This is a genomic window from Dongia sp. P2_B8 (assembly GCF_056404715.1).
Map to the genome: position 1 here is coordinate 287,682 of NZ_JBFUDM010000009.1, position 93,235 is coordinate 380,916.

Consider the following 93,235-nt stretch of genomic DNA (forward strand, 5'->3'; position numbering starts at 1 on the left):
CGGTGACCCGCTGATGACGGTAGCGACCGGCAATGGCCCGGTGAATGCCTTGGATACGGCGCTTCGCAAGGCGCTGCTGCCGCATTATCCGGGGCTCGCCGACATGCGCCTGGTGGATTTCAAGGTCCGTATCCTGACCCCGCAGGCAGGCACCGAGGCAATCACGCGCGTGATGATCGAAAGTGCCGACGATGCCGGCGAACGCTGGACGACGGTGGGCGTCTCGCCCAACATCATCGACGCCTCGTTCGAAGCCCTGAACGATGCGATCATCTGGAAGCTGCTGAAATCCGGTGCCCGTTGAACACGCCCGCCATCATCCTCATTACGCCCCAGATGGGCGAGAATATCGGCACGGCCGCGCGCGCCATGCTGAATTGCGGCCTCACCGATTTGCGGCTGGTCGGGCCGCGTGACGGCTGGCCGAATGTGAAGGCCGAGCGCGCGGCGGTCGGCGCCTTCGAGAAGATGGAGCCGGTCAAACTCTTCGAAACGACTGAAGAGGCGCTGGCCGACCTCACCTACGTCTATGCCACCTCGGCGCGCGATCGGGATATGGTAAAGCCGGTCGTGACCGCACGCTTTGCAGCCGGCGAGGCGCGCGAGAAGATCGCTGCCGGCGGCAAGGTCGGCTTCATGTTCGGCGCCGAGCGCATGGGGCTCCTCAATGACGATGTGGCGCTATCGGACGCGCAGCTGACCGTGCCGCTCAACCCGGACTTTACCAGCCTCAACCTGGCGCAGGCCGTTCTATTGGTGGGCTATGAGTGGTTCCAGGCCGGTGACGCGACACCGCCGCAGCAACTGGCGACAAACGGTGCCGAGCCGGCGACCAAGGATCAGGTTTACGCTTTCTTTGCCCATTTCGAACGCGAACTGGATGCCTGTGGCTTTCTGCGCAACGAAGCCGCGCGGCCGACCATGGTGCGAAATCTCCGAAACATGTGGTCACGCGCGGGTCTCACCGAACAGGAAGTGCGCACGCTCCATGGTGTCGTCAAAGAGTTGACAACGCTCCGCGTGCCGCGAAAATAGCCGGCGATTTCCCCAGCGATGCGTCAAGTGGCGCGAGCGAGGCGAATTGGCGACGGTTTCATTCACCGCCCATCTCCGCAAGGTAGCGCCGCCCGGCGCGACGAAGGTCGCTGCCGACAATCTGGGTGATGCGCTCAATCAAGTTTTCGCAAAAGCGCCGAAACTCAAAGGCTATGTGGTCGACGAGCAGAATCGCCTACGTCGCCACGTGGTGATCTTCCTCAACGGTTCGCGGCTCGCGCCGGCGAATTGGTCCGCCCAAAGCCTGGCAGCGGATGATGATGTCTATGTCATGCAGGCGCTCTCAGGTGGTTGATAGCCGACGGATGATGGAGGAGGCGTAGATGGCACGGAAACTGGCAATCGGCTCGCGCAAGGGGTTGATCTTCTACGTCGCTGATGGCGATGGATGGCGCTATGACGGCGTCCATTTTCGCGGCACGCCCATCAGCATGGTGATGCAGGATCCGCGCAATGGCAGCCTCTATTCAGCCCTCGATTATGGCCATTTTGGCCCGAAGCTGCAGCGCTCCGACGACAACGGTGCGACTTGGGCTGAGGTGACGCCGCCGGCATTCCCCAAATCCGACGAGAAGGACGCCCCTGCTGTCCTCAATATCTGGGCGCTGGAGCCAGCGGGCAGCGACATGCCGGGAACCATCTGGGCCGGAACGGTGCCGGCTGGCATCTTCCGCTCGGACGACAAGGGAATGAGCTGGGAGTTGAATGAACCATTCATGGCGCTGCCGCAGCGGTCGGAATGGGGTGGCGCCGGCAATGAGACGCCGGCGCTGAGTTCCATGGCCATTCATCCCGCCGATAGCCGCAGGATGGCCGTCTCAATTTCGGCGGGCGGCGTCTGGCAGACGGGAGATGGCGGCAAATCCTGGCGAAACACGTCGAAGGGTCTGTGGGCCGCCTATATGCCGCCGGACCAGGCTGAGAATCCGAATGTCCAGGATGTGCATCAGATGCGGCGCTCACCGTCGCAGCCGGATCGTCTTTATATCCAGCATCACAATGCCGTCTTTACCTCGGCCGATGGCGGCCAGACATGGCAGGAGATTTCCAAGGCATTTGGTTTTGCTGTTGCCGTCCATCCCAAGGATCCGCTGACAGCCTGGTTCGTGCCGGGCGAGAAGGACGAATATCGCCAACCGAAGGACGAGATTTTCTGTGTCACCAAGACGAATGATGGTGGCAAGAGCTTCCGCCAGATCACCAAGGGACTGCCGGCGAAACCTGCCTTCGACCTGGTGCTGCGGCATGCTTTGGACGTGGATCGGAGTGGTGATCGGCTGGCTTTTGGCTCGACCACCGGCAATCTGTGGTCAAGTTCCGACGGCGGGGAAGGCTGGCAATTGCTGTCCGGGCACCTGCCGCCGGTCTATTGCGTTCGCATGCTCGAATAATTAACGATGTATTTCAATGAGTTATCGGCGCCATTTGTCGCGTCCAGGGCGCTTGACTAGGGGGATTTAGCGGTTATATTCCGCCCGCTCCCGCGCCGGACTGCCCATGAGGCATGCCCAGCCGCCGGTTTTTACCGGGTCGGACAGCCGGGACATGAACAACGTCGTGAAAAAACGAGAAGGTAACCTATGTCGAAGCGTATTGAAGCCAAGCACAAAATTGACCGCCGTTTGGGCGTCAATCTCTGGGGCCGCCCGAAGAGCCCGATCAACGACCGCGAATATGGTCCGGGCCAGCACGGTCAGCGCCGCAAGAAGCCGACCGATTACGGCATCCAGTTGATGGCGAAGCAGCGCCTGAAGGGCTATTACGGCTCGATCGGCGAGCGCCAGTTCCGCAAGCTCTATCAGGAAGCCGTGCGCCGTCGCGGTGACACCTCCGAAAATTTGATCGGCCTCCTCGAGCGCCGTCTCGAGACCGTGGTCTATCGCGCCAAGTTCGTCCCGACCGTGTTCGCCGCCCGCCAGTTCGTCAACCATGGCCATGTCCTGGTGAACGGCAAGCGCGTCAACATCGGTTCCTACAAGCTCTCCGACGGCGATGTCGTCGAAGTGCGTGACCGCGCCAAGCAGCAGACCCTGGTGGTCGGTGCGGCGCAGTCGCAGGAACGCGACACGCCGGATTACCTCGAAGTCGACCATAAGAAGATGACCGCGAAGTTCGTGCGCGTCCCGGCCCTCGGCGATGTGCCGTACCCGGTCAGCATGGAACCGCATCTGGTGGTCGAATACTACTCGCGCTAATCGCGTAAGCGCGCCAGAACGTCAAAGGGCCGGTCCAGAAGACCGGCCCTTTTTCGTTGTCAGTTGCCGCGCAGCCGGTCGAAGCCGCTGGTCAGGTCTTCGATAAGATCCTGCGGGTCTTCCAAGCCGGCATGGAGACGAACGGTCGGTCCCGCCGCGTTCCATTTGGTTGCCGTGCGGGCTGTGGTGAGGGAAGAAGGCACGATCAGGCTTTCATAGCCGCCCCAGGAAAAGCCGAGCCCGAACAGTTCCATGCCGTCGATCATGGCATTGACGCGCTCTTCCGCAGCGGGCTTCAGCACCATGCCGAAGAGACCGGTCGAGCCCAGGAAATCGCGCTTCCACAATTGATGGCTCGGATGGTCCGGCAGCGCCGGGTGCAGGACGCGCTCAACCTCCGGGCGACCCTGCAGCCATCTGGCAAGGATGAGCGCACCTTCCTGATGCTGGGCGAGACGCGCTGACAGGGTGCGGATGCCGCGGAGCGCCAGATAGCAATCGTCGCCGCCGACGGCAAAGCCCATGCCGTGTACCTGCGTCTTCACCTGTTTATAGAATTCCTCGCGCATGGTGATGATGCCCATCATCACGTCGGAATGGCCCACCAGATATTTGGTGGCCGCATGCACGACGAGATCGACGCCATGGCGATAGGGCTTGAAGTAAAGCGGGCTGGCCCAGGTATTGTCCATGATCACGACGCAGCCCTTGGCATGCGCCGCAGCGGCAATCGCCGGCACGTCCTGGATCTCGAAGGTGTGCGAGCCGGGGCTCTCCAGATATACGACTTTAGTATTGGGTCGAATGAGCGAGGCAATGCCAGCGCCGATCAGCGGATCGTAATAGGTGGTCTCGACGCCAAATTTTTTGAGCTGGCTGTCGCAGAAGAAGCGGGTGGGTTCATAGACGCTGTCGACCATCAACACGTGATCGCCGGCACTGACAAAGCTTAACAAGGCACCGGCGATGGCGCCCATGCCAGAGGGGACGGCGACGGCCCTGTCCGCCTCTTCCAGCGCCGCCACGGTCTCCTCCAGGGCGAAGGTGGTCGGCGTGCCGTAGCGGCCATAATAGACATTATTGAACTTGTCACGGCCACGGGCCCGCATGTCGGCGACATTGTCAAAAAGGACTGTCGAGGCGTGATAGACGGGAGGGTTAACGATCCCCTTGTTGGCTTTCGGGTTGTTGCCTGAGTGTGTAATTAGGGTGCGATCACGCCGTTTCATGGGCCGTTCCGATGTGCTGCTGTTAAGACAGAATGCATTTAGCACCCCAACGGCGCCGTTCCTAGCCCAGCCCTTGCGGACGCCTAATCGGCGAATGGCAGGCATCGCCGCCGATACGCCGGAGTTTGCCAATGGTCAGGAAGCTTGTGAGAGAAAAGTCCTTGTGTTACAGAAAATTCAAGCTGGTTTCGTCTCTGGGAACTGCACCCGTAAATGGGGCATTGGCGAGGCCGGTGAAAATTAAGAAAGAACTCCAGGGAAGGACTTCCAAATGAAACATCTGAAGTATGTCGTTGCCGGTGTGGCGCTGCTGGCTGGGATGGCCACGGCGGCCCAAGCTGCCTCGACCCTCGACACCGTCAAAGGCCGCGGCAAGCTCGTTTGCGGCGTGACCACCGGTCTCGCAGGCTTTGGCGCGCCGAACGACAAAGGTGAATGGGCCGGCCTCGACATCGATCTGTGCAAAGGGATCGCCGCGGCAGTGCTGGGCGATGCCAGCAAGGTTGAATACAAGCCGCTCTCGGCTGAACAACGTTTCACCGCGCTGCAATCGGGCGAAGTCGACGTGCTCGCGCGCAACTCGACCTGGACCCTGTCGCGTGACAGCCAGTTGGCGCTCGATTTCGTCGCCGTCAATTACTACGACGGCCAGGGCTTCATGGTGCACAAGGATTCCGGCGTGAAGAGCGCGCTGGAATTGAAGGGCGCCACCGTCTGCGTGCAGGAAGGCACGACGACCGAAAAGAACATGGGCGACTATGACAAGGCCAACGGTCTTGGCTTCCAGCCTGTGAAGTTCAAGGAAAATGATCAGGCGCGCGCTGCCTATGACGAAGGCCGTTGCGACGCCTACACCACCGACGCCTCAGGTCTGGCTGGTGAGCGCACTGCGCTGAAGGATCCGGCCAATAACGTCATTCTGCCGGAAATCATCTCCAAGGAGCCGCTTGGTCCGGTCGTTCGTCATGGTGACAACCAGTGGGGCGACATCGTGCGGTGGACCCATTTCGCGACGTTGGTTGCGGAAGAAAAGGGTATCACCCAGGGCAATGTCGATGAAGTGAAGAAGACCAATGGTACCGACAACCCCAATGCCGACGCTGAAGTGCAGCGTTTGCTGGGTGTCTCGGACAAGATGGGCGAAGGCTTGGGTCTGAGCAACGACTGGGCCTACAACATCATCAAAGCCGTGGGCAACTATGGCGAAATCTTCGATCGCAATGTCGGTCCGAAGACGCCGATCGGGCTTGAGCGTGGTCTCAATGCCTTGTGGAACAAGGGCGGTCTGCAATACGCAGCGCCGGTTCGCTAAGCCTCTAGATCGCTGATATCCTACGCCCGGCCAAAAGCCGGGCGTAGGTGTCTTATTTGCACGCAACCCGTTGGGGAGGCGTTGACATGGCGTCAGCAAAGGCTGCGGCTGCTTCGGGCGGCCCAGGTCAATTGGTATCCGAACAAAAAGTCGCCTTCTGGCGAGACGAACGTGTGCGCGGTCTTATCGCGCAAATCGTCGTCATCGTCCTGTTGTTGGGCGCACTCGCGTTTCTCATCTATAATTTCCTTGAGAAGCAGGCGAACAGTGCCGGGCCGGCGATCAGTTTCGAGTTCCTCGACAACATCGCGGGCTTCCAGCTCAGTTTCTCGATCATCGATGTGACGCTCGATTCACCGATCGGGCGCATGATCACGGCGGGTGCTATCAACACGCTGCTGGCAGCTTTCTTCGCTGGCATCATCGCCACCGCCCTGGGATTGCTGGTCGGCGTCGCACGCCTCTCCAAGAATTGGCTGATCTCCCGGATCGCTGCCACCTACATCGAAATCATCCGCAACATTCCACTGCTGCTGCAGTTGGTGTTCTGGTATGGCGGCGTGCTGGTGGCGTTGCCAAAGCCCAAAGACAGTATCAGCCTGTTCGAGGCCGTGTTCCTCAACATCAAGGGCTTGTTCCTGCCCAAGCCTATCTTTCAGGCCGACGCCGGCCTGTTCTTCCTTGCCATTTTGGTCGCGATCGGCGTCGCGATCGGGATTGCGCATTGGGCGGGCAAGCGGCAGATGGCGACGGGACAGCAATTCCCGACGATCATCGTCAACACGCTCATCATCATTCTGCTGCCGGTGCTGGCCTATATTGTCAGCGATCCCATTGTCTGGGAAATGCCGCAGAAGGGCGCCTTCAACTTCAAGGGCGGCATGACGGTCCAGCCGGAAATGACGGCGCTCATCATCGGCATTGGCATCAGCACGGCGGCCTATGTCGCGGAAATCGTGCGGGCCGGTATCATGTCGGTCAGCCACGGACAGACGGAAGCATCATTGGCACTCGGCTTGAAGTCGAGTTGGACCTTGCGATTGGTGGTTCTGCCGCAGGCGCTGCGTGTCATGATTCCGCCGATGATCAGCCAGTATCTCAATGTCGTGAAGAATTCGACACTGGCCGGATTCATTGGCTACGCCGATCTCTTTGCCGTGATCGGGACGTCGCAGAACCAAACAGGCCGCGCTGTCGAATGTGTCGTCATCCTGATGGCATTCTATCTGACGGTCAGCCTGGTCATCTCGACCTTCATGAACATCTACAACAAGCGCGCCGCGCTGATAGAACGGTGAGGGCGCCATGACGGACATGACCGACACTCCCATCATCCCAGGCGAGCGACCGAATCTGCCGCCGCCAATCACTGAAACAGGCGTCATCGGCTGGTTGAAGCACAATCTGTTTTCCAGCTGGTGGGACAGTCTGCTGACGCTGGGCGCCATCTACATCATTTATCTGATCGTTCCGCCCTTCATTTCATGGGCGTTTGTCAATGCGGACTGGAATTTCTTACCGTCAGTTCTGTCGGGTGAGAAGCCGCCGCAGATCTCCGATTGCACCAGCGGCGGCGCCTGCTGGATCTTCGTCCGGGCACGCTTTGGGCAATTTTTCTATGGCTTCTATCCGGATGCCGAGCGCTGGCGTGTGAACTTGGTGCTGATCATGTTGGTCGGCTCGGTCTATGGCTTGCTGTCCGAGCGGATCAAGGCCAAGAAACCAATCGCCATCTTCTTCTTTGCTATCTTCCCGATCCTGGCCTTTGTCCTGCTGTATGGCGGCTTTGGCCTGTCGGTGGTTCCGACACAGCAATGGGGTGGCTTCATGCTGACCCTGACCTTGGCTGGCATCGGGATCGTCTTCTCCCTGCCGATCGGCATTCTGCTGGCGCTCGGGCGCCGGTCGCAACTGCCGATCGTGCACCTGCTCTGTGTGCTGTTCATCGAGTTTGCGCGCGGCGTGCCGCTGATCACGATCCTGTTTATGGCTAACGTGATGCTGCCGCTGTTCCTGCCGCCGGGTGTCGAGTTCAACATCCTGCTGCGCATCCTCATCGGCGTGACCATGTTCGCCTCAGCCTACATGGCGGAAGTCATCCGCGGTGGCCTGCAGGCTCTGCCCAAAGGGCAATATGAAGGCGCCATGGCAATGGGGCTCGGCTACTGGTCGATGATGCGCCTCATCATCATGCCGCAGGCCCTGCGCGTTGCCATTCCTGGCATCGTCAACAATTTCATCAGCCTGACCCAGGACACGACATTGGTGGCGATTGTCGGCCTCTACGACTTCCTCAATATCGTGCGCGCTGGCTCGCGTGACTCCAACTGGATCGGCACGGAAATCGAAGGTTATATTTTCTGTGCTTTCGTCTACTGGATATTCTGCTTTGCCATGTCGCGCTACAGCATGCGCATCGAACGCAAACTTCAAACCGGCCATAAGCGCTGAGGGGCTAGCAATGAGCACACAAGCACAAGCCAATCCGTCCGGTGCCGACCTCGCCGTCAGCGACGAGGTCATGATCGGCCTGACCGGTGTCAATAAATGGTACGGGCAGTTCCATGTGTTGAAGGACATCGACCTCACTGTCCTCAAAGGCGAACGGATCGTCATTTGCGGCCCGTCGGGGTCGGGCAAATCCACGCTGATCCGCTGCATCAACCGCCTGGAAGAACATCAGCGTGGGCGCATTGTCGTTGACGGGATCGAGCTCACGCACGATCTCAAGAATATCGAGAAGGTGCGCCGCGAGGTCGGCATGGTGTTTCAGCACTTCAACCTGTTCCCGCACCTGACCGTGCTCGACAATCTGACCTTGGCGCCGATCTGGGTGAAGAAGGTGCCGAAGAAGGAAGCGGAGGAGGTGGCCATGCACTACCTCAAGCGCGTCAAGATTCCGGAACAGGCCGGCAAATTTCCAGGCCAGCTCTCCGGCGGTCAGCAGCAACGTGTGGCGATCGCGCGGTCGCTGTGCATGAATCCCAAAGTCATGCTGTTCGACGAACCCACATCGGCACTCGATCCGGAAATGATCAAGGAAGTGCTCGATGTTATGATCGAGCTGGCGCGTTCCGGCATGACGATGATCTGCGTTACCCACGAAATGGGCTTCGCCCGCACCGTCGCCAACCGGGTCATCTTCATGGACAAGGGCGAGATCATCGAGCAGAACGAGCCGGAAGAATTCTTCAACAACCCGAAATCGGACCGGACCAAGCTGTTCCTCAGCCAGATCCTGCATCACTGAGAACCCCAACCCCTCTCCCAGCAGCGGTGAGGAGCTTAATGTCACCCGCAACGGAGACTTCCTCGCCCCACATGGTGGGGAGAGGGTTGGGGCGACGGGTTCTTAGCCTTTCAGTAAGGCCGCGATCGCTGTAACTGGATCGGGTGCAGACCAGATGGCGGGATCGGGGGCCAGGAAATCGGTGCCCGCGCCAACGAATTGCGCAGCGGTGTCTGCGGTAAACTGCCCGGCGATGACGCTGGGCACCGTCATCATCTCGGTCCACCAGACGGCAAGTTCGACTGCCTCGGCCTGTAGGTCCGTAGTGGCAGTAAACTGGACATAGTCCGCGCCAGCTTCGCCAACTTCCATCGCCGTGTGGCGTTCGAGCGGGCAGGCGACACCAACGATGCCATCGGTGCCGACGATGCGCCGCGCGTCGCGATATCGGCCGCCATCGGAGAGATGCACACCATCGGCGCGCAGCTTGATGGCGAGATCGGCATCGTCGAGCAGGACGGCAACACCCTTGTCCTGTGCCAAAGGCAGCAGAGTCTTGGCGATGGTGGTCACGCGGGCCGCGTCGGTTCCTGCAATGCGCAGGCAGGCGATATCGGCGGCGGCCATTACTGCCTTTAACCGGGTAGCAAAAGCAGACACATCAACGCCGCCCGAGACAAGCTCGGGCGGCGTCGTAAGATAGAGGCGGCAGGTTGGGGCTTCGGCAGAGATCGCCTTATTCCTTGCCCTGATAGATCTTGATGATGGTATCGAGCATCTGCAGCGCTTCCTCGCGTGGCCGCTGGAAGGTGTTGCGGCCGATGATCGAACCGTTGCCGCCGCCGTCGCGAATGCCGCGGACTTCGTCATAGAGGCCGTCGAGGCCCTTCGAGGCACCGCCCGAGAACACGACGATCCGCTTGCCGTTGAAGCAGGCCTGCGTCACATGACGGATACGCGCTGCCATTGTCTCGGTGTCGATCTTTTCCTTCTCATAGACCTTCTTGGCTTCGCCCGGCTCAAGGAAGGCCGTTGGCGGCTTCACCTTGATGATGTGGGCGCCGAGGAGGGCAGCCATGTGCGCCGCATAGGCGCAGATGTCCAAGGCCGTCTCGCCTTCCTTGCTGATGGTGTCGCCGCGCGGATAGGACCAGATCACGACGGCAAGGCCGACCGCCTTGGCTTCTTCCGACATCTCGCGGATTTCTTCCATCATCTCGAAGGCGTAGTCGGAGCCCGGATAGATGGTGAAGCCGATGGCCGAGCAGCCGAGGCGCAGTGCATCGTTGACCGTACCGGTGATGGCCTGGTCCTTGAGGGTCGCAAGGCTGTTGGAGCTGTTGACCTTGAGAATGGTCGGGATCTGGCCGGCAAAGGTGTCGGCGCCGGCTTCGATCATGCCGAGCGGTGCCGCATAGGCGGAGAGGCCGGCTTCAATGGCGAGATCGAAATGGTAATGCGGGTCGTAAGCGGCCGGATTGGGGGCGAAGCTGCGGGCGGGGCCGTGTTCGAAGCCCTGGTCGACCGGCAGGATGACCAGGCGACCTGAACCGCCAAGGCGGCCATTCATCAGGATGCGGGCGAGATTGCCCTTGGTGCCAGGATTGTCAGATTCATAATGTGAAAGGATCTTGCGAACTTTTTGAGTTGTTTTCATATAGTTAGCTCCCGCAGGCCAGTCGGGACAGAAATGCTGCCCCGCACAATGAAGGTCGGGCTGGTTAATAGCCAGATTCCGCCGCCAGTTCAATCCGGCGCGGTCGACACAACATTTAAGTCACGGAAATATGGGATTGCCCATAGAGGCGGGCGCCGCAGGCGGTGGCCACATCAGAGACCTTGGCGGTCACTTGATCCGAGGCAGTGAGGGCAATCGCCTTCAGGCCCAGGCGCAGTGCTTCGATGGCAAGATCCCCGCGGCCGCCGCAATCCAGGACGATCACGGCCGTACGGTCTGGAAACTCATCCCGGACGGCCCGTTGCAGCCCCACAAACCACAAGACCCCGTGGATCTCGGCCGCATTCTCTGGCGACCACAGAACCAGCGTTTCCGTTGGGTCGGCCTGTAGCGCAGCCTTTGCCTCGGCCAGATTCGCCACGCGGGCTTTAACCGCAGAACTCAAGGCTGGACGAGGGGTGGCATGTTGGGAACCCACGAACTCGGGTTCGGGGAGTGGAAGGCGAAAGCCAGCTTAAAGCTCTCTGCAATTCTCTGGGCGCGATCGATGAAGGCATCGGCAAGGCCGGGCTGGAACAATTCCCGGGCAGTGGCCGAGAACAACTCAAGCCAACGGGCGAAATGCCGGGGCTCGATCTCGCTGATCTTGATATGGGCCGGGATCGGGCGACCTTTGTAGCGACCCGATGTCAACATGACGGACGACCAGAAACTGCACATGGTCTTGAGATGCGGCGTCCAATCGGGCCCGATCACTTTGCCAAAAATCGGCCCCAGTTCAGGGTCTTGGCGGATGCGGCCGTAGAAGGTCGCAACCAGATCCTCGATCTGACTTTCGGTCGGAATGGCCTCGTGACCGGAGGTGCTGTCGGAAACAGACATTTCAGATGCCTATTAAGATGTATGTAAGATACATAATTTAACCGGCGCGTTCCGGCAAGGGGCGGCTACTCGCCTGCGGCATCAGGCCTCAAGCTCGGCCTGGAGTCCCCGGGGTGCTCGCGATGAAGTGATCGAGGTCAATCTGGCGGTGCGGCCCGGGTCGTGAGATATCGTGACGATTGGGTCATTTATCAGGCGGACGACATGATGCGTCACTGGGTTGTTGCCTTTGCCGGCTTGGTGCTAAGCGCCTGTGCAGCACCCTATGCCGGGCCGATGACGGCAAGTTCCGGCTATGAAGTCGTGCCCTCGCCCTATGTCTACGGCGGGGCTTCGCCCTATTACGGCAATTCGATATCTCCCTGGAACTCGCCTTACGGCTTCAATTCGGGCTATGGCGGTGCCAATCGCTTTTCGCCCAGGAAGGGCCTGACCTGCGAGCGCGATCGGAACATCTGTTACGATCGCTATGGCGTCGACTATTTCGAAACGCAGAAATATCTCGGGTCGAGATCCGCCAAGCACGGTGTCAAACGCTATGGCGAGCAAGCCTTCATCTTTGCCCCCCAGCAGGGTGTGGTGTGTGATCGCCGCAGCCAATCATGTTCTGACAGCAGCGGGCTGAATGCCGTGCTGACACGCAAATATTTCAGCAAGGATGACACCAGACGTGTGGCGGCCTGGAACAACGCCGATATGTTCGCCCCCCAGGCCGGCGTCGCGTGCAGCCGCACGACGCAGATTTGCAGCAACAATGCCGGGCCGAGCGTCAATCTGACCACGCTCTATCTAGGCCAGCAGGCCGGGCTCAACCTCGCCAATCAGCAGCACCAGCCGGCACCGGTCGGTCTGCCTCCAGTGTCCCCGGTGGCACTGCCCGCGGATATCCCGCCGCTATCCCCTGAAACGGCACCGTTGCCCGAGACGGTCGCAGCACCAGCAACGGTCGAGAGCCTTCCTGTGGCTCCGGTGTCCGAACCGGTATTGTTGCCCGAAGCCGCTATGCCAGTGCCGTCGCCTGAACCGGTCGCGGTGTCCGAACCCGTGGTGGTGCCGGAACCTGCCGCAACACCGACGCCAGAACCGGTGGCGGTCATGGCCCCGGAACCGTCCCCCATGGCCGAACCAGCTATGCCAGAACCGGCGCCGATGCCTGAGCCAGCACCCGCAGCTGCGCCGGAACCGGCTCCAGCGGCGGCGTGCGAGGCGGAGACCTGCCCCTGACGGGGGCGAAACACCCGAATCCGCGAAATATGTCGCACCTCGGGTTAACGGGTTTACTTGCTATTCAGAATAACTCGCAATATCGTTTTTGCTTGATCATCCAGTGGTACCGACATCCCAGAAGCGGGGGTGGGTGCCGCGTTCCCTGAGAGTTGGTCCCTTGGCCACGATTGACACCATCGCCACTGCGCCGGGGCGCCTTTCACCAGCACGTCTTGTCCGGCCGCAGCTCTGGAATGTCTTGGTCTGGGCGATCGCCATGGCTGTGGCTTTTCCGATCCTGACCGTCTTCTCCTATGTGTTCGCCTCGAAGGGTGAGATCTGGCAACACCTCGCCGAGACGGTGCTGCCGAGCTATGTCGGCAATTCGCTGTTGCTGGTGCTGGGGGTCGGCATCGGCGTTCTGATTACCGGCGTGCCGGCGGCCTGGATGGTGACCTTGTGCCGCTTCCCCGGCCGGCGCCTGTTCGATTGGGCGCTGCTGCTGCCGATGGCGATGCCGGCCTATGTCATTGCCTATACCTATACGGGCCTGCTGGATTATGCCGGCCCGGCGCAGACGGCATTGCGCGATCTCCTTGGCCTGCAGGGAGGCCTGCGCTGGATTCCGGACGTGCGGTCGCTGCCGGGCGCCATCGTGATGCTGGTGCTGGTGCTCTATCCTTACGTCTATCTGCTGGCCCGTGCCGCGTTTCTGGAGCAATCGGCCTGCGTGCTCGAGGTGAGCCGTACGCTCGGCTGCTCGCCGTGGCGCGGCTTCTGGCGCGTGGCTTTGCCGCTGGCGCGCCCGGCCTTGGTGGCAGGCGTTGCCTTGTCGCTGATGGAAGCGCTCAACGATTTTGGCACGGTGCAGTATTTCGGGGTCGATACCTTGGCCACCGGCATTTATCGGGTCTGGCGCGGGATGGGTGATGCCGCTGCCGGGGCACAGCTCGCCGCCTTGCTGCTCTGCATCGTGTTTCTGCTGCTGGCTCTGGAGCGCTGGTCGCGTGGCCGGCGCAGTTTTGCGCATTCCACGACGCGCTACCGCCCCTTGCCACGCTATCATTTGCACGGCGCTCGCGCGCTGGGGGCGATCGTCGGCTGTGCCCTGCCGGTGGTTCTCGGCTTTCTGTTGCCGGCTTCGGTGCTGCTCTACTGGGCCATCGCCAATGTCGACGCCTGGGCAGGCGAGAAGTTCCTGACCTTGATCCGGAACAGCTTCTTCATGGCCGGCTTTGCAGCGGTGCTGGCGGTCTGCCTCGCCTCGATCCTGGCCTATGCCATGCGGTTGCGGCCAACCAGGCCGACGCACTGGGCGGTGCGCATCGCCAGCCTTGGCTACGCGATCCCGGGGCCGGTGCTGGCGATCGGCATCCTGCTCCCCTTTGCGGCGATTGATCACACCCTCAATGCCTGGGCGAAGGCCGCCTTTGGCGTGTCACCCGGTCTTGTCCTCAGCGGCACGTTGGCGGCCATCACCTTTGCCTATCTGGTGCGTTTCATGACCGTCAGCCTCAATGTGGTCGAAGCCAGCCTCGGCAAGGTGACACGGTCGATGGATTTTGCCGCCCGGTCGCTGGGGCGCAGCGCCTTTCGGACGCTGACCGATGTCCATCTGCCGATCATGCGCGGCAGCTTGCTGACCGCCGGCATCGTCGTCTTTGTCGACGTTTTGAAGGAACTGCCGGCAACGCTGGTGCTCCGCCCGTTCAATTTCGACACGCTGGCCACGATGACCTTCAACCTCGCCAGCGACGAGCGACTGGCGGAAGCCGCCGGTCCGGCCTTGGCGATGGTCGTGGTCGGTATCGTGCCGGTCTATCTGATGGCGCGTGCCAGTGCTGTGGCGCGGCCGGGACACAATGATGTTGCGACTGAATTGCCCGAAGATTTGATACAGAATCGGCTCGTATGAACACGCAATCGACCTTCGCCCTGGACCTTCAGGATGTCAGCCACAGCTATGGCGATGTTGACGCCGTGGTGCATGCCTCGCTTCATGTGAATGCGGGCGAGGTGATCTGCCTGCTGGGTCCCTCGGGTTGCGGTAAGTCCACCATTCTGCGCCTGGCAGCAGGGCTGGAGAATTTGCAGCAGGGCCGTATCCTGATGCAGGACAAGATCGTCGCCGACGGCGCCATGGGCCATAGCGTCCCGCCGGAATCGCGTGGTGTCGGGCTGGTGTTTCAGGATTTCGCCCTGTTCCCGCATCTGTCCGTTGCCCGCAATGTCGGCTTTGGCCTTTCCACCAAGGACGCCGTCGCGCGTGCCGGCCGCATTGCCGAGGTGATCGACCAGGTTGATATGTCCGACTATGCAGCCAGCTATCCCCATGCTTTGTCCGGTGGCCAGCAGCAGCGCATCGCCTTGGCCCGCGCATTGGCACCGGAGCCGGCCATTCTGCTGCTCGACGAGCCTTTTTCCGGCCTCGACGCCAGGTTGCGCGAGCAGATCCGCGATGACACGCTGCATGTCCTGAAGCGCAGCCGGACGGCAACGCTGATGGTCACTCATGATCCGGAAGAGGCCATGTTCATGGCAGACCGGATCTATCTGATGCAGGCAGGCAGGGTGGTCCAGAGCGGATCGCCGGATGCGATCTATCATCGTCCGGTCAGTCCATTCGTGGCGCGCTTCTTCACGGCGACCAATGACCTCGCGGGGACTGTCCAATCTGGCATCGTGGCGAGCCCCCTTGGGCCTTTGCCAGCACCGGGACATGCCGATGGAGCGCCGGTGCAGATCCTGATCCGGCCGGAAAGCATTCATGTCGTGACAGCCGGTAGCGGCGATTCAAGTGGCCGAATCGTGGCGGCGACGGTCGAAGAGGTGCGCTTCCTGGGCAGCAGCAAACTATTGGTCGCACGGTTGGAAAGCGGCGTTAACCGCTCGCTGACCCTGCGCGTGCGCCACACCGGCCGACATTTGCCCGAATTGGGCAGCCAGATCCTGCTGCAACTTGATCCGGCGGACGCGCTGATCTTTCCCGAGAGCCAGGGGCAGGGCGATCTTTATCGCCGGGCGAGCACGGAAATTCCGGCCTTGTCAGCAGGTTAGCGCGCCCTAAATGATAATGACTGGCTATTGTGGCGAAGCGGCGGATTTGCCATAGTCCGCCCGGGTCCGGCGCCCACCGCCGGAGGGAATATTGATTTGAGGAGAGGCCCAGATGGGTAGCTTCAGCATTTGGCATCTTCTGATCGTTTTGGTCGTTGTGCTGGTTCTGTTTGGCGGCGGCGGCAAACTGTCGAAGATCATGGGCGACCTTGGCGCCGGGATTAAGGACTTCAAGAAGAACATCAAGGACGGCAGCAAAGACGAGGCGGATTTGAATGTCGCCAAGTCCGAGGAAAAGCCGCGGGAAACCATTATCGACCGCAGCTGAGCTGGCCGGGCGGCCCTGCCTTATCAGGGATTGCCCTAACGTTTCTGCGCTAAAAGGGTGAGGCTGGATGTTCGACATCGGCTGGAGCGAGATGGCGATCATCGTCGTCGTGACCTTGGTTGTGCTCGGTCCAAAGGAATTGCCGCACGCCCTGAAGACGTTTTCCCACTGGATGCGCGCCGCGCGCAAACTGGGCAGCGAGTTTCAGAGCGGCGTCAACGAGATCGTCCGCGAGGCCGAGCTTGAGGATGCCAAGAAGGAATTGCAGAAGCTGAGCGCGGGTTCGATCGGCCAGAAGATCGAAAAGGCGATCGACCCCAGCGGGGATCTCAAGAAGGCCATCAACACACCGGTGGAAGAGACCAAGACGGCGTTGTCGGCGCCGGCAACCTTCGTTTCCGAACCCGCCGTTGCCGCCGATCCGGCCGTTGCCACGCCGCTCCCTGTTTCTGAAACGCCACCAGCCGCACCTAGCCCAGCTATCGAGGCACCGGCAGCTGCAAATGCCGACACCCTGCCGGCTGACGAACATAAATCCGATAAGAGCCTTTCAGCATGAGTGGCGCCGAAGAAGACAAGAAAATGCCACTGCTCGAGCATTTGATTGAGCTGCGGTCGCGGCTGCTTTACGCGGCGGCCGGTTTCTTGGTTGCGTTCCTGGTCTGCTTTTACTTTGCCCAGCCGATCTTCGACTTTCTGGCAAAGCCGTTGGCCAACATCCTGCATGAATTGGGCGAAGACCGGCGCTTCATCTACACCGATTTGACCGAGGTGTTTTTCACCCAGGTCAAGGTCGCAGCCTTCGGCGCACTTTGCCTTTCGTTTCCGATCATCGCCTCGCAGATCTGGGCGTTCATTGCCCCCGGCCTCTACCGCAACGAAAAGAATGCCTTCCTGCCGTTCCTGATCGCCACCCCAGTGATGTTCATGGCGGGCGCTGCGTTCCTCTACTATGTTCTGCTGCCGATGATGTGGCGCTTCTTCCTTGGCTTCGAGACCACGGGACTGTCCGGCAACATGCCGATCCAGCTGGAGGCCAAGGTTGCCGATTACGTCGGCCTGGTCATGAAGCTGGTCTTCGCTTTCGGCTTCTGCTTCGAATTGCCGGTGCTGCTCACCCTGCTGGCGCGGGTTGGGATCGTCAGCTCCGCTGCGCTGAAATCGAAGCGGCGTTACGCCATCGTCGGCGTGACCGTGGTGGCGGCGATTTTTACCCCGCCCGATGCACTCAGCATGACGTCTCTGGCCCTGCCGATGATCGCGCTCTACGAGATTTCCATTCTGCTGGCGCGCCTGTTCGAAAAGAAGCGCGAGCAGGAAGAGGCCAATCCCACGGAAGAAGAGCCCGGAACCGACGTCAAACCGGCCTGACCGACAGCCATAATCGGCCCATCCGAGCTTTGACCGTTTGCTGGTTCCGTCTTATAAGTTGAGCCGAATCGCGGATTTGGAGCTCGGCGGCTAAATGTTTGACCCTAAATGGATTCGTGACAATCCCGGTGCTTTCGACGCGGGTCGGGTACGGCGCGGTTTGGCGCCGCTTGCCGCCACCGTCATCGAGCTCGATTCCAAGCGTCGCACTACGCAGACCGCCTGGCAGGAGATGCAGGCGAAGCGGAACGATCTCTCCAAGCAGGTAGGTCAGCTGAAGGCCAAGGGTGGCGACGCTGCTGCCATCATGGCGGAAGTAGCCAGCCTCAAGGACCGGATGGCGGCTGCGGAGATCGACGAGCAGAAGGCGGCGGAAGAACTGGAAGCGCTGCTGGCGCAACAACCGAATCTGCCGGCGCATGATGTGCCGGAAGGTGTCGACGAGAGCGCCAACCGGGTCGAGCGCGAAGTCGGACAGCGCCGCAACTATGCCTTTGCCCCCAAGCAGCATTTTGAGCTTGGCGAAGCGCTGGGGCTGATGGATTTCACCGCTGCCGCCAAGATCTCCGGTGCCCGCTTCGTGGTATTGAAGGGCGCCTTGGCGCGGCTGGAACGCGCGCTCGGCCAGTTCATGCTGGACCTGCATACCGGCGAGCATGGCTATACCGAAATCAATCCACCCTTTCTGGTGCGCGACGTGTCGCTCTATGGCACCGGCAATCTGCCGAAATTCGCCGAGGATCTGTTCAAGACGGAACAGGGGCTTTACCTCATTCCCACCTCTGAAGTGCCACTGACCAATATGGTTGCCGACGAGATCGTCGATGAGGGCAAGCTGCCGCTGCGCTTTACCGCACTGACGCCCTGCTTCCGATCGGAAGCAGGTGCTGCCGGGCGCGACACGCGCGGCATGATCCGGCAGCATCAGTTTCTGAAGGTCGAGATGGTGTCCATCGCGCATCCGGATGAATCGGATGCCGAACATCAGCGCATGACTAAATGCGCGGAGAATGTTCTTTCGAAGCTGGAGCTTCCCTTTCGCGTCGTGACCTTGTCGACGGGTGACATGGGCTTCTCTGCCCAGAAGACCCACGATATCGAGGTCTGGCTGCCGGGGCAGGGCATGTACCGCGAGATTTCCAGCGTGTCCAATTGCGGCGAGTTCCAGGCGCGCCGCATGAAGGCGCGCTGCCGCAAGCCGGGCGAGAAGGGGACGCGTTTCGTGCACACGCTCAACGGATCGGGTGTCGCTGTCGGCCGCGCGCTCATCGCCGTCCTGGAAAATTATCAGCAGGAAGATGGCACAGTGGTCATTCCGGCCGCCTTGCGTCCCTATATGAACGGTCTCGAGGTCATTCGCCCCCATGCTTAAGCTGCCCTTCGATCTCAAAAAAGCCCGCATCCTCGTCACCAATGACGATGGCATTCATGCTCCAGGCCTCAAGGTGCTGGAGAAGATTGCCAAGAGCCTTTCATCGGATGTCTGGGTGGTGGCGCCGGAGAGTGAGCATAGCGGTGCCTCGCATTCGCTGACGCTGCGCCGGCCGCTGCAGATCAATCGCATCAGCCCGCGCAAGTTTGCTGTCTCCGGCACGCCCAGCGACTGCACGCTGATCGCCGTCAACCACATCATTCCCGACCGGCGTCCAGATATCGTCCTGTCGGGCGTCAATCGCGGCGCCAATCTGGGCGAAGACGTGCTTTATTCCGGCACTGTCGCTGCCGCCATGGAAGGGGCGATGCTGGGCATTCCGGCGATCGCCTTCAGCCAGGTGCGCGTGAAGGACAAGCTGCATTGGGAAACGGCCGCGGCGTTTGCCCCACAGGTCATCCGCAAGCTTGTCTCGCTGCCCTGGCCGAAGGGTGTGCTGATGAGCGTCAATTTTCCGCCAGTGGCGCCCAAGGATGTGACCGGCATTGAGGTCGGCCGTCAGGGCCGTCGCATGTCGCATGTCGAAGTGGTGCATGCGCGCGATCCGTTTGAGCGCGAAGTGACCTGGATCGGTGATTTTCCGACCGACGAGCCGGAGCATCCCGAGACCGATCTCGGCATTATCCTGACCAAGGCGGTGTCCGTGACGCCGCTTCATTTCGACCTGACTCATGGGGCGATGCTGCGGCGCATGGACGGGCTGTTTCCCAAACCCAAGCCAACCGCGAAGACAAAGAAGCCAGCCAAGGCGGCCAACAAGTTGAAGACGGATGGCCTGCCTCGATGAGCCTGCACGCGCGCAAGATCCGCATGATCATGAACTTGCGGCGGGCTGGGCTGACCGATACCAATGTCTTGAACGCGATCGAGCGGATTCCGCGCGAACTCTTCGTTCTCGATAGTTTCCACGACCAGGCCTATGAAGATCAGGCCTTGCCGATCAGTCACGGCCAGACAATCAGCCAGCCGCAGATCGTGGCGCAGATGACCGAAGCGCTGGACGTGAAGAAAAGCCACAAGGTGCTGGAGATCGGTACGGGCTCCGGCTATCAGGCCGCAGTGCTCTCCAAGCTGTGCCGCAGGCTCTATACTATTGAGCGCTACAAATCGCTGCTGGCGGAAGCCGAGCATCGTTTCCATCATTTGCGCATTCACAACATCACCAGCCGGTGCAGCGACGGTGCGCGCGGTTGGCGCGAGCAGGCGCCGTTCGACCGCATCATCGTGACGGCTGCCGCTGCCGAAGTGCCGGAGGCGCTGGTCGAGCAGCTCGCCATTGGCGGCATCATGGTCATTCCCGTGGGGCCGGAGCGCGGCGAGCAGGTCCTGGTGAAGCTGACCAAAGGTGAGGACGGCAGCCTGACGCCAAAGGTCATCGCTGATGTCCGCTTTGTACCTCTCGTCGGTGGCGCCTTGCCGGAAGGCGAGGGCCGCCCGGCGCCGCGGCGCATGGAGAATTGATGATGGTGCGTCAGATGCGCGTCAAGAAGACCGCCGCAGTGATGGCCTGCCTTATGCTCGCGGCTTGCGGCAATATGGTGGCGCCCAGCTTCAGCACGCCCAGCGCCAGCGCACCTGCCAACCCGAATATGGGACAGGTGATCAACGGTGCCTATATTGTGGCGCCCGGCGATACGCTGGCATCTGTGTCCAACCGCACCAACACGCCGATCCGGGCGCTTATCGACAATAACGGCCTGCAGCCGCCCTATAACATCCGGCCTGGCCAGGAGCTGCGCATTGCCGAGCGGCAGAATTATGTCGTGAAGTCCGGCGATACACTGGGGGGACTCGCGCGACGTTTCAACGTGCAGCAAAGTGCCCTTGTCGAGCTCAATGGACTGAAGGCACCCTACAAGCTGCAGGTTGGGCAGTCGCTGGTTCTGCCGAGCGCCGTTGAAGCGACGCAGACTGCGACGACGTCGCTGCCGCAATCCACGGCCGCACAGATTCCAGCACCCAAGGTCGATGTTGTCCCCTCGGCTGCCAATTCCGGTCCTGTGTCCGGCGGTGCTTTGCCGCCTTTGCCGGGCGCGAAAGCCGCCCCGACGGCCCCGACGCAAAACAGCCCGGTGGGTGCGAAGCCGATCGTACCGACGACCGTGTTGCCGACGACTGGGACGGGGGCTGCCGCGACGCCATTGCCGCCGGCTACCACCACATCGGCCAAGGCTGTTCCGGCAGAACCGGATCTCTCAGCCGCGGAAGAGGCTGCCGAGGGCGCCTACGAAAAAGCCAAGCAGCAGGCTACGGCGCCAGCACCTGCTGCCCAGCCCGTCGAGCCTGTTCAGACCGCCAGCGTGGCGCCGGCCAGTGCCTCCGGCTTTTCCTGGCCGGTGCAGGGCAAGGTCATCCTGAAATATGGTGCTACCACCGATGGGCTGCGCAATGACGGCATCAACATTGCGGCCCCCGCCGGTGCGCCGGTGATGGCTGCTGCCGACGGTACCGTTGCCTATGCCGGTAATCAGTTGCGCGGCTTTGGCAATCTTGTGCTGATCCGGCATGCCAATGGCCTGATCACCGCCTATGCCCACAACCAGTCGCTGCTGGTGCAGAAGGGTGACAAGGTGAAACGAGGTGCCACGATCGCGCGTGTGGGCTCGACCGGCAACGTCGCCAAGCCGCAGCTTCATTTCGAGATCCGCAAAGGCGAAGAGCCGGTGGATCCGATGAAGTATCTGGGCAGCTAAAGCTCGATCTTCTTGCCGAGGCGGCCAGCGAGGTCCTGGATGAATTGCCAGGCGACACGGCCGGAACGGGCACCGCGCGTGACCGACCATTCGATGGCCTGGGCGTGGATATCTTCCGGCGGCAGATCGAGCCCGAAGCTTTGGCAATAGCCGTCGATGATGGCGAAAAAGGTCTCCTGGTCGCAATTGTGGAAGCCGAGCCACAGGCCGAAACGGTCTGAGAGCGAGACCTTCTCTTCGACCGCTTCCGATGGATTGATGGCGGTTGAGCGCTCGTTCTCGATCATGTCGCGCGGCATCAGATGACGGCGGTTTGAGGTGGCGTAGAACAGCACATTGCCGGGCCGCCCCTCGATGCCGCCCTCCAGCACCGCCTTCAGCGATTTGTAGCTGGCGTCCGAGGCATCGAACGAGAGATCGTCGCAGAAGATGACGCTGCGGCAGCCCTGGTCGTTGAGCAGGACCAGGAGCCGGGGCAGGGTGACGAGATCTTCGCGGTGGATTTCGATCAGCTTCAACGGGGTCGCCGGGTCGAGGTTGATCGCTGCATGAACTGCCTTTACCAGCGAGCTTTTCCCCGTACCGCGGGCACCCCAAAGCAGCGCGTTGTTGGCCGGGAGGCCACGCGCAAAGCGCCGTGTATTGTCGAGGAGGATATCCTTGTTGCGATCGATCCCCTGCAGCAGGTTGATATGCACCCGGGATACAGCCACGACCGGCTGCAGCCAATGCGTCTCCGGATGCCAGACAAAGGCATCGGCGGCGGCCAGATCGATTGCCTTGGACTTGGCCGGCGCCAAACGCTCGAGACTGTCGGCAATACGCTGCAGCAAGGGAAGCATATCGTTCTGATTCATCTGCACTACCTCGTGGGAACTGCAGATTTCATAACGATTTCACGGCGCCGACGCCAGAGACTGTGTGCGCTCTTCAACCGTTGCCGGAATCGATGGCATTGGTACGCTGGAAGGCAGGCCGTGCTGCTGCGCGCGCCGTATATGCCGTGAAGGCGGGCCGTTCCGGCACCACCTTCATGATATGCATGCCGAAATGCAGGCTGGTCGCCATCAGGACGTCAGCGGCGCTGAACCGCCGGCCCAGCAGCCAGTCGCCGCCCGACACGGCAGCTTCAACCACATCCATCACCCGATCGAAACTGCCCCATCCGGCCGCTACCGGATCAATCTCGATATTCATCATCTTCTGCAGGAAGGCTGGTTCCATATTGGCAGCGTTGAAGAACATCCAGTGCAGGTAGCGCCCACGCAGCGGGTCGCCGATCTTTGGCGCGAGATTGGCTTCCGGAAACTTGTCGGCGAGATAGGTGCAGATGGCGGCGGTTTCGGCCACGTCGACATCGCCATCGGTGAGGGTTGGCACCTTCTTCATAGGGTTGGCGCTGGCAAGCCCCGGATCCGTCTCCCCACCCCGAATGGTGACGCGGATGCGCTCATAGGGGCAGCCGATTTCCTCCAGCAGCCAGATGGCACGAATAGCGCGGGTATGCGGGGCCCAATAGAGTTTCATGCTGTTTCCCTGTCCCAGACAAAATGGAACATAAAAAGAACACAGGTAGCCTATGCTGGCAAGTCCTATCCGGGCTTAGCGAAGCGACCAGCTGCGCGTCCTGTCGTCCATGATGTAGTGGATATAGCCGAACAGGAACTCGATGCCCTCGCCGTTGCGGCGGAGCGGCAGAAGCAGGATCAGATAATCGACATAATCGCGGCTACTGTCGCGGATCCAGCGCAGGCTGTCATGGCGCAATTCCACGGCACCTTTGGCAGCATTAAGATGATGTTCCCAGATCACATGAAAGGCGTCATTGCGCGGCACCATTTGGCTGAGCATGGATCCGCTGTAGTCGATGCCGTCAAAGGCGACGATTGCCGTGCCCATCAAGCGATAGTGAAAATCGTAGGCCGGATCACCGATCACATCGATCAGCAGCACATTCGGCAGCAGCTTAGGAATATCGGTGGGATCAATATCGGACCGGAGTGGTGGCCGATCGTCGGTCTGTTTCGACTTCCAATATTCATGGAAGCTGCGCAGATCGCCATGTTCTGGTGCGTTCATCGCCTCTTCGAAGGCGGCACTGCCAACAGGCATGCGCGATCGCGGCGCCGCGGATATCAGGGATGACAGCATGGAATGGTTCACGGCTTGGACCTCAATGCGGTGCAACCGCGCCCAGTCAACCTCGGTTACCAAGCGTGCTTTTAACTATAATGTTCTCAAGGTGGTTGTCCAATATTGGTTTCAGGGTAAGTAATTGTCCTATTATTCCACCAGAAATTCTTGATCAGGCGACAAATCTCTTCGGCATTCTGTTCTGTGAGGATGTGACCGGTACCATCGAGTATTTTGAATGCCGCGTGTGGCACGATGGTCGTCACAAGGGCAGCCTGGGCCAGGGAAATGACGGGATCGTCTTCGCCGTGCAGCATCAGCATCGGCGTTCTTATGGCGCGCAGGAGAACCTCGCGTGAGCCGGTCGCACGCATGGCACGGGCCTGGCGCCAAGTACCGGCTGGTCGATAAGCGCGAGCAAAGGACTGCTGGATTGCTGCCCGCCGCGCAGCAACACCCGGCAAGGGCGAGCGGCCTGCATAAACTGCTTCCGCGGCCAGCATCTGTGCAATCAGCCGGTCCTGGTGCGGTTCGAATAGGATGGACTGACGCATCATGTGGTCTGCGTCGGCCGTGCAATCGAGCCACTGCTGCCCGGCAGAGGTCATGAGCCCGACCAACGACGCGACCCGGGAGGGTGCACTGGCCGCCACAATCTGTCCGATCATGCCACCCATGGAAAAGCCGATCAGATGAGCCTTGTCGACGTTGAGGAAGTCGAGCAGTTGCACGACATCCTGCGCCATGTCGTGGAGCGTGTAAGGAGGTCGCGCAAGGAGTGGTGCCTGGCCGGGGAAGTGACCCATCGTGAGGGACGGATCGATGGCGGGGCCAAACAGCTGTGACAGGCCGGCATCGCGATTGTCGAACAGAACGACCTGCCGCTCAGCGGCCAACCCGCTGATCAGCTCCGCTGGCCATTCCGGGATCTGCATGCCGAGACCTTGAATCATCAACACCGGTATGGCGTGCCGATCGGCATGCGGGCCAAGCACCCGGTCATAGCAAAGCGACAGGCCACCTAGATCTGCAAACGGCATGGATGGCCAGCGCTGCGCGGCTACAGGTCAGAAGCCAAGAGACTGCTTCACCGCCGCAAGACCATCGCTACCGTCGACCGTGGTCACGCCGGCCAGCCATTTGTCGAGATGGTCAGGATGGGCCTTCAGCGCCTTGGTGGCGGCATCCGTCGGGGTCATGCTATCGCGGATGAGATATGCCATGCCCTCATTCTCGAGCGCGATGTCGAAGCTCACATTGTTAAGCAAAGCTGCGACATTCGGGCATTCCTGCATATAGCCTTTGCGCACCTGGGTATGAACTGTGGCAGCACCAAGGTCGGCACCGAAATAGGCATCGCCGCCGGTCAGGTAGGCGAGCTTGAAATCATTGTTCATCGGATGCGGCGCCCAGCCCTGGAAGACGATCCAATTCTGTTTGCGGACGGCTTTGTCGACCTGGGTCAGCATGCCCTGTTCGCTGGATTCGACGACCTCCCATGTCGCGAGATCGAATTTCGGATCCTTGACGATGTCGAACATCAGCTGGTTCGAGCCCGGTTCGATGCCATACATTTTGCGCTCGAACTTGTCGGCGAATTTCGCCAGATCGGCGATGTCGTGAACGCCGGCGTCGTAGACATATTGCGGGACAGCGAAGGTGTATTTGGCGCCTTCAAGATTCTGATGGACGGTTTCGACCGAGCCGTCCGCCTTGTAGGCCTCGTAATAGGTGACCATGGCCGGGTCCCAATAGCCCATGAAGACATCGAGATCCTTGTTCTTGAGACTTTGGTAGATGATGTCGAGCCCGAGCAAATTCGTCTCGGCCTTATAGCCGAGGCCGGTGAGGATCGTTTGCATGACACCGGTGGTAAAGGTGAGGTCGTTCCAGCCGGGCTCGGCCATGCGGACCTTTTGGCAATTCTCCGGCTCGACGGCCCAGGCGATCTGCGGGACAGAGAAGGCAATGGCACTCAGCAGGAAAAGATATTGGCGCATGGTCGGTCTCCCATTCCTAAAGCCGGTATCGGTCTTAATTTGACCGGTTGGTTTATTTATTGACCCATGGGTCAATTTATAGTCCAGATGGACAATCATGGCAAGGGGCGTGACAATGCAATGGTCGATTTCCGCCGGAGAATCAGATTGCCGCGTTTGAGCATTGAACAGTTGCGCCGTCAGGAACTAGCTGCCGCCGCCTATGAAATCCTGCAGGAGGAGGGCATTGCCGGGACCACACTGGCGAAGGTCGCCGAACGGGCCGGTATGTCGAAAGGCATCGTCCTCCATTATTTCAAAGGCAAGGACGAGCTGCTTGAGGTCGTTATGCGCCACGCTAACGCATTATTGCGGGATGAGGTGGTCGGGCTGATGTCCCAGGCTGCAACGCCGCGGGAGCGGATTGCAGCGATCGTCGCCGGAAACTTCTCGCCGAAATTCTTCAAGCCAGAGATTTGCAATGCTTGGCTGTCTCTTTGTGCCGAAGTGCCGCGCAATCCCAATTTCGCACGCATCCAGCGTGCCATCCATGCGCGGATGCGCAGCAATCTTTTGTCGGCGCTCAAGCATCTTTTGCCGCCAGCCAAGGCGGACGCAGCCGTCATCGGCATCACGGCGATGATCGATGGCCTCTGGCTGCGTTTCGGCTTGAGCCAGGAGGGCCTCAGTCTTGCGGAGGCCAAAAGCCAGATGGACGGGATATTGGAGCTGCATCTCGGCGGCGCGGGCAGCCGTACGCCCAAGCCTAAACGGCGGGCAGGGTGAGCTCTCGCCAATCGATTTCCGCCAAGGCGGGATCCCCGGGGAGCACGGCCATGGCGAGATTGAGGTCTGCCGGCAGGCGATGATGGACGAGGTGCCATTTTTGCCACCGCCAGCTGCCCTCGTCTGGGCCCACCGCTACCCGGTCCTGCCGGTCGCTGACCATGCTGAGCCCGGCACCTAGGGCTTTCGCGACTGCCTCCCGCACCGTCCAGATGCGATAGAAGCCTGCTGCACCTTCTCGGCCGCAGCGCTCGCGTTCCAGGGGGCCGAAAGCCGCTTCGGCAATACCGGCGACGTTGCGTCCGGGCCGTGGCCGCTCGATGTCGATGCCAACGGGACCCAGCTTCGTTGCGACACAAGCGAGCTTTGAGCCGCTATGCGACAGGGAGACGAAAATACCGGATTTTCCGCCGTCCATTGTGGTTAAAATCGGGCGGCCCGATGGCTCTGTTGCGACGCAAAAATCCTGGGCCGGGCGGTGGCCGAGAGACGCTGCCAGCCGGGCCAACGTTTCCCGCCCGGCAGCAGATTGCCGGGCGCGGTCCGGTACATCGCAGATGGTAAAATAAACGCGATTCTCGGGCATATCACTCTTGTCTGGATAAAAGAGGGCGTATAACAACCCTTGGAAATGCGCGCTTTTGGACGTCTGCGCTGCGCTCGAATTGAGGCGTTAATTATTCATGATTGCCGGCGAACTGCCCAGCAAATTGTCCATGGTCGTCAGCGACTGGTTTGCCTGGGCGCCGGGACGGGAAACGCGCCAGGACTGGCGTGCCTGGGCTGGTCAGGACGTGACCACACTGGAACTTGATGCGCCCATGCCGGTCCTGCCGATGATGCTGCGGCGGCGCGCGACACCCATCGGGCAAAAGGCGCTTGGCGCCGCTCTGGCTTGCGAGGGTGTCAAGGACGCACGCTATGTCCTTGCTTCCCGGCATGGCGAATTCGATCGCACTGTGATCTTGCTGACGTCGCTGGCCGAGAACGAACCGTCCTCGCCAGCGGAGTTCAGCATGTCGGTACATCACGGTCTTACCGGCCTGTTGTCGATCCATACCGGTAACCGGCAAGGTCATACCGCGATTGCAGCAACCCGCGATAGTTTTGGCTACGGCCTGATCGAAGCAGCCGCCTGTCTGCGCGAGACGCCGGAGAGGCCAGTACTGTTTCTCTATTTCGACGCACCTTTGCCGGATAGCTACGCGGTGTTCCGGCCGGCTGCCGAGGCCAATCTGCCGCTCACTGTCGCATTGACGCTTTCCGCCGGCGGTGCTGATCCCATTGAGCTCACATGCCGTGCCGTGGAGGATGATAGTGCATCAAGCTCCTTGGCCGAGGTTTTTCTGAAGTTCCTGCTGGCTGGCGAAGATATGGCGGAAGCCGCGGGTGAATGCATGTCGTGGCGGTGGCGCCGTGCTGATTAACGCGCTCAATTATGTTTGGCGGCTGGCCGGCACCGGCTTGGCCTTCGCTTGCTTTTTTGGCGGTGGCCTGTTGCTGGCACTGACCGTCTTTCCGATGATTGCACTGTTCGTGCGGGAAGAAGAGCGGCGGGTCCGTGCGGTGCAGGCGGTGATCCACCGTGTCTTTCGCTTCTATATCGGGATGCTGCAGTGGCTGGGCATCATGAAGCTCGAAGTGACGGGAGCCCGGGCCCTGGTGGACGGCAAAGGTCGCATGATCATCGCCAACCATCCGACCCTGCTTGATGTGGTCATCCTGATGTCGCTGGTGCCGCGGGCGCAGTGCATCGTCAAGGCAGAGCTATGGCGTAGCCGCTATCTCGGCGGGGTGATGCGCTGGGCCGGCTACATCCGCAACGACCTGGAACCAGAAGCCCTGCTGGCAGCGTGCAAACAGGCCATGGTGGCCGGCAAAAGCCTGATCATTTTTCCCGAAGGAACCCGCTCGCGCCCGGGCGAAGGGCTGCAGTTCCGGCGGGGATTTGCCAATATTGCCCTGTTGGCGGAAGCGGAAATCCAGCTGGTGACGATCGATTGCCGGCCGATCATGCTCAGCAAGGGCGATCCCTGGTGGAAAATACCTGCCAAAAGGTCCCTGTTTCGCGTAACAGTAGGGGAGCGTCTGGACGCGGCCAATGCCCTTGGTTATCAATACCGCTCGCTGGCGGCCCGCCATTTAGTGCGGCGGCTGCAGACTTACTTTATGGAACAGTTAGAACTCGGATAATGGCGTATGGACGATTTGGAACGTGACATTAAGGCGCTGATCATCGAAGCGCTGAAATTGGAAGATATTCAGCCCGACGATATCGACAGCAACGAGATGCTTTTTGGGACCGGCCTTGGGCTTGATTCCATCGATGCCCTGGAACTGGGAGTGGCACTGCGCAAGCATTACGGCCTGAAGATCGAGACCATCACCGACGAGGTGAAGGCGCATTTTGCCAGCGTCCGCAGTCTCGCGGCCTTTGTCCACAGCCAAGTCAAGCGCGAGGGTGGTGCCGATGCTGTCGCGTGACGATATTTACACCACGCTGCGGAGTTATCTGGAAGACATGTTCGAGATTCCCGCAGACAAGATTTCGCCACAAGCGCGCCTCTATGAGGATCTCGATCTGGATTCGATCGATGCCGTCGATTTGGTCGTCAAGCTGCAGGAATTGACAGGCCGCAAGCTCAAGGTCGACGAGTTCAAGTCCGTGCGTACGGTTGGCGACGTGATTGACCGCGTCCATGCTGTTCTCGCGGAATAGCCGGAGCAGCGTGCGATCAGGCGGTATCGGTGCGGTTCTGTTCGCATTCTTTGCCATCGCCTATCCCATCCTGGTCTATCTCGGCCGTGACCGGGTTCCTCTCTTTGTCTTCGTGTCCGGGGCCTGCTGCCTACTGTTGCTGCGCGCCTTTCTCGTGCCGGGCGGCAGTGTGGCTTTGTTTCGGCTGCCGCTGCTCATTGCTGCACTGACGATCGGCGCGCTGGGTTTGATCGACGCTGCGACCGCGGCCAAGGCCTATCCGGCCGTGCTCAGCGGCCTTGTTGCGGCCTTGTTTGCGAACTCGCTGCGCCAGCCACCCAGCTTGGTAGAACGTTTTGCCCGCATCAAGGATCCGCAATTGACACGGGCCGGGCAGAGCTATTGCCGCAAGGTAACCGGCGTATGGACGATCTGGCTGCTTGCCAATGCGCTCATTGCGGCTGTGCTGGCGGTTTGGGCGAGCATCGGCTTGTGGACATTGTGGACGGGGCTCATTTCCTATCTGGTGATGGGGACCCTGTTCCTGGGCGAGATCATTTTGCGCCCGGCGCTGTTGCGGTATTTCGCGCCAGAGCCGAACTCATGAACATGGTCTCTGTTGCGACTCTGCTGACCAACGCCAGCGACCTTGGCCGAGTGATCGCCATTGCGGGTGGGAAGACTGTCACGCTTGCACAGTTGCGGCGTGACGTCGCGGCAAATGCCGAACGCCTGGCCGGTACCGGATGCCGCCGCGGCCTGCTGGTCACGACCGATACCTATTGGGCCATGGTCGGCCTGCTGGCGCTGTTCCAGATCGGCGCTGATGTGATCCTGCCGCAGAATGCGACAGCAGGCGGACTGATGGCGATCCGGGACCATTGGGATCTACTAGTCTGCGACCATCTGCCGGAAGGACAGTCGCAGGCCTTCTTGCTGATGGATGGTGCCACGGGTAGTTGGAACCTGCAGGATATCGATGCGACGGCCTGCCGCCTCAATCTCTTCACCTCGGGATCAACTGGTATACCCAAGGCAGTGCACAAAACACTCGCGGTCATGGAGCGAGAGGCGACCGCCGTTGAGTCGATTATCGGCCGCAACATACCGAAGCATGCGCGGGTCGTCGGCACGGTCACCCATCAACATCTCTTTGGTCTCAGCTACAAGCTGTTCTGGCCGCTCTGCAGCGGGCGCTGCATTGATGGTGCGATCTACGATCTGTGGGAGAGTTTGCTCGGGCGGGACCTCAAAGACGCCGTGATCGTCACAAGCCCGGCGCATCTCACGCGGTTGGCGCTGCAGGAAAGCTTGCCATCGGATCAGAGGCCGTCCGCGATTTTGTCTGCGGGTGCCTTTCTGCCTTTGCAGGCCAGTACTGTTGCTGCGAGAATTTTTGGCAAGGCCATCTGTGAAATCTACGGCAGTACGGAGACTGGCACGATTGCCTGGCGGGAACGTGCCGACGTCGATCTGCCCTGGCAGCCTATGCCGGATGTGTCGGTCAGCCGTGGGCCCGACGGTGAAATTCACGTGCGCTCGCCATTCCTGCCTGATGAGGCGACATTTGCCGGGGACGATATCATCGATATTGTAGGAGGTGGTGGCTTCCGACTGATGGGGCGCACCGACCGTACTGCCAAGATCGATGGCAAGCGTGTGAGTTTGCCGGAGGTAGAAGCGCAACTCTGTGCCTTGCCGTTGGTATCTGCAGCAGCCGTGTTGGCATTGCCAGGCACCCAGGAGGTACTTGCAGCCGCGATCGTGCCGAGCGCTCTTGGCTGGCAGGAATTGGCCAGAATCGGAACCTTCCGCTTTGGGCGTTTGTTGCGCCAGAAACTGGCTCGGACGCAAGAGGCTGCAGGTCGGCCGCGCCGCTGGCGCTTCGTCGATGCCTTACCTAGGAATGATATGGGCAAGATTGTGCAGCAGGACCTTATCAATCTGTTCACAAACGAACGCCAATCAACCGAGCCCGATCTCCGTGCCATCCGGCATGAGGGCGACACGGTCGAGCTCGATCTCTACAACCGGGCCGATCTGCAGCAGCTGAATGGCCATTTCCCGAACATGCCCATTGTACCCGGCGTTGCGCAGATCGATTGGGTCGTGAAGCTGGCGGCGCGTCATCTTGGTCTGCCCATTGAGGCGGCGACAAACTTCCAGGTGAAATTTCACCGGCTGACCCTGCCGGACACGCTCGTCACCCTGAAGCTGACCTACGATGCCGCGCGACAACGATTGAGCTTTGCTTATCATCAAGGAACGCAGGTGCTGACCTCTGGCATGATCAGGATGTCGGCATCGTGATAAGTACTTTTCGACCCTGCGCCATCGTGCCCAGCCACAATCATGCGCGCGCCGTTCCTGCCATTGTTGCGACGCTTGTTGCACAAGGTCTGCCAATCTTTGTGATCGATGATGGCAGCGATGCAGCGACACGTGCTGCATTGGCGGCTCTCGCCAATCCGGGCAAGGGCGTGCAGGTGGCGCGGCTGGATCCCAATCAGGGAAAGGGCGGGGCAGTCGGTCACGGTTTTCAACTAGCGATGGCTGCGGGCTATACGCATGCGTTGCAGATCGACGCCGACGGCCAGCACGATATTGCAGAAGCGCCACGTCTGTTGCAGCTTGCCCGCGACCATCCGGCTTCCCTGGTCACCGGTATTCCGGTCTATGACCGCTCCGTGCCGCTCGGCCGCGCCGTCGGTCGCTACGCCACGCATATCTGGGTCTGGATCGAGACGCTATCCCTGCAAATTCGCGACAGTATGTGTGGTTTTCGTGTTTACCCCTTGGGTGCCGTGGCGGATCTCTATGCGGCCGGCGAGACCATTGGCCGACGGATGGATTTTGACACGGAGATCATGGTGCGCCTGTTCTGGCGTGGTGTTCCTGTGATCGAACATCCGGTGGCGGTGACTTATCCCAAGGGCAACATCTCCAATTTCGACCTGTGGCGTGACAATCTGCGCATCACGGCAATGCATACGCGATTGTTCTTCGGCATGCTCAGGCGCGTGCCCGCAATCCTGCGCAACAGGCGCGGTCGGCCACTTCACTGGGCTTGGCTCACGGAACGCGGTGCCTATTGGGGATTGCGCGTCTGGACTGCAATCTACCGGCTGTTGGGGCGGCGGGCCTGCCTCGCTCTCATGGCCCCCGTCGTTGGTTACTTTTACCTGACTGGATCGGCGCAACGTCAAGCGTCACGGGACTTTCTGTCTCGCGCCTACACCATGCGCCCGGATCCGCGCTGGCAACCGACCTTCCGCAATGGCCTGAAGCATTTCATGTCCTTTGCCGGTCGCGCCCTCGACACCTTCATTGGCTGGACCGGCGATATGCCACCCGACCTGATCAGGCCCGGCAAGGTCGCGGATCTAGAGATAGCCGAGCGTGATCCGCGCGGTGCCTTGTTCATCATAGCCCATGTCGGCAATGTCGATCTCGCGCGGGCCTTGCTCGATGCGGAAACCCGGCAGCGCCTGCTGGTGCTGGTCCACACGCGCCATGCCGAGAACTACAATCGCCTGCTGCGGGAATATCGGCCGGAAGCGGCGGTCAATGTGCGGCAGGTGACAGATCTGGGGCCGGAAGCGGCAGTTGATCTCAAGGAACGGGTGGAGCGGGGCAGCTGGGTGGTGATGGCCGGTGACCGGGTGCCGGTCAAGAGTGAGCGGGTCGTCCAACTCCCTTTTCTTGGGAGCGAGGCACCTTTCTCCCAGGGTCCCTATATCCTGGCATCGCTGCTCGAATGTCCGGTCTACACCCTGTTTTGCGTACGGCGGGGCGACCATTTCGTTCTGGATGTGGAAAAGCTCGCGGACCATGTCCTGCTGCCCCGGGGGGCGCGTGAGGCTGCGGTGCGGCATTATGCCGGAATATTTACCGCACGTCTGGAACGCTACGCCCTGCAAGATCCTTTGCAATGGTACAATTTCTTCGACTTCTGGAATCCGGGTGACAAGGAATCCCGTTCATGATTTCTGCCGAGACAATTATCGTGGCGCAGTTCTATGACGTCGACCCTATGCAGGTCGTTTGGCATGGCAATTACGTGCGCTATTTTGAACAGGCGCGTGGCATCCTGCTGGACAAGATCAACTATAACTACCCGGAAATGGAACGGTCAGGCTATGTGTGGCCAATCGTGGACATGCGCATCAAGTTCGTGCGCCCGGTGCGTTATCAACAGAAGCTGCGGGTCGAAGCGACCCTGGTCGAGTATGAAAACCGCCTGAAGATCAACTATGTCTGCCGCGATGCCGAAAGCAGCGAGGTCCTGACCAAGGCGTATACCATCCAGGTAGCAGTGTCGGTAGGTAGCCAGGAACTCCACCTGGAATCGCCGGCCATCTTCCTGGAAAAAGTGAAGCGGGTCCTATGCGCAGCCGATTGATCTGTTTCGCCTTCCTTCTCGTTGCGTTGCTTCCGGCAACATACGCCCTTGCCGAAGGCATCTCGGCACTCAAACCCGGGGACGTGTTGCGCGGGCGCTTTGTGCAGGAGCGCTTTCTGCAGGGATTTGCCAATCCCTTGAAGAGCGAGGGCACGTTCATCCTGGCGCCGGGGCAGGGGCTGATCTGGCGCGCGGAGAAGCCCTTCGCTGTTACCACCGTGATGACGCGGACCGGCCTCACGCAACAAAGCGATGGTGCCACCACACTCAACCTGCCGGCCAGTCGCGCGCCTTTTATGGCCGGGCTCTATGACATGCTGAGCGGCGCCATGGCTGGCGATTGGCAGGCCCTGGAACAGGATTTTACGGTGGTGAAGGCCGAGAGCGACGGCGGCTGGTCTCTGCAACTAACGCCGACAAAGAAGGCGCCCAACGATGCCATGCCGATAACGGAGATCAAGATCTCCGGTAAGGCTTATGTCGAGCATGTGGAGATCATGAAGCAAGGTGGCGATCACGACACGCTCACCTTCCTGGATCAGAAGCCGAGCGCGGACCCGTTGGGGGCTGATGAGGTGCAATTGCTCCAATCGACCGGGCAGCCATGATCGCACGTCCCAAATCATTCTGGCTCGCCATGGGGTGGCTTGGCCTGGTGTTGCTCAGCGCGGGTTATCTTGGGCTCCAGGCGCTACACGGCATACCTTTCCGCACAGACCTCTTGTCGCTACTGCCAGCTGACGCTGCCGCAGCTGATCAGCACCGCATCAGCCAGCGGCTGACGGAGTCCGTCTCGCGGCAGTTCGTATTGTTGGTTGGGCATTCCGATCGCGCGGTAGCTCGGTCGGCCGCGGTACAGCTTGAGAGCGCTCTAACCGATGGTGGCATGGCCACGATGAACGCCACCGATCCCGCCGCGGTCAAGGCCATGGGCAGCTTCTATCTGCCCTTTGCCCATGGCCTGCTGGCGCCGGAGGATCAGGCGTTGCTGACGGCGGGGAAGGGCGACCTGATCGCTAAGCGCGCCTTGGCACAGATTTATGGTGTCGGCAGTTTTGCCGATGCGCGCCTGCTCGGCATCGATCCCTTTCTACTGTTTCCGAATTTTCTGGCACATCTGCCGGCGCCGCTGTCGCGTCTCGTCCCGGATGAAGGCCGGTTGACGACGGAAGCGGACGGCAAGACCTGGATTTTGGTCGCTGGCCAAGTCCGCGATGACCCCTATGCGCTGGAACCGCAAGAGCGCTTCACGACACTCATCGATGATGAAGTCGCGGCGCTGTCGGCCAAGGCGCCGGGCCTGGAAGTCAAACGTACCGGCGCCATCTTCTTTGCACGTGAGGGTGCAAAATCGGGCATCCAGGAAACATCGACCCTGGGCACGATTGCCATGGTCGGCACGCTGGTCATGCTGATCGGTGCCTTTTGCCGGATGGGACCGCTGCTGATGAACCTGATGGCGGTGGCCATCGGTATTGGTGCAGGGCTTGCAGCCAATCTATTGCTCTTCGGCGAAATACATATTGCGACCTTGCTGTTCGGCGTCGGCCTCACCGGTGTCGCGGTCGATTACGGCATTCATTATTCCGCGAGCGTGTTCGATCCTGAGGGGCCATCGCCCTGGCAGCGCCTCCATCATGTCCTGCCTGGAATTACACTGGGTCTTCTCACGACGTTGATCGGCTATGCGATCCTGCTGCTGGCACCATTTCCAGCCTTGCGACAGGTAGCGATATTCTCGATCGCCGGTTTGACCGCGTCGTTTCTGACGGTCGTGTTCTGGTTTCCTTGGCTCGATCGTGGCCGTCCGCCAGCCTATGGTCCGACATTGCTGCGCTTGGCCGGTCATTTCTGGCACATCTGGGAAGACCCACGCTTGCGACGTTTATGCTGGGTGAGCCTTGCTGTTCTGGCCGGGTTGGCGGTCTTGGGCCTCTCCCGCCTGTCGATCGACGACAATGTTCGGCGCATGCAATCTTTGTCGCCAGATCTATTGGCGCAGCAGGCCGGTATCCAGCGCCTCGCGGGTACCAGCGGCACACTGCAGTTCCTGCTGATCGACGCCACCGACGATGAGGCCGCTCTGCAGCAGGGTGAAGCCGTTGCGCCGATCCTGCGGCGTGCCGTAGAGGACGGCATGCTGGCGGCCTATCGCGGACCTTCCGATTTCGTGCCGTCCCTGGCGCGACAGAGGGCCGACCGCGCGCTGATACAGCAGGCACTCAATGAACCCTATCTCATGGCTCATTTAGCTCAACTCGGCTTGCAGAAGATCGACGCTACGGCGGGTGCGGCGGATCTGACACTCCACGATGCGCTCCAATCCGGCGCGCTACCCTTCTTGCAGGAATGGGTGCTGGCACCGGGGCAGCATGTGATAGCTCTTGATGATGTCAAGGATGTGGCGGCGCTTCGCTTGGCATTGGCTGGCGTTGACGGGGTGCGTGTTTTGGATCCGGCAGGCGATTTTACCGAGCGTCTTGGCACCTATCGTCATCGGGCTTTATGGCTGATCGGACTCTCGGCGCTGCTTATGGTGATCCCGCTCGGTTGGCGCTATGGCGTCAAAGGTGGGTTGATCGTCCTGGTGCCGCCGGTTGCCGCTCTCATCCTGGCACCGGCCCTGATCGCGCTGACCGGCGAGGGGATCAGCTTCTTTCATGTCATGGGCCTCATTCTGGTGCTGGCGATCGGCGTCGACTATGCGACCTTCTGCGCCGAAAGCGACCAGGCGCACCGGCCGGTCACCATGCTGGCAGTCCTCCTCGACATGGCGACGACCTTGCTTTCCTTCGGTGTGCTGGCCTTCAGCAGTGTCTTTGCCGTGCATGCCTTCGGGCTGACCATGCTGCTCGGCATATCGATCGCCTTCCTGCTGGCGCCAATTGCCGGCAACGTCAATCCGCGGAAGAGGCACGCGGCATGAAGCTACTTGCCCTTATAGCGACAGCGCTGCTTGCACTAGCCGGCTGTGCTGCGGTACCGGTAGATGACACGGCCAATCTGCCGTATTTCGCGCCGGATCGTCTGTTGAACCTGCCGCAGCCGGGCGATATCGGCCGGTCGGTCGAGACGTCGCAGATGATCACCGTACATCACGATGGCGATGTATTTGCCTTTGAAGGTCATATCAGCGTGACGTCGGAACGGTTCTACCTGGTTGGGGTCGATGGCATCGGACGGCGCGCGATGAGCGTCACCTGGGACAAATCTGGCAAGATCGTGGCTGAGCGCGCTGATTGGCTGCCGCCGGCCGTGCGGCCTGGATCGATGCTGGCGGACATCGTCCTTTTATACTGGCCGGCAGATGTTCTGCGACCGATCCTGGATAAGGCCGATGCAACCCTTCTGGACAATGGAAATGCGCGGTCAATCATGGTTGACGGCCAGGAAATCATCCATGTCGACTATCTGGCAGGTGGACCGCAGGCATGGACCGGCCGGCTGCATTACCGCAACGCTGCCTGGGGTTATGAGATTGATGTTCAATCGGCTGAGGCAACACCATGACCGGGTTGCGCCTGGGGCTTCCAGCGATGGGTCTGGTGACACCACTCGGTGCCGGCAAGGCAGCCGTATCGGAAAAGCTGTTTGCCGGGTCGCGCGCTGGATTGGCAACGCAGATGGATATTCTACCGGACCGTAAGGCTTATGTTGGGCGCGTCGCGGAAGCTTTGCCAAGTTTGCCGGACGGCATGGCGCGCTACACGTCGCGGAACAACCAGATGATGTTGCTGGCTCTGCAGGAAATCGCCGCAGAGATTGCTGTTGCGCGGAAACGCTATGGCGCCGACCGCATTGCGGTTATTCTGGGCACCAGCACATCGGGGATCGCCGAGGGCGAAGCGGCTTTCGCACAGCGTCATCGCGAAGGCAGTTGGCGGAAGGATTTCGACTATCGGCAGCAGGAACTTGGCAGCTTTGCCGAATTTGCTGCCAAAGCGCTTCACCTTACCGGTCCGGCCTACACAATTGCCACGGCTTGTTCATCCAGCGCCAAGGTTTTTGCGAGCGCGCGGCGGCTGATGCTGGCAGGGCTATGTGACGCGGCCATTGTTGGCGGTGCCGACACGCTGTGCGGCACGACCCTTAACGGCTTTGCGTCTCTCGATGCGATGTCGCGTGGTCTCTGCAATCCCTTTAGCGTCCATCGTGATGGGATCAATATCGGCGAAGGTGCCGCGGCCTTTCTGCTGACCCAGGAAACGGCCGATGTCGCCTTGCTGGGATATGGCGAAAGCTCCGATGCGCATCACCTCAGCGCGCCAGATCCTGCTGGCAAGGGCGCCTACGCCGCCATGTCGGCTGCCTTGGCACAGGCTGGTCTGAGCCCATCCGACATCGCCTATATCAACCTCCATGGTACCGCGACGCCACTCAATGATTCCATGGAGGGCCTCGCCGTTCATGAACTCTTTGGCAGCGGTCTTGCCTGCAGTTCGACCAAGGCGATGACGGGCCATATGCTGGGTGCCGCTGGCGCCTGCGAAGCTGCGTTCCTATGGCTGACTCTGCATCCGGCGCATGGGCCCGGCACCTTGCCGCCGCATCTCTGGGACGGTGCCGCCGATCCTGCCATTCCGGCCCTCAATCTCGTTCATGCCGGGACGCCGGTGCCGGCTGGCAACCGCCTGGCCATGATGAGCAATTCCTTTGCATTCGGTGGCAGCAACATGGCGCTTATTCTGGGGCAAGGGGAGCGGTGATGCAGCCTTGCCCGCATCCGATCGAGGCCCTGTTGCCCCATGCTCACCCAATGATCCTGCTGGACCGGGTGACCGGCTGGAAGGTTGGGGTGATTGAGACCGCACTGACCGTTCGCGCCAATTCGCCTTTTTTTGAGCCGGGGCGCGGTATAGCTGCGCATGTCGCGATCGAATGGATGGCGCAGACCTGCGGCGCCTATGTCGGCCTTGAGGCCCTGGTCCTCGGTAAGCCAGTCCGGATCGGTTTTCTGCTGGGGACGCGCAATTTTGCTGCCGACCATGCTTGGTTCCGCGAAAATGAACCGGTTTCGGTCCGGGCGGAGCTGGTATTCCAGGATGGCGAAACGGGGGTATTCGATTGTACGGTGCGGTGCCGCGACAGTTTTGCGGCGAAGGCGCAACTTACCCTGCACCAACCGGTCGACCTTGCGGCCGTGCTGGCCGCGCAAGGGATCAGACTGGGGACCGAAAGCTGACTGATGACTAGGACCATTCTTGTGACCGGGGCCAGCAAGGGCATCGGCCGCGCCATCGCCGAGAAACTGGCTGCCGACGGATTTGCCGTCGTGGTGCATTACGGCCGCGACACCGCCGGTGCCGAGGCGACGCTTGCCGCCATAGAGTCGAAGGGTGGGTCGGGCCGGTTGATGAGCTTCGATCTTAGGGACCGTGACGGCGCGCGTGCCATTTTGGAAGCGGACATGGAGGTGCATGGTGCTTACTGGGGTATCGTCCTCAATGCGGGCATCGCACGTGATGCTGCGTTTCCGGCGATGACCGATGAAGAGTGGGACGATGTCCTCGATACCGATCTCGGTGGCTTCTACAATGTTGTACGCCCGACGGTGATGCCGATGGTGTCGGCGCGCAAGGGTGGCCGCATCGTGACAATCGCCTCTGTCTCGGGCATTGCCGGCAATCGCGGGCAGGTCAACTATAGTGCGGCAAAGGCCGGTATCATCGGTGCCACCAAGGCTCTGGCGATCGAACTCGCCAAGCGCAACATCACAGTGAATTGTGTGGCGCCGGGCGTCATCGAGACGCAAATGGTGGCTGCGCTGCCGATGGAGGAAGTTCTGAAGATGATCCCGATGCGCCGGGCCGGGCAGCCGGATGATGTGGCCGCCGCGGTATCCTATCTCTGCTCCGAAGGCGCCGGCTATGTCACCCGCCAAGTGTTGTCCGTAAATGGCGGGATGATCTGATGCGCCGCGTGGTTGTCACAGGGATGGGCGGTATCACCGCGCTGGGCAACAGCTGGCCGGAAATCCGAGCCCGCATGGAGCGGGGTGAAACAGCCATCCGATACATGCCGGATTGGGAACGCTTCACGGGTATCAACACGCGCCTGGCCGCTCCCATTGTTGGTTTCGTGCCGGACGAGCGTTACCCGCGCAAGAAGACCCGGACGATGGGGCCGGTCGCCAAGATGGCAGTCAGGGCCACCGAAATGGCTCTGGAGGATGCTGGCATGCTCGGCGATCCGACGCTGAAAAATGGCCGCACAGGCATTTCCTTTGGTTCCTCTTTCGGCAGCCCGGGGCCGGTCGTTGCCTTTGCCGAGCTGATGAAGGACGGTCATTCCAAAACGCTCAATGCCACCAGCTATATTCAGATGATGAGCCACACGGCGGCTGTCAATATCGGCTTGTTCTTCGGCATTACCGGTCGGGTCATCCCGACCTCCAGTGCCTGCACGTCTGGCAGCCAGGGCATTGGCTATGCCTATGAGTCCATCAAGTGGAACAAGGCCGACGTGATGGTGGCGGGTGGTGCCGATGAACTCGATGTCACCGAATCTGCTGTCTTCGACACGCTCTATGCCACCAGCACAAAGAACGACCGGCCAGAGACGACACCGCGACCCTATGACCGCGACCGCGACGGGTTGGTGATCGGCGAGGGTGCCGTGACCTTGATCCTGGAAGAGCGCGAACGCGCCATCGCGCGCGGCGCCAAGATCCATGCTGAAATCCTGGGCTTTGCCTGCAATGCCGATGGCAATCACGTGACACAGCCCCAGGCCAGCACCATGCAGGTGGCGCTACGCGAGGCGTTGAGCGATGCCGGCCTGCCGGCGAGCGCCGTCGGCTTTGTGAGTGGCCACGGTACCGCAACGGAATGGGGCGACATTGCCGAGACCGAAGCGACCAATGCTGTGATGGGCGCCAGGGCACCGATTCACTCCTTGAAATCCTATTTCGGACATTCTCTTGGAGCGTGTGGTGCCATGGAAGCATGGCTCGGCATCGAGATGATGCGCGATCAATGGTTTGCCCCGACCGCCAATCTCGTAAATATCGACCCGCGTTGTGCCGAACTCGACTACCTGATGGGTGCCGGGCGGCAGCTCGATATCGAGCATCTGATGTCGAATAACTTTGCCTTTGGCGGCATCAACACATCGCTGATCCTCAAAAGAGTCTAGGGACCGAGCAGCATGGCTTGGGAGCTGATCGATACCGCTCATGTCCCGGAAGGGGACCTCGAGCTTTACCGCAAAGATGATGTCTTCATGATTCGCGCCAACGGGCTCGAATTGATGAACGGGCTCGGCCATCAATCGGAAGTCGCTTTTGGTGAGATGGCCGTAAAGATCTCCGGCAAAGCAGACCCGAACATCCTGCTGGGCGGCCTTGGTCTTGGCTATACCCTGGCCGCCACGGCACGGGAATTGGGCGGCTCCGGCCATGTCACGGTGGCCGAACTCTCGCCGGCGGTGATCTCCTGGTTCGACCGCTATGTCGCGGCCAGCGTGCTGCCGCAGCGGCCGCCCAATGTAACCATCGTCGCCGCCGACATTGGTGAGATGGTGCAGGCAGAGACAGGGCCGCTCTATGATGTCATCGCGCTGGATGTGGACAATGGCCCTGAAGCGCTTGTTTCGCCCCGGAATGCGCAGCTTTACGGGCCAACWGGTCTATACAAGCTGGGTGCCCGGCTGACATCCGGCGGGGTGATTCTGCTCTGGTCCGCCTTCGAATCCCCGGACTTCGTTGCCATGGCCCAAGGGCAGGGGTTTTCGGTCACCTGCAAGACCCTGGCCAGCGTGGGGCGGGCAGATTTGTTCCATTACGCCTACTGCCTGCGCAGGAACTGAACGGCGCGATTGAAGCAGCGGCTATTTTTTCTGCCGCGCCATTTTGGGAAGATCCTTCAGCAGCTCGAAGTTCTTGGCGGAGAGCGCCTTGATCGCTGGAAGCCTGTCCGAGAGCTTCGCTGACAGCGCCACCCGATTGCGCCAGACAGCGAGGATCTTGTCGTCTTCCTCGGGTTTGGACATGAAGTCCGCCAACGGCGTGACCAGCCCTTCAGCAACGGAATCGACACCGAAGCTGTCCGACATGATGCCATGCCCTTTGACACTATAGCCGATGACGAAGGTGGCGATCCCCGAGGACAGACCGGCGATGGCGACATGCATGCGTTCGGCGACAACCATCACGCATTGCCCGACAATGGCTTTGTATTCGTTGCTGGTAAGGAATCCCCTGGCCAGTCGCACGCGAGGATCGAAATCGAGGCGGCGCATGAGGTCGTCAGCAGGGATAAGGTCGTTGTTGTCGGGATTGGGATCCTCGACATGCGGTATCAGCAGGAGCTGCGCGTCCGTTTCGGCCAGCAAGCGACGCATCATTCTTTCAAGTGCCGCAAGATGGCTGGTACCGTCGGTGGAAGCGAAATTGGCGATACCGCCACTGACTGAGACGGCGATGATGGGGCGGGTGAGATCGATGCCGAAGGACCGCAGCATCTTCTTTGCAAGGTCCGCCTCGGCAGGCTCAAGCAGAAAAGCCGTATCCGCGGTCAAGTGAACCTGCTGGGGCGGCAAGCCGAGATCATCGACGACATACTTGTAGCTGGCACTTTCGCGGACAGTGATCAACGCGCAGTCACGGGCCACCGACAGGAAACTTTCGGCATGTTCAGCTTGCCGGAATGGGCCGATGGACTGACCGAGCATTGCAACGGGCACACCGGCATCGATCAGTTTGCGTATCGGCAGAAGATATTGGCGCGGCGAACCATAATCCGAGCTCATATTGTCACCACCCGACACGACGGCGAGGTCATAGCTGGCCAAGGTCTGTTCGATAGCGGTGAGCGTCTTCATGCGTTTGCCGGCAAGTGCGCGTATCACCGGGGCAAACCGGCCGGCTTTCTGAAGCAGCCGACTCCGCAGGCCGGAGAAGGGGTCTGGAATGCAGCCGATGTCGCGTTTTTTCAAAAATGGCCGATTGACCATGACGTCACGGGTGAAGACATCGATTTGCGCGCCCGGGAAGGTTTTGCGCAGCTGGGACGTTTTCGAGGCGACCAGGGCGTCGACCCCCCGATTCGTCATCCCGGTAACCATGCAAATCAGAATTTTCACTATTATCTCCATACTCTCAACAAATTAGCCAAATATCGGTCAGATCGCCGGCAAGAGCGTCCTGCGCGCGGCTATGCTGCACTGCGGCAAGATTACCGCGTGCGCGCCATAAAACAAGGCAAGTGTCTAAGATTATCGGCTTGGGCCTGCGCCGAGGGTGCCGCGTCTAAAAGACATCAATGAAAACGTATGGATCCCTATGCACAAATACCCTCAAATCCGCGTTAGAGCGAGGCACCTCACGGGCCGAACCGGCGAAGAGCTTTTTTTGCCAGCCATTTGATTTTTGCGATCATCCGTTGGCGGTAAGGGCGTTGCTGCGCCTGTCGATACCGGTGCACCACGGGGGTAATCGCCGTTTGAAATTCGGCCAGTTCGCCCGCAGCCTTCGCCGAGGCAAACGCCCTGTTCGAGAGTTGGGCGATCTCCTGCCGTAGATTGTAAACGCGCCGTCGACTGGGGTCGGGTGCCAGCACGGGTTGGACACGCTTCTTTGGTATCCAGACACCGGCGGATTGCCGCGTCATCAACCGGTGCGCCAATCCCTCGCGGCGGTGCCGCAGGCCGGAGAATTGGCTTTGGGCGATCGCATCGGGAGAGATCGGTTCGAACGAGAGCGCGCCCCGCGCCATGCCCTCTTCAACAATTGCACCAAGGCGCGCGTTGCGAGTCACCACGACATTCGTTCCCCGGGGATCATCGACATAGCCCGGCAGCCATGCGTCCCCAATGGCAATGTCGGCGCACTCGGCCAGAACATCATCGCAATACTCGCAGGCCGGATTTTTGAAGAGGCCTTCTCCCCAATCCTTGCCGTCAGTTTCAGACATGGGATGGACTTCCGTGACGTCTTCCCTGGTTTCCGCCTTCCGATACGTCATGCTGAAGCCGTATGAAGACGCAGGACGGTCCGGCAGCTTATGGCGGAAGTCGATCACGGTAAGCTGGCCCGGATGCGTTCCCTTCTGCCATGCGAGGTACTCTGCAAAAAAGCGGCTCTTCAAATGCCCACAGACCAAGCCAATCAAATAGGGCGTCCGGTCGAGAGGAAACAGCCCCTGCATCTGCATCAGACGAACGGCCTTGACGAAGCAGGGCAGGCCGACGATGGCGAACCGTTGCTCACTTGTCGCAACCAACTGAAGCAGCTCCGACATTTCGACGGGATAGTATCGCGATTTCGCTCCGCTCTGTACGGATTCCGTATCGTAGGAAACCGTATAGCGAAACAGAAGATCGTCTGGTTTTGCTTCCGGGTTGGCCGATACGTGTATGATCGCGTCGACCTCGCCCGTGCGCAGCAATTCCACGAGCAGCCAGGAAACGAGCCCGCCCGAGCCACCATCCTCCCTGAAATTGCCCTCTTTGACATGGCCTGCCAGGCATTTTTCGTATCGGCCGATTTGACTGTGTGCTGGCAGGTGAGGATAAAGCTCTGCCGCGATCTGGTCCTCCGACAAGCCATCACCGGACATAGGGCATACGCGCTCAACGGGGTATGCTGTTTCCGACAGACCCTGGCGCGCAGCGCGCCACATGCCCTCGTCATTCATTTTCATGGAAAAATGCTCTGGGTCGACAAAGGCACAGGTCCCACAGCCGATGCAGTAGCCGCCGCCGATCACACGGTCAATTTGAGACACAGTCTCCACAGCGGTCTCGGGCATTGGTTATCCTCTCGTTTCCGGCACGACCAAGCCGTGTTTCTGTTTGAGGCAAGTGCCACAGATGCCGGCATCAGCCGAAATGCCAAGGCGCACATTGAGTGGCTTCGAGAAGAAAGACAGGAAGGCGAGAAACCGCCCGCCGGTCTGATCATTCTTCCATTTTGTTTCGGTGCTAGACGCCTGGTCCGGGCGTCTATTCTTTCGGATTCTTGCGAGCGTAAATACGATCTACCTCTAATAAGATTGGCCGGACCTATCGGTGATCAGTTGCCCAGCCTTCACGGCAATATTTAAGGAGGGGCAGAAGACCATATCCGCTGTCCGCTGCCCTGATACTTGTGGGGTCGGATCTGTGACTTAACGGAGGCATTTGCTCATCCATGTCTTCAAGCGACGATCCTTTGACGCCGCTGGTCGCGTCGAGGTGAATGGCCTTGGAAGCTTGCCGGCGCCGCCAGATAGTTTCTCCGGCATCCCGTCACGAACTGAGCGCCCGGGGAATCCTCGTCGGCTGCAATCAGAGCCATTGGCGGCGAGAATCGGCACGCTGAAGGAGAGAGCTGGGCGAAAGCGGGCCCTATGCCACGCGATCGCGCTGACAGGCGGCGCTGCCGGGCTTGCCCGCATCCGGCATGTTCTAATGCATGCGAAAAAGACCTAAGCCAATTTCGCTAACTACATCATTTTGTTTGGGAAAATGGTGCCGTCGAGAGGAATCGAACCTCCGACCCCGTCCTTACCAAGGACGTGCTCTACCCCTGAGCTACGACGGCGCCTAAGCTTTTGACCAGCGGGCTTGGGTGAGGCCCGTTGAAGCGGCGCGGAACATGCCAGAAGGCGTTTGCGATGGCAAGGGTTGTGAACGGCGCGCCGAGGGCCCCTGAAACCACCTTGGCCTGGCCGCATTTTGGCCGTAATTAAATGGTGTCAATTCAGTACCTTGAGGCCGTTTGAGAGAGGGTAGACGAGAATGAGTGCGGGGGAGAAGAAGGCGCCGAATCCGACGGCGCCGGGTAAGTCGGCAGCAGATGACAAAGCCCAGCGTCGGGCCGAGGCGCTGCGGGCCAATTTGAAGCGGCGCAAGACCCAGCAGCGCGACCGCGCCGAGACCGGAAAGAGCCCGGCTGACGGGGAATAGCAGGTACGCTAGTCCTTGAGGCCTGGATGGCCTTCCGATACAAACGGCGCGATTGGGGCAGCCAGAACGAGTCAGCCAAAACGAGTCAGTCTGGCAGCCGCCGAAATCGTTAATAAGCAATATTTCCATCGAGGGTCGAGGGGACCAGCCGCCACATGTCGATTATGCCAGATACCTGGATCCGCGAAATGTCGCAAAAGCACGGCATGATCGAACCGTTCGTCGAGAGCCAGAAGCGCGATGGCGTCATTTCTTATGGCGTCTCGTCTTATGGTTACGATGCGCGCGTCTCGCCGGAATTCAAGATCTTCACCAATGTCGATTCAGCCGTCGTTGATCCAAAGCAGTTCAATCCGAAAAGCTTCGTCGATCGCGAAGCCGACGTCTGTATCATCCCGCCCAATTCCTTTGCCCTCGCACGCACGGTCGAGTTCTTCCGCGTGCCGCGTGACGTGCTGGTGATCTGCCTTGGCAAATCGACCTATGCGCGCTGCGGCATCATCGTCAACGTGACACCGCTCGAGCCGGAATGGGAAGGCCATGTCACATTAGAATTCTCCAACACCACGCCGCTGCCGGCGAAGATCTATGCCAATGAAGGCGCCTGCCAGTTCCTGTTCCTGAAGGGCGCCTCGCCGTGCGAGACGTCGTACAAGGACCGTGCCGGCAAATATATGGGCCAGCGCGGCGTGACGCTGCCGCGGCTTTAAGAAGAGAAGATCGGAAAGTAAGTTATGGATCGCATTCGTATTCGCGGCGGCAACGCCCTCAAGGGCGAAATCAAGATCAGTGGCGCGAAGAATGCGGCCTTGCCGCTGATGTGCACCTGCCTGCTGACCGATGACGAGGTGCGCCTCGACAATGTGCCGGATCTGGCTGACATCACCACCATGAGCAATCTGCTGGCGCATCTGGGTGTCGAGGTAACGACCCGCCAGTCGCTGAAGGATCGTTCGGTGATTTTCTCAGCCAAGGGCCTCACCGAAACCACGGCTCCCTACGATCTGGTGCGTAAGATGCGCGCGAGTGTGCTGGTGCTGGGGCCTCTGGTCGCACGCCATGGCCAGGCCAAGGTCTCGCTGCCCGGCGGCTGCGCCATCGGCACGCGCCCGGTCGATCTGCACATCAAGGGCCTGCAGCAGATGGGCGCCGAGATCGAGCTCGATTCCGGCTACATCATCGCCAAGGCGCCAGGCGGTCTCAAGGGCGGTGAGGTAACGTTCCCGAAAGTCTCGGTCGGCGCTACCGAGAACCTGCTGATGGCAGCGACGCTGGCCAAGGGCGAAACGCATCTCATCAACGCTGCCCGCGAACCGGAGATAGCCGATCTCGCCAACTGCCTGAAAGCCATGGGTGCCCAGATCGAGGGCATCGGCACCGATCATCTGGTCATCAAGGGTGTCGAGAAGCTGCATGGCTGCACGCATAGCGTCGTTGCTGACCGGATCGAAGCCGGCACCTATGCCATGGCGGCGGCGATCACCGGTGGCGAGATCGAACTCATCGGCCTCCATCATGACCTCATTGGCGCCGCTGCCTCGACCTTGACGCAGGCTGGTGTTTCGCTGACCGAGACACCGCGCGGCCTGCTGGTGAAGCGCGCAAATGGCGCGCTCAACGGCGTCGATGTCATGACCGAACCGTTTCCCGGATTCCCGACCGACCTCCAGGCACAGATGATGGCACTGGTGACGATCGCGGACGGCGCGTCGATGATCACCGAGACGATTTTTGAGAACCGCTTCATGCACGTGCCGGAATTGGCCCGCATGGGTGCCAGCATCAATGTCCATGGCTCGTCGGCCATGGTGCGCGGGGTCAAGAAATTGACCGGCGCCCCAGTCATGGCAACCGACCTCCGTGCCAGCGTATCGCTGGTGCTGGCAGGCCTGGTGGCGGAGGGCGATACCTTCCTCAACCGCGTCTATCATCTCGACCGCGGCTATGAGAAGCTGACGACGAAATTGTCCAATTGTGGGGCCGAAATCGAGCGTCTGTCCGACGCGGCGGCGGAGTAGGGGCATGGCGAAACCGGGACCGGCGACCGACATGCGGCTGATGGCCAAGGATGCCGACGATCTGGCCGTCATTGCCGCTTGCCTGCAGGATGCGCTCGTGCCGATTTCCGAGGTGCAGTATCTGACAGGCGAGCAGCGTTTCATCATGCTGCTCAATCGCTTCCGCTGGGAACGGCAGCCGGCCGGCCGGCATACGCCGGCGACCGCCAAGATGGAGGGAACGGACGCCAGCTTTCACGACGCAGACGATTATTTCGATACGGAGCAGCGCATTCATTGCGGCCTCTGTGTCGACAAGGTGACGGCCGTCCGCAGCCGCGGCGTCGATCTCAAGCAACGCGGCAAGTTCCTGTCGCTTTTGACCATGCAGGTGGACGGCCAGAACCTCAATCTGCTGTTTTCCGGCGGTGGAGTCATCCAGTTGACGGTTTCGGAACTGAGCGTCTTCCTGAGCGATATGGGTGAAGGCTGGCCGACGCAATGGCGGCCTGATCACGACCGTGAGGCAGCTGGTGCAGCCAAGGGGCGGGAATGAGCGAGGTCTTTGTCCTGGCCCTGCCCAAGGGACGCATCCTCAAGGAAGTCCTGCCGGTTCTCAAAAAGGCTGGAATCGAGCCGGAAGCCGAATTCGCCGACGAGAACTCGCGGGCACTGCGCTTCCGCACCAATGATCCGAAGCTTGAGATCATCCGCGTACGCAGTTTCGATGTGGCAACCTTCGTTGCCTTCGGTGCCGCGCAATTGGGTGTTGCTGGCAACGACGTGCTGCTTGAATTCGACTATCCGGAAATCTATGCGCCGGTCGATCTCGGTATTGGCCATTGCCGACTGTCCGTTGCGGAACCAGCCGATCTGTCGGCGACCGATGATCCCAGCCGCTGGTCGCATATCCGCGTTGCCACCAAGTACCCCAATATCACGCAGAGCCATTTTGCCGCACGTGGCGTTCAGGCCGAATGCATCAAGCTTTCTGGCGCCATGGAATTGGCGCCGACCTTGGGTCTCTGCCGGCGCATTGTCGACCTGGTCTCCAGTGGCGCGACACTGAAGGCCAACAATCTGGTCGAAATTGAGCGCATCGCCGATGTCACGTCGCGCCTCATCGTCAACCGGACCGCCATGAAAACCTATCCCCGCGAGATCGGCGATTGGGTCGAGCGGCTGCGTCTGGCCGCGGCCTGATCGCCTGCTGGACCGGATACAGCGCCCATGACCGCAGATACCGGCCCCAACTCCGACAAGACACCGGCGGAAGGCAGAACCGGCCGGCTGGTCCGGATCGACCTCGATGAACAATCAACGGCACGCCGCACGCCGGAAGTCGAGCGCGAGCGGGCTGTGGCGATTTTCGATCTGCTGGAGGAGAACGAGTTCCAGCCAGCAATCGACCATGGCGGCCCCTATCACCTGTCGCTGTCTATCGAGGAAAACCGGCTGGTCTTCGATATCAAGGACGATTGCGACGCACCGCTCTACAAATTCATCCTGTCACTGTCGCCCTTCCGTCGCATCGTCAAAGAATATTTCGATATCTGCGGCAGCTATTACCAGGCGATCAAGTCCGCCTCGCCCTCGCAGATCGAGGCGATCGATATGGGGCGGCGTGGCCTCCATAATGAAGGGTCGGAAATCCTGCGCGAACGGCTCGCCGGCAAGGTCGAGGTCGATTTCAATACCGCACGTCGGCTATTCACGCTGATCTGTGCGCTTCACGTCAAGATGTGAGGCTGCATGCAGCAGGGTCTTCCCGGCAGCGTGCTCTTCTGTTGCACCTATAATTCCGTGCGGTCACCAATGGCCGAAGCCATCATGAAATATCTCCATGGCACGCGCGTGTTCATCGATTCCGTGGGCGTTCGCGCACAGGACGTAGACGGGTTTGTCGTGGCGGTGATGGATGAGATTGGCATCGATGTCACCAAGCATCGCTCGAAGACATTTGACGATCTCGAGGATGAATCATTCGACCTCATCATCTCGCTCTCGCCGGAAGCGCAACACAAGGCGGTGGACATGACCCGCACCATGGCGTGTGATGTCGAATTCTGGAACACCATGGATCCGACCATCGTCGAAGGCAGCCGCGAGGATCGTCTGGAAGCCTATCGGACCGTGCGCGACGGCTTGATGAAACGCATCCGTGACCGCTTCCCCCTGCAAGGCGCCCCGCAGATCTAGCTGTCGCGCCAGAATATCCAGTTTTTATAGCGCCTTAGCTGCGGCCGCGCCGCAATTGAGCTTTGGCCCGATTTCAGTATGATCCGGCCGAATTTACAAAGGATCCTGTTTTGACCAATTCCGGCGCCCAGGCGCCTTTCTCGGGGCGCCTATCATGAGGTTGCCTTTCATTCTGGCGTCGGCTTCGCCGCGGCGGCTCGACCTTCTGGGACAGATCGGCCTGCAGCCCGATGCTGTCGACGCGCCTCATATCGATGAGGCTGCCTTGCCGCGCGAATTGCCGGCAGCCTATGCCAAGCGCATCGCCAGCGAGAAGCTGGCGGCGGTCGCGTCGCGTCATCCGGGTGCCTTCGTGCTGGCGGCCGATACCGTCGTTGCGGTCGGCCGCCGCATCCTGCCCAAGGCGGAAGATGCCGGGACGGCGCGCCAGTGCCTGGAACTGCTCTCCGGCCGCCGCCACAAGGTCGTGGGTGGCATTGCCATTGCGGCTGCCGACGGGCGGCATGCCGTCCGCGTGGTCACCACCAACGTCATCTTCAAGCGCTTGGATGCTGTCGAGATTGAACGTTATGTGGCGGGCGGCGAATGGCATGGCAAGGCGGGCGGTTATGCCGTCCAGGGCCACGCAGCAGCTTTCATCCCGGCGATCAGCGGTTCCTATAGCAACGTGGTCGGCCTCAGCTTGAGCGATACCTATGCCATGCTGACTGGCCTCGGTTTCAGGTTATGACCGGCATGGGCGAACAGATTTTCCTCAGCCTCAATCCCGAGCGCACCGAATTCTATCGCTGGTCGGGCGATCGGCTGATCCAGGTGCTCATTGAAAAGATTGGGCAGGGCAGTGCGGCGGGCGGTGTCTATCTCGGCCGCGTGGTGCGGGTGGAGCAGAGCCTCAACGCAGCTTTCGTCGAGATTGGGCTAGAGAAGCCCGGCCTCTTGCCGCTGAAGCGCCAGGGTGCGCAGCCGACCGAAGGCGATGCGGTAATCGTCCAAGTGCGGCGCGATGGCCGCGAGGAAAAGGGCGTGCGCCTGACCACCAGCGTGAAGGTGCCGGTCGATGTCGTGGCGCTCGCCAAAGGTAAGCAGCCGCCGAGCCAGTTGATTGCCCCGCCTGCCGTCTGGCAGACCGCGCTCGAGGCGCTGTCTGCCGAGCAGGTCACCAGCATCACCTGCGACCGCCGCGTTGACGTGGCGCCCGTCGCCGATTGGTGCCGCAGATACCGTCCTGGCATGGAGAGCAAGGTTGCCTTCCTGCCCGATCGCGACTGGGTGCCCTCGCGCGCCGATATCAAGGAGTGTGTCGGCGAGGCGCTGGAGGAAGAGGTGTTGTTGCCGGGTGGTGGCAAGCTGCTGATCGAGCCGGTTCGCACACTTACGGCCATCGACGTCAATTCGGCGGCAGCTACCGCCGAGAAGGGATTCGAACGCACGGCGCTTTCAGTCAACCTTGAGGCCGCGCGCGAGATCCCGCGCCAGCTTGCTTTGCGCAACCTGGGCGGCATCATCGTGATCGACTTCATCGACCTTGAAAATCGCAACAAGCGCGAGCAAGTGTTGGAAGCTCTGAGGCAGGCCGTCGGCATCGATCCCGCGATCGAATGGGTCGGCAACATGTCGCGTTTGGGCCTGGTCGAACTGCTGCGCCGGCGCACCGGTCCGACCCTCCAGGAGATGTGGCAGGTGCAAAATGGCTAAATGTCCGATCTGCGGAAAGCCAACGGAGCAGGATTACCGCCCCTTCTGTTCAGCCCGCTGCAAGAAGGTCGACCTCAATCGCTGGCTGAGCGATGTCTACCGAGTCTCAGGCGACGCTACCCCGCCAGATGAGGATGACAAGTCAAGCGACTGATCGCGCTGACATTTTTTCAAGTTTCTGGGTCGATATTTGCGGCTGGACAAGGTCCGTTAAAGCCATTAAATATCCGCCCGTTCTTAAAGAGGCCCGGGTAGCTCAGTTGGTAGAGCAGCGGATTGAAAATCCGCGTGTCGGCGGTTCAAATCCGTCCCCGGGCACCATTGCCCCCAAATTTCAATCTGCTCTCGCAACCGCAACGCACCTGCTTGTCAGGCTGCGTGGAACAGTGCTGCATCTTCGGCGCAGGCGGGAACGCCGAGGCTGCTGGCGACGCGCTCGGCCAAAGCCAGGCTTGCTGTGAGGCCGGGGGATTCGATGCCGAAGAGGCTGATGAGACCGGGGGCGCCATGGTCGCCTTCGGTGGCGATCATGAAATCGGATTCTACTCGCGGGTCGCGCGAGAGTTTCGGGCGGATGCCGGTATAGGCGGGTGCGAGGGCGCCGTCGGGGAGGTCCGGATAATAGCGTCGGATCACCGGATAGAATAGATCGGCGCGTGCTGGATCGATGTCATAGTCGATTTTGTCGATCCATTCGACGTCCGGGCCGAAACGCACGCGGCCTCCAAGATCGAGCGTCACATGGACACCCAGGCCGCCCGGCTCCGGCATCGGGTAGACCAGATGCGAGAAGGGCGGCTTGCCGCCAACCAGCGTGAAATAGCTGCCCTTGGCATAGTGCGTCGTCGGCACGCGGTCGGGCGCCAGCCCCAAGGCACGTGCGACGTGGCTGGCCTTAAGACCCGCTGCATTGATCACGCCGCGTGTCTTGAGATCGTCGGGCTCATCGCCACCCAGGCTGATTTCCCAATGGTCTCCCATGCGGGCGCCACGGATAACGGGTGTGCGCAAGGCAAGTACTGCTCCGGCATTCTCGGCGTCGCCCAGATAGCTCAGCATCAATTGGTGGCCATCGACGATACCGGTCGAGGGCGAAAGCAGGGCAGCCGTGCAGCGCAGGTTCGGTTCGAGACTGAGGGCCGCTGCCTGTGAGAGGATTTGCAGATCGTCGACGCCATTCGCGAGGGCTTTCGCGGCAAGTGCATCGAGTGCGGGTTGCTGTGATGGATCGACGGCCACCAGCAGCTTGCCGCAGCGTTTGTGAGGGACGCCGCGGGCGGTGCAATAGCGATAGAGCGCTTGCCGGCCGGAGACGCAGAGCGCTGCCTTCAGGCTGCCGGGCGGATAATAGATGCCGGCATGAATGACTTCGCTGTTGCGGGAACTGGTTTCGCTGCCGATGGTGGGGCCGGCATCGACGATCACCACGTCGCGACCGGCACGCGCCAGGCGCCGTGCAACCGCGAGACCGATCACGCCCGCCCCTATGACCAGAAAATCAAGCATACACTGGACATTATCAGTGCGGCCAGGACCCGTCATCCCGGCAATGCACGCGATGGCGCTATTCTTCGGCGGCGATGGGGCCTGTCGCCTTGGGTTGCTTGGTCGCTTCCGTGACGGCGGGCGGAAGTGCGGGCGCATCCGGCCGCGGCCGGACGACGCTGGCAGTATGGGCGATATCAATTCCGTGCGCGCGGAAGGCTGCGTCTATGGCGAAGTTGAGATCGGAAGTCACCTGGTTCACATAGCTTGTGTCGATGACGAAGCAGCGCAGCTCGAATTCGAGGCCGATATCGACAAACTTTTTGAACAATACGGTTGGCACCGGCTCGGAACAGATGCGGCGTTGCTGACGGGCGCAGTCGAGCAGCAGATCACGTACCAGCTTGGTATCACTGCCGGGGACAACGCGCATCGAGATGACGATGCGGACCACGCGGTCGCGCAAAGTCCAGTTCACGACGGCATTGGCGATCAATTCGGAATTGGGGAAGATCACGCTGGCATTGTCGAAGGTCTCGACCTCCGTCGAGCGCACGGAGATTCGTTTGACGGTCCCTTCGGTGCCGCCCACGACGATCCAGTCACCGACCTTGATCGGCCGTTCGATGAGAATGAGGATGCCGGCCACGAAATTCTCGACGATGGTCTTCAAGCCGAAACCGACACCGACGGAGAGAGCACCGGCGATGATGGCGACACTGGAAAGGTCGACACCAAGTGTCACGACCGCCAAAGTGATGACGATGAGGCTGGCAATGTAACCGAAACCGGCAGCAACGGAGTTCTGCAGGCCGATGTCAAAGCGGGTGGTAGGCAGGACCTGGTCCGACAGCCAGCGTTTGACGCGGCCGACGATAAAGAGGCCCGCTACCAGCACGACGAGTGCGAGTACGATCTCGCCCAGCGATAAGGTCACCTGGCCAACCTGAATGCCGCTCACGGCACGGTCTATGATCAGGTTGAGGAGGGAAGGCGACAGACCATAGAAAATGAGCAGCAGGTAGAAGGCAGGCAGCCATAGGACCGTTTCGACCAGCAGGCGTGCCCAGAAGCTGAGGCGGAAAGCGCTGCTTGCCCCGGGCGCAGTCGCCCCTTCATCTGTCACCTCTGAGCCAAGGAGCAGGGCAAGGCTTTCCAGCATGACCGAGCGCAGCAGCCAGGCGATGCCGACGACGACCAGCGTCGCTGTGACGGCAATCAGCACCGATTCCGAAAGATAGGCATATCCCGCCAACGACAGGAGCGGAGAGGCGCAGGCCACGAAAATCAGCAGGCGGCGGACGAAACCCATGATGCCGGCAAGGCGCGCATCCGGCGCCGCCCAGTAGTCACGTCGCAGCAACGAGAGCGCGATGGTACCGATGACAAGGTCGCGCAGGAACGTGTTGCAGGCGGTGAAAGCATCAGCCGCGATCGGCCCTTCCTTGGTCCCCATCAGGTAAATCATGTTGAAAATCGCAACCATGATTGCCAGCAGGGTCACCTTGTTAGCGATCTGCTGCGCACCTTGCGGCGTGACCGGAATAACCCGCCAGTTCGGCAGATGCGGCGACAATGTTGCGCGCGCAAGGCCCGAAACGAGCAGGAAGACCACCAGGTTCTTGGCGCCGCCACCGAGAAGTTGCGTAAAAAAGTCTTCCTTGACCGGGACGGTCTCGACAATTTTCCACAAGCCGAGCAGGAAGATGCATGGCAGCAAGATGTCGGAGACCGCCATGGCGCCTGCCGCGAGTATGCGGCGCGCATGGCTCGGCTCTTCGATGGCCGGCTTCGGTCCCCAGCGCCGCCGCAGGAACAGATGCAGCCGCCAACCGAAGAAGAGCGCCAGGGCGATCAAGGCGCTGCCGCCAATAAGAACGACGCCTTGCATGCCCTGCGCAGCAATAACCCGCCACCATTGCTGGGGTGCTGCCAAAGTATCATCGACGGCGGACAGCATCTGCTGCCAGCCTTCGACCCATACCATCGGTTTCAGAGGTGCTGGCAACCGCTTCAGGATAAAGGCGGTCCGCTGGCCCTGCTCATGGACTCCCAGCGCGCCGATCAGGTTCTGGGCACGCACGATGGTCAACTGCGCCTGGCTGATATTGCCCTCAAGCTCGGCCTGGCGTTTGACGAGGCTGGCCCGGGTGGCGGCTACTTTGCCATCTTCGGGCGGGGCGCCCTCAGCGGGCGCCGGCCCAAGGCTTTGAAGTTCGGCGATGGTGGATTGCAGGGCTTGCTGGCTGGCGGTACGCAGCGCCTGCGCACCGGTGACAACGGCGGAGAGGTCCTTGGTCGCCGCATCCATGACAGGCGGATCCAGCTCGTCATCCTGCTGCAACGCTTCTTCGGCGCCTTTGAGCGACTTTTCCCATTGAGCAATGCGTTGCGGCACGTCGGTGAGCGGCGCTTGGGCAGGGGGATTCTGCGCCTGCGCGGTCCAGGAGAACAGCAAGAAGGCGAGGGCAATGAGAGCGAAAATCGTGATGGGAGAGCGGCTTAACCGCATTCTGGCGACCTGAAATGTGGCACGGGAGATGGGTGGCGCCAGAGTAGCCACCCCGGCGCCGAAGTCCAGGGCCTACACGCCGCAGGTAGGGTCGGGATGATTATGTTGCAAAATGTTGCCTGGGCCATCCGTCCAGAACACCGGGGGGGCGATTTGGTTTCGCCCCGGGCGCCGTGACCTGCTGGCCGACGGCGCCCGATGGTGGGTGGCTTAGATGCCGATGAAAGGCTGCATCAGGCGGCCGAGCCAATTGCCGAACCGCAAGGGGGCATCTGTGACTGCGAGGCAAATGCAGACATCTTCGGTCCCGGCGACCGGCCGATGTTTGACCGTCTCGTCGGCCATTTCGAGGTCGCCGCGGGTAAACTTCTCGCCTTGCGACTGGTAGCTGCCCTGGAGCACCACGGTGAGTTCCGAGCCGCCATGGCTGTGGTCGAAGACCGAGCGGCCGGGGGCGATGCGCAACAGGCGTGCGGTCACACCATCACGCGCCACCAGCGGCATGTGCTGGATGCCGGGGCCAAGCGAACGCCACCGCGCCTGATCCACGTCACCACCGACATAGTGCCGCAAGGGTGCGGGAAGCAGGATCGACGAAGCTGGCGCATGCTGGTTGACGATAGAGGGATTGACCGGTGTGGCGGCAACACCGCGAGCCCGCGCCATTGTCGCGGCGAAAGCGTCCGAGGCCATCGCCATTTCCGGCAGATCCTCGACCAGGGTCGCTCCCAGGGCTTCATAGGCGGCGATCTGCCGCCGGCAGGCCGGGCATAGCGTCAGGTGCGTGGCGATGGCCAGCGCGTTCGCTTCGTCCAAGGTACCGGCGGCGTATGCGGCGATGAAATCTTCACCCGGATGATGTTTGACGGGCTGATGCATAATCATAACTCAGGCTCTCCAAGTGCCTTGCGAAACCGTTGGAACGCCAATCGCATGCGTGATTTGACCGTACCGAGAGGGATGCCGAGCTGTTCGGCGATTTCGGCATGCGGTCGGTCTTCAAAGAAGGACAAGTGAACGATGGTTGCTTGTTCTTGTGGCAATGTGGCCATAGCCGCGCGCACCGCACGTGCCTGCTGACCGTGATCGAGTTCGGCTTCTGGCGAGGGCGGGTCGTCCTGCACCATGCTGGGATCGTCCAGCTCGATTTCCGGGCGGTGCTGACGCCGGAAGGCGTCGATGCGCAGGTTGCGCGCGATCGAGAATATCCAGGTTCCGGCGCCGGCTTTGTCGGAATCAAAGAGATGGGCCTTGCGCCACACCATCGCCATGGCTTCCTGAGCCAGCTCTTCCGCCATGTCGTCGGCAGCGCCCAACTTGCGCATATATGATTTCAGGCGGGGTGCATAGAAGCGAAACAGCTCCGCAAAGGCGACCTCGTCAGGTGCCGACTTCATGGCACTCAGCAATTCGGTCATGCGCTCCGCGCCCGTATCCGGCCTCTGCGAGCCCATGACTCTATTGTCCGATGTCTTGTGACGTGACGACCATACTCGATTCATAGACCGTTTTGGGGCGCTGCGTACATCTTCGACGACCGGTTCGGGTACGGGTATGTTAGCCGCCACCTCGACCCCCCGCCGCCAGTCCGCACCTGGCAGGCCGACAGTCGGGAAGGATTGGCGCATGAATGGCAGCGTCGTCATGCAGGAAATTACGGCCCCCAGCTGTGTTTGGATCACGGGTATCTGCCAGCTCTTAACTTTTTCAAACTACCCGGCAGCCAACTGGTGTGATCCGGCGGTAGCCAGCACTCGTAGAAAAGCCTGACGAAAGCCATTTCCTCAGACCTTTAGGTCCTTGGGCGATAGCCTGCCAACCCTTCGATAGAGTTCTTCATGGCCCCGAACGATCAGGCATCCTATCCCAGCAATCTTGAGCCACCCCTCTATTCACAGCCAGACGGCCCTGTCCTGGAGGGGAGTCAGAACATAGCTGTGATCGGTTCGGGGATCTCCGGCTTGGCCGCGGCTTGGCTGCTGTCCAAGAAGCATCGCGTCACCCTGTTCGAGCGCGACAGCCGATTGGGCGGGCACAGCAATACGGTCGATCTTGATCTGCCCGAAGGCCGCGTAGCAGTCGACACCGGCTTTATCGTCTTTAATGAACGGACTTATCCCAACCTTGCGGCCCTGCTGGCCTATCTTGGTGTGGGGAGCCGCGCCACAGACATGTCCTTTGCAGCCTCGCTGGACAATGGTGCATTTGAATATTCGGGGTCGAATTTGCGCGGGCTGTTCGCTCAGCGGCGCAACCTGTTGAGGCCCCGCATGTGGCGCATGATTTCGGATATCCTGCGTTTCTATCATCAGTCGCGCCTGGCTGTCGGGCACGGTCCGGCGGAGCTTACGCTGGGCGATTATCTCAATCGGGCCGGCTATGGTGCGAGCTTCATCCGTGATCATCTGCTGCCCATGGGCGGAGCGATCTGGTCGACCTCGGCTGATCAGATGCTGCAGCACCCATTGCAATCCTTCATCCGCTTTTGCGACAATCACGGTCTTCTGCAATTGGTCGACCGGCCGTGCTGGCGGACGGTACAAGGCGGCAGCCGCAGCTATGTACGCCGCATGATCGCGGACGGGAATATCGCCCTGCGCCTCAATGCCCGCATTGTGTCCGTGAGTCGCGACGATGTTCGGCCGACGCTTGCTTTTGCCGATGGCAGCCGGGAGATGTTTGACGCCATTGTCCTGGCCACGCACGCCGATCAGGCCCTGGGACTGCTGGCGTCGCCGACACGGCTGGAGCGTGATCTGCTCGGCGCCATGCGCTATCAATCGAACGCGGCCGTTCTGCATAGCGACACCAATTTGATGCCACGCCGACGGACCGCCTGGTCGAGCTGGAACGTGATCAGTGATCAGGGCGGCGGCCACGCCGATTCCCTGATCTGCGTCAGCTACTGGATGAACAAGCTGCAGCACCTGCCGGTGGCACAGCCGGTACTGGTGACGCTGAACCCGAACCGCTCCGTGCGTGAGGATCTGGTCTGGGCGACGTTTGACTATGCCCATCCCTTGTTCGATCATCGCGCCATGATGGCGCAGCGAGATCTTTGGAAGCTGCAGGGGCAGGGCGGTATCTGGTACTGCGGCGCCTATTTCGGTGCCGGATTCCACGAGGACGGCTTGCAGGCAGGTCTGGCGGTCGCCGAGCGCCTGGGCCAGATGCGCAGGCCCTGGTCGGTCGCCGATCAGTCCGGCCGCATCTATCTGCCAGAGAGCCCAGCCCCCTCCCACCTCATCCCATCCGATCTCATACCGGTGCTCGCAGCATGACAATCCGGTCAGCCATCTATTGCGGGACGGTCATGCACCGCCGTGTGCGCCCCAAAGCGCATCGTCTGCGTTATGGCGTGTTCTATCTTTTGCTGGATCTGGACGAACTGCCGGAACTCGATTTGCGCCTGCTGGGCGTGGAGCGCGCGGCACCTTTTTCATTCCGCGCGCGGGATCATGGCGACGGCTCCGGCAAGCTCAAGCGCTGGGTATCGAATGGTCTGCGCGCGGCCAAGATCCACAGTGAGCTTGGCCGGGTCACGCTGATGACGTTTCCCAGAGTCTTCGGTTTCGTGTTCAATCCGATCTCAGTCTATTTCTGCTACGATCCGGGTGGCGTGCTGATGGCGACCCTCTACGAGGTCAACAACACCTTTGGCGGTCGCCATACCTACGTCCTCGAAGCGAAACCCGATCCGTCCGGGACAGTACGCCAGTCTTGCGCCAAGCGGCTCTATGTATCGCCGTTCAATGATGTCTCGGGCGACTATCGTTTTGCCGTGCGCCCGCCAGCGACCAAGGTGGCGCTGTCGATCGACCAGCACGATGCCGAGGGCCATCTTCTGCAGGCGGCATTCGCCGGGCGGCGCCATGAATTGAACGACCTAGGCTTGCTGCGGGTCATGCTGGTTTACCCGCTTTTGACGCTCAAGGTCGTGGCCGGCATCCACTGGGAGGCCTTGAAATTGTGGGCAAAGGGCGTGCCGCTTCACAAACGCCCCGGTTCCGTCAATAATCCTCCCCAGTCTGATCAGACAAAGCCTGACATGAGGGGGGATAACCATGCCGGGGTCATTTCAGAATCGGGAGCAGCAAGATCAGGACCGGCCAGCGTTGGGGCGTGATGGGACATCCCGCTCGATGATGTCAGGTCTCTGGGAAAGTATCTTCAATCGCGCACTCGGCCATCTTCGGGTTGGGCGCCTTGCCGTGATGTTCCCAGATGGCCGGAGGCATGCCGTCGAAGGCGCCGAGCCGGGACCGGAAGCGGAACTTGAAATACGCGACATGCGTGGCCTTCAGCGCCTGATGCGCGGTGGCGATATGGGTTTCGCCGAAGCCTATATGGCGGGCGAAGTGGATAGCCCCGACCTTACCGACCTCATCGAGCTTGCAGCGCGCAATGAGAGCGCGCTTGCTGAAGCGCTCTCCGGCAAGCGGCTGGTGCGTGCGTGGAACCGCTTGAGACACCTGATGCGCGCCAACACGAAAGCTGGATCCAAGCGCAACATCGCCTATCACTACGATCTGGGAAATGATTTCTACGGGACTTGGCTCGATCCTTCGATGACCTACTCGTCGGCCTATTTCGAGCGTGGTGCCAACGAATTGCAGGCAGCTCAGGTCGACAAATACCGGCGGGTCGCGGAACTCGCGGAATTGGCGCCGGGCAAGCATGTGCTGGAGATTGGCTGCGGTTGGGGCGGCTTTGCCGAAGTGGCCGCGCGCGATTTTGGCTGCCGGGTCACGGGCCTTACCCTCTCCAAGGAGCAGCTGGCCTTCGCCCAGGCACGCATGCAGCGGCACTCTCTCGACGACCGGGTGGAGCTGCGCCTGCAGGATTACCGCGACTGCCCCGGTCAGTTCGACAGCATTGTCTCGATCGAGATGTTCGAAGCGGTGGGCGAGGCGCATTGGAAGCGCTATTTTGATGTGCTGCGCGACCGGTTGAACCAGGGTGGTACCGCAGTCCTGCAGATCATCACCATCGCCGAGGAGCGGTTTGAGAGCTATCGGCGCAATGCTGATTTTATCCAGCGCTACATTTTCCCCGGCGGCATGTTGCCGACGAGCACTGCCTTGCGGCAATTGGCCAATGACAGCGGCCTGCTGCTACGCGGCGAGGATGGCTTTGCCGGCTCCTATGCCCGGACTTTGCGGGAATGGCGTGAATCTTTCCTCAGCGCCTGGCCGAGGATCCAGCCACTGGGGTTCGATGAACGGTTCCGCCGCATGTGGACCTATTATCTCGCTTATTGCGAAGCTGGCTTCCGCGCCGGGTCGATCGACGTCGTGCACCTGAAGCTGCAAAGGTGACGCAGCGCAGCGACCATGCTCATGGCCTGCCAATTCTGACCCGAAGAATGCAGCGGCGGCGGACGCTGAGGCCGCCAGTTTCCCGCGTTTGTGATCTATGCCTAAGTCTCCTGCGTATTCAAAGCATTGGCAGTCGGAATGACGTAGCGTTTCCGATCGATCGGCGAAGGCATGCCGGGATCGCAGCGCAGTTCCGCTCGAACACGCAGGGATGGTGGACATGGCGGCAGATTGGCTTCGGGTTGCTGGCGCCGGTTTGACATTGATGGCCGGCCTGATGATTGGTGGGTGCACGACGATGAAGATTGAAGATTATGCCGGCAAGCAGCCAGCAATGGTGCCTGAGGAATACTTCCTGGGCCAGACGCGCGGCTGGGGCATGTTCCACGATCGCTTCGGCAATCTGCGCCTGCAGTTCGTCGTCGACATGGTCGGCGAAATGCAGGGCGATGTCTTCGTCCTGACCGAGAACTTCGTCTATGACGATGGTGAAAAGGAACAGCGCATCTGGCACATCACGCCGTTGGAAAATGGCGTTTACCGGGGCACTGCCGGTGACGTCGTCGGAACGGCAGAAGGGAAGACGGCGGGAAATGCGTTCAATTGGATCTATGAGTTGAAGCTGAAGGTTGGCGGCAGTATCTGGAAGGTGGCTTTTGACGATTGGCTGTATCTGCAGTCTGACGGCGTCATCTTGAACCGTGCGACCGCAACAAGATGGGGTTTCGAAATCGGGACCCTGACCGCTACGTTTCAGAAGCAGGGCCTGAGCCAAGCGTCACTTCCGGCGCAGACTCAATCGGTCATACAGGCGGCAGAATAGGCTCCAGGACATCAAATCAAGCGCCGCGTGATGGCGAAGTAGAGCCAAGAAGGCAACAGCCTACCTATCTTGAGCAGCATGACAAAGGTCCAGGGAAAAGCGATCTCGAACCCAGCCCCCACCAATCCCCGGCGAATATGGCGGACAGCATCATCCACGGTGATCAGGAACGGCATCGGGAAGTCGTTGGCTTCCGTCATCGGCGTTGCGACAAAACCGGGATTGATGATCTGCAATTTGATGCCTGCAGCATCGGCGCTGGGCTTCAACGCTTCGACCATATTAATGAGCGCTGCCTTCCCGGCACCGTAGGCCGCTGCTTTGGGCAGGCCGCGATAGCCGGCAACGGAGGCGATCACCGCGATCTGCCCGCTGCGCTGCATGCGCATATGCTTGAACAAAGGATCGAGGCAGTTGGCGACGCCGACGACGTTGGTCGTCAGCAGCTGTCCGAACAAGCGGCTGTCGAAATCATCTAGATCCATCGGCTGGTATCGCGCGGCGCTCAGCACGGCGATGTCGATCGGACCATGCTTTCCCTCGATGTCGGCTATTGCTGTCGTGACCGCCCCCTGATCGGTGACATCGACGGGAAGCGTCACTATGTTGGGTGATCCGGCAGCGGTTTTCTCTAAAGTCTCGTGCCGCCGTCCACTGATGATGACGAGGTCACCGGTTCCAGCCACCTGACGTGCCAGTTCCCGGCCAATGCCGCTGCCGCCACCCGTGATCCACCACACTCGTCTTGTCATGGCGCCTTTGCGGCCTGTACCGCGCAGTCAGGAATATCCGCCGCTTTCTACGAGTGCGAAGCGGGGATGGATCATTGCGATCGGATGGTGGCTGGATAGTCGTGCTCTAGCCGACGAGCTTAGCTTCTGTCGAGATCGCACGATCAACGGCGACGCCTTTCACGCGGTCGGCCGGGAAGACCAGACTCATGGTCGTGCCCTTGCCCAGTTTTGTCTGGACCGTCACGTCGCCCTGGTGCCGGCGGATGAGCCCGCGGGTGATCGACAGTCCAAGACCTGTGCCGGTGCGGCCGGCAAGCCCGCTTTCGGCAATATGGGCGGACCGGACGCCGAAAGGCGAGAAGAGGTGCGGCAGGAGCTTGTCGGCAATGCCGATACCGGTATCCTCCACCGAAACCACCAGATCGCCGTTCGGAGCCGGACCGACCAGGACCGCCACCGTGCCCGATGCGGGCGTATGCCGGATGGCATTGCTCAGCAGGTTCAACAGCATCTGGTTGAAGGCGCGTTTGTCGCAATGGAGCACGACGGGTCCGATACCGGTAGGTGCCGACAAGGTGAGGGAACGCTCATCCGCTGCCGGTTTGACCATGGCAAGGCAGCCGTCGATCAGCGGGAGAATGTCATAATCATCGAAATTGAGCGTGACCTTTTCTGCTTCGATCTTCGAGAGGTCGAGGATGTCGTTGATCAGGTCAAGAAGATGTTTGCCGCTCTTGTTGATATGCCCAACATACTCGCCGTAGCGGCGATCGCCCAATGGCCCATAGAGCTTGAGATCAAGAATCTCTGAGAAGCCGAGGATGGCGTTGAGTGGCGTACGCAGCTCGTGGCTCATATTGGCCAGGAAATTCGACTTGGTGCGGTTGGCGTGTTGCAATTCGATATTGCGGCTTTCCAACTCGTGCCGTGCCTTTTCCAGCTTGCGCCGCGACTTGCCGATGCGTTCGGCCATGGAATTGAAGGTGGTGGCGAGGCGGCCGATTTCATCATGGCCGCGGATCTCGGCACGGCTGTCATTTGCGCCATTTTCAAAGCGCTGTACGGACTCGGCCAGCAGGCGCAGAGGGCCGATCACACGGCGTTGCAGCAACCAATGGATGGCCGCAGCCACCAGCAGGAAGGCAATGAGCGTTACGATGACCGAACCGACGAAGGCCTCGGATATGCGCCCGGCAACGCTTTTGACCGGCACCAGGTGGATCAATTTCCAGTTGGGACCGCGCACGATGCTCGCGGCGGCCAGATAAGGTTCACCGCGGAAGGTCGCCGCCCCGACAGACGGTTCGTCACCGGGGCGCAGAGCCTGTAGGACCGGCGCCATGGCCTGGTCTATCTTGGCCTTGTCTTCGGCCATGAAGGCAGCGCTTTCGATCTGGTTCTGCCACTCGCCAGCCAACATGTAGTCGCCGCCGGCATCGACCAGAAAATCCTGGGTGCCGGCAAAGGTGGGATCGCTGGCCAGACGATCGAACAGCCCGGCCAGGAAGAAATCGTGGCCGACCGTACCTACCCAGGTGCCGTTGACGTCGAGCGGCTTGACTGCACTTACCATCCACGAACGCGACACGATATCGTAGGTTGGCTTGGTCCAATACAGCGATCGCGTGGGGTTGTTGGCGGGGGCGGCGCCCGTGATCCATTCGGTGCTGTTGTAATCGTCTGCCGGCGTAGCATCCCAGACATAGGTAGGTACGCGTGGCATCAGGACGATCATCGAATGCCAGCGCGTCAACAGCCATAAAGTATCGAAACGGGGAATGGTCCCTGAACCATAGAGATCGATGATCGGTGTAAGGCGGGCGTGGAACGCTTTGACATCATCGGTCCGCGGCGTCTTGGGGTCGAGATATAGGCCGGCATGCTGGCGGCCATCGAAGGTCTTCGGGTCCGAGCGCAGCGAGCCATCGTCGAACGGAATGACCAGCCGGTCGAAAGCTGCAAGGTCGGCGGCATTTGGCGGCGCCTGCATTTCCGTCGTGATGAAGGTGTTGAGTTTGCTGAGGCTCGGATCGGCTTGGGCCAATGCGGCCTCGATCTCATGCAGCTTATTTTCCTGAAGATTGAGGATGATGCGCTTGGCATCATCGATCGCCCATCTTTCGCTGAAGTAATAAAGGAGCAGGCCGGCCGGGGCACCGACCAGAAAGACGCTGATGGCGAGGGCTGCCATAAGCTGTCGAGATAGGCGCCCGCCAAGCCAGCGCTTTAATCGTGCCCGCATAATGTCCTCTTCAGACCAGCCATCAAATTGCCGCATGAGCATTAATAAAGCATTGAAATGACACGACTTCGTCATGCTCGCCGAAATTGACTGTTTGTATGTTAAGGGGTTGAAAACAGGGCAAAAGTCGCGCATTCTCCGGCCAGACATCGCGAAAAATTAGAGTGATTCAAAAGAATGAGCAGTCGAAATCTCGCTGCCCAGTCGGACGTTGGCGTTGCCGCTTTGGATGGCCGCCTGGACCTGGGTATCGACCGAGCCGCCGAAGCCCTTTTGGGCCAGCAACGGGAAGACGGCCACTGGGCGTTTGAGCTGGAAGCCGATGCCACGATTCCGGCCGAATACGTGTTGCTGAAGCATTTTCTCAACGAGATCGACACGGCTTCTGAAGCCAAGATTGTCCGGTACCTGAAGCGGATCCAGGGCGAGCATGGCGGCTGGCCGCTTTATCATGGCGGCGCTTTCAATATCTCGGCATCGGTGAAAGCCTATTACGCGCTCAAATGCTGCGGCGAGGATATCGATGCGCCGCATATGAAGCGGGCGCGCGAGGCGATCCTGGCTTTCGGCGGCGCTGTCAAAAGCAATGTCTTCACGTTGATCCAGCTGGCGTTATTCGGCCAGATTCCTTGGCGCGGTGTCCCGGTGATGCCGGTCGAGATCATGCACCTGCCGCGCTGGTTTCCGTTTCACCTGGACAAGGTCAGCTACTGGTCGCGCACCGTGATCGTGCCATTGCTTGTGCTGATGTCGAAGAAGCCGTTGGCGCGGAATCCCAAGAAGATCCACGTCCAGGAGCTGTTTCTGGTGGCGCCGGACAAGGTGAGCAATTGGTACAATATGGATCGCAAAGGGTCGTGGGCGGTGTTCTTCCGTGTCCTCGACCGGATTCTACAGCGGGCCGACGGGCTCTTTCCTAAGGGCCTGCGGCAAAAGGCGATCGATAAGGCGGTTGCCTGGGTGACCGAGCGGTTGAATGGCGAAGACGGGCTTGGTGCCATTTATCCGGCCATGGCCAATTCGGTGATGATGTTCGATCTCCTTGGCTATGCCAAGGACCATCCCGACTATGCCATCGCCCGCCAGTCGATTGAAAAGCTGATGGTGTTCAAGGAGGACGAGGCTTATTGCCAGCCTTGCCTGTCACCGGTCTGGGATACCGGGCTTGTCGCACACGCGCTCCTCGAAGTGGGTGGCGAGGCGGCGGCACGCGTGACCGCGGCAACCGATTGGCTGAAGGACCGGCAGATCCTTGACGTCGTCGGCGATTGGGCGGCGAAGGCGCCTGGCGTGCGGCCGGGGGGATGGGCGTTCCAGTACAACAATGATCATTACCCCGACGTCGACGATACGGCGGTGGTGGTGATGGCGATGGATCGCCTGGACCATGCCCGCTACAAGGAATCGATCGACCGTGCAGTCGAGTGGATCTTCGGCCTGCAGAGCAAGAATGGCGGCTGGGGTGCCTTCGACGCGGACAATGAATATTATTACCTCAACCATATTCCCTTTGCCGATCACGGTGCCTTGCTGGATCCGCCGACGGCAGACGTGTCAGCACGCTGTCTCTCGATGCTGGCGCAGCTTGGCTACAAGATCGATCATCCCAAAGTGAAGGCAGCGGTCGACTATCTGATGCGTGAGCAGGAGGCCGACGGCGCCTGGTTCGGCCGCTGGGGAACCAACTACATCTACGGTACCTGGTCGGTGCTGTGCGCCTTGAATGCGATCGGCATCCCGGCGGATCATCCCACCATGCGCAAGGCAGTCGCCTTCCTCGAAAGCAAGCAACGGGCAGACGGCGGTTGGGGCGAAAGTGGTGACAGCTATTGGGGTGACAAGCCACGCGGAGAGGGGCCGGAATCGACACCGTCGCAGACCGCCTGGGCCGTGCTGGGTTTGATGGCGGCGGGCGAAGTCGACAACGCAGCTGTGGCGCGTGGCATGGCCTACCTCACCGAAACGCAGAAGCAGGACGGCACCTGGGATGAGCACGAATATACTGCCGTCGGTTTCCCGCGCGTCTTTTACCTGCGCTATCACGGCTACAAGGCGTTCTTCCCAATCTGGGCGATGGCGCGCTATCGCAACCTGAAGCAGGGCAATTCGCAGCACGTCATGTACGGCATGTGATGACCATTGGTGTCGTCACCGGCATGGAGGCCGAGGCCAAACTGCTCAACGGCCTCAACTATCGCGTCGTGGCGGCCGGTGGCAATCCTGATGTCACGCTGGCAAAGACCGAAGAACTGGTCCGCGCGGGCGTGACGGGGCTGCTCAGTTTTGGCATCGCTGGCGCGCTCGATCCGCGCCTGCAACCCGGCGATCTCATTGTCGCCGACGGCGTGGTGCTGCCGGATGGCCGCCATGTCACTTGCGATCAAGCTTGGCGGCAGCGGGTGCTGGATCGGATATCCGGTCTCGACGTCGGCGTCCTGCAATTTGCAAAAATTGCCGTCAACATTCCGGGCATGGTGGCAGGGGCCTCAACGGCGGCGGCGACCCGCGCGCAGAAGAGCGCACTCTTTCATGCCACCGGCGCGCTTGCGGTCGATATGGAGAGTCATCACGTTGCAGAACTGGCAAGTCGCCACAATCTGCCCTTGCTGGTCATCCGTGCCGTCGCCGACACCGCCTTTGACGATATTCCGGAAGCAGCACTCGTTGGGCTAAACGAAGAAGGACGGCCCGCGATCGGTGCCGTCCTTCGTTCACTTCTGGCAAAGCCCTGGCAGTTGCCTGCCTTGATCCGCGTCGCGCTGCGTTCGCGCGCAGCGCTGGCTGCCTTACTCCGCAGCCGCGCGGGCCTGCTTTAGCTTTTCCTTTTCGGCGTGGATTTCGCCCATCGCCTTTTCGACATGGCTTGAGAAGACATAGTCGGCCGGACGCTGATTCTCCAGCGAGATGTCCGCCACCATCGGCTTCTCGACCTCGATGCCGCGCATGGCGACCTTCAAGGCTTTCAGCGGATTGCGAATCGTATCCTTCACCGCGCTGCCTTCAAAGCCGGAATGGACCATGCAATCGGCGCACTTCTCGTAATTGCCGACGCCATACTTGTCCCAGTCGGTTTCTTCCATCAGTTCCTTGAAGGAGCTGACGAAGCCTTCGCCGAGCAGGTAGCAGGGACGCTGCCAGCCGAACACGTTGCGAGTCGGATTGGCCCACGGCGTGCAATGGTAGCTCTGGTTGCCGGCGAGGAAGTCGAGGAACAGGGTCGACTGGCTGAAGCGCCAGCGGCGGCCCTTGTCGCCCTGACGGAAGATATTGCGGAACAGGTCCTTGGTCTTCTTCCGGTTAAGGAAATGCTGCTGGTCGGGCGCGCGCTCATAGGCATAGCCCGGCGAGACAGTGATGCCGTTGACGCCCATCGCCATGACATCATCGAAGAACGATGCCGCGCGATCGGCGTCGGTGCCGTCGAAGAAGGTGCAGTTGATGTTGACGTTGAAGCCCGCAGCCTTGGCCGCCTTGATGGCCGCGACGGCCTGCTCATAGACACCGTCCTGGCAGACCGACTTGTCGTGCTCGGCCTTCGACCCATCGAGATGGACCGACCAGGTGAAGTAGGGCGACGGCTTGTAGAGATGCATCTTCTTTTCAAGCAACAGCGCATTGGTGCACAGATAGACCGCACGCTTCTGTTTGTTGATAAGGCCATCGACGATTTCCGGCAGTTCCTTGTGCAGGAGCGGCTCACCGCCGGCGATGGAGACGATCGGCGCGCCACATTCTTCGGCAGCACCCAGAGCGTCGGCCACGGAAATGCGCTTGTTCAGAATCTCGGCCGGGTAATCGATCTTGCCGCAGCCGGCGCAGGCGAGATTGCAGCGGAACAACGGCTCAAGCATCAGGACGAGCGGGTAGCGCTTGCGCCCCAACACGTGCTGCTTGACCACATAAGAACCGACGCGGATGGCCTGGCGCAAAGGTACAGACACGGGGTGATCTCCTTTTCTTGATCTTACTGCGCCGCGGCTGGCTGATCGGCCAGTTCGGGCGGCAGGCGAAAACGAACATTCTCTTCAACGCCGGCCATCAATTCGAGCGTCACGTCACTGAGGTCGTGAAGCCTGGCCACAAGGTCCTGAACGAGCACGTCGGGTGCCGAGGCGCCCGCGGTGACACCGACTGACTTCGCGTCAGCCAGCCATTCAGGCTGCAATTGCGAAGCATCCTCAATCAAATAACTGCGCACACCGAGTTCCTCGGCCATCTCCTTCAGCCGGTTGGAGTTCGACGAATTGGGGGCGCCGATGACCAGGATAACATCGACTTCTTCGGCCAGCTGCTTCACCGCATGCTGGCGGTTCTGCGTGGCGTAACAGATGTCCTTGGTGTTTGGGCCGACGATTTCCGGGAAACGATTCTTCAGCGCCTCGATCACGGCCTTGGTGTCGTCGACCGACAAGGTGGTTTGCGTGACATAAGCAAGCTTGTCGGGATCGCGGACTTCCAGATTGGCGACATCGTCGGCGGTCGAAATCAACAGCACGCCGCCAGGAACCTGGCCCATGGTGCCTTCGACTTCCGGATGGCCGGCATGGCCAATCAGCACGACCTGGCGGCCTTGATCGGCATAGCGCGTACCTTCGGTATGAACCTTGGAAACGAGCGGGCAGGTGGCGTCGATGACGTTGAGGCCACGCTGCTGGGCCGCCTGGACCACGGTCTTGGATACGCCGTGGGCGCTGAAGATCGCATAGCGGCCCTCTGGGATCTCGTCCAACTCTTCAACGAAGACGGCGCCCTTGGCGCGCAGTCCTTCGACCACATGCCGGTTGTGCACGATCTCGTGCCGGACATAGACCGGCGGACCAAAGCGCTCGATGGCGCGTTCGACGATTTCAATTGCGCGCTCGACGCCAGCGCAAAAACCGCGCGGCTGAGCCAGAACTACCCGCATGCCAATCGATCCGTTTCGTTTATCAAAAATACGACAAATACCCGAGCCGGGCGCTCAGTCTTGGCGCCCAATTGCATTGCTAATCATCAGGCGTGAGTAGCTGGGACTGAACGCTCCATTTACACAGAATCGCCTTGTTTGACCACTACAAATAGCCCAATCGGGCGTTAACCAACAGGGGCCTTTGGTGCAATGCGCAATAATCTAACGAATTGGTCAACCATTTCGGAGATTTTGCAACAGAGCGAATAGAGGCCTATTGGGAAAGGGGTGGCACTTTGCCGGCGATTTGCCTATAAGCAGCCGGATTCGGATAACCATGAATAGTCACATTGGCCGGCAGAAGGCTATCGATCGACTGCCGGTGCGTGGCGCATCAACAATGGGTAAAAGGCTTCTCTCTTGACCAGCAAAACCCCTTTGCTCGACCGCGTCGTAACGCCGGCGCAGTTGCGCCAGCTCGACCCGTCAGATCTGCGCCAGTTGGCTGATGAACTGCGCCAGGAGACCATTGATGCCGTCTCGGTGACGGGTGGGCATCTGGGCGCCGGCCTGGGCGTCGTCGAATTGACGGTGGCTCTGCACTATGTCTTTGACACGCCTTATGACCGTTTGGTCTGGGACGTAGGACATCAAGCCTATCCTCACAAAATTCTGACCGGGCGCCGCGATCGAATCCGTACCCTGCGTCAGGGCGGGGGGTTGTCCGGCTTCGTAAAGCGGTCGGAGTCCGAATACGACCCCTTCGGCACGGCCCATTCCTCGACCTCGATTTCCGCGGCTCTGGGCATGGCGGTCGCTTCCGAGATGCAGGGCCGCAAGCGCGCCAGCATCGCCGTGATCGGCGACGGATCGATGTCGGCCGGCATGGCCTATGAGGCGATGAACAACGCCGGGTCGCTCGACACCAAGCTGATCGTGATCCTCAACGACAACAACATGTCGATTGCCCCGCCGGTTGGGGCCCTGTCGGCCTATCTGTCGCGGTCCTTGTCTTCGACCTCGTTCCGCTCGCTGCGGCACTTCGCCAAGGACACGTTGCGCATCCTGCCGGACCGCCTGCAGAAGATGGCGGCGCGTGCCGAAGAATATGCCCGCGGTATCATTTCCGGCGGTGGCACGCTGTTCGAAGAGTTGGGCTTCTACTATGTCGGCCCGATCGACGGCCACAATATCGACCATTTGTTGCCCGTGCTGCAGAACCTCGCCAAATCCGACGAACCGGGTCCGGTGCTGGTGCATGTGGTCACGCAAAAGGGCAAAGGCTATGCCCCGGCCGAAGCGTCGGCGGACCGTTATCACGGCGTCGTCAAATTCGACGTGGCGACGGGCGTGCAGCAAAAATCAGCTCCCAAGGCGCCGAGCTATACCGGTGTTTACGCCAAGGCATTGATTGCCGAGGCCAAGGCTGACGAGCGCGTGGTTGCGGTGACGGCAGCCATGCCGTCGGGTACCGGCCTTGATGCCTTCGGTAAGGAATTCCCGAAGCGGACGTTCGATGTTGCCATCGCCGAGCAGCATGCGGTGACCTTCTGCGCCGGCATGGCGACAGAGGGTCTGAAGCCATTCTGCACGATCTATTCGACCTTCCTGCAGCGCGGCTATGACCAGGTCGTCCACGACGTCGCCATTCAAAGTCTGCCGGTCCGTTTTGCGATCGACCGCGCGGGCCTGGTGGGTGCTGACGGCCAGACGCATGCGGGCAATTACGATATTGCTTATCTGGGCTGCCTGCCCAATTTCGTTCTGATGGCGCCATCAGATGAGCTCGAATTGATGCATATGGTGGCGACCGCTGCGTCGATTGACGATCGTCCCTGTGCCTTCCGCTATCCCCGCGGCGAGGGTATTGGGCTTGATCTGCCGGCACGCGGCGAAGTGTTGCCGATCGGCAAGGGCCGTATCATCCGTGAGGGCAGCCGGATCGCCATTCTGAACTACGGTACCAGGATGGTTGAGGTCCTGAAAGCAGCCGATGAACTCGGCGCCAAGGGGCTGAGCTGCACGGTTGCCGATGCTCGCTTCTGCAAGCCACTCGATGAAGATCTGGTGAAGCGTCTGGCGCGTGAGCACGAAGTGTTGATCACGATTGAGGAAGGTGCCATTGGCGGTTTCGCGGCGCATGTCCTACAGTTCCTGGCGAAGAACGGACATCTCGATCGAGGTTTGAAGATCAGACCCATGACTTTGCCAGACAAGTGTATCGACCATGAAGCCCCACATAAGCAGTACGACGTTGCGTGTCTGAATGCGCGCCACATCGTGACTGAGGTGCTGACCGCCCTGGGCGTTGCCGAGGCGAGCGTTCGCGCATGAAGATCATGAATGTTTCGCGTCGCCAGGCGCTTACGCTCCTGGGGGCCGCTGTACTGTTACGCCCGCAATTGGCATTGGCGCAGGCTGCGCCGGAGCCGGCAGCCCTTATCGGCAAATTCTATGACGTGCTGCTCGATTGCATGAAGCGTGGCGCGGAGCTTGGCTTCGATGGGCGGTATCAGCTGATCGAACCGGTGCTCAACGAAACATTCGACGTTGCAACGATGTGCAAGATTGCCGTCGGTCCTGAATGGACCAAGATGCCCGGCGACAAGAAGGGTGCCGTCTTGGTGACCTTCAACAAATATATGGTCACGACCTACGCATCGCGGTTCAAATCGTATAAGAGCCAGGAATTCAAGGTGGGTGAAACCAAGCCCGCTGGCGACGGCCGCGTCCTGGTCGAAAGCCAGTTGATCCGTTCCAATGGTGAGCCGGTGGAACTGAATTATCTGTTCCGCCAAAATAAAGATGTCTGGCGCGTGATCGATATCTATCTGGCCGGCGCCATCTCGCAGATGGCTCAGATGCGCTCCGACTTCGCCAAGACGGTGGTTGACGGCGGTGCTGATGCGCTGATCGCCTCGCTGGAGCAGAAGATCCTGGATCTCCAAAAAGAAAGCTGAGCGCCATTGCCTCAGGAATAGAAAAAGGCGGGTGCCGATTGGCCCCGCCTTTTCTTTTGCCTCAGGCTTGAGTGACATCCTTTGGTGGCTTGCCCATCAGGACTGGCATGAAGGCGAAGATCACGATCAGCAGGATGGTAAGCGAGATCAGCAGCAGCATGCCCATGCGTGCCGTCCCGGGATGGCTGGACAGCGCAAGGCTGCCAAAGGACGAACCGGTCGTGAGGGCGCTGAATAACACGGCGCGGGCGGTACCGGTGGAGAGGGGGCGCTCGATGCCGCGTCGCCAATTGACCACAAAATAGATATCGAAGGCGACACCGATGCCAAGCAGGAGCGGCAAGGCGATGATGTTGGCAAAATCCAGCTTCAGGCCAAAGGTGACGCAGACGATGATCGTGCCGAGGGCCGTCATCAACAAGGGCAGCATGACGTAGGCAACGTCACGCGGTCGCCGCAGGATCGCAAAGAGCAGCACCGCGATGGCAATGACTGCCGTGATGCTGGCCATCTGGAAAGCCTTGGTGACTGCACGCCCGGACTCGTAGATCTGGACGGCCGGGCCGGTTGCTTCCGGGGCGACGCTGCGAACGGCGGTCACGAAATTCGCCAGAACGGCGCTATCGTTGCTGTCACCCTTGGGCATGACGGTGAGGCGCATCTCGCCATCTGCTGCAATCCATTGCGACTTTATCTCGTCGGGCAGCGTGTCCAGCGTCAGTGGTTCGGCCTGTAGGGCGGATGCCAGCATTTTCATGCGCGGCATCAGGCCACCGATCAGCATGCGCTGCAATTCAGGATAGAGGCTGGGATCGGCCGCCGCAGCCTGATCCAGAAGACGCGCCAGCTGCTGGGCCTTGTCCGACGACGGCAAGGCTTCCCGCAATTTCGCCGCACATTGTTTGAGGGCGGCACGGACTTCATCAATGGTGGGTGCTGGCCGGACGCTCACCGGCTCCAAACTCAGGCCCATCAGCAATTGCAGATCGCCGAGAATGGCGAGTTTCGCTTCCTGATCCTTCGGGACGAAGCTGGAGGCTGAGATGACCGCGTGCACTTCCCGCAGCTTGCTCAGCTTTTCCTTCAGGGCGTCGGCGGCGTTGGCGTCCGGCACCACGATTTCGATCGCGTAAGGGGACCGGATCGGGTCCTTCATCAAATCAAGGATGGCCGCCATGGACTCGACCTTGGGATCCTTGAGATGCAGCGGGTGGAAATCGAACTCAAGTTGCGGCGATAGCGCGAGACCAATGACGGCAACCAATCCCCAAACGGCCAGCACCGGCCGACGATGGCGGATCAGYCAGCTGTCGACCGGCTTGCCCCAGGCCATGCCCATTTCGCCGCTGAGGATGCGCGGCTTCATGAGAGCGAGGAGGGCTGGCAGCAGGGTGAGATTGAGGACCAGGGTAATGGCCATGCCAGCGGTCGCGATAAGGCCGAGTTCGGAAACGCCACGATAGTCGGTCGGCACAAAGGCAGCAAAGCCGACGGCGATGGCAATGGCGGCAAGTGTCAAGGGGCGCGCCATACCGATGCCGGTCCTGACCAGTGCGTCTTTGAGCCCGCCTTCCAGCCGTTCCTGCCCATAGCGGACGCCGAACTGAATGCCGAAATCGATGGAGAGGCCGATGAACATGACGGCAAAGGCTACGGATATGAGGTTGAGCTTGCCGACGGCGAGCGTTGCGAAGGCGAAGGTCAGGACAAGGCCGACGACCAGTGTGATGAAGGTGGCCAGGATCAGCTTCACCGACCGCAAGGCAAGGAACAGCCAGAGCAGCACCAGCACGGTCGAGATCAGCAACGCCCAACCCATACCTTCAGCGACGGTGGCGAATTCGTCGTCATTGAGGGCAACGGGGCCGGTCAGGCGGACGGTGACGCCGGTGTCCGGCGTGAGGCCCAGTTCCTTGACGCTGTCGCGGATGAAGGACGTCGCGGCAGCACCGGGCTTCAATGCTGCGAAATCGCGGTTGGGTTGGGTCAGGATCAACCGCCGCAAATCGCGCGCGTCCGGTTGGCGGTCGAGCAGCAGCGTTTGCCAAGAAAGCGCCTGCCGGCCGCCGGAGAGCGCATCGCTGAGCGTTGCGGAGACAGCGGAGAGCGGCTTTTCAAGCCGATCGATACTGCCGGCCTTCTGCATGACACCCTGCATTGCCAGGGACAGCACATCGAAAAGGCCGCGCAGGCTGGGGTCTTGCGTCAGCGAGCCGATGAATGGCTGAGCCTCAATCACCGCATTGGCGATCTTCTGAACCTGGTCAGTCGGCAGGAACAGCAGGCCGTATTTTTCAAAGAACGGGCCACCGTCGGCGCGCCGCGCTGTTGCAAACAGATCCTTGCGGGGTTCAATCTTGGCAAAAAGGGCCGCCGCGGCATCTTCGGCGGCGTCCGGCGTCTTGCCGTCGATCATCACCACCAGGAGACCGGTGTTTTGCGGGAACAGGCCGTTGAAGTGCGCCAGATCCTTTCGCCATGGCAGGTCGGGCGAGATCATGTTGGCGGTGTCGGTGTCCATCGCCAGGTGGCGGGCTGTGAAGGCACCGGCGCTTGCTGTCAGCAGGACGGATAACAAAATCAAGAGCAGCGCGCGGCGCTCGCTCCAGGCAACGACAATACCAACCAGTCTTTCCAACATCAGATCAAATCTCGCGATAAAGAATGAGGACCACGCCAACAGCGCAGAAGAAACTTGGCCATAACCAGCCGCAAATGCGACCCGCCGTGCCGTCGAGACGCAGTTCCAGCCAGCGCGACCAGGCGGCCCAGATACCCAGAATGGCGATTGGCATATGCGTCATTTCGATCAGCAGCAATTCTTTGACGTTGGCGATGGAATGCGAATGGGTGAGCAGCATCATGCCCCCCACAGCACTGAGCAACGGGAACACATAGCGTGCCCAATGCCGGGTGAGGGCACCGGTCCTGACGCTCCACTCGAAACCGGCGAAGCCAGTCAACAGCGCCATGAAGATTTTATGCTGTACGAATTCTGGATCGCGCAGGCTTGCCACCAAGTCGATCGACCCGAAGGGCCATCCTTCCGCCTCCGACCGCATGAACAGGAAGCCCGCGAGCACAATAAACAGCAGGGGCCAGTGCTTGGCCCACGGTGCATGTCCGGTTCGCTCAAAGAGAGCGAGCACACCGATCAGCAGAACAATGATGCCCGACCAATGATGATTATACTCGGACCAGGCGATGTCTTCGGCGTTGCGCGGCAGCGGCATGCCCGATCCAGGTACATAAACCTGCATATGACTTGTCGTGCCGGTACCCTGGGTCGCTGCGGCCTGGCGCTGCTCCTCATAGAAGGCGAGGCTGTCCTTGTTGGGGCTGGTCAGCAGTGGCCATTTGGGCTCCAGCCGTTCAAATATATCGCTGAGTGTGGCGCGACCCTGGGTGAGATCGATAGCGGGCGGCAGCGAGGTAATAGACGCGGCCACAAAGAAGATTGTGATGCCGATGCCGATTTCCACCTCGATAAAGCGCTTCAGGCGCAGGAGCGGTGCGCTGCTGGTCGTCAGCAGGCGGACCGCCCGCGAATTGAAATAACCTAGGCCAAGCAGGCTGAAGAACAGAATGGTCTTGGTGCCGAGCATCATGCCATAGGCGGTGCCATACATGGCCTCGGCGGAACCGACATAGAAGACCAGCATCAGGATGCCCGATGTGGCAATGGCCAGCACCGACAGCAGCGACATCAGCGAATAGCGACTGCCGATCCGTGCCAGGCCACTGCCGTGCGGCACCACATGGAGAGCATAGAGAAAAGCAGGCAGGCCGCCGATCCAGATAGCCGCGCCGGCATGGTGGAGTGTCGTCGCAATCAGCAGCACGGCTTGATTGTCGAGCCTGGCCGCTGCGTGGCTGGTGGCGATGCCGGCACCGAGATCGATCAGAGCCAGTACCGGCAAAGCGATATCGGTCTTGCCTCGGCGCATCAGGACAGCGAAGGCCAGCAGGCCGGCAGCCAGTCGAACAATCTGAGCCGTGGCGTAGTCACCGCCAAGGGCATTGAGATAGTTGCCGTCGGTCGATCCCGCCAATATGACGGTATGCGCCCACAGGCTGGCGGCAAGTGCCGCAACCATTGCCGCGACGCTGTAACAGGCGATGCGTCGCACGCCGCTGATGACCCGGTCGCCGACGGGGCCAAGCTCAGGCCGAAATGGCAGAGCGATGAGAAAGAGGACAGCGACCGAGCCGATATAGAAGCATTGTGCCGAGCGGGTCAGGCCCGACAGCAGGACACTCAAGAAGCCAAAGATGTCGAGCAGGAATGACACGATTGGTCAGCAGTCGGCGTGGTGAAGGGAGAGCGTCATCAAGGCGCGACCGTGAACGGAATGTCGCCACGCGTAATGTGGCCATCTGTTGCAAGGACCTGCCAGCGGATCGAATAGCTGCCCGACACCAGGCCAGAGACGTGACCGGCAAGGACAGCGGGATTCGCATTTGGAATGAGGGCGATATCAGCCGCCGTGCCATCGGGCCGTGTCAGCGTAAGCTTCGAGCGCTCGCCATCGATACGGACATTGAAGGTGAATACGACATCCACATCCGGACCGGTTGTGACGCTATCTGATGCCGGCTGCGCGGTGACGATGATGGCATGGGCAGAGGCCGCCATGGGGACGCCCAGGAGCAGGCCGAGTAGGATCATGATCCGTGCAAAATAGCGAAACATGTTCAATGCCTTAGTAGTGTATCGATGAGATATCCCCCGGGTTTCGCTACATAGCAGACCAGGGGCGGCAAGTCACCTGGGCGCCGCGCCGCGGTGAGGTGGCAATGCCCGGTCGAGAGCGTCGCCCCAAGGACGCAGGATTTGGCCGGGGGTCAGGGATTTCGGGGCATTGCCCGGCCATTCCAGGATCGCGAGACTGCGCAGGAAGATGCCGAGAGAGACGTCCAAAATGCGCAGATCGGCGAGATGTGGTTGGTCAGAGGGGCCTGCGACCAGCCAATCCACGGGCCATTGCCGGCCATCCCGGGTCATCACCCAGCCATGGACCGAGACCATGTCCTGTGGCGCTGGCCTGCTTTCGACAATCGCCAACTGCAGCCCGGGGAACATGTCCCGCAGGCGACTGACCGCGGTGCCCGCCAGGTGGCAGAAGGCCTGATTGAAGTTCTGGCGCTCGGCATTCGAAAGTAATTGCCACAGCTGGTCGGCAGCAAAACGCCCGACAGCTTCAATGTCCGGGCAATGATTGGCCAGGCCGTCACTCGGACCCTGACGGTCACCTTGCAGGGTTGCGTCGAACAGGGTGCGAATATAGCGTGCCGCCTCAGAATCAGTCAGTTGTTCGGCCTCAACCTGAATTGGGGCCGCGGCGGCAAAAAGCATGCCGAACGCAATCGGCGCGATGGAGTGGATGAGGCGCATGGTAATGGAGTTTACATGGTCGCTCCGGTAGCGCACGAGGGAACGCGCGAGGCGCCCCTGTCCCTGGTGACGGGCGGTTGTGGCTTCATGGGCCGTCATCTGGTCTCGCTGCTGAGCGCGCGTGGTGATCGCGTGCGCGTTCTTGATCTGCGCGATTGGCCAGCCTCGGCTACCATGCCGTTACCGGCCAATGTCGAGCTGCGCCAGGGCTCGATCCAGGACAAGGCGGTCCTCGCGCGGGCCAGTGCCGGCGTCGACCGGGTCTTTCACCTGGCTGCGAATCCCAATCTTTGGGCAGCCGATCCTGCGACCTTTCACGAGGTGAACTATGAGGGCACTTGCCGGGTGATCGAGGCAGCCGCGGCAGCACGGGTGAGCCGGTTCGTCTATACCTCGACCGAATCAATCCTGAAGAACATCAATGCGCCGCGGACGTCACAGAATGCGCTTATCGACGAATCCGTGCGGCATTCGGTTGACGATGTGCCCGGCCCCTATTGCCAGTCCAAATTCCGCGCCGAAGAAGCGGCGCAGGCGGCGGCCGATGGCGGCCTGCCACTGGTGATCGTCAATCCGACCATGCCGATCGGCCCGGGCGATTTCCTGCTCACCCCACCGACCAAGATGATCCTGGGTTTTCTCAACGGTACGACGCCAGCCTATCTCGATTGCGATTTCAACCTGGTCGATGCGCGGGATGCAGCTCTTGGCCACCTATTGGCGGCCGAGCAGGGGCGGGTGGGCCAGCGGTATATCCTTGGCCACGAAAATCTCAACCTCCAGCATCTATTGGCAGAGCTGGAACGTTTGACCGGGCTTGCCATGCCGCGCCGGCGGGTGCCCTATTGGCTGGCCTATGTATCCGCCTTGGTCAGCGAGGGGATTGCCAACGTCACGAAGAAACCGCCGCTGGCGCCCCTTACCGGCGTGCGGTTGGCGCGGTCGTCCATGGCATTCGACTGCCGCAAGGCGCGGACCGAGCTCAACTGGCAGTGCCGGCCGCTGGAGCAGTCGTTGCGCGATACCATTGTCGATCTTCAGCAGCGCGGGTTATTGCGGCGGAATCCAGTCTTGCCCGGTCTGTGACGTTCCGCTGCCCATGGATGCGATAGGAGCCGGTGCGCTGCCGGCTGCGACCCTGTAGATGAAGCCGTAGGCCGGATAGACGCTGCCATAGACGCCGGCCTCCGCATTATAAAAGCGCGGCATGGTCCAGTCATTGTTGGGCGAGACGTCGTAGACGCTCTGGCCGCTGGTGACTTGGCCCGGAATCCAGTTCGCATGGTCGACCAGAATTTCGCGCGAGCTGATCACCTGTCGCACGACGGCAACATGGCCGCTGCGCAGCCGGCTCGTTTGCGCCAGCACCAGAACCGCGCCAGGGGCGGGGGCAGCGCCTCGCTGATAGACCCCGTTGGCTGCATTCCACCAGGTATAGGCGTCGCCGCGGAGGTTGAGGCCGGACATCATCCGCGCATAGGGAACACATGTCATGTCGGTGTAGGCCGACGGGCGCGCTGTATTCGGGCCGTTGATGTCGAGGAAGACGTTCGAGTAGCGGGGCTCTACCTGCGGCGCTTCAAGCCTATCTGCACAAGCGGTCAACAACAACAACGCGCTTGTTAGCGTTGTCATCGCGCCGCCGCGACTTACCCGATTCATCAAGCGTTTATGCATGTTTCTCGCGTGCAACCGACTCGTGACGTTTTCGCAATCATGCTAGTCGAATCTGGAACAGTGGCAAAGGCCTGCAGCGATAAGATGAATGTGGGTGCCAATGAGCACCTGGACGAACGACCGGACACGCGCGCAAGCGCATACAAGCAGTCGTCATCCGCCCATGCGACCAGAGTGATCGCATGCCGGACGCGGGGGTCGGAGAAATTTCCGACCGCTTGGTCAATCGGCCTGCTGAACGCAGCATCTGCCATCCAATTGAGACGAAACGTCGCGCTCTGAGTGCCACCGCTCCGCACATCTTGGCCTGAAGTCCAAGATGAAATGCCGGGGAGTTGGGCCAAAATGCGCAGGCAAGAATGAGGGGAGAAGCGTCCATGAACATTCATGAGTATCAGGCAAAGCAGCTGCTGCGACGATTTGGGGTGCCGGTGCCGCGTGGCGATGTCGCGCACAACCTGGTCGAAGCGGAATCTATCGCCGAAGAACTGGACGGCCCCACCTGGGTGGTGAAGGCACAGATTCATGCCGGTGGCCGCGGCAAGGCCGGCGGTGTCAAGATTTGCAAGTCGATCAAGGAAGTCGTTGCGAACGCAGACCAGATGCTTGGCATGAAGCTGGTTACCCATCAGACCGGACCGGAAGGTCGTCTGGTGCGGAAAATCTATATCGAGCAGGCGAGCGACATTGCCCGCGAACTTTACGTGGCGCAGTTGATCAATCGTGCGACGGGCGGGGTCACGCTGATTGCCTCCACCGAAGGTGGCATGGATATCGAAGAAGTGGCGGCCCACCATCCGGACAAGATCATCCGTCTGGACATGCAGCCGGCAACACCTATGCGGGCGTTCCAGGCGCGGCAGGTGGCATTTGCGCTGGGTCTCAAGGAACGCGAGGTGCATAAATTTGTGCGCCTGGTGATGGCTGTCAACAAGGCCTTCCGCAGCCTCGACGCTGTAATGATCGAGATCAATCCGCTGGTCGTGACAGGTGTCGGCCGCTTGGTGGCGCTCGATTGCAAGATGATCTTCGACGACAACGCGCTGTTCCGGCACAGCGACATTCAGGATCTGCGCGACGACAATGAGGTCGACCCGCTGGAGCTCGAAGCGGCGCGCCACGATCTCAACTATGTCAAGCTGGATGGCGATATCGGGTGCATGGTCAACGGTGCCGGTCTCGCCATGGCGACGATGGATATCATCCAGCATTTTGGCGGCCAGCCCGCGAACTTCATGGATATCGCCGGCGCTGCGACCAAGGAGCGCGTCGCCTGCGCCTTCAAACTCATTTTCAACGATCCTGGCGTCCGCGGCATTCTGGTGAATGTCTTTGGTGGGATGATGCGGTGCAATTCGATTGCCGAAGGCATCGTCGGCGCTGCCAAGGAAGTCGGTCTCGACCGGCCCCTGGTGGTGCGGCTTGAGGGCACCAACGTGCAGCTGGGACGCGAGATCCTGGAAAAATCTGGCCTGCCGATCATCACTGCGACAACCCTTGCCGATGCGGCCCAGAAGATCGTAGCCGCGACACGATCGAAAGATGCGGCACCCAAAATCGTTGCAGCCGGGAGGGCATGAGCCGTGGCTATTCTCGTCAACAAAGACACCAAGGTCATCTGCCAGGGCTTCACAGGTACCCAGGGTACCTTCCATTCGCAGCAAGCCATGGATTATGGCACGCGCATGGTTGGCGGCGTGACGCCAGGCAAGGGCGGCAGCTCGCATCTTGGGTTGCCAGTCTTTAATACCGTGCTTGAGGCGCGTGCGAAGACCGGCGCCAATGCGACAGCAATCTATGTGCCGCCGATCTATGCCATGGATTCGATCATGGAAGCGATCGACGCGGGTATCGAGATCATCGTGGCCATCACCGACGGCATCCCGGTTCATGACATGGCGCGGGTCCGCAAGGAGCTGAAGGGTACGAAGTCCCGTGTCATCGGCCCGAACTGCCCCGGCATCATCACGCCCGATCAGTGCAAGATGGGCATCATGCCAGGCTATGTGCACAAGCCAGGCAGGATCGGCATCGTTTCCAGGTCAGGGACGCTGTCCTACGAAGCCGCGACGCAGACGACAGCGGTCGGATTGGGACAGTCGACGGTCGTGGGCATCGGCGGCGATCCGGTCAACGGTTCGAGCTTCCTCGATATTCTGGAACTGTTCCTAGGCGACGACCAGACCGAAGCCATCATCATGATAGGTGAGATCGGTGGCACCCCGGAAATTGAGGCGGCGGAATTCCTGAAACGGGAAAAGCGCAAGAAACCGGTGGTCGGCTTCATTGCTGGTAAGGCGGCGCCAGCGGGCCGGCGCATGGGCCATGCCGGGGCGATCGTTTCCGGCGGCGGGGAAAGTGCCGCGGAAAAGATCGAGGCGCTGCAGGCGGCCGGCATCAGGATTACACCCAGTCCGGCCGAACTCGGCCAGACTGCGCTGGAGGCACTTCGCCAAAGCGCCTAGAATTCTATTATTGCACTGCACAAAAGTTCTTTTGCGGTTGCGCCGAGCGCTGTACTCTAAGCGTTCGGCGCAAGACTATTCATGAGTTGGAGGCTTAGATGACCACGGCAAAGCGGGCAAAGTCGCGAGCTGGAGATGCGGCTGCTTTGCGGGTCAAAGCGGCGGCTCGCAAGCCTTCGGCGAAAGGTGCGGCCCTGGAGGCTGGGCTGAAGCCACTCGATCGCATGTTTCCGGCAGAACGCAGCTTCGATGCCGCGAAGGCAGAGCGCGAGCTGAAGACCGCGTTTGGCGATCTTGCAACCTTGCGCGAGCGCAACCCGTTCGGCAATTCGGTGAAGCTTCTGGCTCTGGAAGTCGGCAAGCGCCTTGAGAATGGCAAGCTGACATTGGGTGGGGTCGAGACTCTGATCCAGGAGTTGACCGTATCCGGTTTTGAACACCGTGCAGAGCGGCTCAATCACTATCTGGGCGAAAGCGATCCCAAGCGCAATGAACAGCGCCTGCGCGAGGTCTTCCAGGCACTGGCCGCCGGTTCAAGGCGCCCGGGCGGCGGCAAGAGCAAAGCGAGCCGGATCTCATTTGAAAGCTACAAGGCAGCCGTCGAGCGCGAATTGTTCGGCATTGTCATCACTGGTCACCCGACCTTCAGCCAATCGCATGAGATGGTGCGCTTGCTGGCCGAGCTTGGTGTCGGACGCACGGCTGACGGCGAGAAGGTGACTGCAGCGCGGCGCCGCAAAATCCTAAACGACGCGCGGGCCGTCGAACATCGTCCGCCGGAGAAGCTCGATCTTACCTACGAATACGACATGTCCGTCGCGGCCATCGCCAATATCCACGTTGCCCTGCGGCGGGCCTATGAAATTTCTTTGGATGTTGCTGCCGAACATTACCCGGATCAATGGGAGCTGCTTTCACCGCGCCTGATGACGGTCGCGAGTTGGGTTGGATATGACCTTGATGGGCGGTCCGACATCAAATGGAGCGATACCCTCTTCACGCGCCTCAAGATCCAAGTGCTACAGCTGCAGCGCTATGTGACGCTGGTTGAAGAACTGCGTAGCGGGATCGAGTCAAAGCGCAGCGATGTCAATTTGATGCACCTCCTTGAACTGCTTGAAAGCCGCCTGGCGCTGGCGATCAAGGAGGCTGAGGACGAGATCGAAGTTTTTCAAGGTGGCAAGAAGGAAGGCGAGGCGCCCTTGGCCTGGGCCGAGGAAGTGCGTCGTATCGCCAAGCGCATGCATGACGGGCGTGAGCTGCGCCTGATCGATTCTGCGCAGTTGCTGGAACTGATCGACCAGGCCCTCGGTCTCTCCAAGAAGCCTGAACAGCGGCGCAAGCTGATTGTGTTGCGGGCCGAAATTGCCAATCATGGCCTGGGCATGGCGCATACTCATGTGCGCCTCAATGCCGTCCAGATTCACAACGCGATCCGCAAGTTGATCGACATGGAAGCAGCGCCAGACGATCCGGCGCACAAGCGCTCCTACATCGCCGCTATCACCAAGCTGCTGCTGAATGTAAAGCCGGTGCAGATCAATTTCGCCTCGATCCTGGCGGAGCGCACGTCGGCCAAGCGGCTCTTCATGATCGTGGCGAAGATGCTGAAGTATATCGACGCCACGGTGCCAGTGCGTTTCCTGATCGCCGAAACAGAAACGCCGTTGACGCTGCTGGCGGCGCTCTATTTCGCCAAGTTGTTTGGGGTTGCCGGCAAGGTCGACATTTCACCCTTGTTCGAAACCACCAAGGCCTTCGAACGCGGCATTCGCGTGATTGACGAATGCCTGCAGAATCCGGCCTTCGCGGCCTATGTGCGTCAGCGTGGGCGACTTTGCATCCAGACCGGATTTTCTGATGCCGGCCGGCATCTCGGCCAGACGGTGGCGGCCATTTCCGTCGAATGGTTGCGCTTGAAGCTCGCAGAACTGATGCGCCAGCGCGGATTCGACGATGTCGAACTGGTCATTTTTGACACCCATGGTGAATCGATTGGCCGCGGTGGGCATCCGGAAGATTTCCGGGCCCGGCTGGAATACGTCGCCTCGCCCGTCAGTCGCCAGAATTTCGCCCAGGCCGGCATCCGTGTGAAGGAGGAGGCAAGCTTCCAAGGTGGCGACGGTTATCTCTATTTCATCACGCCGGATGTTGCCTTGGCATCGGTGACTCGCATTCTCGAATACATGCTGCCGATTCCCACCGACGATGTCGAATCCGATCCCGCCTACCGGCAGGATGAGGACTATGTAAAAGAATTCTTCATCACCATTCGCCGCTTCAACGAGGAGGTGATGAACGATCCGGCCTACGCTGCCTTGCTGGATACATTCGGCGGCAATTTGCTGTTCATCAGCGGGTCACGCCCGGTAAAGCGCGAGCATGAAGGCTTGGCGCAGCGCGTCAACCTCACCCATCCCAGCCAGATGCGCGCCATTCCGCATAACGGAATTCTGCAGCAACTAGGTCTGCTCGCCAACACGGTTGGTGGCGTAGGGCAGGCGATTGCGCGCGATCCGGAGCGGTTCCAGCGGCTTTATCAATCTTCGCCGCGATGCCGTCGCTTGATGGGCATGGTGGACTGGGCGCTGGCGTTTACGGATCTCGAAGCGCTGAAATGCTATGTCGATCTGTTCGATCCTGGGCAGTGGCTGTCGCGTGCTTATCAGGCCAAGGATCCGGCGCATGCCATAGAACTGCGCCATGTCGCCGAGCATCTCGAAGGCGACAGAGTCTATGAAAAGCTTGCTAAGATCTATCGCGTGTTCCAGCGCGATATGCTTGATTTGCGCGAAGGGTTCGCGCTGGTGGGGCTGCCGCAGGCCAAGATCAGTGATGAAGTGCGCATGGACTTGCGGCTGCTCCATGGGCTGCGGATTGCCCTCATCATGCGGATCTTCACGTTGACGGCCCACATTCCGGACTTTTCAGACCAGCACAATATCAACAGGCAGCAGCTTGTTTCGAAGATCTTCCATCTCGAAATCGATGATGCCATGCGCAAGCTCAACACCATCTTTCCCAAGGTCGAACAATTGAAGTTCGAAGGCGATTTCGGAGAAGCCTCGACTTATGTGGGGGATTGGCACCAGACCTATGAGCGCGAGCACCAGGCGATCTTCAGCCCGATCGCCGGCCTCTATACGCTGGTCAGGCGCCTGAGTTCGGGTATCATCCACACCGTTGGGGCGCTGGGCTAGTCGATTACAAGACGGACGCGCCCCTGAAACAGGGGTGTGTCATGCGTGGGCGAAATGTGGGTACCGGCGTTGTCGGCCGCCAGAGCGTGCTTGACTGGTTGGTCGTCGGTCTGGGTTTCACCGCTTTGTCCATCGGATTTTCGGCGCGGGCCAACATCGGCCTTGCCATGGCGCCGATGGAGCTGGAACTCGGCTGGACGCGCACGGGCGTGTCTGACGCGGCTGCCTGGGCACTCGTGATCATGGCGATTGTTGCGCCCTTCGCCGGCAATCTCGTGGACAAATTCGGCGCACGCCTGCTCTTGGGCTTCGGCCTCATAGCGCTGGGCGCTGGCATGCTCGGCACCAGCACGGTGCAGAATGCCTGGCAATTCTATCTGGCCTATAGTCTGCTCGGGGCGATCGGGTTCGGTACCGTTGCGACGCATGTCGTCTCGACCGCCGTCAGCTATCGTTTCAGCGAACGGCAGGGCCTGGCGGTTGGCATCGCGACCTCGGGATCCTCCGCCGGGCAGTTCCTGTTCGTGCCGATCGTGGCCCTCATCCTCGCGGCTTTTGGCTGGCGCGCCAGCTATGTCGTCCTGGGATTCGCCTGTCTGGCATTGTCGCCAATCGTGTTCTTCTTGCTGCGCAAGGAAGGTGCCGGAAAATCGGTGCGCAAGAAAGAAGCACTGGAGAGTCTGCCGATCCGGCTGGCCAGGTTGGCCAAGAGCGGCACATTCCAATTGCTGTTCTGGAGTTTCTTCATCTGCGGCTTCACGACTACCGGCGTCATCGAAACGCATTTTCTGCCCTTCGCCGCCACCTGCGGATTTCCGCCCCAGGAGAGCGCTCTAGCCTATGGTCTTCTGTCGGCGATCAATCTGGCCGGCATGGTGTTTGCCGGTTGGCTGACGGACCGCATGAACCGGCCGCTTCTGCTGGGTGCCATCTACATCGCGCGCGCCTTCAGCTTTCTCATCCTGCTGGTTGCCGCTAAGGATATCGATCTGCTGTTCGGTTTTGCCGTCGTCTTCGGTGTGTTCGATTATTCGACCGTGCCACCGACGGCCAGCCTGGTGGCCAGCCATCTCGGTCTCAAGGTCATGGGGCTGGCTATGGGGTTGCTGTCAGCGGGCCATGCCCTGGGGGGCGCTACCGGCGTATTCCTGGCCGCGCGCATCTTCGATTGGTCGGCGAAGTATGATTGGGTTTGGCTTGCAGCCTTCGGCTTGGCTATTCTGGCTGGACTGATGGCCTTTGCGATCCGGGAAAACCGGGAAAAAGGCCTGATAGCTGCGACCACCTGAATTGAAGATTTAGAGGAATCCCCTGATGAAAATCGACTTTGTGGCCAAACCGGCGGCTGGCGCCGCCGTCCTGGTCGTGCTGATTGCCGAGGGCGGCAAGCTCGGCCCACGTGGCGAGGCTTTGGATAAGGCACTCTCAGGCGCACTGCAGCGAAGCCTTGCTTTGCCACGCTTCAAGGGCAAGAAGGGGGAACTCACTGACCTGCTGGTGCCGACCGGTACCCAGGCGCGCCGTGTCATCCTGCTCGGCCTGGGTGCTGCGAAAGAGGTAGACGCCCTGTCGCTGCGCGAAGCCGGCGGATCGCTCGCGGCCCATCTCGTCAAGGAATTTGAGACTGAGGCGACCTTGCTCGTCGATCCGGTCAAGGGCAGCAAACTCGATGAAGCGGCGCTGGCCGGCGAACTGGCGCTGGGCGCGCAATTGCGCAATTACCGCTTCGATCGCTTTCTGACCGCCCCCAAGCCCGATAAGGGAAAGCCGCTTTCCGGCCTGACCTTGGTGACGTCGAAGCCTGCTGACGCAGAGAAGGTCATGGTCCGCCTCGGCGCGGTTGCCAACGGCGTGGCGCTGGCCCGCGACCTCACCAACGAACCACCCAATGAGCTCTATCCCGAGAGCTTCGTTGAGCGCGCCAAAGCGCTTGCCAAGCTCGGTGTGAAGGTCGAAGCGCTCGATGAAAAGCAGATGGCCAAGCTTGGACTGAATGCGTTGCTGTCGGTTGGCAAAGGGTCGGCCAAACCGCCGCGTCTGCTGGTATTGCAGTATAGCGGGGCAAAGGCAGTGAAAGGCGAGGGGCCACTCGCTTTTGTCGGCAAAGGTGTTTGCTTCGATTCAGGTGGCCTGTGCATCAAGCGCTCTGGTGCCATGTACGACATGAAGGGTGACATGGCGGGTGGTGCCGCGGTCGTAGGTCTCATTCACGCCCTGGCGGCGCGCAAGGCCAAGGTCAATGTCGTGGGGGTCGTTGGTCTGGTCGAGAACATGCCGTCTGGGACAGCTTTCAAACCGGGCGATATCGTCAAGACGCTGGCCGGCCGGACCATCGAGATGATCGACACCGATGCCGAAGGGCGCCTGGTTCTCATCGATGCGCTCTATTACACGGCATCGCGTTTCAAACCGAAATCGATTGTCGATCTCGCGACTCTGACCTATTCGATCCAAGCGGCGCTTGGAACCGTGTTTGCCGGCATCTTTGCCAATGACGATCACTTGGCCCAGCAATTGACGGCGGCGGGGCAGGCGGTCGGCGAACGTCTTTGGCGCATGCCGCTCGACAAGGTCTATGACGAGCATCTTGAATCGCGCATTGCCGACATCAAGCATCATGCCGAGGATTCAGAATCCGGTGATGCCCCGCATGCCGCCGCTTTGCTGAAGCAATTTGTGGAAGATCGCCCGTGGGCGCATCTTGATATCGCTGGGCGCGAATTTGCCGGCAAGGATCGATCCACATGTCCGGCCGGCGGGACCGGTTATGCGGTGCAATTGCTGGAGCAGTTTGCGGCAAAGGCAGAAGGCATCATTTAGTCAGGTTGCGGGCATTCGCAGCGTTGGCGCTCGGTATGGCGGCGCATTTCTTTCAGCCGCCATACTGGCGCAAGCGCCGGGATAGAAGTCGGTTCCAGGCTGACATCGGCGGCCGTTAACCCTTTATGTTACAATTTGATGACATAAATCGGGACGCAAGCGAGTCGAGGCGGGACCAGGATGATCTTTCTGCTGAATCTGTTTGGCGCGGCGGCGCTATTGCTCTGGGGCTTGCGCATGGTGCGGACGGGCGTCCTGCGGGCCTATGGCGCGCAGTTGCGTCAATATCTCAGCCGGGCCACGAACAACCGCTTCACGGCCTTTCTGTCGGGCTTGGGCATCACCTGTCTGCTGCAATCCTCCAGCGCCACGGCACTGCTGTCTTCGTCCTTTGCGTCGCGGAAGCTGGTGACGACGGGCGGGGCACTTGCAGTCATGCTGGGCGCGGATCTTGGCACCAGCCTGGTGGCGCAGGCCTATTCATTCAAAGTCGGCTGGATATCACCTCTGCTGATCGTCATTGGCTGGGTGATGTTCAACAAGCTCGAAGATTCCAAGGTCCGCGACCTGGGGCGTGCCATCGTCGGTCTGGGTATCGCGTTGTTGGGGCTGCATCTCATCACGGATGCGGCAGAGCCGATCCGGGATGCGCCGCTCCTGCCACAGATCCTGCAATTGATGAGCGACGCTCCGGTCTTCGGCGTCCTGGTTGGAGCTGCCCTCACCGTGCTCTCGACGTCCAGCCTAGCCGTTGTGCTGCTGGTGATCAGCTTCATGGCGAAGGCGATGGTGCCAGTCGATCTTGGTCTTGCCCTCGTTCTTGGCGCCAATCTTGGAAGCGCCGTCATGCCCATCCTGGCAACGGCCGGCGAACCACCGGAGGCACGGCGAGTCCCGCTTGGCAATCTGCTGTTCCGTGTGATCGGCGTGTTTCTGGCAGTACCGCTGATCGGGCTCGTGCAGCCTTATCTGGCGATGCTTGAGGCAGCGCCAGCGCGCCAGGCACTCAATTACCATGTAGCTTTCAACCTGGCCCTGGCTCTGCTTTTCATAGGCTTTACCGGACCGATCGCGCGACTGACGGCACGCTTGCTGCCCGACCAGGCCGGCGTCGACGACCCGGGAAAGCCGCGCTACCTGTCGCAGGGGCCGATCGACCAGCCGACCATCGCACTCGCCAATGCCGGTCGCGAAGCGCTGCGCATGGGGGATCTCGTCGGGCAGATGTTGCGTCAGTCGCTGGCGGTTTTCCGCTCCGACGATCGGCGCCTCATCAAGCAGGTGAGCGATCTCGATACGCAGATCGACCGCCTAAATGAAGCGATCAAGCTTTATCTCACGGGTGTCAGCCGCGAACTGATGGACCCGGCCGATCAGAAGAAGGTCGTTGATCTCATCACGCTCATCACCAATCTCGAACATATTGGCGATATCGTTGACAAGAATCTGATGGAGCTTGCCTCGAAGAAGGTGAAGTACCAGCTCAAATTCTCGCCCGAGGGAACGCAGGAGCTTGATCAGCTGCACGAACGCCTGACGCACAACCTTGAACTTGCCATGAATGTCTTCATGTCCGGGGACATCAAGCTGGCGCGCCAATTGTTCGAGGAGAAGCGGCTGTTTCGTGAAATGGAGCGCAGTGCTGCGGAGAACCATCTGTCGCGTTTACGCTCGGGCCGGATCGAAAGCATTCAGACCAGCAGCCTGCATCTCGACATCTTGCGCGATTTGAAGCGCATCAATTCGCATCTGGCCATCATCGGTCAGCCGATTCTGGAAGCTGCCGGCGAACTCAGCCCAACGCGTTTGATGAAGTAAGGCGGCGAGGACGCCGCTTACTTGCCCGTGCGACGGTCACCTGCCGGCAGACGAACCGGACGGCGCAGGAAGGCCGGCAGATGATCGCCAAAGCCGTGGCCGGCAATCATCGCTTCTTCTTCATGATGTGGCTTCGAGTTGGCGCGACGCTGATGCCGATTTTCGTGCGGCTGGACCGGTAGCAGGGCCTTCTGGTCGCGCGGATGAACGACCACTGGCGTTGCCGGGTCTAGTGCCACAGGCAAGGCCGTGCTGGCTTCCAGCACGTCGTGACGGTGCAGTGAGTCTGTCGGATGCGGGATCGCGGCATCGATCACGGCTTCCGTGTTCGGCGTCTCACCATCCTTCTTGCTGCCGCGACGGCGGCGCGGCGCGCGGGCCTTTTTCTCGGCCGGTGCGGTACCGTTGCTCTGGACATCAAGCACCGTAACCGGCTGCTCGAGATCAGCGACCGGTATGGCTGCGATCGATTCTTCCGCAGTATGCCCGTCCATCCCTTGATGGGGGCGATCTTCGCGCTGCGGACGATCGCCGTGGCGGCCACGATCCTTGCCACCGCGGCCGCGATCGGTCCGGCCAGCAGGTGCACCACGACCGCGGCCACGGCCGCGTCGACCGTCACCTTCGCCGAACGGCTGCGATTCGATACCGTCGATGGTGATGGTCGGGATTTCCTTACCGATCAGCTTGACGATAGCGGCAATGTTCTTGCCGTCATCGGGCGTCGCAAAGGTGAACGCGCGGCCTTCTTTGCCGGCGCGGCCCGTGCGACCGATGCGATGCACATAATCTTCGGCATGAATCGGTGTGTCGAAGTTGAACACATGAGTGAGGCCGGCGATGTCGATGCCGCGGGCAGCAACGTCGCTGCAAACCATCAGCGAAGCTTCGCCGCGCTTGAACATCTCAAGCGTCTCGCTACGTGCGGACTGCGCCAAGTCGCCATGCAGGCGCACGGCCTTGAAGCCGTGCTTGGTCAGCGATTTGTAGAGGATGTCGACGTCGACCTTGCGGTTGCAGAAAATCAACGCGTTGCCGACATTCTCAGCACGGATGAGGCGGCGCAACGCTTCGCGCTTGTCCATATCGTTGACGACGATCATGCCCTGGGTCACGGTCGTGGCCGTACTGGCGGGTGCCGAAACCGTGATCTCTTTTGGGTTCATCAGGAACTGATCGGACAGACGGCGGATTTCCGGGGCCATCGTGGCCGAGAAAAACAGCGTCTGACGAATTTTGGGCAGCAGGCTGACGATGCGCTCAACATCAGGAATGAAGCCCATGTCGAGCATGCGATCGGCTTCGTCGATCACCAGGATCTTCACGTCGATGAGCAGGATCTTGCCACGCTCAAAGAGGTCAAGCAGGCGGCCCGGCGTCGCGATGAGGACGTCAACGCCGCGCATCAACTTCGCTTCCTGATCGGCAAAGCCTTCGCCGCCGATGATGAGTGCGTGGTTGAGGTTGTGATACTTGCCGTACTTCTCGAAATTTTGCGCCACCTGAGCGGCGAGTTCGCGCGTCGGCTCGACGATCAGCGACCGTGGCATACGCGCCTTGGCGCGGCCGTTCGCCAGAATGTCGATCATCGGCAGCGTGAATCCGGCCGTCTTGCCGGTGCCGGTCTGGGCACAGCCCAGCACGTCGCGACCCATCAGCACCGTCGGAATGGCCTGCGCCTGAATCGGCGTGGGTTCAATGTAGCCGGCTTCGGTGACCGCGCGGATAAGCTCGGGGCTGAGCCCCAGATCGGAAAAAACCATGATGTCTCGAAAAAATGGATGCCGATCTCACAAGCAAAACGGCCGCCCTCGGCTCCCGTGGCGACCGCCGCATACCTGGCGGGGAATATAGTCGGAAGCTGGCTTTTGTCAATGTCGACGGGGCGATATGCTTGAGGAAATGCCGTCAAAATCGCAGGTTCTGGGAGATTGTTATGTTGATGAATGTCGATAATTCTCAATTATTAATCGTTGACATGCAGGAGCGTTTGGCCCCTGCAATCCTGGACGCGGCGATGATCGAGAATCGCTGTGGCATTCTGATCCAGGCGGCACGCGAACTGGCGGTACCCATTGTGATCTCGGAACAATATCGCAAGGGGCTGGGTGGTACGCTGCCCTCGCTGATGACCCTTGCGGGAGTCAATCAAGCATTTGAGAAGATGGAATTCTCCTGCTTTGCGAACGCATCGTTGCGCGATGCCCTGACACGGGTTGAGGGTCGCAACACGATCATTTGCGGCATCGAGGCGCATGTCTGTGTCCTCCAGACTGCCCTCGATATGAGGGCGGCCGGGCTGACTGTGACGGTGGTCGCCGATGCCATTTCCTCCCGCCGGGAGGAAAGTCGCACCATCGCCTTGGCCCGAATGCGCGCGGCCGGTATTGACGTAGTGACCAGCGAAATGGTGCTGTTCGAATGGCTGCGCACAGCTGCCGCGCCGGCATTCAAGGCGATCTCGAAATTGATTCGCTGATGCCCTGAGATCTCTTTAATCGCTGAGATTCCTTCAATCCCTGGTGGTCAGTTTTCAAGATATGACGGTTCATCTGGTTAAACTCTGCGTCGGAATCGACAGCATCGCTGAATTGGTTCGTTATCGCGAAGAGATGGCGCGCAAACGGCGGTCGACCAAAAAGCCCCTGGAAGACCAGCATTGGACCCGTTCGTTCCCGCGCCGGGCTGATGAAGTGCTGGATGGCGGGTCGCTTTATTGGGTTATACGGGGCCGCATCTGCGTGCGGCACCGCATTCTGCGCCTGGATGAGGTCACGGACGAGCAGGGGAAGCCCTATTGCGCCATCGTTTACGACCCGACCGTGATCGTGACCGAGATTCGCCCGCGGCGCGCTTTTCAGGGTTGGCGCTACCTGGAAGAAGAGGATGCGCCCCCGGATCTTGCGGATCAGAAGGTCGCTTTGGCGCACGCCATTGCGGAAGAAGAGCTGCCAGGCGAGCTGCGCAACGAATTGCGGGTCTTGGGCCTGCTTTGAGCGCCGTCTACCGTGCCACTGGGTAAGCTCTGAAAGCCTTGTATTGGCGGTGTTTTTGATGAATTTCATCAAAGAGAAATTTTTCTGCTTGCAAGCTTCGATCCGACTCGCCTATAAGCCGCCCACCGAACGGGGCCGACTGGTTCGTCGGGTCCGGTTCGAACCGGTGGCTGCGAGGCCCCGGAGAGATCTTGGTGGAGCGGGTGGGGACAGCGTCCCAGGTCACTTGTAACGCCATCCCGGCATCGTTATAGTGCACGGCTTCACCGGCCGAGTCTGGCTGGTGGGTTTCCGTGCGAATGCGGTGCCAAGCTATTTGTCATTGTAATAAGTCGAAGAAGGGATACGCGGGCGGCGGGTCATTGGGCAGGGTGCTTGAGGATTTTCGCGAAGCCGGCGTGTTTCTGTAGAGACGAGATCTAGGGTCTGRCTGGGCCTATCTTAGCAATAAGGTGGCTG

Annotated in this window: 91 protein-coding genes and 2 tRNA genes (1 of these 93 running past the window's edge); 65 read left to right on the forward strand and 28 right to left on the reverse strand. The window is 60.5% G+C overall.

Features of this window, described 5'->3' with window-relative positions; genetic code table 11:
* The 5 genes from cimA to rpsD form a co-directional block, all read left to right on the forward strand.
* A protein-coding gene (gene cimA, locus AC1DWZ_RS22305; RefSeq protein ID WP_477171153.1) for a citramalate synthase crosses the window boundary here: on the forward strand, window positions 1-304 show its end. It extends 1,289 nt beyond the left edge of the window; only the last 304 of its 1,593 coding nucleotides appear in the window; its start codon lies off the left edge, out of view; the stop codon is at window positions 302-304.
* The gene (locus AC1DWZ_RS22310) at window positions 301-1,035 is read left to right on the forward strand and encodes an RNA methyltransferase (protein ID WP_477171154.1); all 735 of its coding nucleotides are present in this window, start codon (window positions 301-303) and stop codon (window positions 1,033-1,035) included. The genes cimA and AC1DWZ_RS22310 overlap by 4 nt, the downstream gene beginning before the upstream one ends.
* Before the next feature lie 46 nt (window positions 1,036-1,081).
* Entirely contained in the window at window positions 1,082-1,351 is a 270-nt protein-coding gene (locus tag AC1DWZ_RS22315; RefSeq protein ID WP_477171155.1) for a MoaD/ThiS family protein, read from the forward strand.
* A 28-nt stretch (window positions 1,352-1,379) separates the two neighbouring features.
* Window positions 1,380-2,447 (forward strand): WD40/YVTN/BNR-like repeat-containing protein, encoded by a 1,068-nt coding sequence (locus AC1DWZ_RS22320; protein WP_477171156.1) that lies wholly within the window; start codon window positions 1,380-1,382, stop codon window positions 2,445-2,447.
* A 189-nt stretch (window positions 2,448-2,636) separates the two neighbouring features.
* Window positions 2,637-3,251: a 30S ribosomal protein S4 gene (gene rpsD / locus AC1DWZ_RS22325; RefSeq protein WP_477171157.1), complete on the forward strand. Its 615-nt coding sequence runs from the start codon at window positions 2,637-2,639 to the stop codon at window positions 3,249-3,251.
* A gap of 59 nt (window positions 3,252-3,310) precedes the next feature.
* Here the strand turns inward: rpsD and metC are convergent, their stop codons facing one another.
* Entirely contained in the window at window positions 3,311-4,480 is a 1,170-nt protein-coding gene (gene metC / locus AC1DWZ_RS22330; RefSeq protein ID WP_477171158.1) for a cystathionine beta-lyase, read from the reverse strand.
* Window positions 4,481-4,574: 94 nt separating this feature from the next.
* Here metC and AC1DWZ_RS22335 point away from each other — a divergent pair, with 94 nt between their 5' ends.
* The 5 genes from AC1DWZ_RS22335 (at window position 4,575) to AC1DWZ_RS22355 (ending at window position 9,042) form a co-directional block, all read left to right on the forward strand.
* A complete protein-coding gene (locus AC1DWZ_RS22335) occupies window positions 4,575-4,724 on the forward strand; it encodes a hypothetical protein (protein WP_477171159.1) in 150 nt (49 codons plus the stop codon).
* 27 nt (window positions 4,725-4,751) lie between these two features.
* Window positions 4,752-5,792 carry an amino acid ABC transporter substrate-binding protein gene (locus AC1DWZ_RS22340; protein WP_477171160.1) on the forward strand — a complete coding sequence of 347 codons (1,041 nt, stop codon included), beginning with the start codon at window positions 4,752-4,754 and terminating at the stop codon, window positions 5,790-5,792.
* An 86-nt stretch (window positions 5,793-5,878) separates the two neighbouring features.
* A complete protein-coding gene (locus AC1DWZ_RS22345) occupies window positions 5,879-7,090 on the forward strand; it encodes an amino acid ABC transporter permease (protein WP_477171161.1) in 1,212 nt (403 codons plus the stop codon).
* A 7-nt stretch (window positions 7,091-7,097) separates the two neighbouring features.
* Window positions 7,098-8,243: an amino acid ABC transporter permease gene (locus AC1DWZ_RS22350; protein ID WP_477171162.1), complete on the forward strand. Its 1,146-nt coding sequence runs from the start codon at window positions 7,098-7,100 to the stop codon at window positions 8,241-8,243.
* A gap of 70 nt (window positions 8,244-8,313) precedes the next feature.
* Window positions 8,314-9,042, forward strand: a complete 729-nt coding sequence (locus AC1DWZ_RS22355; RefSeq protein ID WP_477171249.1) for an amino acid ABC transporter ATP-binding protein — start codon at window positions 8,314-8,316, stop codon at window positions 9,040-9,042.
* Between the two features lie 102 nt (window positions 9,043-9,144).
* Here AC1DWZ_RS22355 and AC1DWZ_RS22360 read toward each other — a convergent pair whose 3' ends face one another.
* The 4 genes from AC1DWZ_RS22360 to AC1DWZ_RS22375 form a co-directional block, all read right to left on the reverse strand.
* A complete protein-coding gene (locus AC1DWZ_RS22360) occupies window positions 9,145-9,681 on the reverse strand; it encodes a thiamine phosphate synthase (protein WP_477171163.1) in 537 nt (178 codons plus the stop codon).
* A gap of 76 nt (window positions 9,682-9,757) precedes the next feature.
* Entirely contained in the window at window positions 9,758-10,678 is a 921-nt protein-coding gene (locus tag AC1DWZ_RS22365) for a class I fructose-bisphosphate aldolase (protein WP_477171164.1), read from the reverse strand.
* Window positions 10,679-10,793: 115 nt separating this feature from the next.
* Window positions 10,794-11,120 carry a hypothetical protein gene (locus tag AC1DWZ_RS22370; RefSeq protein ID WP_477171165.1) on the reverse strand — a complete coding sequence of 109 codons (327 nt, stop codon included), beginning with the start codon at window positions 11,118-11,120 and terminating at the stop codon, window positions 10,794-10,796.
* Between the two features lie 20 nt (window positions 11,121-11,140).
* Window positions 11,141-11,581 carry a group III truncated hemoglobin gene (locus tag AC1DWZ_RS22375; RefSeq protein ID WP_477171166.1) on the reverse strand — a complete coding sequence of 147 codons (441 nt, stop codon included), beginning with the start codon at window positions 11,579-11,581 and terminating at the stop codon, window positions 11,141-11,143.
* A gap of 204 nt (window positions 11,582-11,785) precedes the next feature.
* Here AC1DWZ_RS22375 and AC1DWZ_RS22380 point away from each other — a divergent pair, with 204 nt between their 5' ends.
* The 10 genes from AC1DWZ_RS22380 to AC1DWZ_RS22425 all read left to right on the forward strand — a co-directional run bounded on the left by AC1DWZ_RS22380 (window position 11,786) and on the right by AC1DWZ_RS22425 (window position 21,668).
* A complete protein-coding gene (locus tag AC1DWZ_RS22380) occupies window positions 11,786-12,805 on the forward strand; it encodes a YcgJ family protein (RefSeq protein WP_477171167.1) in 1,020 nt (339 codons plus the stop codon).
* A gap of 160 nt (window positions 12,806-12,965) precedes the next feature.
* Window positions 12,966-14,702, forward strand: coding sequence for an ABC transporter permease (locus AC1DWZ_RS22385; RefSeq protein WP_477171168.1), 1,737 nt, complete (start codon window positions 12,966-12,968; stop codon window positions 14,700-14,702).
* Window positions 14,699-15,844: an ABC transporter ATP-binding protein gene (locus AC1DWZ_RS22390; RefSeq protein ID WP_477171169.1), complete on the forward strand. Its 1,146-nt coding sequence runs from the start codon at window positions 14,699-14,701 to the stop codon at window positions 15,842-15,844. Before AC1DWZ_RS22385 ends, AC1DWZ_RS22390 begins: the two co-directional genes overlap by 4 nt.
* A gap of 112 nt (window positions 15,845-15,956) precedes the next feature.
* Window positions 15,957-16,172 (forward strand): twin-arginine translocase TatA/TatE family subunit, encoded by a 216-nt coding sequence (tatA, locus tag AC1DWZ_RS22395; RefSeq protein WP_477171170.1) that lies wholly within the window; start codon window positions 15,957-15,959, stop codon window positions 16,170-16,172.
* Window positions 16,173-16,239: 67 nt separating this feature from the next.
* Window positions 16,240-16,731 carry a Sec-independent protein translocase protein TatB gene (gene tatB, locus AC1DWZ_RS22400; RefSeq protein ID WP_477171171.1) on the forward strand — a complete coding sequence of 164 codons (492 nt, stop codon included), beginning with the start codon at window positions 16,240-16,242 and terminating at the stop codon, window positions 16,729-16,731.
* Window positions 16,728-17,543 (forward strand): twin-arginine translocase subunit TatC, encoded by an 816-nt coding sequence (gene tatC / locus AC1DWZ_RS22405; protein WP_477171172.1) that lies wholly within the window; start codon window positions 16,728-16,730, stop codon window positions 17,541-17,543. Before tatB ends, tatC begins: the two co-directional genes overlap by 4 nt.
* Window positions 17,544-17,637: 94 nt before the next feature.
* The gene (gene serS, locus AC1DWZ_RS22410; protein ID WP_477171173.1) at window positions 17,638-18,915 is read left to right on the forward strand and encodes a serine--tRNA ligase; all 1,278 of its coding nucleotides are present in this window, start codon (window positions 17,638-17,640) and stop codon (window positions 18,913-18,915) included.
* Window positions 18,908-19,762, forward strand: coding sequence for a 5'/3'-nucleotidase SurE (gene surE, locus AC1DWZ_RS22415; protein WP_477171174.1), 855 nt, complete (start codon window positions 18,908-18,910; stop codon window positions 19,760-19,762). Before serS ends, surE begins: the two co-directional genes overlap by 8 nt.
* The gene (locus AC1DWZ_RS22420; protein ID WP_477171175.1) at window positions 19,759-20,436 is read left to right on the forward strand and encodes a protein-L-isoaspartate(D-aspartate) O-methyltransferase; all 678 of its coding nucleotides are present in this window, start codon (window positions 19,759-19,761) and stop codon (window positions 20,434-20,436) included. Before surE ends, AC1DWZ_RS22420 begins: the two co-directional genes overlap by 4 nt.
* Entirely contained in the window at window positions 20,436-21,668 is a 1,233-nt protein-coding gene (locus AC1DWZ_RS22425) for a peptidoglycan DD-metalloendopeptidase family protein (protein ID WP_477171176.1), read from the forward strand. The genes AC1DWZ_RS22420 and AC1DWZ_RS22425 overlap by 1 nt, the downstream gene beginning before the upstream one ends.
* Here AC1DWZ_RS22425 and AC1DWZ_RS22430 read toward each other — a convergent pair.
* The 5 genes from AC1DWZ_RS22430 to choX form a co-directional block, all read right to left on the reverse strand.
* A complete protein-coding gene (locus tag AC1DWZ_RS22430; protein WP_477171177.1) occupies window positions 21,665-22,525 on the reverse strand; it encodes an ATP-binding protein in 861 nt (286 codons plus the stop codon). The genes AC1DWZ_RS22425 and AC1DWZ_RS22430 overlap by 4 nt on opposite strands.
* A 73-nt stretch (window positions 22,526-22,598) precedes the next feature.
* Entirely contained in the window at window positions 22,599-23,195 is a 597-nt protein-coding gene (locus tag AC1DWZ_RS22435; RefSeq protein WP_477171178.1) for a glutathione S-transferase family protein, read from the reverse strand.
* 75 nt (window positions 23,196-23,270) lie between these two features.
* A complete protein-coding gene (locus AC1DWZ_RS22440; protein WP_477171179.1) occupies window positions 23,271-23,780 on the reverse strand; it encodes a PAS domain-containing protein in 510 nt (169 codons plus the stop codon).
* A gap of 125 nt (window positions 23,781-23,905) precedes the next feature.
* Window positions 23,906-24,841: an alpha/beta fold hydrolase gene (locus tag AC1DWZ_RS22445; RefSeq protein WP_477171180.1), complete on the reverse strand. Its 936-nt coding sequence runs from the start codon at window positions 24,839-24,841 to the stop codon at window positions 23,906-23,908.
* Between the two features lie 27 nt (window positions 24,842-24,868).
* Window positions 24,869-25,801 (reverse strand): choline ABC transporter substrate-binding protein, encoded by a 933-nt coding sequence (gene choX, locus AC1DWZ_RS22450; protein ID WP_477171181.1) that lies wholly within the window; start codon window positions 25,799-25,801, stop codon window positions 24,869-24,871.
* A 147-nt stretch (window positions 25,802-25,948) separates the two neighbouring features.
* Here choX and betI point away from each other — a divergent pair, with 147 nt between their 5' ends.
* Window positions 25,949-26,566, forward strand: a complete 618-nt coding sequence (gene betI / locus AC1DWZ_RS22455; protein WP_477171182.1) for a choline-binding transcriptional repressor BetI — start codon at window positions 25,949-25,951, stop codon at window positions 26,564-26,566.
* Here betI and AC1DWZ_RS22460 read toward each other — a convergent pair.
* Entirely contained in the window at window positions 26,547-26,984 is a 438-nt protein-coding gene (locus AC1DWZ_RS22460; protein WP_477171183.1) for a 4'-phosphopantetheinyl transferase family protein, read from the reverse strand. The two genes, betI and AC1DWZ_RS22460, sit on opposite strands and share 20 nt — an antisense overlap.
* Before the next feature lie 265 nt (window positions 26,985-27,249).
* On the opposite strand from AC1DWZ_RS22460, the gene AC1DWZ_RS22465 reads away from it, so the two are divergent.
* Genes AC1DWZ_RS22465 through AC1DWZ_RS22540 form a run of 16 tightly spaced genes read left to right on the forward strand, consistent with a single transcriptional unit; the run spans window position 27,250 to window position 41,472 of the window.
* Window positions 27,250-27,993: a beta-ketoacyl synthase chain length factor gene (locus AC1DWZ_RS22465; RefSeq protein WP_477171184.1), complete on the forward strand. Its 744-nt coding sequence runs from the start codon at window positions 27,250-27,252 to the stop codon at window positions 27,991-27,993.
* A complete protein-coding gene (locus AC1DWZ_RS22470; RefSeq protein WP_477171185.1) occupies window positions 27,983-28,759 on the forward strand; it encodes a lysophospholipid acyltransferase family protein in 777 nt (258 codons plus the stop codon). Before AC1DWZ_RS22465 ends, AC1DWZ_RS22470 begins: the two co-directional genes overlap by 11 nt.
* 6 nt (window positions 28,760-28,765) lie before the next feature.
* Window positions 28,766-29,050 carry a phosphopantetheine-binding protein gene (locus AC1DWZ_RS22475; RefSeq protein WP_477171186.1) on the forward strand — a complete coding sequence of 95 codons (285 nt, stop codon included), beginning with the start codon at window positions 28,766-28,768 and terminating at the stop codon, window positions 29,048-29,050.
* Entirely contained in the window at window positions 29,037-29,285 is a 249-nt protein-coding gene (locus tag AC1DWZ_RS22480; protein ID WP_477171187.1) for an acyl carrier protein, read from the forward strand. The genes AC1DWZ_RS22475 and AC1DWZ_RS22480 overlap by 14 nt, the downstream gene beginning before the upstream one ends.
* A 10-nt stretch (window positions 29,286-29,295) precedes the next feature.
* Window positions 29,296-29,871 carry a COG4648 family protein gene (locus tag AC1DWZ_RS22485; protein ID WP_477171188.1) on the forward strand — a complete coding sequence of 192 codons (576 nt, stop codon included), beginning with the start codon at window positions 29,296-29,298 and terminating at the stop codon, window positions 29,869-29,871.
* On the forward strand, window positions 29,868-31,574 hold the full coding sequence (locus AC1DWZ_RS22490) for an ApeI family dehydratase (RefSeq protein WP_477171189.1): 1,707 nt from the start codon (window positions 29,868-29,870) through the stop codon (window positions 31,572-31,574). Before AC1DWZ_RS22485 ends, AC1DWZ_RS22490 begins: the two co-directional genes overlap by 4 nt.
* The gene (locus tag AC1DWZ_RS22495; RefSeq protein WP_477171190.1) at window positions 31,571-33,250 is read left to right on the forward strand and encodes a glycosyltransferase family 2 protein; all 1,680 of its coding nucleotides are present in this window, start codon (window positions 31,571-31,573) and stop codon (window positions 33,248-33,250) included. The genes AC1DWZ_RS22490 and AC1DWZ_RS22495 overlap by 4 nt, the downstream gene beginning before the upstream one ends.
* The gene (locus AC1DWZ_RS22500; RefSeq protein WP_477171191.1) at window positions 33,247-33,666 is read left to right on the forward strand and encodes an acyl-CoA thioesterase; all 420 of its coding nucleotides are present in this window, start codon (window positions 33,247-33,249) and stop codon (window positions 33,664-33,666) included. Before AC1DWZ_RS22495 ends, AC1DWZ_RS22500 begins: the two co-directional genes overlap by 4 nt.
* Window positions 33,651-34,274 (forward strand): LolA family protein, encoded by a 624-nt coding sequence (locus AC1DWZ_RS22505; RefSeq protein ID WP_477171192.1) that lies wholly within the window; start codon window positions 33,651-33,653, stop codon window positions 34,272-34,274. Before AC1DWZ_RS22500 ends, AC1DWZ_RS22505 begins: the two co-directional genes overlap by 16 nt.
* Window positions 34,271-36,592: an MMPL family transporter gene (locus AC1DWZ_RS22510; RefSeq protein ID WP_477171193.1), complete on the forward strand. Its 2,322-nt coding sequence runs from the start codon at window positions 34,271-34,273 to the stop codon at window positions 36,590-36,592. Before AC1DWZ_RS22505 ends, AC1DWZ_RS22510 begins: the two co-directional genes overlap by 4 nt.
* Complete coding sequence (locus AC1DWZ_RS22515) at window positions 36,589-37,176, forward strand: DUF3261 domain-containing protein (protein ID WP_477171194.1); 588 nt, start codon at window positions 36,589-36,591, stop codon at window positions 37,174-37,176. Before AC1DWZ_RS22510 ends, AC1DWZ_RS22515 begins: the two co-directional genes overlap by 4 nt.
* Complete coding sequence (locus AC1DWZ_RS22520; RefSeq protein WP_477171195.1) at window positions 37,173-38,372, forward strand: beta-ketoacyl-[acyl-carrier-protein] synthase family protein; 1,200 nt, start codon at window positions 37,173-37,175, stop codon at window positions 38,370-38,372. Before AC1DWZ_RS22515 ends, AC1DWZ_RS22520 begins: the two co-directional genes overlap by 4 nt.
* The gene (locus AC1DWZ_RS22525) at window positions 38,372-38,848 is read left to right on the forward strand and encodes a hotdog family protein (RefSeq protein WP_477171196.1); all 477 of its coding nucleotides are present in this window, start codon (window positions 38,372-38,374) and stop codon (window positions 38,846-38,848) included. Before AC1DWZ_RS22520 ends, AC1DWZ_RS22525 begins: the two co-directional genes overlap by 1 nt.
* 3 nt (window positions 38,849-38,851) lie before the next feature.
* Window positions 38,852-39,577 (forward strand): 3-ketoacyl-ACP reductase FabG2, encoded by a 726-nt coding sequence (locus AC1DWZ_RS22530; protein WP_477171197.1) that lies wholly within the window; start codon window positions 38,852-38,854, stop codon window positions 39,575-39,577.
* Complete coding sequence (locus AC1DWZ_RS22535; protein ID WP_477171198.1) at window positions 39,577-40,800, forward strand: beta-ketoacyl-ACP synthase; 1,224 nt, start codon at window positions 39,577-39,579, stop codon at window positions 40,798-40,800. The genes AC1DWZ_RS22530 and AC1DWZ_RS22535 overlap by 1 nt, the downstream gene beginning before the upstream one ends.
* A gap of 12 nt (window positions 40,801-40,812) precedes the next feature.
* Complete coding sequence (locus AC1DWZ_RS22540; RefSeq protein ID WP_477171199.1) at window positions 40,813-41,472, forward strand: hypothetical protein; 660 nt, start codon at window positions 40,813-40,815, stop codon at window positions 41,470-41,472.
* A gap of 21 nt (window positions 41,473-41,493) precedes the next feature.
* On the opposite strand, the gene AC1DWZ_RS22545 is transcribed toward AC1DWZ_RS22540, so the two are convergent.
* From AC1DWZ_RS22545 to AC1DWZ_RS22555, 3 genes are all read right to left on the reverse strand, one after another.
* The gene (locus tag AC1DWZ_RS22545) at window positions 41,494-42,717 is read right to left on the reverse strand and encodes a polysaccharide pyruvyl transferase family protein (RefSeq protein ID WP_477171200.1); all 1,224 of its coding nucleotides are present in this window, start codon (window positions 42,715-42,717) and stop codon (window positions 41,494-41,496) included.
* Window positions 42,718-42,986: 269 nt separating this feature from the next.
* Window positions 42,987-44,414, reverse strand: coding sequence for a Coenzyme F420 hydrogenase/dehydrogenase, beta subunit C-terminal domain (locus tag AC1DWZ_RS22550; RefSeq protein ID WP_477171201.1), 1,428 nt, complete (start codon window positions 44,412-44,414; stop codon window positions 42,987-42,989).
* A gap of 698 nt (window positions 44,415-45,112) precedes the next feature.
* A tRNA-Thr gene (locus AC1DWZ_RS22555) sits at window positions 45,113-45,187 on the reverse strand.
* Window positions 45,188-45,384: 197 nt separating this feature from the next.
* On the opposite strand from AC1DWZ_RS22555, the gene AC1DWZ_RS22560 reads away from it, so the two are divergent.
* The 11 genes from AC1DWZ_RS22560 (at window position 45,385) to AC1DWZ_RS22610 (ending at window position 51,764) form a co-directional block, all read left to right on the forward strand.
* Window positions 45,385-45,552: a hypothetical protein gene (locus AC1DWZ_RS22560; RefSeq protein WP_477171202.1), complete on the forward strand. Its 168-nt coding sequence runs from the start codon at window positions 45,385-45,387 to the stop codon at window positions 45,550-45,552.
* A gap of 155 nt (window positions 45,553-45,707) precedes the next feature.
* Window positions 45,708-46,262: a dCTP deaminase gene (gene dcd, locus AC1DWZ_RS22565; RefSeq protein WP_477171203.1), complete on the forward strand. Its 555-nt coding sequence runs from the start codon at window positions 45,708-45,710 to the stop codon at window positions 46,260-46,262.
* 24 nt (window positions 46,263-46,286) lie between these two features.
* Complete coding sequence (gene murA, locus AC1DWZ_RS22570; protein ID WP_477171204.1) at window positions 46,287-47,570, forward strand: UDP-N-acetylglucosamine 1-carboxyvinyltransferase; 1,284 nt, start codon at window positions 46,287-46,289, stop codon at window positions 47,568-47,570.
* 4 nt (window positions 47,571-47,574) lie between these two features.
* A complete protein-coding gene (locus AC1DWZ_RS22575; protein ID WP_477171205.1) occupies window positions 47,575-48,105 on the forward strand; it encodes a DUF2948 family protein in 531 nt (176 codons plus the stop codon).
* Entirely contained in the window at window positions 48,102-48,752 is a 651-nt protein-coding gene (gene hisG, locus AC1DWZ_RS22580; protein ID WP_477171206.1) for an ATP phosphoribosyltransferase, read from the forward strand. The genes AC1DWZ_RS22575 and hisG overlap by 4 nt, the downstream gene beginning before the upstream one ends.
* 27 nt (window positions 48,753-48,779) lie before the next feature.
* On the forward strand, window positions 48,780-49,295 hold the full coding sequence (locus AC1DWZ_RS22585) for a UPF0262 family protein (protein WP_477171207.1): 516 nt from the start codon (window positions 48,780-48,782) through the stop codon (window positions 49,293-49,295).
* Between the two features lie 6 nt (window positions 49,296-49,301).
* Window positions 49,302-49,748, forward strand: coding sequence for an arsenate reductase ArsC (locus tag AC1DWZ_RS22590; protein ID WP_477171208.1), 447 nt, complete (start codon window positions 49,302-49,304; stop codon window positions 49,746-49,748).
* 154 nt (window positions 49,749-49,902) lie between these two features.
* Window positions 49,903-50,478: a Maf family protein gene (locus tag AC1DWZ_RS22595; RefSeq protein WP_477171209.1), complete on the forward strand. Its 576-nt coding sequence runs from the start codon at window positions 49,903-49,905 to the stop codon at window positions 50,476-50,478.
* 5 nt (window positions 50,479-50,483) lie between these two features.
* Complete coding sequence (locus tag AC1DWZ_RS22600; RefSeq protein ID WP_477171210.1) at window positions 50,484-51,443, forward strand: ribonuclease E/G; 960 nt, start codon at window positions 50,484-50,486, stop codon at window positions 51,441-51,443.
* Window positions 51,436-51,597, forward strand: a complete 162-nt coding sequence (locus AC1DWZ_RS22605; RefSeq protein ID WP_477171211.1) for a DNA gyrase inhibitor YacG — start codon at window positions 51,436-51,438, stop codon at window positions 51,595-51,597. Before AC1DWZ_RS22600 ends, AC1DWZ_RS22605 begins: the two co-directional genes overlap by 8 nt.
* Window positions 51,598-51,688: 91 nt before the next feature.
* A tRNA-Phe gene (locus tag AC1DWZ_RS22610) sits at window positions 51,689-51,764 on the forward strand.
* A 48-nt stretch (window positions 51,765-51,812) separates the two neighbouring features.
* Here AC1DWZ_RS22610 and AC1DWZ_RS22615 read toward each other — a convergent pair.
* The 4 genes from AC1DWZ_RS22615 to AC1DWZ_RS22630 all read right to left on the reverse strand — a co-directional run bounded on the left by AC1DWZ_RS22615 (window position 51,813) and on the right by AC1DWZ_RS22630 (window position 56,858).
* A complete protein-coding gene (locus tag AC1DWZ_RS22615) occupies window positions 51,813-52,949 on the reverse strand; it encodes an NAD(P)/FAD-dependent oxidoreductase (protein WP_477171212.1) in 1,137 nt (378 codons plus the stop codon).
* A gap of 58 nt (window positions 52,950-53,007) precedes the next feature.
* Complete coding sequence (locus tag AC1DWZ_RS22620; RefSeq protein WP_477171213.1) at window positions 53,008-55,440, reverse strand: mechanosensitive ion channel family protein; 2,433 nt, start codon at window positions 55,438-55,440, stop codon at window positions 53,008-53,010.
* Window positions 55,441-55,650: 210 nt separating this feature from the next.
* Window positions 55,651-56,325, reverse strand: coding sequence for a ChrR family anti-sigma-E factor (locus AC1DWZ_RS22625; RefSeq protein WP_477171214.1), 675 nt, complete (start codon window positions 56,323-56,325; stop codon window positions 55,651-55,653).
* The gene (locus tag AC1DWZ_RS22630) at window positions 56,322-56,858 is read right to left on the reverse strand and encodes a sigma-70 family RNA polymerase sigma factor (protein WP_477171215.1); all 537 of its coding nucleotides are present in this window, start codon (window positions 56,856-56,858) and stop codon (window positions 56,322-56,324) included. The genes AC1DWZ_RS22625 and AC1DWZ_RS22630 overlap by 4 nt, the downstream gene beginning before the upstream one ends.
* A 420-nt stretch (window positions 56,859-57,278) precedes the next feature.
* Here AC1DWZ_RS22630 and AC1DWZ_RS22635 point away from each other — a divergent pair, with 420 nt between their 5' ends.
* From AC1DWZ_RS22635 to AC1DWZ_RS22650, 4 genes are all read left to right on the forward strand, one after another.
* Complete coding sequence (locus AC1DWZ_RS22635; RefSeq protein ID WP_477171216.1) at window positions 57,279-58,721, forward strand: NAD(P)/FAD-dependent oxidoreductase; 1,443 nt, start codon at window positions 57,279-57,281, stop codon at window positions 58,719-58,721.
* The gene (locus AC1DWZ_RS22640) at window positions 58,718-59,566 is read left to right on the forward strand and encodes a DUF1365 domain-containing protein (protein ID WP_477171217.1); all 849 of its coding nucleotides are present in this window, start codon (window positions 58,718-58,720) and stop codon (window positions 59,564-59,566) included. Before AC1DWZ_RS22635 ends, AC1DWZ_RS22640 begins: the two co-directional genes overlap by 4 nt.
* A gap of 16 nt (window positions 59,567-59,582) precedes the next feature.
* Window positions 59,583-60,758 carry a class I SAM-dependent methyltransferase gene (locus AC1DWZ_RS22645; RefSeq protein WP_477171218.1) on the forward strand — a complete coding sequence of 392 codons (1,176 nt, stop codon included), beginning with the start codon at window positions 59,583-59,585 and terminating at the stop codon, window positions 60,756-60,758.
* A gap of 220 nt (window positions 60,759-60,978) precedes the next feature.
* The gene (locus AC1DWZ_RS22650) at window positions 60,979-61,581 is read left to right on the forward strand and encodes a DUF3833 domain-containing protein (RefSeq protein ID WP_477171219.1); all 603 of its coding nucleotides are present in this window, start codon (window positions 60,979-60,981) and stop codon (window positions 61,579-61,581) included.
* A gap of 11 nt (window positions 61,582-61,592) precedes the next feature.
* Here the strand turns inward: AC1DWZ_RS22650 and AC1DWZ_RS22655 are convergent, their stop codons facing one another.
* Together AC1DWZ_RS22655 and AC1DWZ_RS22660 are read right to left on the reverse strand one after the other, a co-directional pair.
* Complete coding sequence (locus AC1DWZ_RS22655; RefSeq protein WP_477171220.1) at window positions 61,593-62,333, reverse strand: SDR family NAD(P)-dependent oxidoreductase; 741 nt, start codon at window positions 62,331-62,333, stop codon at window positions 61,593-61,595.
* Window positions 62,334-62,439: 106 nt separating this feature from the next.
* Window positions 62,440-64,506 (reverse strand): sensor histidine kinase, encoded by a 2,067-nt coding sequence (locus AC1DWZ_RS22660; RefSeq protein ID WP_477171221.1) that lies wholly within the window; start codon window positions 64,504-64,506, stop codon window positions 62,440-62,442.
* 228 nt (window positions 64,507-64,734) lie between these two features.
* Here AC1DWZ_RS22660 and shc point away from each other — a divergent pair, with 228 nt between their 5' ends.
* Window positions 64,735-66,690 (forward strand): squalene--hopene cyclase, encoded by a 1,956-nt coding sequence (gene shc / locus AC1DWZ_RS22665; RefSeq protein ID WP_477171222.1) that lies wholly within the window; start codon window positions 64,735-64,737, stop codon window positions 66,688-66,690.
* Entirely contained in the window at window positions 66,690-67,373 is a 684-nt protein-coding gene (locus AC1DWZ_RS22670; protein ID WP_477171223.1) for a phosphorylase family protein, read from the forward strand. The genes shc and AC1DWZ_RS22670 overlap by 1 nt, the downstream gene beginning before the upstream one ends.
* Here AC1DWZ_RS22670 and hpnH read toward each other — a convergent pair.
* Both hpnH and ispH read right to left on the reverse strand, forming a co-directional pair.
* Window positions 67,344-68,498, reverse strand: a complete 1,155-nt coding sequence (gene hpnH / locus AC1DWZ_RS22675) for an adenosyl-hopene transferase HpnH (protein WP_477171224.1) — start codon at window positions 68,496-68,498, stop codon at window positions 67,344-67,346. The two genes, AC1DWZ_RS22670 and hpnH, sit on opposite strands and share 30 nt — an antisense overlap.
* Window positions 68,499-68,521: 23 nt before the next feature.
* Window positions 68,522-69,463 (reverse strand): 4-hydroxy-3-methylbut-2-enyl diphosphate reductase, encoded by a 942-nt coding sequence (gene ispH, locus AC1DWZ_RS22680; protein ID WP_477171225.1) that lies wholly within the window; start codon window positions 69,461-69,463, stop codon window positions 68,522-68,524.
* Window positions 69,464-69,865: 402 nt separating this feature from the next.
* Here ispH and dxs point away from each other — a divergent pair, with 402 nt between their 5' ends.
* Together dxs and AC1DWZ_RS22690 are read left to right on the forward strand one after the other, a co-directional pair.
* Window positions 69,866-71,779: a 1-deoxy-D-xylulose-5-phosphate synthase gene (gene dxs, locus AC1DWZ_RS22685; RefSeq protein WP_477171226.1), complete on the forward strand. Its 1,914-nt coding sequence runs from the start codon at window positions 69,866-69,868 to the stop codon at window positions 71,777-71,779.
* A complete protein-coding gene (locus AC1DWZ_RS22690) occupies window positions 71,776-72,405 on the forward strand; it encodes an ABC transporter substrate-binding protein (protein ID WP_477171227.1) in 630 nt (209 codons plus the stop codon). The genes dxs and AC1DWZ_RS22690 overlap by 4 nt, the downstream gene beginning before the upstream one ends.
* Before the next feature lie 61 nt (window positions 72,406-72,466).
* Here AC1DWZ_RS22690 and AC1DWZ_RS22695 read toward each other — a convergent pair whose 3' ends face one another.
* The 4 genes from AC1DWZ_RS22695 to AC1DWZ_RS22710 form a co-directional block, all read right to left on the reverse strand.
* Complete coding sequence (locus AC1DWZ_RS22695) at window positions 72,467-75,046, reverse strand: MMPL family transporter (RefSeq protein ID WP_477171228.1); 2,580 nt, start codon at window positions 75,044-75,046, stop codon at window positions 72,467-72,469.
* Window positions 75,047-75,050: 4 nt separating this feature from the next.
* Window positions 75,051-76,697, reverse strand: a complete 1,647-nt coding sequence (locus AC1DWZ_RS22700) for a copper resistance D family protein (protein ID WP_477171229.1) — start codon at window positions 76,695-76,697, stop codon at window positions 75,051-75,053.
* Between the two features lie 38 nt (window positions 76,698-76,735).
* Window positions 76,736-77,098: a copper resistance CopC family protein gene (locus tag AC1DWZ_RS22705; RefSeq protein WP_477171230.1), complete on the reverse strand. Its 363-nt coding sequence runs from the start codon at window positions 77,096-77,098 to the stop codon at window positions 76,736-76,738.
* A gap of 72 nt (window positions 77,099-77,170) precedes the next feature.
* Window positions 77,171-77,800: an ABC transporter substrate-binding protein gene (locus AC1DWZ_RS22710; protein WP_477171231.1), complete on the reverse strand. Its 630-nt coding sequence runs from the start codon at window positions 77,798-77,800 to the stop codon at window positions 77,171-77,173.
* A gap of 15 nt (window positions 77,801-77,815) precedes the next feature.
* On the opposite strand from AC1DWZ_RS22710, the gene AC1DWZ_RS22715 reads away from it, so the two are divergent.
* Complete coding sequence (locus AC1DWZ_RS22715) at window positions 77,816-78,886, forward strand: NAD-dependent epimerase/dehydratase family protein (protein WP_477171232.1); 1,071 nt, start codon at window positions 77,816-77,818, stop codon at window positions 78,884-78,886.
* Here AC1DWZ_RS22715 and AC1DWZ_RS22720 read toward each other — a convergent pair.
* Entirely contained in the window at window positions 78,851-79,435 is a 585-nt protein-coding gene (locus AC1DWZ_RS22720; RefSeq protein ID WP_477171233.1) for a CHAP domain-containing protein, read from the reverse strand. The genes AC1DWZ_RS22715 and AC1DWZ_RS22720 overlap by 36 nt on opposite strands.
* A gap of 419 nt (window positions 79,436-79,854) precedes the next feature.
* On the opposite strand from AC1DWZ_RS22720, the gene sucC reads away from it, so the two are divergent.
* The 6 genes from sucC to AC1DWZ_RS22750 all read left to right on the forward strand — a co-directional run bounded on the left by sucC (window position 79,855) and on the right by AC1DWZ_RS22750 (window position 89,780).
* A complete protein-coding gene (sucC, locus tag AC1DWZ_RS22725) occupies window positions 79,855-81,057 on the forward strand; it encodes an ADP-forming succinate--CoA ligase subunit beta (protein ID WP_477171234.1) in 1,203 nt (400 codons plus the stop codon).
* 3 nt (window positions 81,058-81,060) lie between these two features.
* Window positions 81,061-81,942: a succinate--CoA ligase subunit alpha gene (gene sucD, locus AC1DWZ_RS22730; protein ID WP_477171235.1), complete on the forward strand. Its 882-nt coding sequence runs from the start codon at window positions 81,061-81,063 to the stop codon at window positions 81,940-81,942.
* A gap of 98 nt (window positions 81,943-82,040) precedes the next feature.
* A complete protein-coding gene (locus tag AC1DWZ_RS22735) occupies window positions 82,041-85,142 on the forward strand; it encodes a phosphoenolpyruvate carboxylase (RefSeq protein WP_477171236.1) in 3,102 nt (1,033 codons plus the stop codon).
* Window positions 85,143-85,183: 41 nt separating this feature from the next.
* Window positions 85,184-86,431, forward strand: coding sequence for an MFS transporter (locus tag AC1DWZ_RS22740; protein ID WP_477171237.1), 1,248 nt, complete (start codon window positions 85,184-85,186; stop codon window positions 86,429-86,431).
* Window positions 86,432-86,456: 25 nt separating this feature from the next.
* Window positions 86,457-87,962 carry a leucyl aminopeptidase gene (locus AC1DWZ_RS22745; protein ID WP_477171238.1) on the forward strand — a complete coding sequence of 502 codons (1,506 nt, stop codon included), beginning with the start codon at window positions 86,457-86,459 and terminating at the stop codon, window positions 87,960-87,962.
* Between the two features lie 180 nt (window positions 87,963-88,142).
* Entirely contained in the window at window positions 88,143-89,780 is a 1,638-nt protein-coding gene (locus tag AC1DWZ_RS22750) for a Na/Pi cotransporter family protein (RefSeq protein WP_477171239.1), read from the forward strand.
* A gap of 17 nt (window positions 89,781-89,797) precedes the next feature.
* Here the strand turns inward: AC1DWZ_RS22750 and AC1DWZ_RS22755 are convergent, their stop codons facing one another.
* On the reverse strand, window positions 89,798-91,543 hold the full coding sequence (locus tag AC1DWZ_RS22755) for a DEAD/DEAH box helicase (RefSeq protein WP_477171240.1): 1,746 nt from the start codon (window positions 91,541-91,543) through the stop codon (window positions 89,798-89,800).
* A gap of 173 nt (window positions 91,544-91,716) precedes the next feature.
* Here AC1DWZ_RS22755 and AC1DWZ_RS22760 point away from each other — a divergent pair, with 173 nt between their 5' ends.
* Entirely contained in the window at window positions 91,717-92,259 is a 543-nt protein-coding gene (locus tag AC1DWZ_RS22760; protein WP_477171241.1) for a hydrolase, read from the forward strand.
* Window positions 92,260-92,320: 61 nt separating this feature from the next.
* A complete protein-coding gene (locus AC1DWZ_RS22765; RefSeq protein ID WP_477171242.1) occupies window positions 92,321-92,776 on the forward strand; it encodes a DUF1489 family protein in 456 nt (151 codons plus the stop codon).
* Window positions 92,777-93,235 lie beyond the last annotated feature (459 nt).

Bases quoted from the DNA above. Each gene is read 5' to 3' on its own strand.
- hisG (WP_477171206.1), top strand. From the start codon at position 48,102: ATGAGCGAGGTCTTTGTCCTGGCCCTGCCCAAGGGACGCATCCTCAAG.
- AC1DWZ_RS22705 (WP_477171230.1), bottom strand. From the start codon at position 77,098: ATGTTTCGCTATTTTGCACGGATCATGATCCTACTCGGCCTGCTCCTG.
- AC1DWZ_RS22340 (WP_477171160.1), top strand. From the start codon at position 4,752: ATGAAACATCTGAAGTATGTCGTTGCCGGTGTGGCGCTGCTGGCTGGG.
- AC1DWZ_RS22670 (WP_477171223.1), top strand. From the start codon at position 66,690: ATGACCATTGGTGTCGTCACCGGCATGGAGGCCGAGGCCAAACTGCTC.
- serS (WP_477171173.1), top strand. From the start codon at position 17,638: ATGTTTGACCCTAAATGGATTCGTGACAATCCCGGTGCTTTCGACGCG.
- shc (WP_477171222.1), top strand. From the start codon at position 64,735: ATGAGCAGTCGAAATCTCGCTGCCCAGTCGGACGTTGGCGTTGCCGCT.
- AC1DWZ_RS22595 (WP_477171209.1), top strand. From the start codon at position 49,903: ATGAGGTTGCCTTTCATTCTGGCGTCGGCTTCGCCGCGGCGGCTCGAC.
- AC1DWZ_RS22560 (WP_477171202.1), top strand. From the start codon at position 45,385: ATGAGTGCGGGGGAGAAGAAGGCGCCGAATCCGACGGCGCCGGGTAAG.
- AC1DWZ_RS22480 (WP_477171187.1), top strand. From the start codon at position 29,037: ATGCTGTCGCGTGACGATATTTACACCACGCTGCGGAGTTATCTGGAA.
- AC1DWZ_RS22420 (WP_477171175.1), top strand. From the start codon at position 19,759: ATGAGCCTGCACGCGCGCAAGATCCGCATGATCATGAACTTGCGGCGG.
- AC1DWZ_RS22425 (WP_477171176.1), top strand. From the start codon at position 20,436: ATGATGGTGCGTCAGATGCGCGTCAAGAAGACCGCCGCAGTGATGGCC.
- AC1DWZ_RS22690 (WP_477171227.1), top strand. From the start codon at position 71,776: ATGAAGATCATGAATGTTTCGCGTCGCCAGGCGCTTACGCTCCTGGGG.
- AC1DWZ_RS22375 (WP_477171166.1), bottom strand. From the start codon at position 11,581: ATGTCTGTTTCCGACAGCACCTCCGGTCACGAGGCCATTCCGACCGAA.
- AC1DWZ_RS22755 (WP_477171240.1), bottom strand. From the start codon at position 91,543: ATGGTTTTTTCCGATCTGGGGCTCAGCCCCGAGCTTATCCGCGCGGTC.
- AC1DWZ_RS22390 (WP_477171169.1), top strand. From the start codon at position 14,699: ATGAACACGCAATCGACCTTCGCCCTGGACCTTCAGGATGTCAGCCAC.
- AC1DWZ_RS22740 (WP_477171237.1), top strand. From the start codon at position 85,184: ATGCGTGGGCGAAATGTGGGTACCGGCGTTGTCGGCCGCCAGAGCGTG.
- AC1DWZ_RS22600 (WP_477171210.1), top strand. From the start codon at position 50,484: ATGGGCGAACAGATTTTCCTCAGCCTCAATCCCGAGCGCACCGAATTC.
- AC1DWZ_RS22510 (WP_477171193.1), top strand. From the start codon at position 34,271: ATGATCGCACGTCCCAAATCATTCTGGCTCGCCATGGGGTGGCTTGGC.
- choX (WP_477171181.1), bottom strand. From the start codon at position 25,801: ATGCGCCAATATCTTTTCCTGCTGAGTGCCATTGCCTTCTCTGTCCCG.
- AC1DWZ_RS22430 (WP_477171177.1), bottom strand. From the start codon at position 22,525: ATGAATCAGAACGATATGCTTCCCTTGCTGCAGCGTATTGCCGACAGT.
- AC1DWZ_RS22520 (WP_477171195.1), top strand. From the start codon at position 37,173: ATGACCGGGTTGCGCCTGGGGCTTCCAGCGATGGGTCTGGTGACACCA.
- AC1DWZ_RS22345 (WP_477171161.1), top strand. From the start codon at position 5,879: ATGGCGTCAGCAAAGGCTGCGGCTGCTTCGGGCGGCCCAGGTCAATTG.
- AC1DWZ_RS22635 (WP_477171216.1), top strand. From the start codon at position 57,279: ATGGCCCCGAACGATCAGGCATCCTATCCCAGCAATCTTGAGCCACCC.
- AC1DWZ_RS22525 (WP_477171196.1), top strand. From the start codon at position 38,372: ATGCAGCCTTGCCCGCATCCGATCGAGGCCCTGTTGCCCCATGCTCAC.
- AC1DWZ_RS22745 (WP_477171238.1), top strand. From the start codon at position 86,457: ATGAAAATCGACTTTGTGGCCAAACCGGCGGCTGGCGCCGCCGTCCTG.
- AC1DWZ_RS22500 (WP_477171191.1), top strand. From the start codon at position 33,247: ATGATTTCTGCCGAGACAATTATCGTGGCGCAGTTCTATGACGTCGAC.
- AC1DWZ_RS22620 (WP_477171213.1), bottom strand. From the start codon at position 55,440: ATGCGGTTAAGCCGCTCTCCCATCACGATTTTCGCTCTCATTGCCCTC.
- AC1DWZ_RS22630 (WP_477171215.1), bottom strand. From the start codon at position 56,858: ATGACCGAATTGCTGAGTGCCATGAAGTCGGCACCTGACGAGGTCGCC.
- murA (WP_477171204.1), top strand. From the start codon at position 46,287: ATGGATCGCATTCGTATTCGCGGCGGCAACGCCCTCAAGGGCGAAATC.
- AC1DWZ_RS22735 (WP_477171236.1), top strand. From the start codon at position 82,041: ATGACCACGGCAAAGCGGGCAAAGTCGCGAGCTGGAGATGCGGCTGCT.
- AC1DWZ_RS22720 (WP_477171233.1), bottom strand. From the start codon at position 79,435: ATGACAACGCTAACAAGCGCGTTGTTGTTGTTGACCGCTTGTGCAGAT.
- tatC (WP_477171172.1), top strand. From the start codon at position 16,728: ATGAGTGGCGCCGAAGAAGACAAGAAAATGCCACTGCTCGAGCATTTG.
- tatB (WP_477171171.1), top strand. From the start codon at position 16,240: ATGTTCGACATCGGCTGGAGCGAGATGGCGATCATCGTCGTCGTGACC.
- AC1DWZ_RS22515 (WP_477171194.1), top strand. From the start codon at position 36,589: ATGAAGCTACTTGCCCTTATAGCGACAGCGCTGCTTGCACTAGCCGGC.
- AC1DWZ_RS22460 (WP_477171183.1), bottom strand. From the start codon at position 26,984: ATGGACGGCGGAAAATCCGGTATTTTCGTCTCCCTGTCGCATAGCGGC.
- AC1DWZ_RS22760 (WP_477171241.1), top strand. From the start codon at position 91,717: ATGTTGATGAATGTCGATAATTCTCAATTATTAATCGTTGACATGCAG.
- AC1DWZ_RS22335 (WP_477171159.1), top strand. From the start codon at position 4,575: ATGGCAGGCATCGCCGCCGATACGCCGGAGTTTGCCAATGGTCAGGAA.
- AC1DWZ_RS22715 (WP_477171232.1), top strand. From the start codon at position 77,816: ATGGTCGCTCCGGTAGCGCACGAGGGAACGCGCGAGGCGCCCCTGTCC.
- AC1DWZ_RS22615 (WP_477171212.1), bottom strand. From the start codon at position 52,949: ATGCTTGATTTTCTGGTCATAGGGGCGGGCGTGATCGGTCTCGCGGTT.
- AC1DWZ_RS22545 (WP_477171200.1), bottom strand. From the start codon at position 42,717: ATGACGAATCGGGGGGTCGACGCCCTGGTCGCCTCGAAAACGTCCCAG.
- AC1DWZ_RS22475 (WP_477171186.1), top strand. From the start codon at position 28,766: ATGGACGATTTGGAACGTGACATTAAGGCGCTGATCATCGAAGCGCTG.
- AC1DWZ_RS22605 (WP_477171211.1), top strand. From the start codon at position 51,436: ATGGCTAAATGTCCGATCTGCGGAAAGCCAACGGAGCAGGATTACCGC.
- AC1DWZ_RS22505 (WP_477171192.1), top strand. From the start codon at position 33,651: ATGCGCAGCCGATTGATCTGTTTCGCCTTCCTTCTCGTTGCGTTGCTT.
- ispH (WP_477171225.1), bottom strand. From the start codon at position 69,463: ATGCGGGTAGTTCTGGCTCAGCCGCGCGGTTTTTGCGCTGGCGTCGAG.
- AC1DWZ_RS22655 (WP_477171220.1), bottom strand. From the start codon at position 62,333: ATGACAAGACGAGTGTGGTGGATCACGGGTGGCGGCAGCGGCATTGGC.
- rpsD (WP_477171157.1), top strand. From the start codon at position 2,637: ATGTCGAAGCGTATTGAAGCCAAGCACAAAATTGACCGCCGTTTGGGC.
- tatA (WP_477171170.1), top strand. From the start codon at position 15,957: ATGGGTAGCTTCAGCATTTGGCATCTTCTGATCGTTTTGGTCGTTGTG.
- AC1DWZ_RS22380 (WP_477171167.1), top strand. From the start codon at position 11,786: ATGATGCGTCACTGGGTTGTTGCCTTTGCCGGCTTGGTGCTAAGCGCC.
- AC1DWZ_RS22320 (WP_477171156.1), top strand. From the start codon at position 1,380: ATGGCACGGAAACTGGCAATCGGCTCGCGCAAGGGGTTGATCTTCTAC.
- AC1DWZ_RS22585 (WP_477171207.1), top strand. From the start codon at position 48,780: ATGACCGCAGATACCGGCCCCAACTCCGACAAGACACCGGCGGAAGGC.
- AC1DWZ_RS22365 (WP_477171164.1), bottom strand. From the start codon at position 10,678: ATGAAAACAACTCAAAAAGTTCGCAAGATCCTTTCACATTATGAATCT.
- AC1DWZ_RS22650 (WP_477171219.1), top strand. From the start codon at position 60,979: ATGGCGGCAGATTGGCTTCGGGTTGCTGGCGCCGGTTTGACATTGATG.
- AC1DWZ_RS22490 (WP_477171189.1), top strand. From the start codon at position 29,868: ATGAACATGGTCTCTGTTGCGACTCTGCTGACCAACGCCAGCGACCTT.
- AC1DWZ_RS22765 (WP_477171242.1), top strand. From the start codon at position 92,321: ATGACGGTTCATCTGGTTAAACTCTGCGTCGGAATCGACAGCATCGCT.
- AC1DWZ_RS22350 (WP_477171162.1), top strand. From the start codon at position 7,098: ATGACGGACATGACCGACACTCCCATCATCCCAGGCGAGCGACCGAAT.
- AC1DWZ_RS22750 (WP_477171239.1), top strand. From the start codon at position 88,143: ATGATCTTTCTGCTGAATCTGTTTGGCGCGGCGGCGCTATTGCTCTGG.
- metC (WP_477171158.1), bottom strand. From the start codon at position 4,480: ATGAAACGGCGTGATCGCACCCTAATTACACACTCAGGCAACAACCCG.
- AC1DWZ_RS22465 (WP_477171184.1), top strand. From the start codon at position 27,250: ATGATTGCCGGCGAACTGCCCAGCAAATTGTCCATGGTCGTCAGCGAC.
- AC1DWZ_RS22440 (WP_477171179.1), bottom strand. From the start codon at position 23,780: ATGCCTGTTGGCAGTGCCGCCTTCGAAGAGGCGATGAACGCACCAGAA.
- AC1DWZ_RS22550 (WP_477171201.1), bottom strand. From the start codon at position 44,414: ATGCCCGAGACCGCTGTGGAGACTGTGTCTCAAATTGACCGTGTGATC.
- AC1DWZ_RS22660 (WP_477171221.1), bottom strand. From the start codon at position 64,506: ATGGCAGCCCTCGCCATCAGCGTCTTTCTGGTCGGTGCCCCGGCCGGC.
- dcd (WP_477171203.1), top strand. From the start codon at position 45,708: ATGTCGATTATGCCAGATACCTGGATCCGCGAAATGTCGCAAAAGCAC.
- AC1DWZ_RS22535 (WP_477171198.1), top strand. From the start codon at position 39,577: ATGCGCCGCGTGGTTGTCACAGGGATGGGCGGTATCACCGCGCTGGGC.
- AC1DWZ_RS22640 (WP_477171217.1), top strand. From the start codon at position 58,718: ATGACAATCCGGTCAGCCATCTATTGCGGGACGGTCATGCACCGCCGT.
- AC1DWZ_RS22625 (WP_477171214.1), bottom strand. From the start codon at position 56,325: ATGATTATGCATCAGCCCGTCAAACATCATCCGGGTGAAGATTTCATC.
- AC1DWZ_RS22590 (WP_477171208.1), top strand. From the start codon at position 49,302: ATGCAGCAGGGTCTTCCCGGCAGCGTGCTCTTCTGTTGCACCTATAAT.
- AC1DWZ_RS22710 (WP_477171231.1), bottom strand. From the start codon at position 77,800: ATGCGCCTCATCCACTCCATCGCGCCGATTGCGTTCGGCATGCTTTTT.
- AC1DWZ_RS22445 (WP_477171180.1), bottom strand. From the start codon at position 24,841: ATGCCGTTTGCAGATCTAGGTGGCCTGTCGCTTTGCTATGACCGGGTG.
- AC1DWZ_RS22530 (WP_477171197.1), top strand. From the start codon at position 38,852: ATGACTAGGACCATTCTTGTGACCGGGGCCAGCAAGGGCATCGGCCGC.
- AC1DWZ_RS22435 (WP_477171178.1), bottom strand. From the start codon at position 23,195: ATGAAACTCTATTGGGCCCCGCATACCCGCGCTATTCGTGCCATCTGG.
- sucC (WP_477171234.1), top strand. From the start codon at position 79,855: ATGAACATTCATGAGTATCAGGCAAAGCAGCTGCTGCGACGATTTGGG.
- AC1DWZ_RS22355 (WP_477171249.1), top strand. From the start codon at position 8,314: ATGATCGGCCTGACCGGTGTCAATAAATGGTACGGGCAGTTCCATGTG.
- AC1DWZ_RS22645 (WP_477171218.1), top strand. From the start codon at position 59,583: ATGATGTCAGGTCTCTGGGAAAGTATCTTCAATCGCGCACTCGGCCAT.
- surE (WP_477171174.1), top strand. From the start codon at position 18,908: ATGCTTAAGCTGCCCTTCGATCTCAAAAAAGCCCGCATCCTCGTCACC.
- AC1DWZ_RS22575 (WP_477171205.1), top strand. From the start codon at position 47,575: ATGGCGAAACCGGGACCGGCGACCGACATGCGGCTGATGGCCAAGGAT.